Annotated in this window: 51 protein-coding genes (1 of these 51 only partly in view); 22 read left to right on the plus strand and 29 right to left on the minus strand. The window is 75.0% G+C overall.

What is annotated here, in order from left to right:
* Nucleotides 1-73: 73 nt before the first annotated feature.
* From RM555_RS03170 to RM555_RS03195, 6 genes are read right to left on the minus strand one after another with little or no spacing between them, the layout of a single operon-like run.
* Entirely contained in the window at nucleotides 74-1,372 is a 1,299-nt protein-coding gene (locus tag RM555_RS03170; RefSeq protein WP_311410355.1) for an SDR family oxidoreductase, read from the minus strand.
* Between the two features lie 59 nt (nucleotides 1,373-1,431).
* Complete coding sequence (locus tag RM555_RS03175) at nucleotides 1,432-2,985, minus strand: long-chain-fatty-acid--CoA ligase (RefSeq protein ID WP_311410356.1); 1,554 nt, start codon at nucleotides 2,983-2,985, stop codon at nucleotides 1,432-1,434.
* A complete protein-coding gene (locus RM555_RS03180; RefSeq protein WP_311410357.1) occupies nucleotides 2,982-3,233 on the minus strand; it encodes an acyl carrier protein in 252 nt (83 codons plus the stop codon). Before RM555_RS03180 ends, RM555_RS03175 begins: the two co-directional genes overlap by 4 nt.
* A 2-nt stretch (nucleotides 3,234-3,235) precedes the next feature.
* Nucleotides 3,236-3,508: an acyl carrier protein gene (locus RM555_RS03185; RefSeq protein WP_132240601.1), complete on the minus strand. Its 273-nt coding sequence runs from the start codon at nucleotides 3,506-3,508 to the stop codon at nucleotides 3,236-3,238.
* On the minus strand, nucleotides 3,505-4,524 hold the full coding sequence (locus tag RM555_RS03190; RefSeq protein ID WP_311410358.1) for a hypothetical protein: 1,020 nt from the start codon (nucleotides 4,522-4,524) through the stop codon (nucleotides 3,505-3,507). Before RM555_RS03190 ends, RM555_RS03185 begins: the two co-directional genes overlap by 4 nt.
* On the minus strand, nucleotides 4,521-5,162 hold the full coding sequence (locus RM555_RS03195) for a hypothetical protein (protein WP_311410359.1): 642 nt from the start codon (nucleotides 5,160-5,162) through the stop codon (nucleotides 4,521-4,523). The genes RM555_RS03190 and RM555_RS03195 overlap by 4 nt, the downstream gene beginning before the upstream one ends.
* A gap of 271 nt (nucleotides 5,163-5,433) precedes the next feature.
* Here RM555_RS03195 and RM555_RS03200 point away from each other — a divergent pair, with 271 nt between their 5' ends.
* Nucleotides 5,434-6,489: an FAD-dependent oxidoreductase gene (locus tag RM555_RS03200; protein WP_311410360.1), complete on the plus strand. Its 1,056-nt coding sequence runs from the start codon at nucleotides 5,434-5,436 to the stop codon at nucleotides 6,487-6,489.
* A gap of 82 nt (nucleotides 6,490-6,571) precedes the next feature.
* Here the strand turns inward: RM555_RS03200 and RM555_RS03205 are convergent, their stop codons facing one another.
* The 14 genes from RM555_RS03205 to RM555_RS03270 all read right to left on the minus strand — a co-directional run bounded on the left by RM555_RS03205 (nucleotide 6,572) and on the right by RM555_RS03270 (nucleotide 50,084).
* Nucleotides 6,572-7,447: a TauD/TfdA dioxygenase family protein gene (locus tag RM555_RS03205; protein WP_311410361.1), complete on the minus strand. Its 876-nt coding sequence runs from the start codon at nucleotides 7,445-7,447 to the stop codon at nucleotides 6,572-6,574.
* Nucleotides 7,448-7,469: 22 nt separating this feature from the next.
* Entirely contained in the window at nucleotides 7,470-8,165 is a 696-nt protein-coding gene (locus tag RM555_RS03210; RefSeq protein WP_311410362.1) for a hypothetical protein, read from the minus strand.
* Entirely contained in the window at nucleotides 8,128-9,192 is a 1,065-nt protein-coding gene (locus tag RM555_RS03215; RefSeq protein WP_311410363.1) for a GSCFA domain-containing protein, read from the minus strand. The genes RM555_RS03210 and RM555_RS03215 overlap by 38 nt, the downstream gene beginning before the upstream one ends.
* Nucleotides 9,189-18,524, minus strand: coding sequence for a non-ribosomal peptide synthetase (locus RM555_RS03220; protein WP_311410364.1), 9,336 nt, complete (start codon nucleotides 18,522-18,524; stop codon nucleotides 9,189-9,191). The genes RM555_RS03215 and RM555_RS03220 overlap by 4 nt, the downstream gene beginning before the upstream one ends.
* Nucleotides 18,524-22,582, minus strand: coding sequence for a non-ribosomal peptide synthetase (locus tag RM555_RS03225; RefSeq protein WP_311410365.1), 4,059 nt, complete (start codon nucleotides 22,580-22,582; stop codon nucleotides 18,524-18,526). The genes RM555_RS03220 and RM555_RS03225 overlap by 1 nt, the downstream gene beginning before the upstream one ends.
* On the minus strand, nucleotides 22,579-36,171 hold the full coding sequence (locus RM555_RS03230; RefSeq protein WP_311410366.1) for a non-ribosomal peptide synthetase: 13,593 nt from the start codon (nucleotides 36,169-36,171) through the stop codon (nucleotides 22,579-22,581). The genes RM555_RS03225 and RM555_RS03230 overlap by 4 nt, the downstream gene beginning before the upstream one ends.
* Before the next feature lie 129 nt (nucleotides 36,172-36,300).
* Nucleotides 36,301-36,972 carry a hypothetical protein gene (locus tag RM555_RS03235; protein ID WP_311410367.1) on the minus strand — a complete coding sequence of 224 codons (672 nt, stop codon included), beginning with the start codon at nucleotides 36,970-36,972 and terminating at the stop codon, nucleotides 36,301-36,303.
* The gene (locus RM555_RS03240) at nucleotides 36,969-40,331 is read right to left on the minus strand and encodes a non-ribosomal peptide synthetase (protein WP_311410368.1); all 3,363 of its coding nucleotides are present in this window, start codon (nucleotides 40,329-40,331) and stop codon (nucleotides 36,969-36,971) included. Before RM555_RS03240 ends, RM555_RS03235 begins: the two co-directional genes overlap by 4 nt.
* A 1-nt stretch (nucleotide 40,332) precedes the next feature.
* Nucleotides 40,333-45,810 carry a non-ribosomal peptide synthetase gene (locus RM555_RS03245; protein WP_311410369.1) on the minus strand — a complete coding sequence of 1,826 codons (5,478 nt, stop codon included), beginning with the start codon at nucleotides 45,808-45,810 and terminating at the stop codon, nucleotides 40,333-40,335.
* Nucleotides 45,811-45,831: 21 nt separating this feature from the next.
* Nucleotides 45,832-46,053 (minus strand): MbtH family protein, encoded by a 222-nt coding sequence (locus tag RM555_RS03250; protein ID WP_132240715.1) that lies wholly within the window; start codon nucleotides 46,051-46,053, stop codon nucleotides 45,832-45,834.
* Nucleotides 46,054-46,123: 70 nt separating this feature from the next.
* The gene (locus tag RM555_RS03255) at nucleotides 46,124-47,422 is read right to left on the minus strand and encodes an MFS transporter (RefSeq protein ID WP_311410370.1); all 1,299 of its coding nucleotides are present in this window, start codon (nucleotides 47,420-47,422) and stop codon (nucleotides 46,124-46,126) included.
* A gap of 123 nt (nucleotides 47,423-47,545) precedes the next feature.
* Nucleotides 47,546-48,676, minus strand: coding sequence for an o-succinylbenzoate synthase (gene menC / locus RM555_RS03260; protein WP_311410371.1), 1,131 nt, complete (start codon nucleotides 48,674-48,676; stop codon nucleotides 47,546-47,548).
* A gap of 70 nt (nucleotides 48,677-48,746) precedes the next feature.
* Nucleotides 48,747-49,382 (minus strand): MurR/RpiR family transcriptional regulator, encoded by a 636-nt coding sequence (locus tag RM555_RS03265; RefSeq protein WP_132240718.1) that lies wholly within the window; start codon nucleotides 49,380-49,382, stop codon nucleotides 48,747-48,749.
* A gap of 3 nt (nucleotides 49,383-49,385) precedes the next feature.
* On the minus strand, nucleotides 49,386-50,084 hold the full coding sequence (locus tag RM555_RS03270) for a GNAT family N-acetyltransferase (RefSeq protein WP_311410372.1): 699 nt from the start codon (nucleotides 50,082-50,084) through the stop codon (nucleotides 49,386-49,388).
* A 97-nt stretch (nucleotides 50,085-50,181) separates the two neighbouring features.
* Between RM555_RS03270 and RM555_RS03275 the strand changes: the two genes are divergently transcribed.
* Nucleotides 50,182-51,324 carry a M20/M25/M40 family metallo-hydrolase gene (locus tag RM555_RS03275; RefSeq protein WP_311410373.1) on the plus strand — a complete coding sequence of 381 codons (1,143 nt, stop codon included), beginning with the start codon at nucleotides 50,182-50,184 and terminating at the stop codon, nucleotides 51,322-51,324.
* A gap of 142 nt (nucleotides 51,325-51,466) precedes the next feature.
* On the opposite strand, the gene RM555_RS03280 is transcribed toward RM555_RS03275, so the two are convergent.
* Nucleotides 51,467-52,549 carry an SdiA-regulated/phytase-like domain-containing protein gene (locus RM555_RS03280; RefSeq protein WP_311410374.1) on the minus strand — a complete coding sequence of 361 codons (1,083 nt, stop codon included), beginning with the start codon at nucleotides 52,547-52,549 and terminating at the stop codon, nucleotides 51,467-51,469.
* 336 nt (nucleotides 52,550-52,885) lie between these two features.
* Here RM555_RS03280 and RM555_RS03285 point away from each other — a divergent pair, with 336 nt between their 5' ends.
* The 4 genes from RM555_RS03285 to RM555_RS03300 all read left to right on the plus strand — a co-directional run bounded on the left by RM555_RS03285 (nucleotide 52,886) and on the right by RM555_RS03300 (nucleotide 59,707).
* Nucleotides 52,886-53,416: a P-loop NTPase family protein gene (locus RM555_RS03285; protein ID WP_311410375.1), complete on the plus strand. Its 531-nt coding sequence runs from the start codon at nucleotides 52,886-52,888 to the stop codon at nucleotides 53,414-53,416.
* Nucleotides 53,417-53,719: 303 nt separating this feature from the next.
* Nucleotides 53,720-58,006, plus strand: a complete 4,287-nt coding sequence (locus RM555_RS03290) for a S8 family serine peptidase (protein WP_311410376.1) — start codon at nucleotides 53,720-53,722, stop codon at nucleotides 58,004-58,006.
* 272 nt (nucleotides 58,007-58,278) lie between these two features.
* Nucleotides 58,279-58,701: a DUF6234 family protein gene (locus RM555_RS03295; RefSeq protein ID WP_151453846.1), complete on the plus strand. Its 423-nt coding sequence runs from the start codon at nucleotides 58,279-58,281 to the stop codon at nucleotides 58,699-58,701.
* A gap of 133 nt (nucleotides 58,702-58,834) precedes the next feature.
* Nucleotides 58,835-59,707: a peptidoglycan DD-metalloendopeptidase family protein gene (locus tag RM555_RS03300; RefSeq protein WP_311410377.1), complete on the plus strand. Its 873-nt coding sequence runs from the start codon at nucleotides 58,835-58,837 to the stop codon at nucleotides 59,705-59,707.
* Nucleotides 59,708-59,820: 113 nt separating this feature from the next.
* Here RM555_RS03300 and RM555_RS03305 read toward each other — a convergent pair whose 3' ends face one another.
* Complete coding sequence (locus RM555_RS03305; RefSeq protein ID WP_311410378.1) at nucleotides 59,821-62,082, minus strand: catalase; 2,262 nt, start codon at nucleotides 62,080-62,082, stop codon at nucleotides 59,821-59,823.
* Nucleotides 62,083-62,196: 114 nt separating this feature from the next.
* On the opposite strand from RM555_RS03305, the gene RM555_RS03310 reads away from it, so the two are divergent.
* Nucleotides 62,197-63,096 carry a serine hydrolase domain-containing protein gene (locus RM555_RS03310; RefSeq protein WP_311410379.1) on the plus strand — a complete coding sequence of 300 codons (900 nt, stop codon included), beginning with the start codon at nucleotides 62,197-62,199 and terminating at the stop codon, nucleotides 63,094-63,096.
* A gap of 48 nt (nucleotides 63,097-63,144) precedes the next feature.
* On the opposite strand, the gene RM555_RS03315 is transcribed toward RM555_RS03310, so the two are convergent.
* The gene (locus RM555_RS03315; RefSeq protein ID WP_311410380.1) at nucleotides 63,145-64,539 is read right to left on the minus strand and encodes an N-acetylmuramoyl-L-alanine amidase; all 1,395 of its coding nucleotides are present in this window, start codon (nucleotides 64,537-64,539) and stop codon (nucleotides 63,145-63,147) included.
* A 304-nt stretch (nucleotides 64,540-64,843) separates the two neighbouring features.
* On the opposite strand from RM555_RS03315, the gene RM555_RS03320 reads away from it, so the two are divergent.
* The 3 genes from RM555_RS03320 (at nucleotide 64,844) to RM555_RS03330 (ending at nucleotide 68,784) form a co-directional block, all read left to right on the plus strand.
* Nucleotides 64,844-66,250, plus strand: a complete 1,407-nt coding sequence (locus RM555_RS03320; RefSeq protein ID WP_311410381.1) for a hypothetical protein — start codon at nucleotides 64,844-64,846, stop codon at nucleotides 66,248-66,250.
* Between the two features lie 66 nt (nucleotides 66,251-66,316).
* Nucleotides 66,317-67,546 (plus strand): AAA family ATPase, encoded by a 1,230-nt coding sequence (locus RM555_RS03325; protein ID WP_311410382.1) that lies wholly within the window; start codon nucleotides 66,317-66,319, stop codon nucleotides 67,544-67,546.
* Nucleotides 67,543-68,784 carry a vWA domain-containing protein gene (locus RM555_RS03330; RefSeq protein ID WP_311410383.1) on the plus strand — a complete coding sequence of 414 codons (1,242 nt, stop codon included), beginning with the start codon at nucleotides 67,543-67,545 and terminating at the stop codon, nucleotides 68,782-68,784. The genes RM555_RS03325 and RM555_RS03330 overlap by 4 nt, the downstream gene beginning before the upstream one ends.
* A 39-nt stretch (nucleotides 68,785-68,823) precedes the next feature.
* Here RM555_RS03330 and RM555_RS03335 read toward each other — a convergent pair whose 3' ends face one another.
* The 5 genes from RM555_RS03335 to RM555_RS03355 all read right to left on the minus strand — a co-directional run bounded on the left by RM555_RS03335 (nucleotide 68,824) and on the right by RM555_RS03355 (nucleotide 78,865).
* Nucleotides 68,824-70,263 carry a nitroreductase family protein gene (locus RM555_RS03335; protein WP_311410384.1) on the minus strand — a complete coding sequence of 480 codons (1,440 nt, stop codon included), beginning with the start codon at nucleotides 70,261-70,263 and terminating at the stop codon, nucleotides 68,824-68,826.
* Nucleotides 70,264-70,403: 140 nt separating this feature from the next.
* A complete protein-coding gene (locus RM555_RS03340; protein ID WP_311410385.1) occupies nucleotides 70,404-72,197 on the minus strand; it encodes a right-handed parallel beta-helix repeat-containing protein in 1,794 nt (597 codons plus the stop codon).
* 172 nt (nucleotides 72,198-72,369) lie between these two features.
* The gene (locus RM555_RS03345; protein WP_311410386.1) at nucleotides 72,370-75,270 is read right to left on the minus strand and encodes an ATP-binding protein; all 2,901 of its coding nucleotides are present in this window, start codon (nucleotides 75,268-75,270) and stop codon (nucleotides 72,370-72,372) included.
* 83 nt (nucleotides 75,271-75,353) lie between these two features.
* Nucleotides 75,354-75,590, minus strand: a complete 237-nt coding sequence (locus RM555_RS03350) for a hypothetical protein (protein WP_132240737.1) — start codon at nucleotides 75,588-75,590, stop codon at nucleotides 75,354-75,356.
* A gap of 86 nt (nucleotides 75,591-75,676) precedes the next feature.
* The gene (locus tag RM555_RS03355) at nucleotides 75,677-78,865 is read right to left on the minus strand and encodes a type 2 lanthipeptide synthetase LanM family protein (protein ID WP_311410387.1); all 3,189 of its coding nucleotides are present in this window, start codon (nucleotides 78,863-78,865) and stop codon (nucleotides 75,677-75,679) included.
* A 307-nt stretch (nucleotides 78,866-79,172) separates the two neighbouring features.
* Here RM555_RS03355 and RM555_RS03360 point away from each other — a divergent pair, with 307 nt between their 5' ends.
* From RM555_RS03360 to RM555_RS03375, 4 genes are all read left to right on the plus strand, one after another.
* Nucleotides 79,173-80,990: an AfsR/SARP family transcriptional regulator gene (locus RM555_RS03360; protein WP_311410388.1), complete on the plus strand. Its 1,818-nt coding sequence runs from the start codon at nucleotides 79,173-79,175 to the stop codon at nucleotides 80,988-80,990.
* Nucleotides 80,991-81,135: 145 nt separating this feature from the next.
* On the plus strand, nucleotides 81,136-81,510 hold the full coding sequence (locus tag RM555_RS03365) for a hotdog family protein (protein WP_132240739.1): 375 nt from the start codon (nucleotides 81,136-81,138) through the stop codon (nucleotides 81,508-81,510).
* Nucleotides 81,507-82,019, plus strand: a complete 513-nt coding sequence (locus RM555_RS03370) for a 3-hydroxyacyl-ACP dehydratase FabZ family protein (protein WP_311410389.1) — start codon at nucleotides 81,507-81,509, stop codon at nucleotides 82,017-82,019. The genes RM555_RS03365 and RM555_RS03370 overlap by 4 nt, the downstream gene beginning before the upstream one ends.
* Nucleotides 82,016-82,762, plus strand: a complete 747-nt coding sequence (locus RM555_RS03375; RefSeq protein ID WP_311410390.1) for an SDR family oxidoreductase — start codon at nucleotides 82,016-82,018, stop codon at nucleotides 82,760-82,762. The genes RM555_RS03370 and RM555_RS03375 overlap by 4 nt, the downstream gene beginning before the upstream one ends.
* Here RM555_RS03375 and RM555_RS03380 read toward each other — a convergent pair.
* Nucleotides 82,734-83,570, minus strand: a complete 837-nt coding sequence (locus RM555_RS03380) for an SDR family NAD(P)-dependent oxidoreductase (protein WP_311410391.1) — start codon at nucleotides 83,568-83,570, stop codon at nucleotides 82,734-82,736. The genes RM555_RS03375 and RM555_RS03380 overlap by 29 nt on opposite strands.
* A gap of 179 nt (nucleotides 83,571-83,749) precedes the next feature.
* On the opposite strand from RM555_RS03380, the gene RM555_RS03385 reads away from it, so the two are divergent.
* The 8 genes from RM555_RS03385 to RM555_RS03420 form a co-directional block, all read left to right on the plus strand.
* Nucleotides 83,750-84,706 carry a beta-ketoacyl-ACP synthase III gene (locus RM555_RS03385; protein ID WP_151456122.1) on the plus strand — a complete coding sequence of 319 codons (957 nt, stop codon included), beginning with the start codon at nucleotides 83,750-83,752 and terminating at the stop codon, nucleotides 84,704-84,706.
* Between the two features lie 24 nt (nucleotides 84,707-84,730).
* The gene (locus RM555_RS03390) at nucleotides 84,731-84,970 is read left to right on the plus strand and encodes an acyl carrier protein (RefSeq protein WP_132240744.1); all 240 of its coding nucleotides are present in this window, start codon (nucleotides 84,731-84,733) and stop codon (nucleotides 84,968-84,970) included.
* Nucleotides 84,967-86,328: a condensation domain-containing protein gene (locus RM555_RS03395; protein ID WP_311410392.1), complete on the plus strand. Its 1,362-nt coding sequence runs from the start codon at nucleotides 84,967-84,969 to the stop codon at nucleotides 86,326-86,328. Before RM555_RS03390 ends, RM555_RS03395 begins: the two co-directional genes overlap by 4 nt.
* A 97-nt stretch (nucleotides 86,329-86,425) precedes the next feature.
* Entirely contained in the window at nucleotides 86,426-87,406 is a 981-nt protein-coding gene (gene sbnA / locus RM555_RS03400) for a 2,3-diaminopropionate biosynthesis protein SbnA (RefSeq protein ID WP_132240746.1), read from the plus strand.
* On the plus strand, nucleotides 87,400-88,437 hold the full coding sequence (sbnB, locus tag RM555_RS03405) for a 2,3-diaminopropionate biosynthesis protein SbnB (RefSeq protein ID WP_311410393.1): 1,038 nt from the start codon (nucleotides 87,400-87,402) through the stop codon (nucleotides 88,435-88,437). Before sbnA ends, sbnB begins: the two co-directional genes overlap by 7 nt.
* Entirely contained in the window at nucleotides 88,434-88,640 is a 207-nt protein-coding gene (locus RM555_RS03410; protein WP_121401347.1) for an MbtH family protein, read from the plus strand. Before sbnB ends, RM555_RS03410 begins: the two co-directional genes overlap by 4 nt.
* 66 nt (nucleotides 88,641-88,706) lie before the next feature.
* Complete coding sequence (locus RM555_RS03415) at nucleotides 88,707-93,719, plus strand: non-ribosomal peptide synthetase (RefSeq protein WP_311410394.1); 5,013 nt, start codon at nucleotides 88,707-88,709, stop codon at nucleotides 93,717-93,719.
* Nucleotides 93,716-115,343 carry the 5' portion of a non-ribosomal peptide synthase/polyketide synthase gene (locus tag RM555_RS03420; protein WP_311410395.1) on the plus strand. 1,736 nt of this gene lie beyond the right edge of the window, so 21,628 of the gene's 23,364 nt are visible here — the first part of the coding sequence; the start codon lies at nucleotides 93,716-93,718; its stop codon lies beyond the right edge, outside the window. Before RM555_RS03415 ends, RM555_RS03420 begins: the two co-directional genes overlap by 4 nt.

Genomic DNA, 115,343 nt, shown 5'->3' on the forward strand with positions numbered 1-115,343 from the left:
CCGACGCGCCGACGCCGGCTGACCTGGCACCCGTGCCAGGTCAGCCGGCGTCGCTGTCGCGCGAGGAGAAGGGTCAGACGGCCCCGACGGCCACCGGCTCGGCGGCGGGGGCCGGAGCGGGAACCGTCGCGGCGACGGCGACGGGAGCCACCGCCTCCTCGGGCAGGTACTTGCCGAGCTTGCGGATCCGCCTGGCGTTGTTGACCAGGACGTCGATCGGCGGCGGGTCGGTGTCGAGCCGCACGGTCGTCGGGTTGGCGGCGGCGTGGTGGATGTTGCTCAGCAGCGTGTGGAACGACCGCGGGAACAGCGAGCGTACGAACTTGGACTGCTGCCGGCCGCGCTTGATGCTGGTGATCGGCTTCGACCAGTCGATCTGACCGGGCCGGAACCGGTGCTGCCGCATCAGTTCGCGCCGGAACTCCTGCCACGACACCAGCTTCAGGTCGAACCGCTCGGCGATCTCGCGGGTGGTCGCCGGAGTCACCGGGTAGCTGATCGGCCGCGGCGAGTCCGACAACGCGTTGTCCACGACCGACCGGGCCAGCACGTCGCCGGCGACGATCGGGCTGGTGACCTCCGAGTCCCAGATCAGGCCCAGCTGGAGCATGTGCGAGATCATGTTCCAGAACGAGTACTCCATGCCGGGGTCCTTGAACCCGGTGGGCGCGCCGCCCAACGCGAACGGCGCCTGGTAGATGTGGATGGGCACGCCGTCACGGTTCGCCCGCAGGGTGAGGTGCTTGACGACCCACTTCATCCTGCTGTAGCCGGTGTAGAAGAAGCTGTTGCGGTAGAAGTCGCGCCGCTGCTGGTAGACCTCGCTGCCGACCGAGCCGATCACGTGCAGGGTCTTGAACCGCTCCTGCAGGCAGAACTCGGCAAGGCGGAGCGTCGGCAGGACCTTCTCCTCGCGGTACCGGGTGTAGGGGTAGTCGTGGGTCGTCGCCCCCGCGGCGTCGATGACCACGTCGACCTCGGTGAGCAGCTCGTCGTGGGCGGCGCGGTCGAGCCCCATCGCCGGCTCCAGGTAGCTGCCCTCCAGGACCGACAGCTTCCCGGTGTCGGGCAGCTCCATCTTGTACTTGCGCAGCTGCCGGGCGATGCGGTCCTCGCCGGACTTGTCGCCCTTGCGGCGCACCAGGGCGTAGACCGTCGCCACCCGGGCGTCGCCGAGGAGCTCACGCAGCATGTGCATGCCGACGTATCCGTTCGCGCCCAGCAGGAGCACGTTCTTCGGCTCGTCGGCACCGCGTCGGGGGAGCCGGCTCGCTACCGCTCGCGGGTCCTCCGAGTAGCCGAGCGAGAGCCGGTTGGGGCTGCCTGTCGACAGCGCGATCCGGTCGCTGTTGTGGCGCAGGAAAATGTGCATCGATCCGCCTTTGCACGAAGGGTGGGTGTTGGAGATCCGGACGGGGACCGCGCCGGCTGTCAGGCCACGCGCCGGTCGAGGTGCTGCCAGAACCTTTCGCGCAGCTCCCGCCGGAGAAGCTTCCCGCTGGGGTTGCGGGGCAGCTGGTCGACGAACTCGAAGCTCGCCGGGATCTTGAAGTCGGCGATCCGTCCCCGCAGGAACGGGGTGAGATCGCGGGCGGTCGCGGGCTGGTCGGGGTGGGTCACCACGAAGCAGTGCACGACCTCGCCCCAGTGCTCGTGCGGTACGGCGACGGCGGCGGCCTCGACCACCCCCGGGTACGCGCAGACCGCGTTCTCGATCTCCGCCGGGTAGACGTTCTCGCCGGCCACGATGATCGTGTCCTTGATCCGATCGCGTACGAAGAGGAAGCCCTCGTCGTCCAGGTAGCCGGCGTCGCCGGTGTGCAGCCAGCCGTCCACCAGGGTCGCGGCGGTGGCCTCGGGCAGGCCCCGGTACTCGATCATCCGCGCCGGCGTCGACAGGCAGATCTCGCCGACCTCGAACGGCGGCAGCACGCGGCCCGTACCGTCGATGATCTTCACGGCGAATCCCGGGTACGGCCGGCCGGCCGCCTGCATGCGCGGCCCGCCGACGACGTGCTCCGACGGCGGCAGGCAGACGGCGGTGTTGCCGCTCTCGGACAGGCCGTAGATCTGCGCGAACTCGCAGTCGAACATCTCGATGCTGCGGCCGAGCAACGCCTCGGAGATCGGCGACCCGCCGTAGACGATCTTCCGCAGCGAGACGAAGTCCTCCCGCTTCGGCCGGGGCGGCGCGAGCATCATCTGCAACTGGGCCGGCACGACACACGCCGTGGTGACGCCGTGGCGCCGGATGAGGCGGACCGCCTCGTGCCCGGCGAACACCCGGACCGACACGTTGGTGATGCCGGCACTGAAACCCTGGATCGACCACCAGAGCCCACCGATGTGGAACCCCGGGATGCCGATCAGGCTCACGTCGTCCGGCCGCCAGTCGATCCAGTCCAGGCCCTCGGAGGCGAGCGCGTCCCGCACCGCGAAGAAGCTGCGGTGGGCCAGCACGACGCCCTTGGGGTTGCCCGTCGTGCCGCTGGTGTACACCTGGGCCAGGGGTTGCTCCTCGGACCAGGACGGGTCCAGGTCGGCGTCCTCGTCGGTTTGCCAGCCGGTGAAGCCGGCCAGCGACACGACCTCGCGCAGCTCGGGCAGGTCCGGCCGCAGGGCGTCGACGGTGTCCAGGAGGTCCTCGTCGCAGAAGAGGACCGTGCTGCCGGAGTCGCGCATGATGTGCCGGATCTCGCCGGCGCGCAGCCGCCAGTTGATGGGGACCAGCACGGTGCCGGTCTTGGCGCAGGCGAACAGGACGTCGTAGTAGTGCTCGGACTCCTTGCCCAGGTAGGCGACGCGGTGCCCGGCCGTGACCCCGGCGCGCCGCAGGGCGTGCGCCGTCCGGTTGCTCGACCGGTGCAGCTGCGCGTAGCTGACCGTACGGTCCTCGCAGTGCACCGCCGGATGGTCGGGCCGCTGCCCGGCGTGGAAGGCGACGACGTCGTGCACCGTGCGCAACTGCGGGTGGTACGCCGTCATCGGCCCGTCCCGTCCGGGACCGCCAGCGTCTCCTCGAGGTACTGCACGATCGCCGGGCCGGACGCGAGGGCCGGCAGCAGGTTCGGGTCGATCTCGATGCCGAACGCGCTCTCCAGCGCCATCATGAGCTGGATCTGGCGCAGCGAGGTCCAGCCCGGGACGGTGTCCGGGTCCAGGCGCTCGGGCAGCTCGTCCGGTGCGACACCGAACACCGAGCCGACCACCTCGCGGACGCGGGTCTCCAACATTGCTACTCCTTGGGTGTCGCGCCGGGGCCCTGCCCCGGGGTGAAGAAACGTCGCGTGATCCGCGAGATGGTGCGGAAGTCGTCCGTGCTCACCTCGTCGAGGGAGATCTCCGTGCCCAGCTCCGCCTCGATCAGGTAGAGCAGTTCGACGAAGTGCATCGAGTTCAGGACGCCCGTGTCCACGAGGTCGTCGTCGAGCCCGACCGAGTCGATGTCCGGACATCTGGCGCGCAGGAACGTGGTGAGGAACTCCGGAACCGTCTCGGTCGTACTCATGACCCCTCCTGGGGGCGTGTCGGTGCGGGGAGGATCTTCGTGGTGAGCCGGGCGGCCGACGGTTCACCGGCGCACCGGTGTTCGGCCACGGCCCGCCCCGTGGACAGGCCCGTCGGGATGAGCCGGTTGGTGCGCAGCGCGACGGCCGGGTCGCGCAGCAGCGGGTTGGTGTCGCGCACGGTGGCGGAGAACAGCGCGAAGACCGGGTCGATGACCTTGGTCGCCCCGTCGGCGTCCTCGACCTCGACCCAGGCGTGGACCAGGTCGAGCATGCCGACCACCCAGCCGATCCGGGTCACCGCCGGGATGCCGGCCCGGTGGCAGAGCTGGGCCAGGTACCGGCTCGCCGAGTCGCAGCTCGCCACGCCGTGCGTCGTGACCAGGTCCACGTCGTTCTGCAGGGCCTCGGGCAGCTTGACCCAGCGCAGGTCCATGGCGGCGAACTCGGCGGCGATCGCGCGCAGCTCCGGAGAGCGCAGCTCGGCCCGCTCGCCCGTCGTGTGGACGGTGGCGGTGACGGCGAGCTGCGACGCCGTACGGGTGACGGTGTCGCCGCGCTCGGCGTCCGGCCCGTCGACGCCGTCGGCGGGTTCCACCGTCAGGTCGTGCACCGCGCCGCCGCAGCGTTCGGGGCGCGGCAGCGCCAGCGTGCTGGTCGGCTGCGGGCCGCACGCGTCGGCGGCACACGCGAGCCGCAGCGCGAACCGGGAGGCGCGGGGCGCGAGCAGCTCCTCGGTCGACGAGCGCATCCACCGCAGCGAGTAGGCGAAGGCCTGCTCCGGCACGGTCGTGCCGGTGCCGGAGTACAGCGCCAGGTTGAACAGGTCGCGCGAGTCGAAACGCTCCTCGCCCGGGTCACCACTGGCCGGTAGCCCGCGGTCGAGCAACGTGGAGAGCGTGTGGTCGTCGCAGCCGAGGACCTGCCTCGCCGAGGTGCGGTCGACGTCGCCGAGCCGGTGCTCCGGCGGGACCGCGAAGAGCGTGTCCAGCCCCCGGACCAGTCCGGCCGCCGTCATGACCGCCCCGGGTTGTCGCGCCACATCGTCTTGATGACACTTCCGGTGCTCAGCACGTACTCGTCCACGGACGTCCATCCGAGCATCTCGTTGATCTGCACCTGCTCCGGGCCGGCCGAGGTCTCCAGGTAGCCCGGCAGGCCGAGGGCCTCGGCCCGCGCCTGGCCGGCGCGCATCAGGACGTAGCCGACGCCGACCGAGTCGACCCGCCGGCCGAGCACCGCGAACCACACGTGCGGGCTGTCGGGGCGCATCCGGTCGAGCGCGTTGGAGATGCGGACGGCGTGCACCACGGCCCGCGGCCCGGCCAGCAGGCACGCCACCGAGCGCAGTGCCCACCCCCACCACGGCGTGGTGCGCTCGTCGCCGTAGAGGACGAGGATCCCGTCGAGCCGGTCGGCCCGGTACGCGGCGAGGGTGATGCCCGAGCTCATCAGCTGGGCGATCACCAGCTCCGCCAGGTAGAGGGCGGTCAGCGCCGACCGGCGCTGCCACCGGGGCAGCGAGCCGGCGGCGGCCCAGATGGCGCCGTCCTCGTACGCCTGGGCGAGCAGCCGGGAGCCCGCCCACAGCTGCCCCCACCCGAGGTCCCGGACCTCGAGCCTGGGCTCCGGGCGCGCAATTGTTCGACTGTTCACATTCCACCCCACGTCCAGACGGGAGCCCGCTGACCTGGGTGAATTTAATGGTCTTGGGTAATCGGCCAGTAATAACAAGATCCCCCCGACGGTGTGCGCCGTGGCGGCGACCTCGGGACCGTCTCGCGACGTCGGCCCCGTCGCCCACGAGGACCCCGCCCCTCGCCTGGCTGCTCCCTTCCCCGGGTCGGGTCCGGATGCGAGACTGAGCCGTGTCGTCTGACGACGTCGGGAGCCCGCCCGAGCACCACCGCGTCGAGCCGGTGCCGGCGTGATCACCGGCCACTGGGAGGTCGTCGTGGTCGGCGGCCGGATCGCCGGGGCGTGCACCGCCTGGGCCCTCGCGCCGTACGCCGAACGTGTCCTCGTCCTCGACGCCTCGCGGCCCACCGCGTTCTGGCCGCAGCAGTCCACCTGGGACCGCTCCGGCAACCTCGCCTGGGCCGAGCTCGGTCTGCTGGAGACGGTCCTGGCCTGCGGCGCCCCGCGCACCTACGGCGACACCCAGCGCATCGGCGACGACGTGGTCGAGCGGGTCTACCCGCGCGAGGACGCCCACTCGTTCCGGATGAGCGTGCCCCGCGAGGTGCTGGACCCGGCGCTGCTGGCCGCGGCGCGCGGCCGGGGCAACGTCACCGTGCGGCGCCCGGCCCGGGTGCGGGACCTCACCATCGACGCGGGCAGGGTACGCGGCGTGACCGTCCGGCACGGTGCCGTCGACAGTGAGGTCACCTGCGACCTGCTGGTGCTGGCGGACGGCCGGCTGTCGCGCAACGCGGAACGCGTGGGGGCGAGCGCCTACCGGGTCGTCGAGTCACCGTGGTTCGCGCTGCTGGCCTACTACGAGAACCTGCCGCTGCCCACCGACCGCTCCTACTTCTCGTTGCAGGACCGCAGCGTCCTCATCTCGACACCGTGCGGCGACAAGCAGTGGTGTGTGGCGGTGGACCTGCACCAGAGCCTCATCGACGAGACCGGCCGGCACCCGGCGCGCTCGTACGAGCGGATGGTGCGCGACGACCCGTATCTCGGCCCGGCCGTCGCCGTCGGGCGCCGCACCACCTCGATCGGCGGCGCCGGGCGGATGCGCATGCTGCGCCGGCCGATGAGCGGGCCGGGCTGGTGCCTGGTCGGCGACGCCGGCTACCACCTGGACCCGGTCACGGCCCAGGGCACCCGGGCCGCCGTGGTCACGGCCCGGATCCTGCGGGACCGGATCGCGGGCGCGGGCCGCGTCGCGGGCGCGGACCTGACTGGCCTGACCGGCGAGCGCGACGCCGCCCTGGACGACGACTGGGCCTACACCGAGCAGATCGTGCGCGCCTGACCGCCGCTCCCCACCGGCCGGCGCCCCCACCGACCGGCGAGCGCAGCCGCCGGTGGGGCACCGCGGGGGTCGGCCCGACCGGCTACGCCACCGGCCGGCTGCCGTTGATGGTCACCCGCTGGCCGTAGCGGGAGTGCGGGTAGTAGTCCCAGACGGCGTGGTGCTGGGTGCAGCGGTTGTCCCAGAACACCAGCGTGTTCGGCGTCCAACGGACCCGGCAGCTCAGGATCGGCTGCTGGGCGACCCAGCCGAAGAGCATGTCCAGCAGCGCCCGGCTCTCGTGGCGGGAGAGCTGCACGATGTGCGACGTGAAGCCGGCGTTGACGAAGAGCAGCTTGCGGCCGGTCTCCGGGTGGCGTACGACGACCGGGTGCTCGCTCTTCGGCACGACGTACTCCGGCGGCGGGGTGTGACCCATCCACGGGATGAGGCCGTCGTGGATCGCGGTCAGCCCGTCGAGGAAGGCCCGCACCGGCGGGGAGAGCATCTCGTACGCCAGGTGCATGTTCGCCCAGAGGGTGTCGCCGCCGACGCCGATCTCCGGGGTCCTGGTGACGTAGAGCATCGAGCCCAGCGACGGCTCGGCCTCGGCGGTGCCGTCGGTGTGCCAGTCCTCGCCGGCCACGAACCGCGAGTCCCGGCCGGCGCTGATCTCGAGGACGGCGGGGTCGCCGCCGTCGAGGTCGGCGAGGGGCTGCCGGCGCAGCTCGCCGAAGTGACCGGCGAAGCGCTTGTGGTCCTCGGCGGAGAGCACCTGGTCGCGGAAGACCAGCACGTGGTGGGCGAGGAAGGCGCGCCTGACCTCGGCCAGTTGCCCGTCGGACAGTTCGGTGGCGAGGTCGAGGCCGGAGACCTCCGCGCCGATGACCGGAGAGATCGGCCGGACGGTGATGGTGTCGTAGCGCTCCGGCGGGCGGGTCGTCGCCCGCTCGACGGCGGCAAGGACGTGCTCTTCCATGCGTTCCCTCCTGGATTCGGTGTCACAGCCCCCGCGCCAGCAGGTCGGCCACGATCAGCCGGCCGAAGGCGAGGTTGCCGTGGATCGGGTCGTCCGGCTCGCAGAACGCGGCCCGCTGCCGGCCCGCGCCGTCGGTGACCCGGGCCCGCAGGTCCACGATCTCCACGCCGAGCGCGACGAGCGCGCGGCGGATGGTCTCCTGGGCCGCCATGAACACCAGCGGGTCGGACATCCCCGGCACCCGCTGCGGCGGCAGCACCGCGAGGACGCGCAGCCCCAGGCCGAGGGCGTGGCGGTAGAAGGCCAACGCGTCGCGGGCCATGGCGCGCACGATGTCGTCGAAGAGCCCGCTGCCGAGGAATCCCGCCGGGAAGGCGCCGTCGCCCGCCCGGTAGATCCGCCAGTTCTCGGTGGTGGCGAAGAAGTGGGCGCTGAGCCCGAACGTCGAGACCAGCGGGACGGCGAGCTGCCCGACGTCGGCCACGCCCAGCTCGGCCAGGAAGCCGCGGTGGCGTTCCTGCACGGCGGCGTCCCGGAACACCAGGCCGTCGTCGCGGACCTCGAAGAAGCCGACGTTGAAGTCGCGCCCGGAGCCGACCGGCCCGCCGACGAAGGGGACCCCGGCCGCCGTGGCCGCGCGGGCGATCGGCCCGGCGTGCGAGTCGCCCAGCAACAGGAACCTAGCCGGCGCGGTAGTGGTCGAGGACGGCGTCGTCACAGTAGAGGTCACCTCCGTCGGCGTCGGCGCGGCGGTCCGACGCCGTCGCGGTCCGATCCCTCGGCCGGGTCCCGTTCCGGTCGCGTTCGAGGGCGTCGAAGAAGTGGCGCATGACGAAGGCGACCCCCGTCGGCGTCACGGCGCGCAGGTTCGGCGCGAAGAAGACCCCCCGGAACGGGAAACCGGTGATCAGCTCGTACGAGGGGAAGTAGTCGACGTGGTCGTGTTCCTGGGCCAGCTGGCCCGCCGCCGCGCGCAGCACGGACTTGGAGTACGTGGTGGCGGTCAACGCGTGCGCCCCGGTCGCCGTCGCGGTGAGCGGCACCGGCGACACGGTCAGCAGCACGGTCAGCCGGGGGTTGGCGGCGCGCAGCAGCGCGACGACGGCGCAGAGGTCCCGGTGCACCTCGGCCACGGTGAAGTTGTGGAAGAGGTGCCGCCCGGCGTCGAAGGTGCCCCGGACGGTGCCGGGGCAGACCGGGTGGACGGTGCCGGTCGGCACGTCCCGCCAGGCCTCGGTCAGACCGAGGGTGAAGATGAGACAGCCCGCCTCGGCGATCGCCCCCCGCATCGCCGCAAGGGTGGAGCGGCGGGCGGCCAGCGCGGCCTCCGCCGAGTCGTACCCGTCGGGTTCGACCGAGGGGCGGTACGGGTCGAAGAACCGGTCGCCCTCGCACCAGACCTCGTCGGGCCCGGGGTCGTCCGTCAGCGCCCAGGTCAGCCACTGCCGCAGGGTGGCGGCGGTGTAGATGGTGCCCGTGCGGAAGGAGAACGCGCCGTAGTGGCGGGCCCGGCGCTCGGCCTCGGTCAGCCCCGGCGGGGGCAGCTCGACCTCATGCCAGTTCATCCCCTCGTCGCGCAGGGCGGGACCGAGGTGGCGGGCGAAGCAGGAACCGGCGGTGAGGACCGGATCGTCCGGGTCGAGGCCGAACTTCGGCGTCCACACCTCGCCGATGTCCCGCATCTCCGGCTCGGCCACGGCGGTGCGCCAGAACGACCGCGACGGCAACGACTGGTACGGGTTCATCGCGCCGCCCTCGGGTCGGTGGCAGAGTCCGTCTCGTTGATGGCCCCGGCCACCGCGTCCACGTGCGGCGCCCCGACGATGCCGTAGTGGGTGGTGTCGACGAGGTGCCAGGCGAGCCCGGTCAGGTGCCTCTGCCACGTGCGGGCCTGCTCCTGTGGCGCGCCGAGCGCCGGCAGCCCGGCCGTCGGGCGGCCCGCGAGCCAGAGCCGCCCGGGCGTCCCGGCCAGCCGGGGCAGGGTGTGCTGGGCCATGCTCGCCAGGTTGGCCCGGCAGCAGCGCGCCAGCGCGTCCGCGTACGCCGTCGCCGCGGTGTTCGCGCCGGTCGCCGCACCCAGTTCGTGGGCGAAGAGGGCGGCGAGCCGCTCCTCGTCGTACGCCCGGAAGGCCGGCGCGGCGTCCGGCGGCGGCGGGTCGAGCAGGTACAGCTCGTCCGCCGGCTGGCCGGTCGCCTCGGCCTCCGCCGCCATCCCGAGCGCCACCCAGGCGCCGAACGACCAGCCGGCGAGCCGCCAGCGCCACTCGTCGCGGGGAAAGCGGTCCCGCAGCGCGGCGTGGTAGCGCGCGGCCCGTTCCGCCAGCGACCAGGCCGGCTGCCCGGGGCGTGTCAGCGCGGGATCGGCGATGACGCAGACCGTGAGTTCCGGGGCGAGCGCCGACACCAGCGGCCGGTACGCCTGGACGTCACCGCCGACCGGGTGGACCAGGCAGAGCACCGTACGCCCCCGGCCCGCCTGCCAGACCTCCACCGCCACGACGGGGTCGGCGGGGTCGACGGCGCGGACCGGCTCGCCGAGGAGCCCCAGCACCTCGGCCAGGCTCACCCGGTGGCTCAGCTGGGACAGGCCGAGGCTGACGCCGAAGTGCTCCTTGACCCGGTCGATCAGGTCCAGCAGCAGCAGCGAGTCGGCCCCCAGGTCGTAGAGGGACGCGGCCGGGTCGAGCCGGTCGGTGCCCAGCCAGTCGCAGAGCCACTCGCTGACCTGCTCGGCGGCCGACCGGGGCAGTACGGCGGGTGTCGCGTCCGCCGGGCCGGCCGGCGGCGCGTAGAACTCCCGCGCCCGGTCCAGCGCGGTGGTGCAGACGAGCACCTGCGGCAGCCGCAGCCGTAGGGCCTGCGCGAAGATCCGGCGCCCCTCGTCCACGGAGAGGCCGACCGCCAGGTGCGCCCGGTGCCGGGCGTCGGTGGGCAGGGCGTCCCGGGCCAGGCCCACCTCGCTCCAGACGTCCCAGCCCACGGAGATCCGCAGCGTGGCGTCGGCCCCTCCCGCCCGGTGCCGGGCGAAGCCGTCGAGCAGCCCGTTGGTGGCGGCGTAGTCGAGCTGACCGACGCCGCCGAGTTGCGCCGACATCGACGAGCAGTAGACGACGAACGACGGCCGGTGGCGCGCGACCAGCCGCTCCACGAGCAGCGCGCCGTACGCCCTGCCGGCCGTGGCCCGCCGCATCGCGGCCGCGTCCCGCCGGCCGATCAGCCCGCCGGCCGCGATCCCCGCGGCGTGCACCACCCCGTCGACCCGTCGGGTCCGGGCGTCGAGCCGGGCCAGCAGTTCGTCGGGTCCGGTCTCGGCCAGGTCGCCCTCGACGAGGTCGACGCGATCGGCCCAGCGCGCCAGCCCGGCCGGCAGTTGCCCGCGCCGGGCCAGCAGGACCACCCGGCAGTCGTCCTGCTCCAGCAGCCAGGCGGCGATGCTCCGCCCGATGCCGCCGGTGCCGCCCAGGACCACGTACACGGCCGGTCCGGCCGGCAGCGCGCGCGTGGCGGGTACCGCCGGCAGCGGACCCGCGTCCGGCGCGGCCGGTGGGCGGACCGGCAGCAGCGCCTGCTCCCACCAGTAGTTCCCGCGCAGCGCGAGTCGTCGGGGTGGTGGTGTCTCCTCCGCCAGCAGCGCCGCGAGCGCCGGCGCCCAGTCGGCCGGATCGGGGCCCGGCAGGTCCACCCAGTGGCTCGCGACGTCGCCTTCCTGGGGTGCGACCTCGCAGACCCCGGCGAGCAGGCCCAGCTCCGGCCGGCGTACGTCGTCGTGCACGGGTTGCGCCTGCTGCGACAGCCACCAGGCCCGCAGCCGGGGCCGGCGGGGCAGCGCGGCGACGGCTGCCAGCAGCGCCGCCGGGGTGTCGACGCAGGCCCGGTACGAGTGGGCGAGCGTGTCCGCGCCGACCGGCCCGTCGACGGCCAGCGGCAGCGCGTGGAGCCAGTCGACACCGCCGTGTCCGGGCGCGGCCGGCGAGCCGGCGTCGGCGCCGGTCAGCGCGTCGAGCAGCCGGCCCAGCGACCCGGGGTCGGCCGGGTCGGCCTGGTAGCTGTCCGGTCCGAGCCGGGCGAAGCCGTCCGCGGCGGTGACGGCCACCACCCGGGCGTGGGACGCCGCGAAGGCGCGGAGCGCGGCCGGCGGTGGTGGTTCCGCGGCCATGATCACGAGCGTCTCCGGGCGGCGGGCACCGGGGTCGGCCCCCGCGTGCCGCCAGCGCACCCAGTGCGGCTGGTGCAACCACTCGGCCTCGGGCAGCCGCGCCGGCCACGGCTGATCGGCCGCCGCCGCCCCGGCGGGCGATGCCACCCCGGCTGGCAGTGTCGGTCCGGCCGGCGGGGCGGCGCGGGCGAACTCGTGGTCGACGAGAACGAACGCCGGCGGGGGGAAGTCCCAGGGCGGCTGCGCCGGACCGGCCGGCCACCGGACCGGCCGACCGGCCAGCCAGGCGGCGACGAGGTCGGCCGCCGGCGGCGTACCGGCCGGGCCGGTGACCGCGACGGGTGCCGCCTCGACGGGGGTGACCTCGACGGCGGTCGCGGTGCGCAGCCAGGCCACGGCGGCGGCCGCGTCGGCGCAGACGGCCGTCGCCCGCCACCGGCCCGGCGTGCGGCCCGCCTGAAGGTGGCGCAGCACCCGGTGGTAGGCCTCGGGCCGGGCCGTCAGGTAGTCGGCGATGCGGTCGGCGTCGGCGCGCAGGCCGGCCGCGCTGCCGCTGGCGAGCAGCACCACCGGTACGCCGGGGACCGGCGGAGTGTCCGGGCCGGCGCCGACCTGCTCGACCGCCTCGCAGACCAGGTGGGCGTTGGTGCCGCCGATGCCGAAGCTGCTCACCGCCGCCACGCGTGGCCGGTCGACGGGCCAGGGCCGGGCCTTCGTGGGGATGTGGAACGGGGCCGGATCGGGGCCCAGCCGTGGGTTGAGGCGACGGAAGTCGACGTTCGGCGGGATCAGCCCGTGGTGCACGGCCAGCACGGCGCGGACCAGGCCGACCACCCCGGCCGCCGCGCCGAGATGACCGATCTGGCTCTTCACCGAGGCCAGCGCGACGCGACCGGACCCGGCCAGGTCGAACGCCTGGCGTAGCGCCGCCACCTCCACCGGATCGCCCAGCTCCGTGCCGGTGCCGTGCGCCTCCACGTAGCCCACGTCGCCGCTGGTACGTCCGCTGCGACGCAGCGCGGTGCGGATCACCTCACGCTGGCCGGTGACCGACGGCGCGGCGTAGCCGATCTTCTCCGCGCCGTCGTTGTTGACGGCGGATCCGGTGATCACGGCGTAGACGGTGTCGCCGTCGCGCCGGGCCAGCCGCAGGGGCTTGAGCACGACCACGCCCACCCCGCTGGCGCCGACGGTGCCGCCGGCGTCGTCGCTGAACGGCCGGCAGTGCCCGTCCGGGGAGAAGATGTGCTGCGGCTGGTAGCGGTAGCCGGCCGTCAGCAGCGGGTCCACCAGCACGCCGCCGACCAGCATCACGTCGCTGTCGCCCTGGCGCAGCAGTCCGGCCGCGACGTGGACCGCCACCAGTGAGCTGGCGCAGGCCGCCTGCACGGTGAAGGCCGGACCGGTCAGCCGCAGGTGGTAGGCGACCTTCGTGGCCAGGAAGTCCTTCTCGTGGTGCAGCGCCAACTGGAAGGAGTCCGGCAGCCGCGCCGGATCGGCTTCGCGCAGCATCGTCTGGAAGTACGTGTTCTCGCCGCAGCTGGCCAGCAGGCCGACCCGCTGCCCGGCGGGATCGGCGATGCCGGCGTGCGCCAACGCCTCGACGCAGCTCATCAGCAGGTGCCGCTGCTGCGGATCCATCAGCCGCGCCTCCTGCCGGCTGATGCCGAAGTGCCCCGGGTCGAAGCCGAGCATCCCGGCCAGCTGGCTGCGGGCGCCGACCAGGCCGTCGGCGGCGTCGAAGTGCTCGATGCCCCGGTCGCCGGCCTCCACCATGGCCCAGAAGGCGGCCAGGTCGGTCGCGCCGGGCAGCCGGACGGCCATCCCGACCACGGCGACCGGCTCGTCCGCCGCGCCGGCGACGGCCCCGTCCCGACCGCTCACCGCCGCCTCCGTGGCCCGCCGCTCGGTGAGGAACCGGGCGAGGCGGCGGATGGTGACGTGCTCGAAGAGGTCGGGGATGCTCAGCGGCAGCCCCTCGGCGGCGCAGCGCAGGTGGAAGCGCATCAGGTCGAGGCTGCCCGCGCCCTGGTCGAAGAAGCGCCGGTCGGGTGCGATCGGCGTCCCGACGACCTCCTCGAAGAGCCCGGCCAGCCGGGACTCCAGGACCGACATGACCGGCGCCGGCGCGGCGGCGCCCGGCCGCAGCTCCTCGCCCGGTGCGGTCAACGCGCGGCGGCGGTCCAGCTTCCCGCTGGCGGTACGCGGCAGCTCGGGCAGTCGCCGGAACCGGTCCACCCGCACGTACCCGGGCAGGAGCCCCGCCAGATGACCGGTCAGCTCCTCCGGGGACGGTGGATCCGCCCGCAGCTCCAGACAGGCGACCAGGTGCGGATCGTCGCGGACCACCACGGCGTTGACGACCGCCGGGTGCGTCAGCAGGGCCGCCTCCACCTGGCCCAGCTCCAGCCGGTGCCCGCTCACCTTCACCTGCTGGTCGTCGCGGCCCAGGTAGTGCAGCAGACCGTCCCGGTCGAACCGGGCCTGGTCGCCGCTGCGGAAGAACCAGCCGTGGCCGGGCAGCTCGACGAAGCGGGCCCGGTCGAGCGCCGGATCGTCCAGGTAGCAGGGCGCCACCAGCTCTCCGCCGATCAGCAGCTGCCCGGGGCAGTCCGGCGGCACCACCTCGTCGGCGGAGTCCACCACCCGCAGCCACGTGTTGGCGACCGGGCGGCCGATGGCGGGTCGGGCCGGCCAGGTGGCCGGGTCGCCGTCGAGGCAGAGGCTGCTGACCACGTGGGTCTCGGTCGGGCCGTAGTGGTTGAACAGGCGCGCACCGGGCAGGCCGGCGAACCATCGGCGGATGCTGTCGGTGCAGATCAGCTGCTCGCCGGCGGTGACGACCTCCCGCAGCCGGGACGGGTACCGGCCGAGGCGGACCCCGTGCTCGGCCAGGAGTTGCAGGGCGACGTACGGCAGGAAGATCCGCTCGATGCCGGCGGCGTCGAGGTGCGCCAGCAGGGCCGGCATGTCCTGCCTGAGGCCGGGGCGGGGAAGGTGCAGGGTGCCGCCGCCGCAGAGCGTGCCGAAGATCTCCTGGAAGGAGACGTCGAAGGAGAGCATGGAGAACTGAAGGGTCGCCGCCGCGCCCGCCAGGCCGCCGGCCTCGCTCTGCCATTGCAGGAGGTTGACCAGCAGGGCGTCGCCGACCTGCACCCCCTTGGGCGTGCCGGTCGAGCCCGAGGTGAAGAGCGTGTAGAGGGGGCGGCCGGCGTACGACGGTGCGACGGGCGTGGCCGACCGGGACAGCACCACCGGGTGCCGGGGGTGGGCGCCCTCGTCGATCACGTCGAGGGCGGGCTCGTCGCCGGGCGCCAGCAGCACGCAGAGCGGGTCGACCTGGCCCAGGACCTGGCGCAGCAGCGCCGGCGGGTAGGCCCGGTCGAGCGGCACGACGGTGAGGTTGAGCCGGGCCGCCGCGAGCAGCGCCACCACGTGCTCCACCGACGGTTCGAAGAACAGGGCGACGCGGTGCCGGTCGCCGGCCGACACCGGCCGGTCCCGCAGCAGTTCGGCGGCGAGCCCCGAGGCGTACGCGTCGAGGTCGCCGTAGCTGAGGCGACGGTCGCCGGCGACCAGCGCGGTCGCGGTCGGCTCCGCCCGCACCCGCCGGGCGAAGGCCTCGGCCACGGTGGGGAAGTCCGACGGGGTACGCGAACCCCGGCCGGGCTCGGGCAGGCCGCTGCGGTAGGGCCGCACCAGCTCGGCCAGGGTGCTCGGGCCGGCGCCGGTCAACGCGTCGAGGCCGCGCCGGAACAACTCGGCCGCCGCCGTCACGTCGGCGGCGTCGAAGTGCTCGTCGGCGTACTCCCAGAGGCAGTCGAAGCCGGACTCGTGCGCGACGACCGAGAGGGTGAGCGGACACTTGGCCTCGGTCGGGGCCAGCCAGACCGGCCGGGACGCGCAGCCGGGCAGCGCCAGCGCGGAGAAGTCGGTGTTGTCGAGGACGAAGAGGAAGTCGAACAGCGGCGCGTCGGCACCGAAGTCGTGGTCGGCGACGGCGTGCGCGAGCGCCACGTCCTGCGCGTCGAGCACCGCGCGTACGGCGTCGGCCTGGCGGCGCAGCTGCGCCCGCAACTCCTCGGCGGGTGCCAGCGCCAGGGGCAGCAGCACCGTGTTGGCGAACATGCCGACACTCGCCTCGAAGTCGCGTACGGGGCGGTTCGCCACCGGGCTGGCGACGCGCGGATGGGTGCGGCCGGTCACCCCGTGCACGGCCCAGCCGAAGAGCGTCAGCAGCAGGGGGAAGCGGGTCAGGCCCAGTTCGGCGCCGAGCCGGTCGAGGGCGGCGCGGCGTTCCGGGCCGATCGTGGTGTGGAGCAGGTGGTCCCCGGTGCCGCCGCCGTGCTCCCGGACCGGCCGCAGCGGCGCGGCGACCTCCGCCACGTCGGCGTAGTGGCCGCGCAGGGCGTCGCGTTGTGCGCGGTAGGCAGGCCGGGTGAACCACTCGGCCTGCCACCGGGCGTAGTCCAGCGGGGTCGGGGCGGGCTCGTCCTCGTCCTCGGTCGTGCCGGCCAGCGCCGCCGCGTACGCGGTCGACAGTCCACGGAACAGGACGTCGAGCGACCAGCCGTCGACCGCGATGTGGTGCAGGTGCAGCAGGAGCACCCCGCCGCCGTCGCGGTCCAGCCAGTACGCCCGCAGCATGCGCGGTTGCCCGAGGTCGAAGGGGGCGGCGAAGAGGGCACGGGCGCGCTCGCGCCACCCTGCCCAGTCGCCCTCGCCGGCCCAGTCGCTGTCGCCGGTCCCGTCGCCGGCTCCGGCTCCGGCTTTGTCAGCGTCGGAAGCGGGAGTGGAAGCGGGGGCGGGAGTGGGCTCGCGCCACGGGTCGTAGGGTTCGCCGACCTCCTGGCGCAGCCCTTCCGGCGTGGCCCGGAAGGCGGTCCGCAGCGCCGGATGACGCGCCACCACCCGGCGCAGCGCGTGCCGCAGCGCGTCGACGTCGATCCGGCCGCGCAGCTCGAAGGCGAGCCCCACGTGGTAGGCGGTGGACGCCGGCGACCGTTGCTGCAACAGCCAGAGCCGCTGCTGCTCCGAGGTGGCCGGCGCGGACCGGGCCCCGGACGGGGGCGCCGGCACCGGGTACGGCGAGCCGGTCGCGGTGCGGGCCGACGCGACCGCCGCGGCCAGCTCGGCGAGGTCGCCGCCCAGCACCACCGCCTGCGGCACCTCGGCGCCCCAGCGCCGCTGGATCTCGAAGCGCAGCCGCAGCGCCTTCAGCGAATCCCCGCCGCTGGCGATCCACCGGTCGTCCGGTCGCAGGTCGGGCACGCCCAGCACCTCGCCGGCCAGCCCGAGCACCGCCCGCTGCCACGCCGTGCCGGCCGCCTCGGCGGGACCGCCGTCGCGCCCGTCGTGCGGGTGCGGGTCGTGGCGTCCCTCGTGCCCGTCGTGTGGGCGCGGGTCGTCGCGCCCACCACGCCAGGGCGGGTCCTCGCGCCGCAGCAGCGCGTCGGCGTCCACCTTGCCGTTCGCCGTCAGCGGCAGCGCCCCGACCCGGTGGACCCGGTGCGGGCGCAGGTACGGCGGCAGAGTCGCGGCCAGGTGCCGGTCGAACTCCGCGAACGAGAGATCGGGAGCCGTCACCAGGTACGCCAGCAGCTCGTTCGTGCCGTGCACGGGGTCCCGCCGGGTGCACACGTACGCCTGCCGGACCCCCGGGTGGGCGAGGACCTGCCGCTCCACCTCGCCGGGCTCGACCCGGAAGCCCCGGACCTTGACCTGCCGGTCGACCCGGCCGACGTACTCGACGCGGCCGGCGGCGTCGGCGCGCACGAGGTCCCCGGTGTGGTAGTGGCGGCCGGCGGAGTCGTCCAGCCAGGGCAGCCGGACGAAACGCGCGGCGGTCTCCTCGGGCAGGTTGCGGTAGCCGGTCGCCAGCGCCGCGCCGCCCAGGTACAGCTCGGCGACCTCGCCCGGCGCGGCGACGCGGACACCGTCGACCACCAGGTGCGCGTCGGTGCCCGGCAGCACCCGGCCGATCGGCACCACCTCGGCGTCGAAGTCGCGCGGGATCGGGTGGCACAGGGCGAACGTGGTCGCCTCGGTGGGCCCGTAGACGTTGTGCAGCCGGGTGCGGCTGGCGGGGTTGTCGCGGTACCAGCGGCGAATCAGCCGGGCGTTGAGCTGCTCGCCGCCGACCAGCACCTGGCCGACGTCGGCGAAGCAGTGCGGCCGTTCGTCGACGACCGTGTTGAACAGCGCCACGGTGATGAAGAGCGTGTCGATCCGCTCCCGGCGCAGCGCGGCGTCGAGCAGGTGCGGCGTCGCCACCGTCTCGTCGTCGAGCACGACGCAGCAGCCGCCGGTCAGCAGCGGCACCCAGACCTCGAAGCTGATCGCGTCGAACGCCGGGTTGGCGAGGCTCGCGTAGCGGGCCGCCGGGGGCAGCGCGACGTAGCCGGGGCGGGCCAGCCGCAGGATGCCCGCGTCGCGTACCTCCACGCCCTTGGGGCGGCCCGTGGTGCCCGAGGTGTAGAAGACGAACGCGACCGGCGCGGGCGGCCCGTCCGACCCGGTCGCCGGGTCTCCCGCCAGCAGCGCCTCCGCCGGCAGCGGCCGCACCCCGTCGGGCAGGTCGCCGGGCACGTCCGGGCCGTGGACCACCGCCACGGCGCCCGAGTCGCGCAGCATGTGGTCCCGCCGCCCGGGCGGGCTCTGCCGGTCCAGCGGCACCACGGTCGCGCCGAGCCGCAGGATGCCGAGCATGACGCAGACCAGCCGCCAGCCGCGCGGCAGGTGCACCGCGACGGCCTGACCCGGGCGGGTCCCGACCCGGCGCAGGGACCGGGCGACGGCGGCGCTGGCGGCGTCCAGGTCGGCGTAGCTGAGACGCCGGTCGCCGTCGGCAACCGCGACCGCGTCAGGGGTACGGCTGGCCTGGGCGAGCACGGCGTGCGCGAGACCGGGACCCTGGACCATCACGCCTCCCGTACGGCCGGCGTCGTCGGACGGGCGTCGGAGAGCCGGTCCATCTCGCCGCGCAGCAGCGCGGCGACCCGCAGCACCACGGCGCTCTCCAGGATGTCCCAGTGGTCGCAGTGCACCCGTTCCAGCAGGAAGTCGGCGTCGCCGCGCCGCTGCCAGAAGGCGCGCACCTCGCGCAGGAAGGCCTCGTCGCGCCCGGCGGTGGCCTGCAACAGCACCAGCCGGGCCGGCGACGCGGGGGTCGGATAGTCGCGCATGGTGGACCGGTTGTGGTTGTAGACGCGGTGGTACTGGTCGATCTGCTCGTCGTCGATGCCCGGGTACATCCCGTTGAACTTGATGAGCTTGTCGCGGAACTCGGCCATGTCCACCGGCTCGATCGCGCCCCGGTGGGCCGGGTCGTCGGTGCCCAGGGTGTCCAGCAGGACCACGCTCAGCCCGGGATGCCCGGCGAGGGCCAGCCGGCGTCCCATCTCGTACGCGACCAGCCCGCCGTAGGAGAGCCCGGTGAGCACCACCGGCCCGTCCAGCAGGTGCGCGACCTGCCCCAGGTACGCCTCGGCCATCGCCTCCACCGTGGGCAGGAACTCCTCGCCCGGGTTCACCCCCGGCGACTGGATCCCGTACACGCCGAGGGACTCCGGCAGCGCCTTGGCCAGCGACAGGTAGCAGAACGCGGTGCCGCCGGCCGGGTGCACGCAGATGACCCGGCCGGCGCCGTCGCCCGCCCGGAACTCGATCAGGTTGCTCGGCGGCCGGCCCGACGCGCCCCGCCGCAGCCGGCCGCCCAGCGCCTCGATCGTCGGGTGCAGCATGATCTCGTGGACCGGCAGCGGCTCGCCGAACGCCTCGCCGATCGCGTGGGCCAGCTTGATCGCCGAGATCGAGGTGCCGCCCACGTCGAAGAACCGGTCGCCGATGCCGATCTCCGGGTGCAGCAGCAGGCGCTTCCAGATCTGGTAGAGGGTCAGCTCGATCTGGTCGCGCGGGCTGGCCAGGTTGACCTGCCAGGGCGCGCCGGTACGGGCCAGCCGCAGCACCTCGTCGCGGTCGAGCTTGCCGTTGGCGGTCAGCGGCAGCCGCGGCAGCTCCACGAAGAGCGACGGGATCATGTAGCCGGGCAACCGTCGCGACAGCGCCTCGCGCCACTCGCTGACCAGCAACGGCGCCGCCCCGCCCCGGGCCACCCCGGCGACCAGCCGCGGCTCGCCGGCGGCGTCCGAGTCGACCAGCACCGCCGCCTCGCGTACGTCCGGCCGGTCCCGCAGCGCGGCCTCGATCTCGCCCAGCTCGATGCGGAAGCCCCGGATCTTGACCTGGCCGTCGCGGCGGCCGAGGTACTCGATGTTCCCGTCGGGCAGCAGCCGGGCCAGGTCGCCGGTGCGGTAGAGCCGTTCCCCGGGCACGAACGGGTCGGGAACGAACCGCTCGGCGGTCGCACCCGGCCGGCCCAGGTAGCCACGGGCGACACCGACGCCACCGATGTGGATCTCGCCGGTGACCCCGACGGGCACCGGCTCCAGCCGCTCGTCGAGCAGGTGGACGCGGGTGTTGGCGATCGGCCGGCCGATCGGGCACTGCCGGGCGGACGGCTGCGGGTCGAGGTACGCGGTGCTGTAGACGGTGGTCTCCGTCGGCCCGTACCCGTTGAGGACCCGCAGCCCGGGCAGGGCCTCCTGCATCCGGTGCAGGCCCTGCTCCGGCAGCGGTTCGACCCCGACCAGCAGTTGGCGCAGCGCCGACCCGGCCAGGCGGGCCGCCGGATCCTCGTCGATCCACCGGACGAAGGCCGGCGGCAGGTAGGCCTGCACGACGCGGTGCTCGCGCAGCCAGCCCATCAGCGCCGCCGGGTCGCCGCGCAACTTCTCCGGTACGAGGTGCAGCGCCCCGCCCGTGGTCAGCGGCAGGAAGATCTCCTGCACCGAGACGTCGAAGCCGACGCTCGACCAGAGCGCCGCCGCCTCCCCCTCGGCGGCGCCGAGCCGCGACACCCAGTGGTCGAGCAGGTTCACGACGCCGCCGTGGCCGACCGCGACGCCCTTGGGGCGGCCCGTCGAGCCCGACGTGTAGATCACGTACGCCAGGTTGGCGGGGTGCACGACGACGCCGGGCGGACCGTCGTGGCGCCCCTCGGCCTCGACGGCGGCCAGGTCGTCCTGGCCGAGCACCAGGGCCGGCGCCGCGTCGGCGACCATGCCGGCGAGCCGCTCCGGCGGCAGGGCCGGGTCCAGCGGCAGGTAGGCGGCCCCGGCCTTGAGCACGCCCAGGATGGCGACGATCAGCCCGGCCGAGCGCCGCGCGTGCAGGCCCACCACCTGGTCGCGGCGTACGCCCCGGGCGATCAGCGCGTGCGCCAGGCGGTTGGCCCGCCGCTCCAGCGTCGCGTAGTCCAGCCACTCGTCCTCGTCGGCCACGGCGAGGGACTCGGGGTGCCGCCGCGCCTGCGCCGCGATCCGCCGCACCACGTCCGCCGGGTCGGTGGGTGGTCGCGCGGTGCGGTTCCACTCGACCAGCAGGCGGTGCCGCTCGTCCGCGCCGAGCAGCCGCAGCGCGCCGACCGGGGCCGACGGATCGGCCGCCACCTGGGCGAGCAGGCGGACGAAGTGCCCGGCCAGCCGGTCGATCGTCGCGGCGTCGAAGAGGTCGGTGTTGTACTCGAAGATGACGTGCAGCTCGTCGGCGTGCTCCATCACCTCGACCGACAGGTCGAACTTGGCCGCGCCGGTGCTGCTCGACAGGGGCCGCAGCTCCAGGCCGGGCAGCTCCAGCCGGCCGCGCGGGATGTTCTGCAGCACCAGCATCACCTGGAACAGCGGCGAGTAGCTGGTGTGCCGCTCCGGGTTGAGCGCGTCCACGAGCTGCTCGAACGGCAGGTCGGGATGGGCGTACGCGTCGAGCAGGTGGCGGCGTACGTCGGCCAGCAGCGCCGCGAAGGACTGCTCCGGGTCCAGCCGGTTGCGGATCACCACCGTGTTCACGAAGTGGCCGATCAGGCCCTCCACGTCCCGGTGGTTGCGGTTGGCGAACGGGGTGCCGACGCAGACGTCGTCCTGCCCGCTGTAGCGCCACAGCAGCACCGACAGGGTGGCCATGAGCGTCATGAAGAGCGTCGCGTCGCCGGCCCGGCCCACCTCCCGCAGGCCCCGCAGCACCGCGGCGTCCACCGTCGTGCCGTGGGTCTCGCCCCGGTAGCGCTGCACCGCCGGGCGGGGCCGGTCGGTCGGCAGGGCCAGCAGCGCGGGCGCACCGGCCAGCGTCCGCGTCCAGTAGCCGAGCTGGCGCTCCAGCTCGCCGCCGCCGAGGTGCCGGCGCTGCCACAGCGTGTAGTCCGGGTACTGCACGGGCAGCTCGGCCAGCGCGGGAGCCTCGCCCCGCGCGTACGCGGCGTAGAGCGCGGTGACCTCGCCGATCAGGATGCCGACGGACCAGCCGTCGGCCACCATGTGGTGCACGGTGAGCAGCCAGCGGTGCTCGTCGGGCGCCAGCCGGAGCAGGGCGCTGCGGAGCAGGGGGCCGGCGGCCAGGTCGAACGGCGCCCGCGCCTCGGCCTCGGCGGCCTCGTCGGCCCGGCGGGAGCGCTCCGGGCGGGGGAGCGCGGTGAGGTCCGCGACCGGCAGGGCGACCGGCTCGGCGGGCCGTACCACCTGGCAGGGCTCCTCGTCGACCAGCGCGAAGACGGTACGCAGCGCCTCGTGCCGGCGTACCACCTCGGTCAGGGCGCGGGCCAGCGCGGCCACGTCCAGCGCGCCCACGACGTCGAACGCGACCGGGTTGTTGTAGAAGGGGTTGCCGGGGGAGAGCTGGTCGAGGAACCAGAGCTGCCGTTGGGCGAACGCGACCGGCACCGGCGCGTCCGGTCGCGGCCGGCGGGGGATCGTGTCCTGGTCGGCGCCGGTCAGGATCGCGACCAGCTCCTCCTTGTGCAGCTTGAGGTCGGCCAGCAGGTCGGGCGTGAGGACCTCGCGGGAGCCCGTGAGGCGCAGCCGGTCGCCGTCGACCCGCAACCCGACCGCGTGCCGGTTGAGCGTGTCGAGCAGCTCGTAGGCGTTCACAGCTCGACCGTGATCGTGTCGGTGGTGGCGGCGTCGGGCTCGGCCGGCTCCGCCCCGGGACGGCCGCCGCCGAGCAGCGCGTAGACCAGCCGGTGCGAGGGTTCCAGGTCGAACAGGGCGGGCAGCTCCGCCGTGTCCAGGGCGCCGACGCCGCACAGGCCGAGACCGTGCTCGGGGGCGGCCATCGTCAGCAGCTGGGCCATGGCGCCCGCCTCGATCGCGGTGAAGGTCGCACTCTGCTCCTGGTAGAGGGGCTCGATGGCCGCGCGCTGCGCCACCAGGAACAGCGCGAACGCGGCGGCCTCGAAGACCGGCCGGTTGACGAAGTAGTCGAAGGCGTCGGGGCTCAGCTCGCGGTCGTGGCCGAGCGCCAGCAGCCGGTGCGTCGCCGGGTCGTGGTAGTACGCCCCGCCCGGCACCCCGTCGATGCGTCCCGCCTTGACCAGGACGTACGTCTGCACGGCGTAGGTGCCGCCGGCCGAGCCGTACTGGAACTTGGCCCGACCGTCGACCTCCCGCTGGGCGAGAGTGGCCAGCAACCCGCCGAGCGCCTCCGCCGGCAGCGGGTCCGCAGCGAAGCGGCGCACCGTGCGGTAGCCGGTGTACCGCCGGTCGTACGCCGGGTCGGCCGGCGCGGTCAGCGCGACCGCCGGGGTGTCGGGCGCGAAGCCGCGACGGCCCCGCCCGTCCGAGGTGAACGCGGCGCGCGCGGCCGGGTCCTCGACCACCGTGGCGGCCCGCTGCGCGGTCGCGACGACGGCCCGCTCGGCGGTGTGTTCGCGGAACATCCGTAGCAGGTCGGTGAGGGTCGGCTGGCGCATCAGCCGGGCCAGCTTCGGCCGGAAGCCCAACGCCCCGGAGAGGGCGTTCGTGATCCGGACGATGTCGATCGAGGTGGCGCCGAGCAGCAGCAGGTTGGCGTCGGGCGCGACGACGGGCAGGTCGAGGATCTCGGCGACGATCTCCACCAGCCGCTGCTCGGCCGGATCGGTGAGCACCGGCGCCTCGGCGACGGTCTCCGGCGACGGTTTCGGGTCGGGGAGCTGGCCCCGGTCGACCTTCCCGTTGGCGGACAGCGGCAGCGCGTCGAGGACGGTGAACGACGACGGCACCATGTACGCCGGCAGCCGCTGCTCCAGGTACGCCACGAGGGCGGCCGGCTCGGGCGCGGGACCGTCCGCCACCACGTACGCGGCCAGCCGCTTCTCGCCCTGCGCCTGACCGAGCAGCCGCAGCGCGGCGGCGCGTACCCCCGGGTGGCCCTCCAACGCCGCCTCGATCTCACCCAGCTCGATCCGGTAGCCGTGCACCTTCACCTGGCCGTCCTCGCGGCCGAGGAACTCGATCGTGCCGTCCGGGCGCAGCCGGCCCAGGTCGCCGGTGCGGTAGAGCCGCTCGCCGCTGACCGGGTGGACGACGAAGCTGGCCGCCGTCGCCGCCTCGTCGCGCCAGTAGCCCCGCGCCAGCCCGGCGCCGCTGATCCAGAGATCGCCGGTGGCCCAGGTGGGCCGGGGGCGCAGGGCCTCGTCCAGCACGTGGACCCCCTGATGGGCCAGCGCCCGACCGTAGGGGATGCTGCGCCAGGCCGGATCGACCTCGTCGACCGGGTGGTGGATGGACCAGATCGACGCCTCGGTGGCGCCACCGAGGCTCTCGACCCGGATCCCGGGCAGCGCCTTGCGCAGCCGGTCGGGGAGGGTGAGCGGGATCCAGTCCCCGGAGAGCATGGCCAGCCGCAGCGACGCCGGCAGCGGATGGCCGGCGTCGGCGTCGTCGAGCAGCATGCCGGCCAGCGCCGGCACCGAGTTCCAGACGCTGACCCGGTGGGCGTGGGCCACCTCCCGCCAATGGGCCGGGTCGCGGGCCAGTTCCGGGTCGAGCGTCACGACCGCCGCGCCGGCCGCGAGGGCGCCGAAGATGTCGAAGACGGAGAGGTCGAAGCTGAGCGCGCTGACGGCCAGGACCCGGTCGGCCGGCCCCACGCCGAAGCGCGCGTTGACGTCGAGGAGTGTGTTCACCGCACCGCGATGGTCGATCGTCACCCCCTTCGGCGTGCCGGTGGACCCGGACGTGTAGATCACGTACGCGACGTCGGTCTCCGCGAGGTCGACCGGCCGCAGCGCCGGCCCGCCCGCACCGACGGCGGCCGCGTCCACCACCAGGCGCGCGACGCCCTCGGGCAGGGCCACCCGCTCCGACTCCACCAGGACCAGCCCCGCCCCGGCCCGCTGGAGCACCCGGGCCACCCGCTCGGCCGGCCAGTCGGGGTCGAGCGGCAGGTACGCGCCCCCGGCGTGCAGGACCGCGAGGGTGGCGACGACCTGCTTCCAGCCCCGGTCGAGCAGCACCGCGACGAGCTGGCCGGGGCCGACGCCGTGGTTCTGGAGCCGCCCGGCCAGCCGCCGTGCCTCGACGCGTACGGTGGCGTGGTCCAGGTGCCGGTCCGGGGCGAGCACGGCGGGCGCGGCGGGGGTCGCCAGCGCCTGCCGGTCGACCAGCTCGTGCAGGAGCCCACGACCGGTCGGCGGGGCCACCGGCACCGGCGGGGCGAGCGGCCCGTCCAGCGTGCCGTACCAGGCGTCCGGCTCCGCCAGCCGCCCGAGCAGCTCCCGGTACGCCGCGAACATCTCGGCGACCAGGCCGGCGGGGAAGAGCTCGTCGATGCTGTCCCAGTTGACGTGCAGCCGCCCGCCGGCCTCGAGGACCGTGTGGTCGATCCACACCTGCGGGGTCTGGGTGATGCCGTGCAGCACCTCGCCGCCGAGCGCCGCCGCGAGGCCGCTGTCGCCGACGTCGGGGGCCGATTCGGTGAGCGTGCTGTTGAAGACGACCGGCAGGGCCGCGTGGCGGGTGCCCCGGGCGCGGGCGAGTTCGCGGTTGACCCGTACGCCGCTGACCGCCGAGTGGTCGATGTCCTGCCAGAGCTGCTCCTGCACCGCACGGGCCCGGGTCACGAAGTCGACCCCGGCCGCCACGTCGACCTCCAGCAGCACCAGCGACGTGAAGTCGCCGATCACCGCGTTGATGCCGGGATGCAGCGGCAGCCGGTTGAACAGCGGCAGGCTCAGCGTGAACCGCGACTGGCGGCTCCACCGGGCCAGCACCTGCGCGAACGCGGTCACCAGCAGCACCGACGGGGTCACCTGGTGCCGGCCGGCGAGCGCCTTCAGCCGGCTCCAACGCTCCGCCGGCACCACCTCGTCGTAGCGGGTGAAGCGCGGTCGTTCGACGCTCTCCGGCTGCCGTTCCAGCGGGAGCTGCGGCGCGGGGGCCAGCGTGCCGACCCGCTCCCGCCAGTAGTCGAGGGCCCGCTCGTAGCGCGGCGTGCGGCGCAGGGCCCGCTCGGCCAGGACGTAGTCGCGGAAGGTCACCGCGAGCGGCGGCAGGTCGACGTCCGGGTCGGCGTAGAGCAGCGCCAGCTCGTGTTCCAGGATCTGCCCGCTGGCCGCGTCGAGGATCAGCGCGTCGAGGCTGACGTGCAGCCGCGCCTCGCCGTCGAGCAGCGTCACCGCGAATTCGAACAGCGGCCAGCGGCCGGCGTCGAACACCTGGTGGGACATCCGCTCCCGGGTCTCGCCCAGCCGGCGGTCGGCGGTCTGCGGGTCGAGCCCGCGTAGGTCCTGCCGGGCCATGGCGTAGCGCGGCACGCTCGGCAGGACCCGCTGGACGCCGTCGTGGAAGACCGCGCGGAGCATGTCGTGGCGGTCGACCAGCCGGTGCAGCGCCCGGGTGAAGCGCTCCTCGTCGAAGTCGCGCAGCCGCAGCTCGCTGTAGCCGTGCGCGCCGACGCCGCCGAGCTCGATGGTGGACCCGCGGCCCACCCAGTAGGCCTCCTGGATGTCGGTGAGCGGGAACGGCTCGTACCGGCCGGTGGGATCTGCGACGAGCGACGGCAGGGCGTCGACGGCGGGGGAGTCGGGCCCCGCCAGCTCGGCCGCCAGGTCGGCCAGGACCGGCTTCTGGAAGAGGGTACGCAGCGACAGCCGCGCCGACATCCGCTCGTTGATCGCGTGCACGAGGCGGGTCGCCAGCAGCGAGTGGCCGCCCAGCGCGAAGAAGTCGTCGTGCGCGCCGACCCGGTCGCGGCGCAGCACCTCGGCCCAGATGGCGGCCATCCGGGCCTCCCGGTCGTCGCGCGGCGCGACGTAGGCGGTGGCGAGGTCGGCCTGCTCCGGCGCGCGCAGGGCCCGCCGGTCCAGCTTGCCGTTGGCGGTCAGCGGCAGCCGCTCCAGCACCACCCAGCGGGTCGGCACCAGGTGCTCGGGCAGCCGGCGCCGCAACTGCTCGCGGGCCGCCTCGGCGGTGACGTCGCCGACCAGGTAGCCGACCAGGTGCGCATCGCCGGGGGCGTCCTCGCGCAGCAGCACGGCCGCCTCGCGGACGCCCGGAACGTGCCGCAGGGCGGCCTCCACCTCGCCCGGCTCGACCCGGAAGCCGCGCACCTTGACCTGGTCGTCGGCGCGCCCGACGAACTCGATGGTCCCGTCGGCCCGGCGGCGGACCAGGTCCCCGCTGCGGTACATCCGCTCGCCCGGCCCGGCGAACGGGTCCGGCAGGAACCGCGCCGCGGTCGCCGCCGGCCGGTTGAGGTAGCCGCGCGCCAGGCCGGACCCGCCGATGTAGAGCTCGCCGAGCACGCCCGCCGGCACCGGCTCGCACCGCTCGTCGAGCACGTAGAGCCGGGCGTTGGCGATCGGCCGGCCGATCGGCGGCAGGGCCGGCCAGTCGGCCGCCGCCTCGGTGGCCAGCGTGAACTGGCTGACCACGTGGGTCTCGGTCGGGCCGTACTGGTTGTAGAGGTACCGGCCGCCCAGCCCCGCCACCAGGGCCCGGACGTCGTCGTTGACCCGCAGCGCCTCGCCGGCGGTGACGATCTCGCAGCCGGGTTCGAGCGGGGCGACGGCCCCGGTGAGACCGGCCAGCTGGTGCAGCACGGCCGCCGGCAGGAACGCCCGCCGTACGCCCTGCTCGGCCAGGACGTGGCGCAGCCGGCCCAGGTCCCGGCCGCTCTCCTCGCCGATCAGCACCAGCGTGCCGCCCTGGCAGAGGGTGCTCCAGATCTCCTGCGCGGAGACGTCGAAGCCGATCGAGGCGAACTGGAGCACCCGTTGCGGCGCGGGACTCCCCGGCGCGGCGTAGCGGAGCTGCCAGTCGATCAGGTTGTCCAGGCACCGCCAGGTCTGCGCCACGCCCTTGGGGCGGCCGGTGGAGCCGGAGGTGTGGATGACGTAGGCGAGGTGGTCGGGCCGGGTGCCGAGGTCGGGGCTGGTGGTGGGGTGGTCGGCCCAGCGGTGGGTGTCGGCGTCGAGGTCGACGAGGGGCGCGTCGGTGAGGCCGTCGAGGGTGGCGCGGGTTGCGGCGTGGGCGAGGACGGCGACCGGGGCGCCGTCGGCCAGCAGGTGGGCCAGGCGTTCGGCGGGGTGGGCCGGGTCCAGGGGCAGGTACGCGCCGCCGGCCCGGGCGACGGCCAGGAGCGCGACGATCAGCTCCGGCGACCTGCGCAGGCAGACCGCGACGAGGGTGTCGGGGCCGACGCCGTGCGCGCGTAGGTGGTGGGCGAGCCGGTTGGCGCGCGCGTCGAGGTCGCGGTAGGTCAGCGACGTGCCCTCGAAGGTGACCGCCACCGCGTCGGGTGCCGCGGCGACCCGCTGCGCGAAGCGGTAGACGACGCCCCGTTCGACCGGGGACGGCTCGGCCTGGCGCAGCGCCTGCTCCCGTTCCCGTTCGTCGAGCAGGGTCAGCCGGTCGATGGGCTGGTCGGGGTGGGCGACGAGTTGGGTGAGGACGTGGCGTAGGTAGCGGATGTGCCGCTGGGCGGTGGCGGTGTCGAAGAGCGCGGTGGCGTATTCGAGGCTGCCGGTGATGCGGCCGTCGTGCTCGGTGAGGGCGAGGGTGAGGTCGAACTTGGCCGTGCTGTGGGGCGGTGGCAGGGCGGTGACCCGCAGGCCCGGAAGGGTCAGCTCGCCGTCGTCGGTGTTCTGCCAGGCGAACATGACCTGGAAGAGGGGGGTGTGGGCGAGGTTGCGGGTGGGGTTGACGGCTTCGACGACGTGTTCGAAGGGGAGGTCCTGGTGGTCGAGGGTGGTGAGGGTGAGGTCGCGGATGCGGTGGAGGAGTTGGGTGGTGGTGGGGTGGTCGGTGAGGTCGATGCGTAGGGCGAGCGTGTTGACGAAGAAGCCGATGAGGTTTTCGAGTTCGGCGCGGCGTCGGTTGGCGGTGGGGGTGCCGATGATGAGGTCGTGTTGGCCGGTGAGGCGGGACAGGACGATGGCCCAGGCGGTGAGGAGGGTCATGTAGAGGGTGGTGCCGTGGGCGGTGGTGAGGGTTTTGAGGGCGGTGGTGAGGTGGGGGTCGAGGGTGATGGGGAGGTGGGCGCCGTGGTGGTCCTGTTCGGTGGGTCGGGGTCGGTCGGTGGGTAGGTGCAGCAGGGTGGGTGCGTTGGTGAGGGTGTGTCGCCAGTGGTTTTCCTGGCGTTGCAGGGTGCCGTCGGTGAGCCATTGGCGTTGCCAGGCGGCGTAGTCGGCGTACTGCACGGGCAGGGGCGGCAACGGATCCGGTTCGCCGTGGTGGTGCGCGGTGTAGAGCACCCCCAGCTCACGGGTCAGGACGCCGATGGACCAGCCGTCGGACACGACGTGGTGCATGGTGACGAGCAGGACGTGCCGGTCCGGGGCGAGGGTGACCAGGCGGCCCCGGATCAGGGGACCGGTCGTCAGGTCGAACGGGGCCGTGAACTCCTCGTCCTGGAGCCGGGCCAGCCGGGCGGCGGCGTCGGGCGCCCCGGTGAGGTCGTGCGTGCGCAGGGTGAAGCCGGTGCCGGGCGGGTCGACGTGCTGGTGGACGTCGGCGCCCGCGGGCACGAGCCGGGTGCGCAGGGCCTCGTGCCGGGCGACCAGGGCGTCCAGGGCCGCCCGCAGCGCGTCGTGGTCGAGCCAGCCGGCCAACTCCAGGGCGAGGGGCATGTGGTACGCGTGGCCGAGACCGCCGAGCCGTTCCAGGAACCACAGCCGCCGCTGCGCGAAGGAGGGCTCCAGCGCGCCGGCCCGGTCGACCGGGCGGATCGGGGGCAGCACGTCGCGGCCGTCCGGCGTCAGCCGGGCGACGAAGGCGGCGAGGACCGGCGCCGCGAAGAGCACCGCCGGGGAGACCTCCCGCCCCAGCACCTGCCGGATCCTGGACACCAGCCGCATGGCGAGCAGCGAGTGGCCGCCCAGGGCGAAGAAGTCGTCGTGCCGGCCGACCCGCTCGACCCCCAGCACCTCGGCCCAGACGCCGGCGACCATGGACTCCAGCAGGCCGACCGGCTCGACGTGACCGCGCTGGCCGAAGGCCTCTCCGTCCGGTGCCGGCAGCGCCGCCCGGTCGAGCTTGCCGTTGGGCGTCAGCGGCCACACCGCCAGCCGGACGTACGCCGACGGCACCATGTGCTCCGGCAGCTGGGCGGCGAGCCGGTCCCGCAACCGCGCGGCGTCCGGCGCCTCTGCGCCCAGCACGTACGCGACGAGCCGCTGCTGGCCGCCGGCGTCGGGGCGCGCCACGACCACCGCCTCCCGGACGCCCTCGGTCGCCGCCAGCCGCGACTCGATCTCGCCCAGCTCGACGCGGAAGCCCCGGACCTTCACCTGGAAGTCGTCGCGGCCCAGGAACTCCAGTTCCCCGCCCGGCAGGCGGCGACCCAGGTCACCGGTGCGGTAGAGCCGCTCGCCCGGCACGAACGGGTTGGCGCGGAAGCGCCGCGCGGTCAGCTCGGGCCGGTTCAGGTAGCCGCGCGCCACGCCCGCGCCGCCGATGTGGATCTCGCCGACCACCCCGTCCGGGACCGGCTCGCCCACGGCGTCCAGCAGGTAGACCCGCACGTTCGGCAGCGGCCGGCCGATCGGCAGGCAGGTCGCCCCGGCGAGACCGTCGGTCGGGAGCAGGTGGCAGGTGCTGTCGACGGCCGCCTCGGTCACGCCGTACGCGTTGACGATCCGTACCCGCGGGCCGCACAGGGCCCGGAGCTGGGCGGCGTTCGCAGCGGTCCAGGCGTCCGAGCCGCAGACCACCGTCTCCAACCCGGCCAGGCTCCCGCCGGTCGACTCCAGGTGCTCCAGCAACGGGTTGAGCACCGCCGGCACGAAGTCGGCGAAGTCCACGTCGTGGCGGCGCAGCAGGGCGTACAGGCCCGGGCTGTCCAGCAGCAGCGGACGCGGGCAGAGCACCAACCGCCCGCCGAAGCCGAGCGCCCGCACCACGTCGGCGGTGAAGACGTCGAAGGAGAAGCTCGCCATCTGCAGGTGCACCAGGCCGGGACGCAGGTCGAACAGGCGCTCCCAGGCGGCGGCCACGGCCATCAGCTGCCGGTGCTCCACCAGCACCCCGTTGGCGGTGCCGGAGGTGCCGGACGTGTAGATGACGTACGCCAGATGGTGCGCGCCCAACCCGTCGACGGCCGGGTCGGTCACCGGCAGCGCCGCCCACGCCGCCGCGTCGAGGTCCAGGTCGACCACCGGGGTGTCGAGCCCGGCCAGCGCGGCGTGCAGCCGCTCGCGGGCCGGGCCGTGGGTCAGCGCCGTCACCGGCGTGCTGTCGTGCAGCATGGCGGCGAGCCGGTCGGCCGGGTAGGCCGGGTCGAGCGGGAGGTAGGCGCCACCCGCCTTGAGGACCGCCAGCAGGCCCACCACGGTGTCCAGCGACCGCTCGACGCAGATCGCCACCAGCCGGTCCGGACCGACGCCGCGGGCGCGCAGGTGGTGGGCCAACCGGTTGGCCCGCGTGTTCAACTCGCCGTAGGTGAGCCGCTCGTCGCCGAGGACGAGGGCCACCGCCTGCGGGTCGCGGGCCGCCCGGGCCTCGACGAGGTGGTGCACGCAGCGCCCCGGCGGGTACGCCACCGTGGCGTCGTTGCCGTCCTCGACGAGCCGGCGGCGCTCGGCGGGAGGCAGCACGTCGAGCCCGCCCACCGGCGCGTCCGGCGCCCGCTCCAGCGCGTCGGCCAGCGTCTCCAGGGCCCGCTCGACCATCGCGCAGACCCGGTCGGGCGCCACCCCCGCCGCGGCCGCGACGGTCAGCACCACGTCGTCGCCCAGGTCGTCGACGTCCAGCGCGAGCGGGTAGTTGCCGTGCTCCTGCGCGGCCAGGTAGGTCAGGTCGTCCGCGTCGGGTTCCGGCGCGGGGGCGTCCGACTCGGCCAGCACCTCGGCGTGCCGGTAGTTCAGCAGGGCGGTGAAGAGCGGTGCCGGCGGCGCGACCCCGCTGCACGACTGGGCCAGCGCCAGCGACGCGTGCTCGTGGCGGATCAGCCCGGTCAGCGCCTCGTGGGTGCGCAGCACGCACTCCGTGGCACCGGTGGCGTCGACGGTGACCCGTAGCGGGAGCGTGTTGAGGAAGGGCCCGAGGACGCGGTCGCTGCCCGCGCCGGCGTCCATCCGCCCGGAGAGCACGGTGCCGAAGACCACGTCCCGGCGCCCGGCGGCCCGGGCCAGCACCTGCCCCCAGGCGACGTGGAAGAGGCTGGTCACCCCGACCTGGAGGGCCTGGGCCCGCTGCCGCAGCCGCCGCGCCAGCTCCGGACCGAGCCATACCCGGGCGTCGCGCATGGTGTGCCCGTCGCCGTGGATGTCCCGCAGGCCGAAGGGCACGGTCGGGCTGTCCACGTCGGAGAGCATCCGGCGGAAGAAGCTCTCCTGCTCGGCCCGGTCGGCGCCGCGCCGGATCCGCGCCACGAAGTCACGGAAGGGCAGCGGCGGCGGCAGCCGGTCGCCCTCGCCGGCCAGGTACGCGCGGACCTCGGCCCGCAACTGCTTCAGCGAGGTGTTGTCGTCGACGATGTGGTGGATCAGCTTCACGGCCAGCCACGCTCCGTCGCGCGGGTCCCGCGCCACCAGCAGCCGTAGCAGCGGGGCCTGGTCGAGGGGGAGGCGGGCGTACCGCCGGTCGACGTGCTCGCGGAGCTGCCGGAGCGGGTCGTCGCCCGCGGGATCGAGCGTGACCTCCTCCACCGGCAGGGGCGCCCGGCGCCACACCACCTGCACCGGCTCGCTGATCCCGTGCCACACCACCCCGGTGCGCAGCACGTCGTGCCGGGCGACCACCGCCTCCAGCGCGGCGGCGTAGCGGTCCAGCCGGTCCCGGTCGGCGAAGCGCAGGACCGTGGTCACCAGGTAGGGGTCGCGGTCGCGGGCCATCAGGTGGTGGAAGAGCATCCCCTCCTGCACCGGGGCCAGCGGGTAGACGTCCTGCACGTTCGGCGCCCCGCCGGACACGGTGGCGACGACCGCGTCGATCTCCGGCTGGCTCAGCTCCACCAGCGGCAGCAGGTCCGGGGTGATCCGGTCGCAGCCGGCCGGGATCGGCTCCGGCGTCGCGTCGGCCCGGTCCGTGCGGGCACCCACGGCGGCGGCCAGGTCGGCCAGGACCGGCGAGGCGAAGAGCGCGCGTACGTCGGCGGAGAGGCCCTGGCGGCGCATCCGTTCCAGCACCCGCAGGGCCAGCAGCGAGTGCCCGCCCAGCGCGAAGAAGTTGTCGTGCCGGCCGACCCGCTCGACGCCCAGCACCTCGGCCCAGATGGCGGCGAGGGCGGTCTCCGTCGGACCGACCGGCTCGGTGTAGTGCCGGGCGGCGAAGGCGGACCCGTCGGGTGCGGGCAGCGCCCGGTGGTCGAGCTTGCCGTTGGGCGTGAGCGGCCACTCGGCGACCCGCACGTACGCGGCCGGGACCATGTGCTCCGGCAGGACGCCGGCCAGCCGGGTCCGCAGCGCCTCGGCCGTCAGCCGGCGCACGGACGCGGTGTAGTAGCCGACCAGGCGCGGCTCGCCCGTGGCGTCGGTCGTGACCGTCACCACCGCGTCGCGTACGCCCGGACAGGCGGCCAGCCGGGCCTCGATCTCGCCCAGCTCGACGCGGTAGCCACGGATCTGCACCTGGGAGTCGTTGCGGCCCAGGTACTCGAGACCGCCGTCGGGGCGGTGGCGCACGAGGTCACCGGTGGCGTAGAGCCGGTCCCCCGCGACGAACGGGCTGGGCCGGAAGCGTTCCGCGGTCAGCGCGGGACGGTTGAGGTAGCCGCGCGCGACCCCCGCGCCACCGACGTGAAGCTCGCCGACGACCCCGGGCGGCACCGGTTCCCCCCGCCCGTCGAGCACGTAGAGCCGCAGGTCGCCGATGGGCCCCCCGATCGGGCTGACGCCGGGTCGCTCGGTGTCGGCCGGAGTCAACGGCCGGTGGGTCACGTGCACGGTGGTCTCGGTGATGCCGTACATGTTCACCAGTTCGGTGCGCCCGTTGCGCGCGTCCGCGTACCACGGCCGCAGCATCGTCGGGTCCAGCGCCTCGCCCCCGAAGACCACCGTGCGCAGCCGGTGCGTGCGTGCGCTGTCGGCCTGCGCGGCGATCAGGCTGCGGAACGCGCTGGGGGTCTGGTTGAGGACGGTGACGCCCTCGTCGCAGAGGAGCCGGTGGAAGTCGGCGGGGGAGCGGCTGACCAGCCGGGGGACGATCACCAGCCGGCCGCCGTGCAGCAGCGCCCCCCAGATCTCCCAGACGGAGAAGTCGAACGCGAAGGAGTGGAAGAGGCTCCACACGTCCGTCGGACCGAAGCCGAACCACCCGGCCGTGGCGGAGAAGAGCCGCACCACGTTGGCGTGCTCGACCATGACGCCCTTGGGTCGTCCCGTGGAGCCGGAGGTGTAGATGACGTACGCGAGGTGGTCGGGCCGGGTGCCGGGGTCGGGGTCGGTGGTGGGGCGGTCGGCCCAGCGGTGGGTGTCAGCGTCGAGGTCGACGAGGGGCGCGTCGGTCAGGCCGTCGAGGGTGGCGCGGGTCGCGGCGTGGGTGAGGACGGCGACCGGGGCGCTGTCGCGGAGCAGCTCGCCGAGGCGCTCCGCCGGATGGGAGGGGTCGAGCGGCACGTACGCGCCGCCGGCCTTGAGCACGGCCAGCAGGGCGACGACCAGCTCGGGTGAGCGTTCCAGGCAGACCCCGACGAGGGCGTCGGGGCCGACGCCGTGCGCGCGTAGGTGGTGGGCGAGCCGGTTGGCGCGCGCGTCGAGGTCGCGGTAGGTCAGCGACGTGCCCTCGCACGTGACCGCCACCGCGTCGGGGGCCGCGGCGACCCGCTCCGCGAACAGCCCGGGGATCGTCCGCCCGACCGGGTACGCGGTCGCGTCGTCCCAGGCCGCGAGGAGTTCGCGGCGCTCCGCCGGGTCGAGCAGGGTCAGCTGGTCGATCGGCTGGTCGGGGTGCGCGACGAGCTGGGTGAGGACGTGCCGCAGGTAGCGGATGTGCCGTTCGGCGGTGGCGGTGTCGAACAGGGCGGTGGCGTACTCCAGGCTGCCGGTGATGCGGCCGTCGTGCTCGGCCAGGGAGAGGGTCAGGTCGAACTTGGCGCTGGTCCACGGGCTGGCCAGGGCGGTCACCTCGACACCGGGCAGGTCCAGGTCCACGTCCTCGTTGTTCTGCCAGGCGAACATGACCTGGAACAGGGGGGTGTGGGCGAGGTTGCGGGTGGGGTTGACGGCTTCGACGACGTGTTCGAAGGGGAGGTCCTGGTGGTCGAGGGTGGTGAGGGTGAGGTCGCGGACGCGGTGGAGGAGTTGGGTGGTGGTGGGGTTGTCGGTGAGGTCGATGCGCAGCGCGAGGGTGTTGACGAAGAAGCCGATGAGGTTTTCGAGTTCGGCGCGGCGGCGGTTGGCGGTGGGGGTGCCGATGATGAGGTCGTGGTGTCCGGAGAGGCGGGACAGGACGATGGCCCAGGCGGTGAGCAGGGTCATGTAGAGGGTGCCGCCGTGTTGGGTGGTGAGGGTTTTCAGGGCGGTGGTGAGGTGAGGGTCGAGGGTGACGGGTAGGTGGGCGCCGTGGTGGTCCTGTTCGGTGGGGCGGGGGCGGTCGGTGGGTAGTTCGAGCAGGGTGGGTGCGTCGGCGAGGGTGTGTCGCCAGTGGTTTTCCTGGCGTTGCAGGGTGCCGTCGGTGAGCCATTGGCGTTGCCAGGCGGCGTAGTCGGCGTACTGCACGGGCAGGGGCGGCAACGGATCCGGTTGGCCGTGGTGGTGCGCGGTGTAGAGCACCCCCAGCTCACGGGTCAGGACCCCCAGCGACCACCCGTCGGAGACGATGTGGTGCATCGTCAGCAGGAGCACGTGCCGGTCCGCGGCGAGGGCGACGAGGCGGCCCCGGAACAGCGGGCCGGCCGCCAGGTCGAACGGGGCGGTGCTCTCCTCCTGCTGGAGCCGGGCCAGGGCGGCGGCGGCGTCGGCGTGCCCGGTCAGGTCGTCGAGCCGGAGCGGGAACGCGGCCCCGGGCGGGTCGATGCGTTGGGCCGCCTCGGCGCCGTCGGGCACGATGCGGGTACGCAGGACCTCGTGCCGGGCGACCAGGGCGTCCAGGGCCGCCCGCAGCGCGTCGTGGTCGAGCCGGCCGTCGAGCTGGAGGGCGAGGGGCATGTGGTAGGCGTGACCGACCCTGCCGAGGCGTTCCAGGAACCACAACCGCCGCTGCGCGAAGGAGAGCGGCAGGAGGCCGGAGCGGTCCGGCAGGCGCTCGACCTCGGCGGGTGTCCGCGCCGGGGGGACGCGACCAGGGGCGGGAACACGGGTCGGTTTGTCGTCCGGCACGTGCGCCCCCTCGATTGCCCGACGGCCCGTCGCGTCACCTGACTGCGCCACCTGACATCGGCCGAAGTGGATCCACAGTAGACGACTCGACAGGTTGGGACCAGGGACCGACGGGCCGGTCCGGGGACCTCAATCCGACACGCGACTCAGACTTTCGGCCAGCGCGTCGGCGAGCCGTCCGTACGCCGCCCGCAGCACGTGCGGGGCACCCGCCGCGCCGGCCCGGTTCGCCGCCGCCAGGGCGTACGCGCGCACCAGGGCAGCCGGGTACGTCTGGGCGTACGCCGACGCGTCGGCCAGCGCCAGGACGCCCGCCAGCGCGTCGGCGTTCGCGATGGCGTTGGCGTCGGCGAACGCCTCGGCGTTGGCCCCGGTGCTGAGGTCGGCGTAGTGCGCGGCGAACTCGACGACCTCGTCGGGGCCGTAGCCGTTGGCGGTCGCGTAGACCTCGGCGTTGGCGTACGCGACCGCCCGGGCCTCGGCGTACGGGTAGGCGGCCCGGTACAGCTCGCGCAGGGCGGGTCGGAGTGCGGCGCGCCACTCGTCGGCCCCCACCCGCTCGCCGGCAAGCGCCCGTCGGTGCAGGTCGCCCACCAGCCGGCCGGCGTCGCCGCCGGGCGTCGAGGCGAGCACGCGCGCCTGCCAGTCGTGCACCACCGGGAACGGCACCCGGCTGGCGAGCCGGTCGAGTTCCCCGTCGACCCGCCGCCGCCAGTCCGGCGGGCAGGCCGGGTCGTGGCCCTCGGCGAGCGCGGCGAGCACCGCCGCCAGCCAGGCCGGTGGCTCCGGCGGAGCGCTCATCCGTCCCACCTCGACGGCCCGTCCATGCCGGCGAGGAGGTCGTCGACGTCGTCGTCGGTCAGCGTGTCGAGGTATCCGGCGCCGTCGGGCCCGGCCGGTGCGCCGGTCCGCGCCGGGCCGGCCCCCGGCGCGCCGGTCCCCGCCGGTGCGGCGCCGGCGGGTGTCGCGTCGACCCCCGCGCGGGTTCCCGCCCCGGCGGCGGTGACCGCGGCGGCCAGCCCGGCCACGGTGGGATCGTCGAAGAGCGTCCGGACCGGGAGGTCGACCCCGTACGTCGTCCAGACCCGGGCCATCAGCTGGGTGGCCTTCACGGAGTGCCCGCCCAGGACGAAGAAGTTGTCGGCGACCCCGACCGGGCCGGGCAGGCCCAGCAGGTCGGCCACCAACCCCGCCAGCTCCCGCTCCAGCGGGCTGCGCGGGGCGACGGGCGGCTCGCCGGAGCCGGCGCCCCGGCCCGGCGGTGGCAGGGCGCGCAGGTCCAGCTTGCCGCGGGAGGTGCGGGGCAGCTCGGGCAGCGCCACGAGGACCGCCGGCACCATGTGCGCGGGCAGGAACCGGCGCGCGTACTCGGGCAGGTCCGCCGGCGGGTCGGTCGCGGGCGGGTCGGTGACCACGTACCCGACCAGCCGTACGCCGTCGTGCGCCACGTCGGACACGGCCGTCACGACCGCGTCGCGGACCTGCGGGTGGCCGCGCAGCACCGCCTCGACCTCCGCCGTCTCGACCCGGAACCCCCGCACCTTCACCTGCCGGTCGGCCCGGCCCAGCGGCTCGATCCGCCCGCTCGGCAGCCAGCGGCCCAGGTCCCCGCTGCGGTAGAGCCGGCCGCCGGGGGTGAACGGGTCGGGCACGAACCGCTCGGCGGTCCAGCCGGGCGCGTCGGCGTAGCCCCGGCCGACCCCCGCGCCGCCGATGCAGACCTCGCCGACCACGCCCGGCGGCACCGGCCGCAGCCACCGGTCCAGCACGTAGACCCGGCTGCCGGTGACGGCCGGGCCCAGGTCAGGCGGCGCCGACCCCGGCTCGACCTCGGCCCCGGTCGAGTAGACGGTCGTCTCGGTCGGACCGTAGAGGTTCCACAGGCGTGTGCCCGGCTCCGCGAGGGCGTCGGCGAGGGCCCGGGGCAGCGCCTCCCCGCCGCTGAGGCGCAGCCGCACCCCCGCCGGCACCCCGCCGGCCGCGACCAGCATCCGCCACGTCGTCGGCGTCGCCTGGAGCATCGTGGCCCCGGTCGTGGCGAGCAGCCGCCGCAGCCGGTTGCCGTCGATCACGTCGTCCTCGCCGGCGACCACCACCGGCGCACCGCACAGCAGCGGCAGGAGCAGGTCGAGCAGGGCGATGTCGAACGCGAACGGGCTCACCGAGAGGACCCGGTCGGCCGGCCCCAGCGGGACCATCTCGCGGAACGCGTGCAGCAGGTGCGCCACCGCGCCCTGGGTGACGGTGACCGCCTTCGGCCGGCCGGTCGACCCCGAGGTGAACAGCACGTACGCCGCCGCCGACGCGGGCACCGCACACGGCGGCGGCAGCGCCGGGCGCGCCTCCGCGCCGGCCGGCACCGCCGGCTGCGCCCCGGAGCCGGCCGGCTCCGCCAGGTCCAGCAGGGTCACCGACGCGGCCAGCTCGGACAGCAGCGGCGCGGAGACGGCGCCGCTGTCCGTGACGACCACCCGCACCCCGGCGTCGGCGAGCATCCCGCGCAGCCGCCCCGGCGGGTGGGTCGGATCGAGCGGCAGGTACGCCGCCCCGACCAACCAGACGCCCAGCAGCGCCGGGAGCGGACGCGCTCCCCGGGGCAGGACGATGCCCACGGTCTCCTGGACCCGTACGCCGAGCCCACGCAGCCCGGTGGCGATCCGGCCCGCGAGCCCGCGCACTGCGGCGCCGGTCAGGGTCGCGTCGTCGCCCGCGATCACCACCCGGTCGCCGGCGTCGACGTCGGCCACGAGCGCCGCCGCGGTGCACTCCGGCGGCGGGAGGGACCCGGACCGGGCCGCCGGCCACACCCGGGTGACGAGGTCCGCCGTCGCGGGGGAGAGCAGGTCCACGTCGCAGACGCGGGTCTGCGGGGCGGTCGCCAGCGCGGTCAGGATCGCGCCCAGGGCGTCGGCCATCCGGCCCGCGCCGTCCGGGGTGAAGAGGTCGGTGAGGTAGCGCAGGCGCACCGTCAGCTCGTCCGGGCCGGCGACGGCGGCCAGCTCCAGCTCGAACTTGCCGGTGCCGGTGGGCACCAGCTCCGGCCGCCAGCGCAGCGCCCCCCGGTCCAGCGTCGGCAGGGCCTCCTCGACGGTGCACATCACCTGCACCAGCGGCGCCCGCGTCGGTTGCCGCTGCGGCCGGCACAGCTCGACCACCCGCGTGAACGGCAGGTCCTGGTGGGCCTGGGCGCGCGCGGTGGCGGCGTGCAGCCGGTCGAGCAGCTCGGCGAGCGTCGGGTCGCCGTGCAGCGTCGCCCGGATCGCGACGGTGTTGGCGAAGAGGCCCAGCATCGGCTCGGTCTCGATCCGGGTGCGCCCGGCCACGGGCACGCCGACGAGCACGTCGTCCGCGCCGCCGAGCCGGGACAGCAGGGCCGCGTACGCGGTCAGCAGGACGGTGAAGAGGGTGCTGCCCCGCGCCCCGGCCAGGCGGCGCAGCGCCCCGGCCAGCTCCCCGTCGACGGGCACCGCGACCTCGGCGGCGGCCGGCGACAGTCGGTCGGGGTACGGGTGGTCGACCGGGAGCGGCACCTCCGGCGGCGCACCGGCCAGCTCGGCCGGCCAGAAGCGTTCCGCCTCGGCGTGGCCGCCCGCGTCGTCGTGCTCCCGCTCCCAGAGGGCGAAGTCGGCGTACTGCAGGGGCGGCTCGACGGAGCCGGGCGGTCGGCCGGCGCGCCGCGCCTCGTAGTCGGCGGAGAACTCGTCGAGGAGCAGCCGCAACGACCAGCCGTCGATGATCGCGTGGTGCGCCACCAGCGCCAGGACGTGCCGCTGCGGGGCGAGACGCAGCAGCCTGACCCGGGTCAGCGGGCCACGCTCCAGCGGCAGCGGGGTGCGGGCGTGCTCCCGCAGCGCGGCCCGGGCCGCGGCCTCCCGGTCCGCCTCGGGCAGCTCGTCCAGGGCCACGATTTCGATGGCGGTCGCGGGGGCGTCGTCGTCGATCACCTGGATCGGCCGCCCGCCGTTGGCCCGGAAGCGGGTGCGCAGGATCTCGTGCCGGGCGACCGTCGCCGCCCAGGCCCCGTCGAGCGCGGCGGTGTCCAACGGGCCGTCCAGCCACACCGCCCAGCCGACGTGGTAGGTCGGCTGGCCCGGATCGAGCTGGTCGAGCAGCCACATCCGGCGTTGCGCGGCCGACGCCGGGAACTCGAACACGGCCATCTCAGCGCACCTGCCCGTCGACCGCGACGACCCGCAGTTCGGCGGTGTACCGGCCGTCGGGCCCGGTCAGCCAGAGCTGGTCCGGCGCCGGCAGCATCTCCACCACGCCCACCGTGGCGTCGTCGCCGCCGTGCCGGCGGGCCCGGCGGACCGACCGGGACACCAGATCGACCGAGGCGAGGCTGGTCAGGTCGGCGTGCACCGGTTTCCGCTCGCCCGCGCAGCGCAGGAACACGTGCCGCGGCAGGCCGTGGGCGCCGGCCCAGGCCCGCGCCTGCCGGAACCGCAGCGCCTCGTCGCGGGTGTCGGCGAAGGCGAGGTCGGCGGCGGCGAACGTCCACGACTCGCGGCTGACCACGAGGGAGTCGATGGTGATCCGGGGCTGGTGCGCCGCCGGGGGTAGGACGCGGAAGAGCTGGGACAGCCCGGCGCCGACCACGTCGCCGAGGACGTGCATCAGGTTCACGTCGAACCGCCCGTCGCGCGACCGTACCCGCAGCCCGCCGGCCACCTCGACCAGGTCGCACTCGCCGACGCGCAGGCTGCGGCGCGGGTCGTGCCCGAACGAGTCGTGCGCGAACACCAACCGGACGTCGTCGGGCCCGGCCAGCGCGTTGCTCTGCCGGGTCGGCACGCCGCCCTCCTGGCCGGTCTCGGCGGGATAGACCGCCCCGGCGCCCACGTCGCGGGCCAGCGCGGCGCGCAGCTCGTCGGCCTCCGGGTGGTAGGCCACCCAGGTGGCGTACCGCAGGGTGTTGACGCCCGGGTGCAGCTCGCCGAGGACCCACTCGTCGCCGGCCCGCATCAGGTCCGGGCTGTGCTGCCGCGCGGTCGGCCAGCCGGGCCGCCCGGGCGGGAAGGCGGCAGCCACCGCCGGGGCCAGCTCCGCCGCCGTGAGCCGGATCCGCCGCCGGTCCGGCGGCAGCGCCAGCACGTCGGCCCAGCGCCGGTGCAGCGCGGCGGTCAGCAGGTCGGTCAGCCGTCGCGGCGGATGGAACAGCGCCTCGCCGGCCAGCAGCCAGAAGTCGGCCAGCGGCACGACGTCGGTGCCCAGCTCGGCGGCCCGGCGGCGGTAGATCTCCGCGCAGAGACGGCGGTAGAGCGTCGCGCCGGCGGCGGTGAACCAGCGTGCGCTCTCCAGCACCAGGCCGAGCGCGTCGCGGATCCCGTCGAGGCTCGCCTCGCCGACGCCGACCGAGCCGGCCCGCAGGCACTCCTCGTAGACGGGGGTGCGCCCGGCGTACATCGTGCCGGCGCGCCGGGTGGCCGGGACGCCGGCCAGCCGGGTGAAGGTGGCCTCCAGGCCGGCCATCGCACCGGTCAACCGCTCCGGCTCGCCGGCCGCCGAGGTGAGCGCGTCCCGGGCGGCGACCAGCTCGTCCAGGGCGGCGAGCGCGGGTGCGCGCACGGCCTCGTCGGTGACCCGGGCCAGCCGGGCCCGCATGGTCCGCTCCGGCCGGGTGTCGTGCGGCGCCACCTCCGGCTGCCAGGCGATCCGGTGGGCCCCGGCCAACGTCTCCAGCACCTCGTGCACCTCCCGCGTCGAGCGCAGTCCCGAACCCGGCTCGGCCAGCACGGCCCCGGCGACCTCGTGCGCGTCGCGGACCCCGTCGCAGGCACGCAGCACCGCCGCCTCGGCGTCGGTCAGCGCCACCGGCGGGGCGAGCGGCACCCGCAGCGTCGTCCCGGCCAGCTCCAGGAAGGGCATGAGCCGGGGTACGAGCCACGGGCGCAGCCGTTGCGCGTACGGGGCCAGCACGGCGGCGACCGCCCACCCCTCCAGGTAGACGGTCCGCTCGGCGAGCAGCGCCGGTGGGTCGGCGGGGTCGACCCGTACGCCGCCGCCCGGCTCGATCCGCGCCCAGCCGACCGGCCCGAAGAACCCGATCGTGTCGTTCTTGGCGCAGTAGCGCTGGAGGTAGCTGGTGACCAGCGCCTCGTGCTGGCGGTGCTTGGTGTTGCGGGTCGGGCTGCCCGGGCCCCGGCGCAGCAGCGCGTCGACGCCGGTACGCAGCGCGTGCGGGTTCTGCCAGGCCACCGCCTCGCGGAAGCGGGGGTGGGCCGCCACCGTGTGCAGCGCGACCGCGAGCCGGCCGACCGCCTCCGGGTACGCCGCCGCGTACGCCGCCTCGGTGGCGGCGATGCCGGCCGGGTCCCCGTCGACCCGGGCCGCCACCACCCGGTCCGCGGCGGCGGCGAGTTCCGTGTCGCCGAGCGGGGCCAGCAGGTCGACCGGAAGGCCCGCGCCCCGCAGGCAGACGGTCCGCCACAGCGCCCAACCGTCGGTCAGCCGGGCCAGGTGCGCCGGCAGGTCCCGCCCGCTCCGCTGCGGCACCCGGTCCCGGCGGCGCAGCGCCGGCCCGGCCTGTCCCCGGTGACCGGGTGCCGATCCGGTCGCCGCGTCGATCGCCGCCGCCGTCGCGGCCAGGGTCGGCGCCCGGTAGAACGGGCCCACGCCCAGCTCCACGCCGAACGCCTCGCGGATGCGGAACATCAGCCGGGTGGCGGTCAGCGAGTTGCCGCCGAGGGCGAAGAAGCTGCTCTCCCGCCCGATGGTCGCGGGCGGGCGCCCGCCGGGCAGCAGCCGGGACCAGAGTTCGGCGAGCCGGTGCTCGATCGGTGAGGCGGGCCCGGCCACGTCCGGGTCCTCCTCGGCGGGACCGGGTGCCGGCAGCGCCGCCCGGTCGACCTTCCCGTACGCGGTCAGCGGCAGCCGGTCGAGCACGGCGAACCCGGCCGGCACCAGGTGGGCCGGCAGCCGGGCGGCGACATGGTCGCGCAGGCTCGCCGGGGTCGGCGCCGCCGGGCCGGCCGGCGTGACGTAGCCGACCAGGTGCCGCTCCGGCCCGTCGCCCCGTACGCCCACCGCCGCCGAGGCGACCTGCGGGTGCGCCCGGAGCGCCGCCTCCACCTCGCCCGGCTCGACCCGGAATCCCCGGATCTTCACCTGCTCGTCGCGGCGGCCGAGGAACTCCAGCACCCCGTCCGCGCGCCAGCGCACGACGTCACCGGTGCGGTAGAGGCGCTCGCCGGGCGCCTGCGGGTCCGGCACGAACGCCCGGGCGGTGGCCGCCGCGTCGCCGAGGTAACCGCGGGCCAGCCCGTCGCCGCCGGTGTACAGCTCGCCAGCGACCCCGACCGGCACCGGCCGGCCGCTGCCGTCGAGCACATGGACGGTGGTCTGCGGCACGGGACGGCCGACCGGCACCGGGTCGCCCACCGGCCCGGCGCCGCTCATCAGGTGGCAACTGGTCAGCGTCGTGTTCTCCGTCGGCCCGTACGCGTTGACCAGCGGAAGCCCGTCGCGCGCGGCGAGCACGGCGCGGACCGCGCCCGGGTCGGCCACGTCCCCGCCGGTGAGGAGCTGCCGGACCCCCGCGAGGGACGAGACGTCCTCCTCGGCGAGCTGCCGGAAGAGCCCGGCGGTGAGGAAGGCGACGGTGACCCCGCCGTCGCGGATCAGCGCGGTCAGCCGGGTGAGGTCCACCGGGTCCGGGGGCGCGACCACCGCCGTGGCGCCGGTGAGCAGCGCACCCCAGATCTCCCAGGTGGACGCGTCGAACGCGGTCGGGGCGAACTGGAGCACCCGCTCGCCGGGGCCGAGAGTGGCGAAGTCCGGGCCGGTCACCAGCCGCACCACGCCCCGGTGGGTGATCCCGACCCGCTTGGGCGCGCCGGTCGAGCCGGAGGTGTGCAGGACGGCGGCGAGCTGCGACGGGTGGATCCGCCCCGGCGGCGGACCGGCCGGCGCCGGCTGCCCGGCGGGCGCGTCGACGTCCAGCACCCGGACCGGGCCCAGGTCCGGCAGGTCGGCGGCGGTCGCGGCGGTGGTCAGCAGCAGGCGGGTGCCGCTGGCCGCGAGGAGACCCGCGATCCGGGCGGGTGGGGCGGACGCGTCCACGGGAAGGTAGGCGCCGCCGGCCTTGAGCACGCCCAGCAGGGCCCGGATCAGCGGTTCGCCCCGGGGGAGCAGCACGGCGACGGGGGTCTCCCCGGCGACCCCGTGCCGGCGCAGCGTCCAGGCCAGCCGGTCCGCCGCCCGGTCCAGCTCCGCGTAGGAGACGGTGCGGTCGCCGATCACCAGCGCGGTGGCGGCCGGTTCGTCGGCCACGCGGGCCGCGAAGACCTCGGGGACGGAGGCGTCGCGGGGGTAGGGCCGCCGGGTGGCGTTCCAGGCGGCGCGCAGCGGCGCCTCCCCGGCGGCGCCGAGGTCCAGGTCGGCCAGGCGGGCGTCCGGCCGCTCCGCCAACTCGAGCACGGTGCGGTGCAACTGCGCGAGGACCCGCCGCGCCGAGGCGTCCAGCAGCCTGGTGCCGTCCCACGTCACGCCCAGGCGCAGCTCCGGTTCGTCGAAGGCGTGCACCGTCAGCGGATAGCCGGGCATCCGGTGTACGCGGGCCGAGCGCCGGGCCCCCTCCGGCCCGCCCTCGGCCAGGGCGGTGGACAGCCGCTGCCGCTCGAACACCACCAGGCTGTCCAGCAGCGGCGTGTCGGGTGCCAGGCCCGCCTGGTCGAGGATGGCGTGCAGCGGCGTGAGCTGGTGCTCGCGGATCCGCCGGATCCGGCCCGCCACGTCGGCGAGGAACCGCCGCACCGTCCACCCCGGATCGAGCCGGATCCGCAGCGGCACCGTGTTGAGCAGCAGCCCGACGATCCGGTCGGCGTCCGGGACGCTGTCGTACCGGCAGGATCTCGTGACCGCGAAGGTGACGTCGTCGACCCCGCCGTAGCCACCGCGCAGCAGCGCCCAGGCCGCGTGGACCACGGCGCTGACGCCGACGTCCACTCCGGCGGCGGCGGCGCGGAGCCGGTCGGAGTCCGGCCGGGTGACGACGACCTCGTGCGAGGCGGGCACGCCCCGCGCGCCGGGATCCGCGTCGAGGCGGCCCGGGAGCGCCCGCGGCATCGGGGCGCCCGCGAGGTACCCCTTCCAGAACGCGTCGCCGGTGCGCGGGTCGCGCGCGCCCCACCAGTGCACGAAGTCCGCGAACGGCGGCCGGCGCGGCGGGTCCGGCACCCGGCCGGCCCGGCGCGCGGCGTAGTCGGCGAGGACCTCGTCGAGCAGCATCCGGGTGGAGCGGCCGTCGAGGATCGCGTGGTGGAAGGTGACGACGACGTGCTGGTCGCTCAGCGCGGTGACCCGGAGCAGGGGCGCCCGGCCGACGTCGAAGGGCTCGTACCGGTCGGTGGGGAGGAAGTCGTCGAGGGTCGTCTCCCGCCACCACAGGTCCGGTGCCACGGTGGACCGGACGACCTGCGCCACGCCGTGGTCACCGTCGACCTCGAAGGCCGTACGCAGCACCGCGTGCCGCCGGGTCGCGGCCTGCCAGGCGGCGCCGAACGCGTCCCGGTCCGGCGGGCCGTCCCACCTGATCGTGACCTGCTGGACGTCCACCCCGCCGGCGGGCTGCCGGAGCGTCTGCAGGACCATCCCGCGTTGCACGGCGAGGGCCGGATACCGCTGGCAACTGTCGCTCATGCGCCCTCGTCCGGTGCGGCGTCAGCCGGTCGCGGCGTGCTCGTCCATCCAACGCCGCAACGACGCGGGCCGCATGTCCGTCCACACCTCGTCGATGTGGGCGAGGCACTCGGCGCGTGTCCCGGTCGTGCCCTCGCGCCGCCAGCCGGCGGGCACCTCCCGGTCGTCCCACCAGATCGAGAACTGTTCCTCGTCGTTCACGACCACGGCGTACGTCCGGGTGTCGTCGTCCTCAGCGCTCATCGGACCCCCTTCGCCGGGAAGGATTTCAGTCGCGTCGATTCCGTGTCAAGGATCGGTCGATCTTCCGACGTCACGCGGAGGTGGGCCGTACGGCCGGCTCCGGTTCCGGTGTGGACGGTGGCGGCGGCGGGTCGGCGCCGGCGCCGGTCCGTGGCGTCCGGGCGACCCAGCCGACGGCCGGGCCGGCGGCCAGCGCGCAACCCACGAAGATCGCCGCGACGACCCACCAGCCCCAGCCGCCGGTCTGGATCGCGAGGAGGGTCAGGCCGACCGGCGCGAAGACGTCCGCCGCCGAGCTGATCGTCTGCGCCGTGCCGAGGTACACCCCGCGCGACGCGGCCGGCGGCACGTTGGTCTGGAAGAACCAGAGCGCCGCCGAGAACCACAACTCGGTGGTGGTCACCAGCACCACGACGCCGAGGAGCGCGACGACGGTCCACCCGCCGCCGGTCCGACCCGCGAACGCGGCCAGCGGGCAGGCGAGCGCGGTGACCAGGGCGCCCCGGCGGATCAGGCGGGCCGCGCCGGGGAGCGAGTCGGCGCCGCGCGCCGCCGGCACCTGCAACGTGATCACCAGCACCGTGTTGAGGGCCAGCATCGCGCCGAGCAGCGGCTTGGGGGCGTCGGTGTGGGTGATCGCCCAGAGCGGCAGGATCTCGACGAGGATCACCGAGTGGAACATCATGACGGCGAGGAGCACGGCGCTCGTCGCGTAGGGCAGGTCCTTCAGCACCGCCCACCGCGAGGCGGTGGCCGTCCGCTCGTGCCGCACGATCGGCGCGGCCGGGAGCCGGGTCACGAGGCCGGCGTTGAGCAGTGACAACGCGGAGTTGAGCAGCACCATGGCGACGAGCGCGGCGGCGGAGTCGAACGCCAGCGCCACCGCGCCGAGACCGGTGCCGACGGTGAACCCGGCGTTGAGGTACGAGCGGGCGTACGCCATCGTCCGCACCCGGTCCCCGGCCGGCATGGCGGCGGCGGTGTAGATGGTGCGCCCGGCGTTGGCGAACGAGTCGGTGACGGCGGCCACCACCATCAGCACCACGAAGCCCGCGATGGACGTCACGAGCGGGTAGGCGGCGAACGTCAGCGCCGAGCCGAGCGCGCCGAGGGCCCAGGACCGCTGCCCGCCGATCCGGTCGGCCAGCGCGCCCAGCGGCAGCGAGGTGGCCACCCCGGCGAGGCCCGCGATCGAGAAGCCGATCCCGATCTGCACCGGGCTGAGCCCGAGGACCTCGGTGAAGAACACGATGCTGCCGGTGAGGAAGGTGCCGCTGCCGACGGCGACCATGGCGGACTGGTACGCGATCGCCCGGGGCAGCCCGGGCGGCGGCAGGAGCCGGGACACGGCGAATCGGTGACCGTCCATGGTGCCGGTCAGGCTACCCGGGTGGTCGCCGCCGGCGGCAACGCCGACCCGGCGCGCGGACCCGGTCCGGTGCCGTGGGGGAGGGCTCGCGCCGGCCCGCCGGCGTCAGCCGGGACGGGACCGTCACGCCGCCCCGTCCGCGCGCAGCACGAGCCGGTCGGTGGTCCTCTCCCCGATGTACGCCAGGTCGGCGTCCCACCCGAGGCCGGGCGCGGCGGGCACCTCGACGAGCCCGTCGGCGCTCACGATCGGGCGGGTGGTGACGTCGCGGGCGTAGTACTTGTCGGAGCCGGAGACGTCCGAGGGGAGCGTGAAGCCGGCGAGCGCGCTCAGCGCGACGTTGGCGGCCCGGCCGATCCCGAACTCGTGCATGCCGCCGCACCACACGGGGACGCCGTGCTCGCGCGCGAGGTCGTGCGCCCGTACGGCGTGGGTCAGCCCACCCATCCGCGAGACCTTGACGTTGAGCACGCGTACGGCGCCCAGGCGCAGCGCGGTGACGAGATCGTCCAGCTCCTCGACGGACTCGTCGAGACAGACGGGCGTGCCGATGCGTTCCTGCAGGGCGGCGTGCGCGACGAGTGCGCGCGGCGCGAACGGCTGCTCGATCATCAGCAGGCCCAGGCCGTCCAGTTCGGCCAGGACGGCCCGGTGTTCCGGGGTGTCCTCGTAGGCGCCGTTGGCGTCGACGTGCAGCGGCACGCCCGGATGTGCCGCGCGTACGGCCCGCACCGGGTCGACGTCCCAGCCGGGCGCGATCTTGAGCTTGATCCTGCGGTAGCCCTCGTCGACGCGCAGCCGCACCTGGGCGAGGAGGTCGTCGACGCTGCGTTCGATCCCCAGCGACACCCCCGCCTCGACGCTGCCGCGCGTGCCGCCCAGCGCGTGCGCGAGGGAGGTGCCCTCGGCGGCCGACCACAGGGCCCAGGCGGCGATGTCGAAGCCGGCGCGGGCGAAGTGGTTGCCCCGGACCCGGCCGAGCGTCGCGGCCAGGTCGGCCGGGTGCTCCCAGCCGGTACGCAGGACCAGCGGCGCGAGGTGGTCGCGGGCGACCGCCCAGCAGCTCTCGACGGTCTCGGCGCAGTAGAACGGGCCGCTCGGCGACGCGATCTCGCCCCACCCGACGGCGCCGTCGGTGTCGGTGAGCGCCACCAGGATGTGCTCCAGCTCCCGTTTGGCGTGGGAGCTGGTCTGGAACCGGTGCACGAGCGGCAGCCGTACCCGGCGCAGCTCCACCGCCTCGATCCGCCTCACGCCGTCACCGCGCCGTGCCGGCGGTCCCCGGCCGGCTCGTGGGCGGCCCCTCCGCCTCGCCTGTGGTCGGTCACGGTTCCTCCTGGTAGAGATCGAGTTCGGCGGCGAGGGCGTCGCGCTCGCGCAGGCGGCGGCCGGCCCCCTTCGAGCTGGCGATGGTCAGGGTGGCGAGCAGGTGCAGGGCGAGCACCACGGAGGTGGGGGAGTTCGCGTAGGAGGCGCTGTCGGTGCCGATGACGATGCGGACGGCGGCGGTCTCGGCCAGCGGCGCGTCCTCGGCGTCGGTGACGAGGACCAGTTGGCCGCCGTGGCGGACGTAGGCGGAGGCGACGTCGATGGTCTCGCGCCGGTAGCGCGCCATGCAGACGGCCACGAGCAGGTCGCCCTGGCGGATGTCGCTGAGCACGTCGAGGGGCCGCAGTGCCGCGCCGTCGACGAGGTGGACGCCGGAGAGCCCGGCGCTGAGGTCGGCGGCGAGCAGGGACGCGAAGCCGAGCGACTTGCCGTGGCCGAGCAGGTACCGCCGGCGGGCCGACACGATGAGCGCCGCGGCCCGCTCGATGGCGTCCTGCTCGGCGGCCCACGCCAGCGCCTTGCCGAACTCGGTGCGTTGCTGCTCCAGGACCCGCTGCTTGAGCACCTGCGCGGACCTGCGCTGCACGTTGCGGTCGAAGCGCTCCGAGGGGGTCGATCTCTTCGTGGTCATGCCTCAATCCTGGGCGAACAGGTAGCTGACGCGGCCGGGGGTGTCCGCCCGCCGCGCGACGCCGACGAGCCGCCCGCCCGCGGCGAACCGGCCGGCCAGCTCCAGGCGCAGCCGCGCCCGGTCGTCGGGCCCCCGTGCGGCGGTACGGTCGTCGGCGGGCGAGTCCACGGCCGCGTGCCCGTGCCCCGGCGGCCAGGTGCTGCCCCCGGGACGGTCGAGGTCCCACCGGACCAGGACCCGGTCGCTGTCGCCGTCGTCGTAGAAGTCGGGCAGGAAGCGGATCCCGACGGCGCCCAGCACGTTCAGGTTGAAGTGGACGTTGCGCAGCGCGTACGGGTCGAAGGTCCACCGCATCGTGTGCACGCCCGCGCGTCGTGCGGCCTCGGCCTGGGCGTGCTTGAGCAGGCGGCCGACGCCGCGCCCCTGTGCCCGCGCGTCGACGACGGCCGCCTGCGAGTAGTGGTAGAGCTCGCCGTGCTCGACGCCGGTGAAGCCGTAGCAGAAGCCGACGAGGGTGCCGTCCTCGTCGAACGCGCCGACCGCGGTCCCCGCGTTCTCGCGCAGCGCGGCCAGGAGGCGGGGGCTGACGGCGTGCTCGGGGCCCTCGTAACCGAAGACGCTCCGGTAGAGCGCCGACGCCGCCGTCCACTCGGCGAGCCCGGCGAGGTTACGCGCCACGATCCCTTGCGTGTCAGCGGTCATCAGCCACTCCCTTGCAATGATAGCGATCGTATGTTTTCCATGCTGCCGTTGATCGCGCCCGTTGACAAGGCGTTCGAGCGAAACATATGGTCCGCATATGTCGTCCTTCGGACCCAGTGCCGCGCTCGACGCGCTGCACCGCTACACGCTGCACGAGTCGCCGACCGGTGACCGGCGGGCGCTGGCCGCGCTGGCCGACGTGCTCGACGCCGACGCCGCCCGCGCCGGCTTCGACACCGCCCGGGAGTCGCACCCGAGCGGCGACCATCTGGTCTGGACCCTCCCGGCGCGAGGGGTCCCGGGCGATCCGGTGCTGCTGCTGACCCACTACGACACCGTCTGGCCGGTCGGCACGCTGTCCGGCATGCCGTGGTCCGTCGAGGGGGACGTCGTCCGCGGCCCCGGCGTCTACGACACCAAGGCCGGGATCGTCGCCCTGCTCGCGGCGGCGGCACGCGTCGAGCGGCAGGGCGCCCCGCACCCCGAGATCAGGGTCCTCGTCGTCGCCGACGAGGAGATCGGCTCGCCCACCGCCACCGGGCTGGTCCGGGCCGAGGCGGCCCGGGCCCGCGCGGTGCTCGGCCTGGAACCGCCGCACCCCGGCGGCGACCTCAAGACCGGCCGGCGCGGCAGCACCCGGGTCCGCATCGAGGTCACCGGGGTCGAGGCGCACGCCGCGCTCGACCCGGACGCCGGCGTCAACGCCATCGACGAGCTCGTCGACCAGCTCGTGCGGCTCCGCGCACTCGTGCGGGGTCGGCCGGTCCTGCTCAACACCGGCACCATCGCCGGCGGGGGGCGGACCAACGTGGTGGCCGGCGCGGCCCACGTCGAGCTGGGACTGCGCTTCACCGACCCGGACGACGAGGACGCCGTCCTCGCCGGCCTGCGGTCGCTGCACCCGGTACGCGACCGCGCCCGGCTCGACGCCCGGCTGCTCTCGCACCGGCCCACCTGGCGGCCGGACGAGGCGGGGGCGCATCTGCTCGACCGGATCGTGGGCGTCGCCGCCGACCTCGGTCAACGCCTCGCCGGTCGACCGGCGGACGGCGCCGCCGACACCAACACGACGGGTGCGCTCGGCCGCCCCACCGTCGACGGGCTCGCCCCGCCCGGTGGTGGCGCACACGCCCGGCAGGAGTGGGTCTCGGCGGCCGGCATCGACGCGCGCAGCGACCTGCTGGCAGCGCTGTTCACCGGCCTCCACACCGAGGCCGCGTCCCGTGGGGACGGCGCCTGACCCGGGCACGAGCCCCCGGCAGCCGGGACGGCTGGCCCGGTTCGGGCCGCCGCGCGCAGGTCGGCGCGGCCCGGCGTACCGCGTGGCGGGACCTGGCACGCCGCGCGGCGGATCGGCGCGACCCGGCGTACCGCGTCGCGGGTCAGCGCGATCCGGCGCGCCGCGTGCGGATCAGCGCGACCAGGCCCACGGCGATCAGCACCAGTCCGAGCGCTCCGGCCGCCACGAGGTAGGTCCCCACGGCGCCGGCGCGGCCGGTCCCGTCGCCGGCGGCGCGGGCCGTCGACCCGGGCGTGGTGGGCGGCGCGGGGGACCCGACGGCCGCCGGCAGCGGGTAGCGCCGGACCACGGGCATCGTCCCCGGCGGCTGGTCGGCGGTCTCGGACACGGTGAGCAGGGAGCGCCCGTCGCGGCTGTAGGTGACCGACTCGCCCTGCGGTTCGTCCGGCAGCGCGACGATCCGTGGCGTCCCGCCGGTCAACGCGGTGACCACGTCGCCGTCGGTCACGTCGAACTCGTACGCGTCCGCGTAGGTGCGCAGGACGATCCGGCGCCCGTCCGGTGCGGTGGCGGCGCCGGTGACCGCCGTGCGACCGAGCGCCCCGAACGGGTTGCTCGTCGTGGAGGCCGGCAGCCGGACCTGTCCCACCTTCACCAGTGGTGTCGTCGCACCCGGACGCGGGGCGGCGCTCGGGGCGTACAGGTTGGCCGAGTACTTGGAGACGACCACCGGCCGGTCGTCGCCCGTCACGAGCAGGGCCTCCGCGTCGTGCGGGCCGTCCGGATAGGCCATGCGGTACAGGACCGGCCGGTCGGCCCCCGGCGGCAGCTTCCACACCGCGATCGTCTGCCGGGACCGGTCGTTGTCCCCGATGTCGGCCACCCAGACCGTGCCGTCGGCCCCGACGGCGAGGTCCTCGGTGTCGCGCGGCCGGGACGGATAGGACACGGTCCGCACGACGGCGCACCGGTCGTCCAGGAAGAAGATGCGGCGGCGGGCCTCGTCGTCCGCGCCGTCGTTGATCATGACGAAGCCGCCGTCCGTCGCGGCCATGCCGGAGATCTCGCTCAGCCGGCCGCCACGCACCTCGCACACCGGCGTCCCGGGGGCCGCAGCGGGTGTCGGGTCGGCCACGGCCGCACCGGGGGCCGTCGCGACGGCGAGGACGACGACCGTCCCCGCCGCGACCCGTAGCCGCCGGGTCCCGTTGCCTCGTCGCCTCACCCGCAGTCCCTTCAGTGCCGGTCCGCCCCGTCCGGCGGACCGGCGCGGTTCGCGGACCGGCGGTCCACCCCTGCCGGCCCGGGCGCCACGCCGGGTGCCGTGACCGGCTGTCGTCCGTCCGGCTCCGGTGCGTTGCCGGCCCCGGCGTGGGCGGCGTCCGGGCGCGTGACCAGGGGACGAGTGTATGACCCGAAGGCGCGGCCCCGGTCACGGCCCGCCGTGCCGGCCCGCCGCCGCCGCGACCGGAACCGATGGCGCCGCCGTCCGCCCGCACCCGCCCGGAGGGGCCGGCACCGGGCCGGGACCCGCCCGGCACCTGCCGCGTACGCTGCCGCGATGACCGCACCGGCCCGCATCCTCGTCTACGGGGTGTACGGCGCCGGCAAGTCCACGCTGGCGGCGCGGCTGGCCGAGCTGCTCGGGTCACCGTGGCACCCGGTCGACGACCTGCTGTGGCAGCCGGGCTGGGTGGAGGTGCCGGTCGCGGAGCAGCGCAGCCGGATCGAGGCGGTCTGCCGCCGCGACCGCTGGATCCTCGACGGGGCGTACCACGGGTGGCGCGACGTGGTGCTGGCGCGCGCCGACCTGGTCGTCGGCCTGGACTATCCACGCTGGCTCTCCTTCTGGCGGCTGCTGCGGCGTACCGTCCGCCGGCTGGTCAGCGGCGAGGAGATCTGTAACGGCAACCGCGAGTCGCTGCGCAGCGTGCTGTCCCGGGAGTCGATCCTGGTGTGGCACGTCACCGCGTTCGGCCGGGCCCGGCGGCGGATGCGCGCCTGGCAGGCCGATCCGGCCGGGCCACCGGTGCTGCTGTTCCGCTCCCCGGCGGCCCTGGAGCGCTGGCTGTCCGAACTCACCCGACGATGAGGATCCGCCCCGGCGAGCCCGGCACGACCGGCCCACCGGTGGGGGACTCCGGCTGACCGCGGCGTCGGCGTCGTCGTGCCCGGTGCGGCGCACGGATGGACGGACGCCATTGCCCCGGCCTCGGTGATCACCTAGGTTTCACACGATCGCACCCAGCCGCACCGAGCACTCCCCGGCTCTGGCCAGGCAGCGAGACAGCACCGATCGCGCCGCTCAGTGACTTAGGAGCTCACCGTGGCACAGCACCCCTCCCGAAGAACGTTCCCCTCCCGACGGCGAACACCGGCCCGTCTGGTCGCGGCGGTGGCGGCGAGCACCATGCTGCTCGCCGCGGCCCCCGTGTCCGCTGCCGCGGCGCCCTCCAGCGCGCCGCTGGCGGCCACCCGGCAGGCACCCGAGGCGCCGCCCCGCCCGGCGTCCGGCCTGCCGCAGCCCAAGAGCGGGCTCTGGCTGGTGCAGTTGGACAAGCCGTCGTTGATGGCCGCCACTCGGGGCACCGGGGCGCGCGCCGGCAGGATCGACGCCCGGTCCGCGGCGAGCACCCCCTACGCCAGGGAACTGGCGCAGCGGCAGGACACCGTGGTGGACGAGATGGAGGCCGTCCTGGGGCGCTCCGTGCGGGTCGCCCACACCTACCGGAACGTGGTCAACGGACTGGCGGTGGCGCTCAGCGCGGACGAGGCGGCGCAGCTGTCCGGCCTGCCGGGGGTCAGGGCGGTCGTACCCGACGAGATCCTGGAGCTGACGACCGACACCAGCAACGCGCTGATCCAGTCGCCCGCGGTGTGGGAGGGCCGGACGGCGGAGAACGTCGGGACCCGTGGCGAGGGCGCCATCGTCGGGATCCTGGATTCCGGCATCAACCCCGACCACCCGTCGTTCGCGGCCGTGGACGGTGACGGCTTCCGGCACACCAACCCGTACGGCGCGGGCAGGTACGTCGGCGTCTGCGCCCCGAGCCACCCCCAGCACAAGGCGATCTGCAACGACAAGCTGATCGGCGCCTGGTCGATGGTCGGCACCGACGCCCGGGACGACAACGGCCACGGCAGCCACACCGCCTCGACCGCCGCCGGCAACCGGCACGAGGCGACCATGACCGTCGGCACCAGCACGCACAAGCTCACCGTCTCCGGGGTCGCGCCGCGGGCCAACGTCATCTCCTACAAGGTCTGCATGGCGCTCGGCTGCCTCTCCTCGGCGACGATCGCGGCGGTGGACCAGGCGATCGCCGACGGCGTGGACGTCCTCAACTACTCGATCTCCGGTCGCGACGACCCCTGGAAGGACCTCGTCGACCAGGCGTTCCTGGAGGCGTACTCGGCCGGCATCTTCGTCGCCGCCTCCGCCGGCAACAACGGCCCGGGCCCCAGCACCGTCGCGAAGACCGCGCCGTGGAACATGTCCGTCGCCGCGGTCAGCCACGAGCGGGTCATCGCCCACCGGCTCGACGTGACCGGCCCGACGCCCGTCCCGGCCGCGCTCACCGGCATCGCCGCCGTGATCGGGGAAGGTTCGCCGAACCCGCCCATCGAGGGTGCGATCCGGTACTCCGGCGCCGTCGACGCGGACAACGTGCAGGCCTGCCTTCCGTTCCCGGCGGCGGCGTTCAGCGGCAGGGTCGCCCTGCTGCCCCGGGGCGGCTGCGACTTCTCCGTGAAGGTCAAGAACGCCACCGCCGCCGGCGCGACCGGCGTGGTCGTGCACAACCAGTACAGCGGCCCGCCGATCACGATGGGCGCGCTCGCCGGGACCACCATCCCCGCCGTGATGGTCTCCCTCGCCGACGGGCAGCGGCTGCGCGAGCACGCGGCGGCCACCGACGGCCCCGTCACCGTGCGCGTCGACCCCGGCAGCGAGGTGCTGCGCGACGGCGACTGGACCGACGTCGTGGCCGACTTCAGCTCGCGCGGACCCAGCAAGTTCGACATGCTCGCGCCCACCGTGGCCGCCCCGGGCCGCAACATCCTCGCCGCCACCATGGCGACGAAGGACAACCCGGCCCCGTACGCCTTCATGCAGGGCACGTCGATGTCGTCGCCGCACGTCGCCGGTGCCGGCGCGCTGCTGGCGGCGCTGCACCCCGACTGGTCGCCGACGCGGATCCGCTCCGCGCTGGCGGTCACCGCGGACCGCGACGGGGTCGTCAAGGAGGACGGCCGCACGCCGGCCGACGCGTTCGACGTGGGCTCCGGCCGGATCAACCTGGCCCAGGCCGCCCGGACCGGCATCGTGCTCGACGAGACCGCGGCGAACTTCGTCGCGGCCAACCCCGATGCCGGTGGTGACCCGCAGACGCTGAACCTGCCGGCCGTGGTGGAGCACCACTGCCTCAAGGTCTGCACCTTCACCCGGACGGTGTCCAGCGTGGCCAAGGTGGCCGCGACCTACCAGGTCACGCCGCAGGCCCCGGCCGGCGCGCGGATCACGGTCGCGCCGACGCAGTTCACCCTGGCGCCCGGCGCCAGCCAGGAGCTGACCATCACCCTGGACGTCACCGGGACCCCCCGCAAGAACTGGCTCTTCGGCGCGATCGACCTGACCACCGACGCCCGGCACGCGCCGGACGGGCAGCCGATCGCCCAGGCGCACTTCCCGGTCGCCGTCCTTCCCGCGGCCCCGGACCTGACCGTCGACAAGACCGCGCTCAGCTCCAGCATGGACGTCGCGCAGAACGAGACCCACACCGTCAAGGTGGGCAACGCCGGCGGCGCCGAGCTGACCTGGCGGGCGACCGGCGACGGCGACGACTGCGACTGGCCGACCTGGGTCAAGGTGGCCCCGGCGCAGGGCACCCTGGGCGCGTTCAGGAGCCAGGACATCCAGATCACCCTCGACTCGACCGGTCTGGACGACGGCGGCGTGTTCACGGCGAACCTGTGCCTGGCCAGCAACGACCAGGACCAGCCGACGACGACGATCGCGCTGGAACTGACGGTGGTGCCGGTACCGAAGATCGAGGTGGCGCCCAAGTCGATCTCCGCGCGGCAGCCGGCCGGGCTGGTCACCAGCCAGAAGTTCGCGGTACGCAACGCCGGGCACGGCGTGCTGGACTGGCGGCTGGACGACCCGGACGCCGGGCCGGACGACGAGCGGATCCGGCTCCTGCGTGACGGTGTCCTGCTGATCCCGAACTCGGCGAGCGCCACCCGTGGGGTGATGGCGTTCGATCCGCAGACCGGAAAGCAGATCGACCCGCAGTTCATCCCGCACTTCAAGTTCGACCCGACCAGCAACCTCTACACGCCGTTCCAGGTCATCGCCAAGCCGGACGGCAGCGGCTTCCTCATGTCCGACCAGGTCAACTCGGTGATCACCGAACACGCCCTGGACGGCAGCTTCCGGCGGATCTTCGCGCCGGCCGGCGGCGTGGACGACCCGAAGATCATGACCAACACCCGGGGTATCGCGCTCTCGCCGCGCGGCACCGTGCTGGTGACGGTCGCGTCCCAGAGCAACGCCAACTCGGTCGTCGAGTTCGACGCCGACGGCAAGTACCTGGGCACGTTCGTCGCGCCGGGGACCGACGGGCTGAAGGGACCGTGGGGCATCCTCTTCCGCGGCGACGACATGCTCGTCTCGGGCAGCGACAGCGACGCCATCCACAGCTTCAAGAAGGACGGCTCCGCGGCCAACGCCCGCTTCTTCGAGGGGCTGAGCTGGCCCGGTCAGCTCGCGGAGATGCCGAACGGCAACGTGCTTGCGGCGAGCTGGGGCAGCGGCTCCGCCCCCGGGGTCTGGGAGATGGACCGCGACGGCAAGCTGATCGGCGTCTACACGCCGCCCGGCGGCAGCGGTTACCAGGGCGTCCACCCGCTCGGTAACGGCAACATCCTGACCACCAGCTCCAAGGGGGTCCACGAGATCGACCGCTCCGGCCGCCTGGTCGAGGTCGAGAACGACAAGGGCGCGGCGCGGTTCATCACCCACGTCCGGCTGCCCGACCTGCAGCCGTGCGTGACGCCCGACGAGGTGCCGTGGCTGACGGCGTCGCGGACGTCGGCCGGCACCGGCGCCGGCACGTCCACCGAGGTGACGCTCTCGATGGACAGCACCGGCCTGGCCGCCGGTACGTACCGGGCCCAGCTCTGCGTCACCAGCGACGATCCGTCGAACCGGCTGTCGACGCTGCCCGTGACGCTCGAGGTCACCGACCAGACCTGCGCCCAGGTCGTCAGCGGTGAGCGTCGGGGTCCGCTGCCGGTCAACGGCGGGGTGACCTGCCTCGCGCCGGGTGCCACGGTGTTCGGGCCGGTCAACGTCGCGAAGGGCGCGGGCCTGATCGCGCTCGGCGCCCGCGTCAGCGGCCCGGTGACCGCCACCGGAGCCACGGTGGTGGAGTTGACGGGCAGCACCGTCGACGGCCCGCTGTCGGTCACCGGCGTCACCGGTTCGGTGCTGATCGTCGGAACGCGGGTGACCGGTCCGGTCAGCGTGGTCGACAGCCGCACCGGCGGCACGCCGGTCGTGGTGTCGGGCAACCGGATCGACGGGCCGCTGCGGTGCGTCGGCAACCAGCCGCCACCGGTGGACAACGGGGTGGCCAACACGGTCAGTGGCCCGACGTCCGGCCAGTGCCGCGGGTGGTGAGCGGACCGCCCCACCCGGCCCGTCGGTGACGTGGCCAGGCCCGCCGGTGCGGTCGCCGTCGCGACCGCACCGGCGGGCCGCCGTCCTCGCAGGCGGCGACCCGGCGGCGACGTCGAGGCTGAGCCGGTTGAGCCCCTCCCGCGCGGAGCGCCGCGGCCTGACGCGTGGCGATCGCCGACCCGGCCCCCGCGCGTACGCCCGGGTGCGAGAGTCCCGCGCGGTGAGTACCCGGGCTCACGTCCCGCGGCCCCGGCTCCGCGACGCTGTACGGCATGACCTCGTCGACACCCGCCGCCCGGTCCCGCTACGCCCTCGTGCTCCTGACGGTGGTCTGGGTGGTGGCGTGCCTGGCGTTGCTGTGGTGGTTGTTCACGATCGGCATGGAGGGGTGGGCCGACCACCACTCGAACGGTGGCGGGCGGTCGGCGGAATTCGGGCGCCGCTCGGCCCGGGCGCTGCTGTTGCTGGCGGCGACGGCGGCGGGCGGGCCGGCCGTCATCGCGCTGGTGGCGTTCGGCTGCCGGTACCGCCGCACCGGGCTGGTCTACCTGCTCCTCGCCGTCGTGGCCGCGGCGGCGCTGGCGCCGGCGGTCGCGGATGCCGCGCGCACCCTCCGGCCGCCGGCCGCGCCGCTCCCGGCGCCGACGACCTGCCAGGAGCACAGCGGCGGTGACAGCCGCTGCCCGGGCGGCTGAGCGACCCGGTGGTGCGATTGCGGACCGTCGCCCGTGGCCCGGCGCCGTGGCGGAGCGGACGGTCGACAGATTTATTCGTGGCTATGTATTGTCACTGGCCCGACCGGCGTACCGATCCAGCAGGGAGCACGCGATGGACCATCTCGACCAACCCGGATGCTGCGGCGACGGCCCGGCGGTCGCCGGTGTCGACCGCCGCGCGGTGCTGCTCGGCGCCGCCCTCGGCGCGGGCGCCCTGGCCGGGCTGGCCGTTCCCGGCCGCGCGTACGCCGCGCCCGCCATCTACAACCCCTTCTCCGGCTACCCCGTCACCGGCACCTGGCAGGACCACCTGAACCGGGGTTCGCTCGGCGGCGTCGACTTCGGCATGCCGGTCGGCACCCGCCTGCCCGCCTGCGGCGCGGGCACCATCCAGAACATCCCGTACAACGGCACGGGTGGGCACACGGTCACCATCCAGCACGCGGACGGGTACCGCAGCCAGTACATGCACCTGTCGCAGTTCCTGCTCGGCAACGGCGCGGCCGTGTCCAGCGGCACCGTCGTCGGCCTCTCCGGCGGCGCGGCCGGCGCGCCGGGCTCGGGCTCGTCGACCGGGCCGCACGTCCACTGGCACATGATCAATCCGGCCGGCGTACGCATCAACCCGCTGGCCTACATCGGTCAGAACCCCGCACCCGGGCGACTGCCCAAGACCTCCACCGAGCAGGACGGCATCCCCGGCACCATCTTCTACCAGCGCATGCAGAACTGGCTGCGGCTCACCGCCGGATACACCGGCCCCATCGACGGCGCGCCCGGGCCGGGCACCTACGCCGCCCTCCAGCGGGCCATGCGGGCCTACGGCTACACCGGACCGATCGACGGACAGCCCGGCCCGAACACCTGGCGCGCCGTGCAGCGCCTCGCGTCCGGCCACGGCTACACCGGCCCGATCGACGGGGTGATGGGGCCCAACTCGTGGCGCGGCTTCGCCCGCTTCCTCAACCAGGACAGGTGGGACTGACCGCCACAGCCCCGCCGCACCCGCCGCACGGGCGGCGGCGCGGCGCGGGCCGGACGCGACGAGGGCCGTCCCCCGGTGTTGCGGGGGACGGCCCTCGTCGGCGGACGAGCGCGTCAGGCGACCGAGGCGGGGAACCTCTCCCACACCCGGTGGGCGGCCAGCAGCTGCTGCACGGCGGTGAGGACCTCGGCGCCGGAGCCGCCCGTGACGACGCCGGGCGTGCCGGCGACCCCCGCCTGCCGCAGCACGTCGACGCCGGCGCCCCACGCGCCGATCGCCTTGGCGTGCCGCCAGCACTCGTCGACCAGCAGCAGCACCCGCGGATCCACGGCGGCGGAGTCCGCCGCGCCGGCCTTGGCGTCGCGCGCCGGCGACGCGTCCGGCGCGGGCGCCGGCGCCCCGGCCAGCAGGAGCACGTCGAACTCGACCGAGCGGCCGGTGGCGAAGGTCCGCTGCACGGGCAGGCCGCCCACCAGGCCGCCGTGCGGGGCGACGAGGAGCGGCACCATGCCGGCCGCGAAGACCGCCCGGCGTACCTCGTCGACATCGTCGAGCCCGGCGGTGGGGTCGACGACGATGCCCATGGTGCGGCCGTCGGCCGGCCACTGCCTGCCCACCTGCGACAGCGCGGGGCTGGGCGCGGGGTCGACGAGCGGCACGGTCGGCTCCGGCGCGGGCAGACCCAGCCCGGTGGCGACCTCCGCGCACAGCACCGGGTCGATGTTGGCGAGGCACTGGAGCTGGCGTTCCCGGATCGCCTGGTGGTAGCACATGCCCAGCTCGAAGGTGTAGGCGCGGACGATGTGCTCCTTCTCGACCGGCGACATGCTCAGCCAGAACAGGCGGACCTGGCTGTAGTGGTCGTCGAACGAGGCCGGGTTGGCGCGTACCTTGGGCGCCTCCGTCACCGTCACCGGCACGTCGACGAACGCGCCGTCGGTGTCCCCGGCCGGGAAGGGGTTGCCGCCGTCGAGCGAGTTCGGCCGGTACGGTGCGACCCCGGCGTGGACGGCCTGCTGGTGGAAGCCGTCGCGCAGCATGTCGTTGACCGGGGCGTGCGGGCGGTTGATCGGGACCTGCGAGAAGTTCGGCCCGCCCAGCCGGGTGAGCTGCGTGTCGACGTACGAGAACAGCCGGCCCTGCAACAGCGGGTCGTTCGTGACGTCGATGCCCGGCGGCAGGTGGCCGACATGGAAGGCGACCTGTTCGGTCTCGGCGAAGAAGTTCGTCGGCGTCCGGTTGAGCGTCAGCTTCCCGACCGGCTGCACCGGCGCCAGCTCCTCCGGCACGATCTTCGTCGGGTCGAGCAGGTCGATCCCGGCGAAGGTCTCCTCGGGGGTGTCGGGGAACACCTGGAGGCCCAGCTCCCACTCGGGGAAGGCGCCGGCCTCGATGGCGTCGTAGAGGTCCCGGCGGTGGAAGTCCGGGTCCACGCCGCCGAGCAACTGCGCCTCCTCCCAGGTCAGGGAGTGCACGCCCAGCTTGGGCTTCCAGTGGAACTTCGCCAGCGCCGTCTCGCCGGCGGCGTTGACGAGCCGGAACGTGTGGACGCCGAAGCCCTCCATCATCCGGTACGAGCGCGGGATGCCCCGGTCGGACATGTTCCACATGGTGTGGTGCTGCGCCTCGGTGTGCAGGGAGACGAAGTCCCAGAAGGTGTCGTGCGCGCTCTGCGCCTGCGGGATCTCCCGGTCGGGGTGCGGCTTGCCGGCGTGGATGATGTCGGGGAACTTGATGGCGTCCTGGATGAAGAAGACCGGCATGTTGTTGGCGACCAGGTCGAAGGTGCCCTCGTCGGTGTAGAACTTCGTCGCGAAGCCGCGGGTGTCGCGGACCGTGTCGGCCGAGCCGCGCGAACCGAGGACGGTGGAGAACCGCACGAAGACGTTGGTCGTCCTGCCCTTCGCCAGGAAGCCGGCCTTCGTCACGCCCTCGGCCTTGCCGTAGGCCTCGAAGACGCCGTGCGCGCCGGCCCCACGCGCGTGCACGACGCGCTCGGGAATGCGCTCGTGGTCGAAGTGGGTGATCTTCTCGCGCAGGTGGTGGTCCTGCAGCAGGACCGGACCGCGCGGCCCGGCCTTCAGCGAGTGGTCCGTGTCGCGCAGCCGCGCCCCCTGCGACGTCGTGAGGAAGGCGCCCTGCTGACCGTTCGCCGTCGTCGGCGCGCCGGTCGCCGCGCCGGTCGGCGTACGGGTCTCCGGGGCGCCCTGTTCCTTCTTGGGCGGCAGCGGATCGTGTGGCGTCGTCGGCTCCTCGACGGTTGGCGGGGCGCTGCCCGGCGCGCCGGGCACGTCCGAGGTCAGCGCGTCGGCCACCTTCCCGGCTGCGGCCTCCACCACGTCCTTGACCGCCTTGGCGGGCTTGCTGGCATCCATCTGGCGAGTTCCTCCACGAAAACGGTGTTGAGCAGGCGTCCTGGCCCGTACCCCGAGACGGGCGGCGGAAACGGGGACGCGCCGGCGGCCCGCCGGCTCGCGTATCGTCCGCCCGTGAGCGCCGAACTCCTCGACGACTTCGTGCGGGCGGACCGCGACCGTGCCCTGGGCACGTACGGCATCCACGTCCACCGCGAGGGCCACCCGCCCGTGGCGCACCGCTTCCGGTCCGACGACCGGGTGAACCTGTACTCCGTCGCCAAGACGTTCACGTCCGTGGCCGTGGGGCTGGCCGAGGCGGAGGGGCGGCTGAGCCTCGACGACCGTCTCCTGGACCACCTGCCCGAGCTGCGGCCGATCGCCGCCGACGGGCTCGGTGCCGTCACGCTCCGGCAGGTGCTGACGATGACCAGCGGCACCAGCCACCGCTGGTTCGCCGACGAGCGGATCACCGCCGCCGACCTGCTCCACGAGATCGTCGCCGCGCCGCTCGCCGCCGCGCCCGGGACCCGCTTCGCGTACACGGGTTCGGGGTCGTACGCCCTCGGCCGGGTGATCGCCCGGGTCACCGGGGCCGACCTGCGCTCGTTCCTGCTGCCGCGCCTGTTCGCGCCGCTGGACCTGCACAACCCGGCCTGGCACGCGTGTCCGCTGGGTCACCCGCTCGCGGAGAGCGACCTCTTCCTGCGTACGGAGGAACTCGCGCGGTTCGGCCAGCTGCTGTTGCAGGAGGGCCGGTGGGACGGCCGGCAGGTGCTGCCCGCGCGGTACGTGCGGCGGATGACGGGGGACCGGGTCGACACGAGCGCCGTCACGTACGGCGAGCCGTACACCCACGGATACGGGTTGGGCGTGTGGCTCGACCGGGCCGACACGTACCGGTTGGACGGCCGCTACGGCCAGTACGTGGTGGTCAGCCCCGCGCGCCGGGCCGCCGTCACGGTGACCGCGCACGCGGAGCGCGACGAGGAGCTGCTCACCGCGATCCACGAGCTCGTCGTCGCGCGGTGCTGACGCGCAGGTGCCGTCCACCCGGCGGGCGGACGGCACCTGCCGTGGTGGTCAGCAGCGTGGCACGCCGGGAATGAAGCCGTCGTGGCCGGTCAGGACGTACGCGTCGGAGACGTACCGGTTGGTGCCGATCCGGTCCCAGACGTTGCTCGTGCCGTAGGGGCCGGTCACCGTGGTGCCGACGGCCTGGCAGTAGATGCTGACGGTCGCGCCGTCGGCGACGGAACCCACGACGGCGTAGCCGGTGCCGGGCCCGGAGCGCACGTTGAGGCTCACCCCCTCGGTGTTCACCGTGCCGGAGCCGACGCCGGTCTGCTGGTTCACCAGCTGCATGTAGTAGGACCAGTTCCAGTTCGGGCCCGGGTCGGTGTGGGTGGCCCCGGGGACCTCGTGGTGACCGATGATGTGCGTCCGGGTCTTGGGGATGCCGTACTTGTTGGCGAGGCTGCGGGTGAGCGTCGCGGACGCCCGGTACATCGCGTCGGTGAACCAGGCCGCGTTGTCGACGTACCCCTCGTGTTCGATGCCGATGGACTGGGTGTTGTAGGTCCAGTTGCCGGCGTGCCAGGCGATGTCCTTCTCCCGCACCGACTGGGTGACCGCCCCGTCTGAGGAGCGGAACGTGTAGTGCGCGCTGGCCTGGGCGGCCGGGTTCTGGAACCAGCTGATCGAGCCGGCGTAGCTGCCCTGCGTCACGTGGATGACGATGTACCTGACGGAGTGGCTGGTGGGTCGGCTGGCCACCGTGTAGTTGCTGGTGCTCGCCGGCGCCCACGCGGCCGGCCCGTAGTCGGTGCTGAGGATGCCGGGCCCGTCCGATTCGCCGCCCGGCAGGTCCCGATCCGGTGCCACCTGGCGGCCGGGGACCTTCGCCACCCCGGGGTGGCCGGTCTCGAAGCCGGTGCCGAGCAGGTCGTAGACGGCGTCCGCGTAGACGCGGGCGAGCGCCGGGCTGGCCGCGCCGCCGTAGCGGGCCACCGCGGCGTACCACTCGTCGACGTCGTCGCGCCCGGCCGCGCTCAGGCCGGCCTGGTCGGCGTAGGAGCGCAGGACGGCGGCCGCTCCGGCGATGTTCGCGGCGGCGTCGGCGCGCAGCGCGGCACGGCTGAGCCCGGTCAGCGTGGCCGCCTCGTCCAGGGTGCGCAGCTTGGGGTTGCTGACCAGGTGCATCATGCCGTAGCCGCCCGCCGCGCTGGGTGCGCCGCCGTGGCCGTCCAGGCGGGTCTCGGCGTAGCCGAGGGCGACGAGCAGGTCGCGGGGGACGTCGTACCGGCCGGCGGCGGTGTCGAAGGCGGTGGCCAGCCGGGCGGCCGCCGGTGGGGCCCCCTCCGGGGCGGCCGACACGGGGGCGGCGGCCAGGGCTGATTCGGCAGTCAGGACCAGGGTCGCGGCCAGCATGGCGCTGAGCAGCCCACGCCTGCGTCGCGCGGCGAGTCGAGCAGTCATCTGCACCCCTCACAATATTCGCCAATGTCGATGAGGATCGGCGGGTGGCGGTAACCTACACCGCGATCGACGGCGATGTAAATGCCTTCCGTGGCGGTGCGGTGAGGTGGCGGAAACCTTCAAGCCGGTGCGCCGGGCGCCTCCGGTGGAACTACCGCGCCGAGTGGACGGGCGGGAGGCGGGCGGCCCCGGCCGGGACGGGGTAGGGCCTGGCGGGTCCGGTGCCCGCACCGGTATGCTCCCCGCCGATGACGACTTCCTCTCTCACCAGATCGGAGGCCCGGTTCTCGCAAGGTGAGTGCTGATGCACTCCCGACCCGCGAGTCCGGACCCTCGTCCGTCCTTCTGGCCGCACGTGCGCGAGTTCGCCGTGCCGCCGTCCATGATCGAGGTTGCCACCGCCCGTCGGGCCGTCGGGGACTGGGCCGGGGCGTGCGCCGCCGCCCGCGTCGACGCCGATGTCGACCTGCGCTCCGTCGCCCGTACCCACGGTCGGGAACTCGCCGACCGGCTCCGCGCCGACCTTCGCCACCTGGCTCCCGACCTGCTGCGCTGGCATCTGCCGAGGATCGCGCCCGACGGGCTGCTGCGCCCCGGCCTGACCATCGCGCTGGCCCGCTACGACCGGGGTGGACGCCCCGCCGACACCGTGCACCTCGTGGTCCGGACGCCACCGGCCTGGGCCGACGCCGGTCAGCGGTTCAGCCTGGCGCTGTGGGACGGGCCCCGCTCCGGTTCCGGGCCCTGTCGCCATCCGCACCCGCACCCCGACCGCCGGTTCCGCCTCGACCTGCACCGCCACCTGTGGGACGCGCGGCGGGCCGGTGAGCTTCGCGTCCGGTCGGGGGCGGACCGGCCGCCCGAGGACGAACCCTGCGCCGTCCTACCGGAACCGCTGGGGACGGCCGGGCGACGGTGGGGCTGGGCGGTGCAGAGGTGGCCCGCCGAGGCAGCCATCCTGCTGCGCGCCGAGGGACGGGCCGCTGGTCCGGTCGTCGTACGGGTCGGGGCGCGACGCCACCTCATGCTGGAGGTGGCGGCCGGAGACGGTCCCGGCCCGCCCGAGGTGCGGACCGTGTCGTCGCCCATGCGAAGCCGCGTCGGGACGCACGGGTCCACGCCGGTGTTGCCCGACGCCGCGACCTGGGTGTCGCCGGACCTGGAACTGCTCCGCAGCGGGCTGATCGGGGCCGACCGGCTGCATCCGCTGGTCGCGTCGGCCCTGGCACCCGGCGGCCCGGCGGGGACCGCGTCCCGGACGACGGACCGGGCGGGACAGCCGCGCCGGGTGCGGTGCCGGGGAGCCTGGCACCGGATCGGCCTGGCCGACGGGACGCTCGTCGCGCTCGACCACGACCCGGTCGAGGTGCGCCGGGAGGAACTCCTGGCCGCGTTGACCGGCACCCCGCTGCCCTGCCTCCAGGCGATCGACGAGGCACACCGCCACCCGGAGTGCCTCCCCGAGGTCCGGGCCCGCCTGGACCACGGCGACACCGCCGGCGCGCTCGCCGTCGTCGAGGCCCTGCTCGGACCCGACGCGCGGGTGCGCGACGGGGCGCTGCGCAACGAACTCGAGTCGGCCGCACTGCGGCGGGTCACGTACGGGCTGTTCCGGGCGGGACTGGCCGGGACCGGTCCCGGCCCCGCCGCCGCCGAGCGTCGCCGTACCCGCGACCGTCGCTCGCGTCCGCGCCACGGAATCGCCCGCTGACCGAGGGCCCCGGCCCCGCACCATCTCGCTCTTGCACCCCACCACGAGAAACCACAGGTGATCACCATGCCCCTTGCCGTCGACCGGACCTCCGACCCGCAGCTCGCCGTCGCCGCCGAGTTGCTCTCCCTGTTGCGCGACACCACCACCGAACCCCGATCCGACACGCAGCTGGAGGCACTGACCCTGGCCGTGGCCGCCGACCTGCCCGTGCTGTTGTGGGGTGAACCGGGGATCGGCAAGACCGCTGCCCTGACACAGCTCGCCGAGGCGCTGGACCTGCCGCTGACGACCGTCGTCGCCAGCGTCCACGAGCCGTCCGACTTCTCGGGGTTGCCGATCGTCGGTGACGACCCCGCCACGCAGGGTGTCCCGATGGCGCCGCCGGACTGGGCCGTACGCCTCGTCCGGGCCGGCCGCGGGCTGCTGTTCCTGGACGAGCTGTCCACCGCCCCGCCGGCCGTCCAGGCCGCCCTGCTCCGCCTCGTGCTCGAGCGACGGGTGGGCGCGCTGCGGCTGCCGCCCGGCATCCGGATCGTGGCCGCCGCGAACCCCCGGTCCTCGGCGGCCGACGGCTGGGAGCTGAGCCCGCCCCTGGCCAACCGCTTCGTCCATCTCCAGTGGGTCCACGACCACGAGGTCGTGGTGCGCGGCCTGGGCGGGACGTGGCCCCGGACCGCGCTGCCCCGGCTGTGCCCCGAGAGGTTGCCGGAGGCCGTCGCCTTCGCCCGGCGCGCGGTGTGCGGGCTGCTGTCGGCCCGCCCCGCGCTCGTGCACCGGCTGCCCGGCAACGAGACCCGCCGGGGCGGCCCGTGGCCCTCGCCCCGTAGCTGGGAGATGACCCTGCGCCTGATCGCCTTCGCGACTGCGGCGGGCACCTCCCGGGAGGTGCTCTCGATGCTGGTGCGGGGCACGGTGGGCGACGGCCCGGGGCTGGAACTGCTCGCCAGCATGGACCGGATGGACCTCCCCGACCCCGAGACGTTGCTGGCCGACCCGGCGGCTGCGGTCCTGCCCGAGCGGGGCGATCTGCGGCAGACCGTGCTGGACGGCGTGGTGGAGGCCGTCCGCGGGCGCCCGGAGAGGGGGCGCTGGGACGCCGCGTGGGCGCTGCTGGTCCGGGCGCTGGAAACCGGCCCGCCGGACCTGGTGGTCGTTCCCGCGAGCACGCTCGCCGCCCTGCGCCGCGAGGACTGGGACGTGCCGGCGGCGATCGAGCGGCTCGCCGGAGCGGTGTCGGTGTCCCGGCGAGCCGACCAGGCCCGGCTCGCCGCCGCCGCGGGGAACGGCCGGTGAGCCCGGAACCGGGGACGCTGGACCGGGAGAAGCTCTTCGCCGCCCGGCTGCACGCCGTCCGGGTCCGGCCCTACCTGGCGTCGGCGCTGTTCGCGCTGCACCTGGTGGAGTCCCGCCGGGTGCCGACGATGGCGGTGGACCGGCACTGGCGGTGCTACGTCTCCCCGGTGTTCGTGGACCGGACCCCGGTCGAGGAACTCGCCGGGGTGTGGGTGCACGAGGTCTCGCACCTGCTCCGTGACCACCACGGGCGCAGCGACCGGGTCGCGCGGGAACGGGGACTGACCGGGCCGGGGGAGCGGCTACGGATGAACATCGCCGCCGACTGCGAGATCAACGACGACGTGTTCGGCGACGGGTTGACCCGGCCCGACGGCGTCGTGGACCCGGCGACGCTGGGGCTGCCCGAGGGGGAGCTGATGGAGGACTACCTGCGACAGTTCCGGCTCGGGCCGCGCACGCAGGGGCTGGTCTGGCTGGACTGCGGCAGCGGCGCCGACGGGGCGGAGCGGGAGTGGGACCTGGGGCCGGACGGCGCACAGGGCCTCAGCGCGCAGGAACGCGACGCGGTGCGGTTCCGGGTGGCGGAGGGCATCACCGGGCGTCCCGGGGACGTCCCGCAGGGCTGGCGGAGGTGGGCGGAGGAGGCGTTCCACCCGCCCCAGCCGTGGCGGGACCTGCTGGGGGCGGCGATCCGCTCGGCGGCCTCCGGCGCGGGCGCGGGTGAGGACTACACGTACGGCCGGCCGGCGCGGCGCTCCGCCGGGGTTCCCGGCGTCGTCCTGCCGAGCCTGCGGCGCATGCCACCCCGGGTATGCGTGGTCGTCGACACCTCCGGGTCGGTCAGCGACGCCGAACTGGGCAGCGCGCTGCTCGAGGTCGCGGCGATCTCCCGCGCCGTGGGCGGCCGGCGTGACCTGGTCAGCGTGCTGTCCTGCGACGCGGCGGCCCGGACCGTGCACCCGCTGTGCCGTGCCGAGGAGATCCCGTTGGTGGGCGGGGGAGGGACGGACCTGCGTACGGGCTTCGCCCGGGCGTTGCGGACCCGGCCCCGCCCGGACGTCGTCGTCGTCCTGACCGACGGGCAGACGCCCTGGCCGGCCGCGCAGCCGCCCTGCCGCACGGTGGTCGGACTGTTTCCCCGCCGGCACACGTACTCCGGGTCGTGGAACGAGGACGATCCCGAGTACGTGCCGGACGCACCACCGGAGTGGGCGCGGGTGGTGGTCATCGGGTAGTCCGGCGGCGGCCGCGCGGCCCAGCTCCCCGGGGCGGCGTCACGCACCGCCGAGGCGGGGCGTGACCGGGCGGATCTCGACCGGGGCGCCCGGCCGCCCGCCCGCGCGCGAGCGGTACTCGGGGACGCCCACGCAGGTGAAGAGCAGCGCCGCGAGGTCGTCCGGCTCGCCGAGCAGCCCTGGGACGTCCGAGTCGAGGAAGGTCATGCCCGAGGCGCCCGCGCCCAGGGCGTACGCCGCGAGGTGCAGCCGGCCCTCGGCGAGCCCGGCGGCGAGCTGGGCGTCGCGGTAGCCGCGGTCGTCGAGGGCCGACTGCGGCGCGGCGGCGACGACGACGTAGGCGGCGTCGCCGGCGAGCGCCTGGTCCAGGCAGACCCGGAGCAGCTCGTCGCGCAGGTCACCGGCGCGCAGCGGCGTCGACAGGTCGGGCCACCGGTAGAGGCCGGGCGGCACCCCGTCGACCCCGTGCACGGCGACCCAGTGCGGCACCGGCACGCCGCGCAGGGCCGCGGCCAGGGGCCATTCCAGCAGGGCGCGCGGCAGTGTCCGGGACCTGTCCATCCGCCGCTGCGAGCCGCGCCGGCGGACGACCTCGTCGAGCGGGTCGGACGGCGGGTACGCCGGCAGCGGCTCCGCCGACGGCCAGGGCGCGCCGAGCACGTCCCGCTCGCCCGCACGCTGGGCGGCGGTGCACAGCGGCAGCTCGACCGGGGGCAGCTCACCGGGGAGCGCCGGCCCGGTGGGCCCGATCGCCGGATCGCCGTCGCCGAACGACAGCAGGGCCAGCGGGTACTCGTGGACCCCGTCCGCGCCGACGAGCGCGCGCACGGTGGCGTCCGGGAAGAGCGACCGCAGCCGCGGCGACAGGCCGGCGCTGTCGGCGGCCGCCGACAGCTGGGCCAGCAGCGTGCCGGCGTCCCAGTAGAGGTGTCGCCAGCCGCGCTCGGCGTAGCGCCACCCCGTGCGCCACGGCACGCCCGTGACCACCAGCGTCGTGACCGCCCCGGTCGCGGCGGGAGCCACCTGGACGAGCGCGTGCCGCCGCGCGTCGTACCAGTGCACGCCGTCCGGCACCCCCGCGACGCCCCGGGTGCTCGCGTAGACCTCCAGCGGGAAGCGCGCCCCGGCCGAGCCGGCGGCGCGGTAGAGGAAGGGGCGGCCGTTGCGCTCGGCGGTGCGCACGACGCCGGCGCCGAGGAAGAGCACGCGGCCCAGCTGCGCCGCGTCGAGGGGCTGCGCGGGGGACGCGACGCCGGCCAGCACGGCGGTCGCGGGGACGCCGGGGTCGGGCAGGTCACGCGGCAGGGCGAGAACGGCCGGACCGTCCGGGTAGCCCTTCATGGGCGGCGGCAGGGTCCCGGGGTCGTTCGGGACGAGGTCGTGGCGGACGCGCGGATCGTCCACGGGCACGTCCCACTCGCGGCTCGGCTCGTAGGACGTCAGCCGGTGCAGCAGCCCGGCGCCGGTGTCGAGGTCCATCCGGCCATCCTGCCAGCGCGGAGCGCCGGGCGGTGGCCCCGACGGGCGACCCGCACGGCACGCTCCCGCGCCGGTGCGGGGGGCCGCCGGGCGGTTGGAGGGCCGGCGGAGCCACCGCCGACCGCCCCGGCCGGTCCGGCTCAGATCCGGGCGCCGACGTCCGCGCCGTTGGCCGGGCGCAGGAACGAGGAGGTGGGGATGGCGCCGTCGGCCGTACGGGGGCCGGTGATCGTGGCCGGGTCCGTGCTGACGAGCGGCCACGTCCCGCCGAGGTTCCACGAGTTGCCGGAGCCGGTGGAGCCGCCGAGCGACACGTCGGTGGTGTTGCCGACCGCGAGGTTGCGGGTGAGCACCGAGGTGGAGCGCGACACGTTGAAGCCGTCCTTGCCGTTGTCCCAGGCGGTGTTGCGCTCGAAGACCAGCGGGCCCGGGTTGCCGTTGTCGATGAAGCCGCCGGCCGAGTTGCCCCAGGCCATGCTGTTGCGGGTGACGTGGGCGACCGCCGGGCGCGGATCCGTGCCGCCGCCGTTCTTGAACCCGTTGCCGTCCCCGGTGTAGTCGGGCAGGCCCCAGTAGTTGTAGCCGTTGTCGTAGGCGACGCTGTTCTCGATGAGCACGGGCGACAGGAACAGCCAGGCGTCGAAGCCGTCGTCGGCGTTGCGCCACAGCCGGGCGCCCCGGACGACGTTGCCCGTCCCGGAGCCCTCCTTGATGGCCAGGCCGTCCGCGCTCTCGCCGTTCTTGCGCGGGTCGCGGTTGCCGTAGCTGTCGAGGTCGACGACGTGGTTGCCCGACGAGGTGCCCTGCAGGTGCAGGCCGGTCTCGTAGTTGTCCCGGGTCACCAGGCGCTCGTAGCGGCCGTTGTTGGTGTCCACACCGAAGATGCCGTACGGACCGTTGACGATCTCCAGGCCGACGAACCGCCACCAGTCGCCCTCGACGTGCAGGGCGCCCCGGTCGGCGCGGGGGATCGAGGATCCCACGGCCCCGGGGGTGTACGGCATGTTCTCGCCGTCGATGACCACGCGCTCGCCCTGGTAGGCGGTGAGGGTGATCGGCTGGGACTGGCTGCCGTCCTTGAGGATCTTGATGGTGCTGGCCGGCGCGTAGGTGCCTCCGCGCACGGCGATGGTCCCGCCGGGCTGCACGAGGTCGTGGGCGCGCTGGATGGTCCGCAGCGGCTCGGCCAGGGTGCCCGGGGCGGCGTCGTCGCCGTTCGTGGCGACGACCAGGGTGCCGGCGGCCGGCGGCGGTGTGGTCGGCGGGGGCGTGGTCGGGGGAGCGGTGGTCGGCGGGGTGGTCGGGCCGGTGCCGCCGGAGCTGACCACCACGTCGTCGAAGCTCGCGCCAGCGTGGGCGGTGACCAGCGCGATCCGACCGGCGCCGGTCAGGGTGCCGTTCGCGTCGCCGACCCGCACGCCGTCGACGAATCCGCGCACGGTGCTGCCGGCGGTCTCGATCCGCAGCGTGTGCCACGCGCCGGTGGAGCCGACGCCGGCCGCCGAGCCGAGCACGGTGATCGCGCTGCCGTTGACGGCCTGGAGTTCCGCGCGACCGTCGGCCAGCAGCGACAGCCGGTACATCTTCGTGGAGCTGCTGGCCCGGGCGGCGATGGCGACGAGACCGCCGCTCCCGTACGAGGTCGGCTTGACCCGGGCCCGTACCTCGTAGTCGGCCCAGCTCGGCTGCCCGGCGAACATCCGGGCGAGCTCGCTGCCGGTGTTCGACTGGCGGAGCACCGGCGAACCGTCGGTGGTCACCGACCAGGTTCCGCCCGACTTCGACCAACCGCCGCTGTCGCCGTCGCCGAAGTCGTCGGAGAAGAGGGTGGCGGCGTGGGCCGTCGAGACCATGCTCGCGGCCAGGGCGAGCGCGGTCGCCGACACGCCGACCGCGGCGACCGCGCCGCGGGTACGTCTGAGCCTGTCACGCACGGGGGTCCTCCTGGTGCGGTGCGGGAGCGGTCCGGGCTGGCCGGCGGCAATGCGCCGTCCGGCGAGGCCCCGGATCCATGCGGGAAAGGGCTTTCCCTCCTGTGACGCTAGGGCCGCCCGGACATCGACGTCAACGTTCGTCGATTGCAGGAATGTTGCACCGCGTCGCCGCTCAGCCGCTCTCCACCTCGGCGGCGTACTCGCTCAGCGCGATCCGGTTCGGCAGGCCCGTCTTGCCGAGCAGGCTGGACACGTGCCGTTCCACGGTGCGCGGGGACAGGTGCAGCCGACTGGCGATCTCCCGGTTGCTCAGCCGCCCGACCAGCAGCCGCAGCACCTCGAACTCCCGCACCGTCACGCCCACCGACCGCAGGCCGGAGGGGATGTCGCCCGCGCCGGAGCGGCGCTGCGTCATGCGTACGCCCGCCTGGCGCAGCAGGGCCCGGCAGGCGCTGGCCACGGCCGGCACGTCGCTGTGGTGGAAGTGCTCCTCGGCGGCGCGCAGCCACTGCACCGGCGTCCCCCACCCGTCGGCGAGGGCCGCCTCACACACCAGCCGCAACGCGAGGTGCCGGCCCATCGCGTACGGCGCCCCGGCCCGCATCGCCTCCGCCGCCGCCTCCGCCGCCTCCTCCGGCCGACCGGACCGGCCGAGCAGCACCGCCTTCGCGAAGAGGGCGAACTGCAGGTCCCAGCGCAGCCGGCTCGCCGAGTCGCCCTGCACCGCCTCGTACGCCGGCCAGCCGGCCTCGCCGGACATGACCTGGAGCAGCAGATGCAGGCCGTGCCGGCCGGAGAGGTGGAAGACCGTCGGGCTCTGCGCCTCGGCCTGGAACGCGCGGGCCAGTTCGTCGAGGGCGCGGGGCCGGTCCTCCTCCAGTAGCGCGCAGAAGGCCCTCGCCAGCCCGTGTACGCGGGAGGCGTGCAGGGCCTGGTCGCCGCTCCACCGGCGGAACTCGGCCAGCGCGTGCTCCATCTCCCGGCGCCGCCCCTGATGCGCGGCGAGCACGGCGCTGACCAGCAGCACGTACTGGGTGGTCTCCAGCAGCTTCAGCCGGGTGGTCGCGGCCAGCACCTGCTGGACGAGGGCACCCGCCGTGTCGAAGTCGCCCCGCAGCACCGCGTGCAGGGCGAGGCTGGCCTCCGCCTGTTGGCGCGCCGTCACCGCGCCGGCCTGGGAGGCCCGCTCCCGGGCCTGTTCGAGCCGGTCCAGCCGCGCGTCGCGCAGCGCGTCGTCGTTGCCGAGCCGGATCAGTGCGTGGATCTCCCAGATCGGCAGCCGGTGCTGCGCGGCGATCGCCAGGGCCCGTTCCAGGCAGCGTGTCGCCTCCGCCGGATCGCGGTGCCGGATCAACGCGCCGAGCAGCTGCCAGGCCTGGCAGGCCACCACCGGCAGGGGGACGGTCTCGGCGACGGTGGCGGCCCGGCGGGCCAGCGCCTCGGCGGTGGCGAGCTGGTCCTGCCCGGCGGTGTCCAGCACCAGGTGGGCGGCGACCACGTCGACCGGCGCGGTGTCCTCGGCGGCGGCGTCCGGGCCGAGCAGGGCGCGCGCCTGCTCCACCTGGGCCAGCCCCTCGGCCGAGCGGCCGGCGACCGTCGCGGCCCAGGCCAGCCGGGTGTGCAGCTGTGCCCGCCGGCGCGGATCGACGCCACCGATCTGGTCGAGGGTGCTGACCGAGGCGAGCGCCCGCTCGACCAGTCCCGCTTCCGCCAGGGCGTGCAGCAGGGCTTCGAGGGCGGCCGCCCGGGCCACCGGGTTCTCGCCGAGCAGGCCGATCGCGCGGTCCAGCAGGGCGACCGCGGTGGTGGCGCCGCCCTGTGCGATCGCCCGCCGGCCCGCCTCGGTGAACAGCCGGCCGGCCGCCTCCGGGTTGTCGGCCTCCAGGTGCAGGGTCGCCGAGACCTGGCACCATTCGCCCGGCAGGCCGGGGAAGACCGCCGCCACCGCGTCGGCCATCCGCTGGGCGAGCCGGGCGCGGTCGGCGGGGCCGAGGAGGCTGAGCAGCGCCTCCCGGGTCAGCCGGTGCCGGAAGGCGTACCAGTCGGTGAGCTGGTCGTCCACCGTGACCAGTCGCCCGGCGACGTCGCCGCACAGGTGGTCGAGCACGTCGTGGTCGCTCAGCCCGGTGGCCGCCTGCACCACGGCCAGCGGGAACCGCTGGCCCAGCAGCGCGCCCATCGAGAGCAGCTCCCGGGCCTGGGGGCCGAGCTGCTCGACCCCCTGCGCCATGCCCCGCGCGAGGGTGCCCGGCAGGGCGGCGGGCAGCTCCTCGGACAGCCGCCAGCCCTCCGGGCCGCCGATCAGCAGCGCGCCGTCGACCATGCCGGCGACGAGTTCCTCGATCAGGAAGGGGTTGCCGGCACTGCCCGTCGAGACGAGGGCGTGCGCTGCCGCCGGCACCCGCTCCGGGTCGGCGTCGAGGCAGGCGCCGACCATCTGCCGCAGCGCGTCGTCGTCGAGCCGGCCCAGCTCGATGAGGGTGCACTGACCGCGTTGGGCGGCCGACCGGGCGATCGTCGACGCCGCGCAGGGCTCCGCCCTGATCGCCCCCAGCAGCAGGGTCGGTTGCAGGGCGAGGTTGTCGATCAGGTACTCCAGCACGGTCAACGTCTCCGTGTCGGCGTCCTGGAGGTCGTCCAGCAGCATCAGGCAACCCCGCCCCGCGCCGGCCACCCCGGTCAGCCGGAGGACGGCCTCGGCGAGGATCACCAGGGACGCGTTCTCCTGGTCGGCGGGCGGCCGGCCCCAGTCGGGGACGAGCCGGCCGAGGATCGGGCCGTACGGCCCGAGCACGGTGGGGTCGACCGGCCCGGACCGCAGCAGCGACAGCAGCGCCTCGGTGAGGGGACGCAGCGGCACCGCGGTACCGATCGTGCTGCCCCGGCCCCGCATCACCCGCATGCCTGCCGCGGTGGCCAGCTCCGCGACCCTCGACGCGAGGCGGGACTTGCCGACGCCGCTCTCGCCCACCACGAAGACCGCGCCGCCCCGCCCCGCCCGCGCCGATTCGAGGCTGTCCAGCACCGCGCGCAGTTCGGCGTCCCTGCCGATGAACTTCGAGGAGCGGTACACACTGCGCACGCTATCCGAGGAGGCAGGCCTCGCCCAACGCGGTGCTGTCGACGCCGGTCCCCCGAACGGCTACCGTGCGGTCGTCACATCGGCTTCTCGGGGCAGCAGGTCGTCAGAGGCGCGGCGTCCGCCGCCGCGCCGGCGTCACCGACGAGACCGCCGATCACCATGCCCACGGGCACGACCAGGCTGGCGAGGGCCGCCGCGCGGATCCCGAAGGTCACGACGGGCTGCAGCCACATCGCCCCGGCCGGGTCGTCGACGGGCGCCGCGGAGTCGGTCTCGTCGACACGGCACGGGGGGAGCTGGTTCTCGGACAACTGTCATTCCTCCTGTTGGTGACTTCGTGGGTCGTTTCCAGAGCTGGCGGCTCCTCTGGAGATCGTCGTCGGTCGCCCGGCGGACCTCAACCCGAGGTGCGCGGTTCAGGGGTCGGTTCCAGCAGCAGCACCGACGGCACCGGCCCGGCCCCGGAGAGCCGGAGCAGCCCGTACCCGATGCCGGCGAGGCCGGTGAGCAGACCGGGGGTGGGCACGTTGCCAGGGGTTCCGCAGGACGCCCCGTACCGGTCGACGGCGTCCAGGATCCGGCCGGCACGTCGCCGGGCCGCGCCACCGTCGAGCACACCCGTCGCCTCGGCGACGCCCAGCTCGCCGTGGCAGAGGCTGAGGTCGTCGAGCAGCGGACGGTCGGTGAGCAGGCGTACCGCCCCGTTCGGGGCGAGGGCGTGGTGGGCGAGCGTCAGGCCGGCGGCGCCGCGACACCAGCCGTACCCCACCGCCCCGTCGCCGCCGGGGGTGCCGGCCCGGCGCAGCGCGCGCCGGGCCGCCCGCGCGTACCGGGCGCCACCGGTGCGGGCGTGGCGGCCCAGCGCCCAGCCGATGCCGGCCACCCCGTCGGCGAAGCCCACCCCCGCCGGCAGCTCGTCCCGCTCGATCGCGGCCACGAGCCGGTCGGCCCAGCTGCGGGCGAGTGCCGCCGCCGGCGCGTGGTCCAGCTCGGCGTGCACCGCGTCCATGGCGGCGAGACAGCCCGCGCCGCCGTCGGCCCAGGCCACGGCCGCCGGGCCCGCGCTGGCGGCGGCGGCCAGATCGACCGCCGCGCGGGCCTGCCCGGCGAGCCCGGGGTCGGCGAGCAGGGTGGACAGCCGGGCGAGCCCGTAGGCGATGCCGCCGAGGCCGTACAGCCCGCCGGGGCCGATCGCGGCGACCAGGTCCGGGCGCGCGTCGAGCAGCTGGAACAGCCCCGGCACCCCGGCGACGGCCCGGTGGGCCAGCTCGGCGTAACGGGCGGTGCCGGTCACCGCGGCGAGCTGGCCGAGGAAGAGGGCGACCCCGAGGTGTCCGTTCGCCAGCCCGGCCCCCATCGGCAGGACGAGCCACTGCCGGTCGTCGACCAGCTCCAGGCCGAGCCAGTTCACCCGGTCCGCGCCGGTCACGCTCCGGGCCTGGATCTCGTCGGCCAGCGCGCACGCCGTGGCGAGCAGGCGCTCCGGCGACGCGGCGGCGTCCACGACCGGCCGGGACGTCGGCGCCCCGGTGTGCCGGCCGTCGACCGGGCGACGGGTCGCCAGCGTCGCCGCGACGATCCACTCCTGGTGCCGCCGGTCGGCCTCGCCCAGCGCGGCGATCTTGCCCAGCGCCGCGTCGAGCCCGCACCGGGCCAGCGGCACGGGCAGCGGCTCGCCGCCCCCGGCGACGCGGACGGTCCGGCTGCCCGGGGTGCCCTCGAACAGCGGGACGTCGCCCGCCCACAGCGCGGCGGCCTCGTGCCGCGGGAACTGGGCGAGGAAGGGGTGCCCGGCCACACTGGACCAGAGAACGCCGAACGCGCGGTCCCGCTCCAGCGCGTCACCGAGCACGTCCGGGTGGGTGGTCTCGGTGAGCAGGGTGTGGTACGCCGACGTGGGCCGGGCGACCAGCCGTACCGGGACGTCGGCGCACGACGCGACGAGTTCGGTGAACTCCCGGCGGTGCGCCCGGATCGTCTCGTACGCCTGCCGGAACCCCTCGCGCAGCGCCGGCTCGTGGGCACCGGGATCGACCAGGGCGTCGCCGACGCGGGGTCGGTTGCGGCCGCCGGCGAAGTCGACGGCCCGCCGGGTCAGCCGCATCCGGTCGGTGCCCGGGTCGGCCCAGTCGAGCGCGCTGACGGGTGCGGTCCCGCCCCGGTCGCCGCCGACGCCGGACAGGTCCATCGCCCCCTGGTCGCCCACGACGATCACCGGTATCAGGCCGGTCCGGTGCACCGAGGCGGTCAGCAGGTCCGCGGCCGGGTCGCCGGTGCCCACCGGCTCGCCCAGCGCGGGGTGGAAGAGCGTCTCGGTGTCCACCACGACCGGTGTGTCGCCGGCGGCGATCAGGTTCTCGTAGTGCATGTCCGTGGCGTGCAGGGCGTGCAGCAGCGCGACCAGGGCGCCCTGCCGGCGGTAGAACCCGTCCGCCTGCCCCGGGTGGCGCAGCGCCGTCGCGTCGACGTACTCCGACCAGCCGTAGCCCGGTCGGGTCAGGGCGGCGACCCCGCGCAGCCCCAGCCCCGGCGCCCGCTGCTCCAGCCAGTCGACGAACCCGGTGAAGCGGACCTGGGAGGCGAGGTCGCGCGGCTTGTAGACGACGCGTCGGCCGTCCGCGAAGCGCAGCACGCTCGTCGTGCGGCCACCGGTGTGGGCGTCGCCCAGGTTGCTGCCGACCGCGACCAGCGGACCGGGGTCGTCGCCGCCGAGCAGGGTGCCCACCAGGTCGTCGCGGTCGGCGACGAACCGGGTCAGGAGTTCGAGCCCGGACCGGGCGGCCGCCGTGCCGGCCTGCGCCAGCAGGCGGGCCAGCACGGGATAGCGGTCGACCAGCTCGGCGAGCCCGGCGGGGTCGCAGAGCTGGGCCACGAAGTCGGCGAAGCGGGCCCGGCCGTCGGCGCCGGCGAGCCGACCGGCCGCGCGGCGTCGGTGCAGCTCCGAGACCAGCGTGCGGGCCGCGACGGCGAGCAGGCGGCGACCCAGCGCGGCGGTGAACTGGTCGGCCAGGGCGGCCAGGTCCACCGTCTTCTCCGTCGCGATCCGACGGGCCCCGACGAGGAACCGGTCGGTGGCGACTTCCACGAACGGTCGCAGGGGTGCCGTGAGGGCGGCCCGCCAGTCCGCCTCCTCGGCCGGCCGCCGCGGCGCGGCTGGGGCGGCCAGGGCCGCCTCGACGGTCTCCGCCCACGCCGGGCGGGTCGTCCTGGCGGCGAGCGCGGCCCGGTCCTCGGCCAGCAGGTCGTGCAGCCCCGCCTCGTCGAGGCCGACCTCGGCGAGCCGCGCCCCGAGGCCCGGCCCGTGCCCGTCCCGCCACCGGGCCAGCCGCCGGCCGGCGCCGTCCGCGCTGCCTGTGCTGCCTGTGCCGCCCATGCCGTCGGGGCCGCGGCTAGCCGTGCCGGCTGCGCCGCACGTGGTGCCGGCGGTGTCCGTGGCGTCCGCGTCGCGCGGGGCATCGGCGGAGCGTCGGCCGGGCGCGCCCGGCGCGCGTTCGTGCAGCGCGAGCCCCGGGGCCCACCAGTGCGGGGCCAGCCGTACGCCGGAGCAGGCGTTATCGGTGGCGCCGGCCAGGGGAGTCGAGGTCACCGTTGCACGGTGCCAGAGCGGGGCGCGGAGTTCATGAGTGGAAACTACTCACATTCCTGCCCCGTTGCTGGCCACGCCGGTGTGCGCGAACCCGCGCGGGTCCACGGACGACGGGACCGGCCGGGCCGGCGGCGGCGCCTCGCCCCACCTGCGACCCGCCCCATCCTAGTCACGATCGGTGATCAATTGAATGGCCAGCGTGACGTCGACGGGAAAATGAGTGCCGCCCACGCATGTGGACGCTGCCCGCGCCGATGAGTCTTCGGGCGACTGTTCTACCCGGGGCGGCGCGATGATCGGAGCCAGGATGGAGTTTCGGGTACTCGGGCCGGTGGGGGCCTGGAAGGGTGACTCGGAGGTGGCGCTGGACGGGGCGAAGCAGCGCACCGTGCTCGCGGCGTTGCTGCTCGCCGTGGGGCGTACCGTGCCGGACACCCGGCTGTGCGAGCTGCTCTGGGGGGAGCGCCCGCCGGCCACCTTCGCCGCCCAGCTCTACAACTACGTCTCGCGGCTGCGCAAGTACCTCGGCGCCGAGGTGGACATCGTCCGGCAGTGGTCGGGCTACCAGATCCGGACCGGCGCGGCCCGGCTCGACCTCGACGAGTTCGAGCGCCTGGCCGAGGCCGGTCGGGAGGCACTGCGCGACGGGCGGTACGCCGAGGCCGCCGAACGGCTGCACGCCGCCATGTCGCTGTGGCGCGGCCCCGCGCTGTCCAACGTGACCGAGCACCTCGTGACGGCCGAGTCGCACCGGATGGCGGAGCTGCGGATGGCGGTCCTGGAGAGCCGCATCGAAGCCGACCTGCGGCTGGGACGCCACGTCCGGCTGGTCCCCGAGATCACCAAGCTCGTCGCCGAGCACCCGCTGCACGAGGGGCTGCGGGGCCACCTGATGACCGCCCTGCTGCACTGCGACCGGCAGGCCGACGCGCTGGCCGCCTACCACGAGGGCCGCCGGGTGCTCGCCGACGAACTGGGCGTCGACCCGGGGCCGCTGCTCACCGAGGCGTACCGGTCGATCCTCGCCGGCCCGCCGGCCCCGGCGGTCGTCGCGGAGCCGAGCTGGCACGGCGTACGGCCCGCGATGCTTCCGCCCGGCGTCGGTGACTTCGCCGGCCGGGAGGAGGAGCTCACCGGGCTGCTCCGGGTGCTGACCGCCGAGCCGAGGGCCTGCCCGCCGGTCGCCGTGGTGACCGGGATGGCCGGCGTCGGCAAGAGCACGCTCGCCCTGCACGCGGCCCACCTCACCCGGACCGCCTTCCCCGACGGCCAGCTCTACGCCGACCTCGGCCGCGCGAGCGGCAACGCCGTCGAGCCGTACGACGTGCTCGGCTGGTTCCTGCGCAGTCTCGGCCACGCCGAGTCGGCGATCCCGAAGGGGCTCGACGAGCGGGTCCGGCTCTACCGCAGCCAGCTCGCCGGCCGGCGGCTGCTGGTCATGCTCGACGGCACCGCGGGCTACGCGCAGGTGAGCCCGCTGCTGCCCGGCGACCCCGGCTGTCAGGTCATCGTCACCAGCCGGCTCCGCATGCCCGAGCTGGCCGGCGCCACGTCGATCGAGGTCGGCACCCTCGACCGGGAGCAGGCGCTCGCGCTGCTCGGCCGGATCATCGGGGCGCAGCGGGTCGCCGAGGAGGCCGACGCGGCCGGCCGGATCGTCGAGCTGTGCGGTCGGCTCTCGCTCGGCGTCCGGGTCGCCGGATCCCGGCTGCTGGCGCGCCCGCACTGGTCGCTCGGGTACCTGGCGGACCGGCTCGCCGACGAGCGGTACCGGCTGGACGAGCTCCGGCTGGGCTCGATGGACGTCCGGGAACGGCTGGACAGCAGCTACCACCAGCTGGCCGACCAGGGCCAGCTCGCCCTGCGCCGGCTGGCGCTGTTGCGCACGCCGGCCTTCCCCAGCTGGTGCACCGCCGAGGTGCTGGGCGTGTCCCGGCACGCCGGCGAGGAGGTGGGGGAGAACCTGGTCGACGCCCGGCTGCTGGAGATCGTCGAGTCCGACGGCGGCCGGCGGCAGCGGTTCCGCTTCCACGACCTCGTGCGCGTCTTCGCCCGGGAGAAGGCCGACCAGGCCGACCGGGTGCTGGTGGCGGGCGCCGGGGCGCTGAGCGCGGTGGGGAACTGATCCGACGCCGGGACCGACCTTCTCGGCCGCGCCCGGGGTCCGGGCGCGGCCGGCGCTCGCCCCTGCCCGCCGTGACCAGCGCCGCCGGGCGCGCGGCGGGCCGGGACAGTAGAGAAGATATAGCCGCCGAGCCCATGGTGGCCTGGTGAACGCCCTGACATCGGCCGACTGCGCGACGGCCGTTCCCATCGACGTGGAGCACGTCGCACCCGACACGATCGTGGCCAGGATCCGCCCCGACCTCGGCGATCCGGTCTTCGCCGGCCACTACCCGGGATTTCCGTTGCTGCCCGGGGTCCACATCTTCGAGTTCGTGCACCGGGCGGTCCGCGCCGCGGCCCCCGAGCTGACGCTGGCCGAGATCGTCAGCTGCCGGTTCCTGCTGCCCTTCCGGGGCGACGACGAACTCGTCGTGACCATCCGCCGCAGCGGCGACCTGTGGCGGGGCGAGGTCGCCGCAGCCGCAGTGCCGGTCGCCGAGGTGCTGCTGCGCTACGCGAGCGAGGAGTGCGCACCATGATGGGGATCGAGGAGATCAGGCGGATCATCCCGCACCGGCCGCCGATGCTGCTGGTCGACCGGGTCACCGAGCTGGTGCCCCGGCGGCGGCTGGTGGGCTCGCTGACCGTCACCGGTGACCGGCCGCTGCCGATGTCGCTGCTGCTGGAGTCCTGGGGGCAGGCGGCGCTCGTGCTCATCCGGCACGACCGGCCGATGCCGGACGTGCTGACCGACGGCGTGCCGGTGGCCGGGGTCTTCGAGCGCATCCGGTTCGGCCGGCCGGTGCTGCCGGGGGAGACGGTGGAGCACCACGTCACCATGACCCGGCTGGTCGCCGACACGGCCTTCGTCACCGGCGAGAGCGTCGTCGGGTCCACCGTGGTGCTGCGGGTGGGCCGCCTGGTCGGTGCGATGCGGTCGGTGGAGTCCCTGCGCGCGTCCCTCGACGCGGCGACCCGGGAGCCCCACCCGGTGGCCCCCGCGCAGCCGGCCGGGCCGGCCCCGGTGGCGTCCGGGGTGGCGCGGTGAGCGCCGGTGGGCGGCCCGTCGCACTGGTCACCGGCGGCTCCCGGGGGATCGGCCGGGCGGTGGTGCTGCGGCTGGTCCGCGACGGCTACGACGTGGCCATGTGCTACCAGTCCAGCAAGGACGCCGCCGACGAGGTCGTCGCGGAGGCGGCCCGCGACGGCGGGCGCGTGCTGGCGCTGGCGGTCGACGTCGCCGACCCCGCCGCGGTGCGGAACTTCGTGTCGACCACCGAGCGGGAGCTGGGCGACCCCGAGGCGGTGGTCACCGTCGCGGGGATCATCCGGGACCGGCCGCTGGCCCTGATGGCCGACGCCGACTGGCGCTCCGTGATGGAGGTGAACCTCGACGGCACCTACCACGTCTGCCGCGCGGTGGTCCGCCGGATGATGCGCCGGCGCAGGGGGTCGATCGTCACGGTCTCCTCGGTGTCCGGGGTGGCCGGCAACGCGATGCAGACGAACTACTCCGCCTCCAAGGCCGGGATCATCGGCTTCACCAAGGCGCTGGCCAAGGAGGTCGGCCGGTACGACATCCGGGCGAACGTGGTGGCGCCCGGCTACGTCGACACGGACATGATCGCCGCCCTCTCCGACGAGCTGGGCGCGATCGCCCGGGACCGGGTGGCCCTGGGCCGGCTCGGGCGCAGCGAGGAGATCGCCGACGTGGTGGCGTTCCTGCTCTCCTCCCGGGCGTCCTACCTGACCGGTCAGGTGGTCACCGTGGACGGCGGCCTGTCGATGTGACCGGCCGCCGGCCCCGGCCGGCGGCCGGCCTCGGGTACCACGGTCCGAGCAGCCGGGTCAGGATCTCGGTGCGGTAGGCGTCCGCCCCGACCAGGATCCGGGCCCGGTTGCGGGCCACCCCGCGCAGGATGGCGCGGGCGGCGTGCTCCGCCGTGACGTCCACCGAACGCTCGAAGTGCTCCCGGACCGCCTGGTAGTCGCGCAACCCGTCGTTGCGGGCGTTGCGCATGATGTTCGTCCTGATCCGGCCGGGATGTACGCAGCTCACCCCGACCGGCACCCCGTCGGCCCGCAGCTCCTGCGCCACCGCCTCCGTGAAGCCCCGGACGGCGAACTTGGCGGCGTTGTACCCGCTCTGCATCGGCGCACCGGCCAGCCCCAGCACGCTGGAGACGTTGACCAGGTGACCCCGCGACGCCGTCAGCAGCGGCAGGAACGCCCGGGTGCCGTGCACGACTCCCCAGAAGTCGACGTTCATGACCCATTCGAGGTCTTCCCAGGTGCCGTCGGAGACCGAGGCGAGCAGGGTCACCCCGGCGTTGTTGACGACCAGGTCGGCGCAGCCGAAGTCGCCCTCGACCCGCTCGGCGTGCGCCAGCACCGCGGCCCGGTCCGACACGTCCAACCGGTATCCGCGCACCTGGCCGTCGCGGCCCGCGCAGCGCCGTACGGTCTCCCGCAGCCCCTCGTCGTCCACGTCGGAGACGGCGAGCCGGGCGCCCCGGGCGGCCAGCTCGACGGCGAGCGCGCGGCCGATGCCCGAGCCGGCGCCGGTGACCACCGCCACCCTGTCAGTGAAGTCTCTCATCCTGGACCTTCTCGCTCGGCCTTCGGGCCTCGGCGGTCCGTGCCCGGCGCAGACTTCCGCCGCCGGCTATGGCATTCCTATGCCGCGTCGATATGTAGAGAAGCTATGAGGCGGCTGCCCGAGCCTTTCTCCCGGCAGTCCTCGACACGGCTGCCGGCCGGGTTGACGAAGGGAGAACGATGTCGAGCATCTTCGGTTCGGCGATCACCGGGCTCGGCGCCTATCGGCCCACCCGCGTGGTCACCAACCCGGACATCGCACTGCGTACGGACGTGACCACGGAGTGGATCGAGGAGCGCACGGGCATCAAGACCCGGCACGCCGCCGGTCCCGGGGAGACCGTGCCGGTGATGTCGGCCGAGGCCGGCGCGAAGGCGCTGGCGATGGCGAACGTCGACCCCTCCGAGGTCGACCTGCTCATCCTGGCCACCGCCACCAAGCGGGACCGGATCCCGGGCGGCGCGCCGGAGGTCGCCCACCGGATCGGCATCCCCGCCACCGGCGCGTTCGACCTGAACGCCGCCTGCGCGGGCTTCGCGTACTCGGTGTCGGTCGCGTCCAACGCGGTCCGGCTCGGCGAGGCGCGCAACGTGCTGGTCGTCGGCGCCGAGCACCTCACCGAGTTCATCGACCCCGAGGACCCGGCGACGTACGTCATCTTCGGCGACGGCGCGGGCGCGGCGGTGATCTCCCGCTCCGGGACCGAGGGTATCGGCCCCGTGGTGTGGGGCAGCGACGGCCGGCGGGCCCCGATCCTCGGCACGAAGTGGGCCAAGGACGGCAAGGAGTACGCCTCGATGAACGGGCCGCTGGTCTACCGGTGGTCCACCAAGAACATCCCCCCGGTCGCCCGGGAGGCCTGCGCCCGCGCCGGGATCGACCTGTCGGAGATCGACTGGTTCGTGCCGCACCAGGCGAACCTGCGGATCATCGAGCAGCTCGCCGAGATCCTGGAGATCCCCGAGGAGAAGGTCGCCCGGGACGTGATCGACACGGGGAACACCTCGGCGGCCTCGGTGCCGCTCGCGCTGAGCCGGCTGCACGAGAGCGGCCGTACCAAGCCCGGCGACAAGGCGCTGCTGCTCGGCTTCGGCGCCGGCCTCGCCTACGCCGGCCAGATCGTCCGGATGCCCTGAACACCCTCCCGAAAGGACACTGACATGACCGTTGACCAGGTGGCCGCCGACGTCGAGCAGCTGACCCGCAAGCTGATGACCGAGGAGCCGGACCGGCCGATCTCCGCCGACGACACCTTCGTGGACCTCGGCCTCGACTCGCTCAAGCTGGTCGACCTGCTCGGCGCCGCCGAGATGCACTTCGACATCGAGGTGCCGGACGAGGAGGTCGGCAACTTCGTCCGCGTCCGGGACCTCACCGACTTCGTGCTCGGCGCCAAGTGAACGCCGGCGACGGGGACGCCCGGGAGCTGTCCGTCGGTCAGGCCGCGCAGTGGGCGCTGTACCGACTCGCGCCCGAGAGCTCGACCAGCAACGTGGTGACGGCCGTGCTCGCCGAGCCGGTCCTCGACACCGACGTGCTGCGGGCCGCCCTCGTCGCCGTCCAGGCTCGGCACGACCTGCTCCGGTCCCGGTTCGCCGAGACCGGGGCAGGACCGGTGCGGCTGGTCGACCCGGTCGGCCCGGGCACGATCGAGGTCCGCGACGTCGGCGACGTGGACGACGAGGCCCTGCGTGCGCTCATCCACGCCGTCGGCGAGCAGCCGCTCCGGCTCGAACAGGACGGCCCCCTGCGGGCGGTGCTGCTGCGGCGGGGCACGGACTGCGCGTTGGTGCTGGTCATCCACCACATCGCCACCGACGGGCTCTCCCAGTATCTGATCTGGCGGGACCTCGGCGACGCGTACCGGGCGGGTCGGGGCGGGGACACGGTGGACTGGCCGACGCGGCCCAGCTACGACGAGTTCGTCGCCCGCGAGCAGGCCATGCTGGCCGGACCCCGGCGCGCCGAGCTGGCCGAGCACTGGGCCCGTACCTGCGCCGGCGCCACCGCCGCCACCCTGCCCACCGACCGGCCGCGCTCCGCCACCCGCTCGTACCGGGGCGCGTCCGTGGCCCGGATGCTGCCGGACGACGTCGCCCGGCAGGTACGCGCCACGGCCGCCACCCTGGCGGTGACCCCGTTCACGGTGCTGCTCGGCGTCTTCGAGGCGCTGCTGCACCGGTGCACCGGACAGGGCGAGTTCACCATCGGCTGCCCGGTCTCGCTGCGGCGGGGGAGGGCGTTGCGGGAGGTCGTCGGGATGCTGGTGAACCCGGTCGTGCTGCGGTCGTCGTTCACCCCGGGCACCACCTTCGCGACGGCGATCGCCGCCGCGGGACGCCAGCTCTCGGAGGGCGTGGCACGCGCCGCCTACCCGTTCCCCCTGGTCCAGGCGGCCCGCCGGGACCGGGACCCGCTGGTGCGGGTCACCATCACGCTGCTCACCCGGCAGCACGGCGACACCCTGTCCGACACCAGCAACGGCTTCGTCGGGCACCGGGTCCGCCAGCTGGTGGTGCCGTACGACGAGGGGCAGTTCGACCTCGCCGTGACGGTGCACCAGCTGCCCGACCTGTCCCTGCGTACCGAGTTCAACTACGACCGGGACCTGCTCGACCGCGCCACCGTCGAGCGGCTCTTCGACCAGTACCTGGCCCTGCTCGGCGCGGCCTGCGCCGACCCGGCCGCGACGGTGGCCGACGCCCGCCTGGCCGGCGACATCGACGAGCGGATGCTGCTCGAACTCGGCATGAGCTGAGCACCCCGGTCATCCGGCGCCCGTCGTCGACGGGTGCCGCACAGCGCCCGCACGGCGGTTGCGGGCGACCTTCCGTCAGCCCGGAGAGGGGGTTGAAATGGATCAGGGAATTCTCTCCACGGTCGGCAACACGCCCCTGGTGCGCCTGGACCGGTTGTTTCCCGAATTTCCCGCCCGGGCGTACGCGAAACTCGAACAGTTCAATCCGGGCGGGAGCATCAAGGACCGGGCCGCGCTGAACATGCTGCGCGGAAAGATCGAATCCGGCGAACTGGTGCCGGGACGGTCCGTGGTGGTGGAGTCCAGCTCCGGCAACCTCGCCATCGGCCTGGCCCAGATCTGCGCGTACTTCGGGATTCGGTTCATCTGCGTGGTGGACCCGAAGACCACCCGGCAGAACCTGGCGGTGCTGGCCGCGTACCAGGCCGAGATCGACATGATCGAGCACCCCGACCCGGTGACCGGCGAGTATCTCGCGGTCCGGCGCCGCCGGGTGCGCGAGCTGGTGGAGACCGTGCCCGGCGCGTACCGCCCGGACCAGTACACCAACCCGCTCAACGCCCGCGCCCAGCGGCAGACCATGGCCGAGATCATGACCGAGCTGGACGGCCGGGTCGACTACCTGTTCTGCTCCACCGGCACCTGCGGCACCCTGGTCGGCTGCGCCGACTACCTGCGCGAGAACGGCCACCGCACCCGGATCGTCGCGGTCGACGCCGTCGGCAGCGCGATCTTCGGCCACCCGCCCGCGCCCCGGCTGATCCCCGGGCACGGCGCCTCGGTGGTGCCGCCGCTGGCCGCCAACGCCCGGCCGGACGAGGTGCTGCACGTCTCCGACCTCGACTGCGTGGTCGGCTGCCGGTTGCTGGCGGTCCGGGAGGCCATCCTCGCCGGCGGATCCTCCGGGGCGACGGTGGCCGCGCTGCGGCGCCGGATGGCGGACCTGCCCGCCGGGAGCACCAGCGTCCTGATCTTCCCGGACAACGGCGACCGCTACCTCGACACCATCTACTCCGATCGCTGGGTGACCGAACAGTTCGGCGAGGTCAGCCACCTGTGGAAGGGCGAAAAATGCTGATCATCGGCCATGCCGTGGTTCGGGACGTGCTCGACGGCGACGAGGCCCGGGTCATCGACCTCGTCCGGCAGGCGTACCTTCTGCACGAGCAGGGCCGCACCAGCGTGCCGCACTCGGTCTTCCTGCGCTTCCCCGACAACGCCCGCAACCGGATCATCGGGCTGCCCGCGTACCTGGGCGCCGATCCGCCGGCCGCCGGCATGAAGTGGATCTCCTCGTTCCCGGCGAACATCGGGCGGGGCCTGGACCGCGCCAGCGCCGCCATCGTGCTGAACTCGCTGGAGACCGGCCAGCCCGAGGCGGTGATCGAGGGATCGGTCATCTCCGCCCGGCGCACCGCGGCCGGCGCGGCCCTCGCCGCGCAGCTGCTGACCGCCGAGCGCCGCCCGGACGGCCTGGCGCTGATCGGCTGCGGGCTGATCAACGAGCAGGTGCTGCGCTTCCTGACGGTGGCCCTGACCCCGCCGGCCTCGCTGGTGCTGCACGACACCGACCCGCGCCGGGCCGAGGCGTTCGCCGCCCGCGCGGCGGCCCTGCTGCCGGCCACGACGATCAGCGTGGCGGCGAGCGCCGAGCAGGCCCTGGCCGCCCACCGGTTGGTCTCGATCGCCACCACCGCCAGCGAACCGCACCTGGAGCTGACCGCCTGCCAGCCGGGGACCGTGGTGCTGCACCTGTCGCTGCGCGACCTGCACCCCGAGGCGATCCTGTCGGCCCGCAACGTCGTCGACGACCCCGACCACGTGTGCCGCGAGCGCACCTCGCTGCACCTTACCGAGCAGCTCACCGGCGGCCGGGCCTTCATCCACACCACCATCGGCCGGCTCGCCGGCGGTGTGGCGCTGCCCGCCGCCGACGTCCCCGGGCCGGTGGTGGTCTCGCCGTTCGGGCTGGGCGTGCTGGACATCGCCCTGGCCGACCACGTCCGCCGCACGGCGGCCGAGCGGGGCCTCGGCGTGCGGATCGACGACTTCACACCCGTACCGGCCGCCGCCGTGGCGACCGCGCGACCCACGAGGGAGAGAACATGAGCGACGACGACCGCAGCTACCTGGTGGTGCTCAACGACGAGGAGCAGTACTCGATCTGGTGGAGCGACCGGGCGCTGCCGGCCGGCTGGCGGGCCGAGGGCACCGAGGGCACCCGCGACGAGTGCCTCAGCCGGATCAACGAGCTCTGGACCGACATGCGGCCGAAGAGCCTGCGCCTGCGCATGGACGGCGCGTCCGTCTGACGGACCCCCGGCAGGCGTGACCCCCGGCCGTCCGCGATCGACCCCCCACCCCGGAGGAGCACCCCGATGAGCACCCCTCTGTCCACCCTGCCGGCCGCCGGAGCGGGCACGGTCGGTCCCGTCGTCCTGCCGGACCTGATCGCCCGCCAGGCCGCGGCGACGCCCGACGCGACCGCGGTGCTCGCCGGCGACGTACGGGTCGGCTACGCCGAACTCGACCGGCGCGCCAACCAGCTCGCCCGGCACCTGGTCGGGCTGGGCGTCGGTCCGGAGTCGACGGTCGGCGTGTACCTGCGCCGGGGGGTCGACCTGGTGGTCGCCCTGCTCGGGGTGTGGCGGGCCGGCGGCGCGTACCTGCCGCTGGACCCGGCGCACCCGGTGGACCGGCGGCGGTGGATCGTCGCCGACACCGGGGTGGACGTCGTGCTCACCCAGAGCGACCTGCGCGACGACGGCCTGGCCGGGCCGTCGCACGTGGTCTGCCTGGACGCCGACCGGGCGCGGATCGCGGCCGGACCGGACACCGCGCCGCCGGTCCGCATCGACCCCGACAACGCGGCGTACGTCATCTACACCTCCGGGTCGACCGGCCGTCCCAAGGGCGTGGTCGTCACCCACGGGGCCATCGGCAACCGGGTGGCCTGGACGGTCCGGCAGCACGGTTTGTCGCCGGCGGACCGGGTGTTGCAGAAGACCGCGGTGAGCTTCGACGCGGCCGGCTGGGAGTTCTTCGCCCCGCTGATCTGCGGGGCGACGGTGGCGCTCGCGCCGGACGGCGCCGAACGCGACCCGGCCGCGCTGGTGGCGGCGGTCATCCGGTCCGGGGCGACCGTGCTCCAGGGCGTGCCGTCGGTGCTGCAACTGGTGACGGAGGAGCCGGACTGGCCGAGGTGCACCTCGCTGCGGCTGGTCTTCTCGGCCGGCGAGCCGCTGCACGCCGAGCTGTGCCAGCGGCTGGCGGTGGCGCCCGGGACCCGGGTCTGGAACACCTACGGCCCGACCGAGTGCGCCATCGACGTGACCGCCCAGCAGGTCGACCTCGCCCAGCGCACCGGGCCGGTGCCGATCGGCCGGCCGCTGGACAACCTCCGCCTCCAGGTGCTGGACGCCAACCGGCGGCCGGTGCCGATCGGCGTGGTCGGCGACCTCTACGTCGGCGGGGCCGGGCTCGGCCGCGGGTACCTCCACCGGCCCGACCTGACCGCGGAGCGGTTCGTGCCGGACGAGTACGGGCCGCCCGGCACGCGGCTCTACCGCACCGGCGACCAGGTCCGGTGGCGCTCGGACCGGAGCCTGGAGTTCGTCGGCCGCGCCGACGACCAGCTCAAGATCAATGGGGTACGCATCGAGCCGGGCGAGGTGGAGGCCGCGCTGGCCGCCCACCCCGACGTCCGGCGGGCGGTCGTCGTCGGCTTCGCCGAGCCCGGCGGCAGCCCCCGGCTGGCCGCGTACGTCGCCGGCCGGCGCCCCCTGGGCAGCACGGAGCTGCGGGCCTTCCTGACCGACCGGCTGCCCGACGCCCTGGTGCCGGCCGTGTTCGTCCCGGTGGCGGAGTTCCCGCTGACCACCGGCGGGAAGGTCGACCGGGCCGCGCTGCCGCCCGTCGAGACCACCGACCGCACGGCCTACCTGGCCCCGCGCACCGACGCCGAGCGGCTGGTCGCCCGGCTCTGGCAGGAGCTGCTCGACGTCGACCGGGTGGGGGTGCACGACGACCTCTTCCAGCTCGGCGGGTCGTCGCTGGTGACCGTCCGCCTCGCCAGCCGCCTCGCCGCCGAGTCCGGCGTGCGCATCGAGCTGAGGGAGCTGCTCGCCGCGAGCACCGTCGAGGCGCAGGCCGCCCTGCTGACCGACGGCGACCCCGCGACGCCGGCGGTGGTCCCGGTGCCCCGCACCGGCGCGCTGCCGCTCTCCCCGGCCCAGCGGCGGCTGTGGCTGCTGGACCAGCTGCACCCGGGCAGCCCCGAGTGGGTGGTGCCGCTCTACCTGCGGCTGCCCGGCTCGCTGACCCCCGACACCGTACGGGCGGCGCTGAGCGCGCTCGAGGCCCGGCACGAGGCGCTGCGCACCCGCTACCTGACCCACGACGGCGAGCCGCACCAGCGCGTCGACCCGCCCGGCCCCGTCGACCTCACGATCCGCGACGCGACCGGGGCCCCGCTCGTCGACCTCGTCGACGCGCAGCTCGGCCAGGGCTTCGACCTGCGCACCGGGCCGCTGTGGCGGGCCACCCTGGTCACCTCGGCCGGGGCGGACCACCTGCTGCTGGTGGCGCTGCACCACATCGCCTCCGACGCGACCACCGCCGGGGTCCTGGAGCGCGACCTGCGGGAACTCTGCGCGGCCGGCGCCGCCGGCCGGGAGCCCGACCTGCCGGAGCTGACGGTGCACTACGCCGACTACGCGGCCTGGCAGCGCCGGTACCTCACCGACGACCGGGTCGAGCGGGAACTCGGCTTCTGGCGCGAACACCTGGCGGGGGTGCCCGAGCTGACCCTCCCGCTGGACCGGCCCCGGCCGGCCGAGCGCGACCCGCGCGGGGCGCACGTCGAGTTCGAGGTGCCGGCGCAGCTCGCGGAGAAGCTGACCGCGCTGGGCCGGCGCTGCTCGGCGACCCCGTTCATGACCATGCTGGCGGGCTTCGCCACGCTGCTGGCCCGCTACAGCGGGCAGTGGGACGTCGCCGTCGGCGCGCCCACCTCCGGTCGACGCCCCGCCGAGGCGGAACAGATCGCCGGGGTCTTCCTCAACCCCGTGGTGGTGCGCTGCACCCTGGACCCGGCCGCCCCGTTCGAGGCGGCCCTGCGGGCCGTGCGGTCCCGGACCCTGGCCGCGCTCGCCCACCAGGACCTGCCCTTCGAGCGGGTGGTCGACGACCTCGTCGACGTCCGCGACCTCTCCCGCACCCCGCTCTACCAGGTGATGCTCAACGCCCAGGAGGGCGGCATCACCGGCCAGTCGACCGACGACGAGGCCCTGCTGGACGCCCTGCGCCGGGCGGCCCGGATCGCCAAGACCGACCTCACGATGCACGTCTGGCCCCGCCCCGACGGCACCCTGGCCGGCAGCCTGGAGTACGCCACCGCGCTGTTCGACGAGTCGACCGTGCGGCGGATGGCCGAGCACTTCGTCCGGCTGCTCGCCGCGGCGGTGGCCGAGCCGGGGACCCCGCTCGACGACCTCGACCTGCTCTCGCCGGGCGAGCGCCACCACCTTCTGCACGAGGTGCACGGGCCCACCATGCCCCGCTCCGCCGCGACCGTCTGCGACCTCTTCGAGGCCCAGCGGCACCGCACGCCGGACGCGGTGGCGCTGCGGCACGGCGACCTCACCACCACCTACGCGGCGTTGGACGACCGGGCCAACCAGTTCGCCCACCACCTGCGGCGCTCCGGGGTCGCCCGGGGCGCGGTGGTGGCCGTGCTGCTGGACCGGGGCGTCGACCTGGTCGCGGCGATCCTCGGCGCCTGGAAGGCGGGCGCGGCCGTGCTGCCGCTCGACCCGTCGTACCCCGCCGGGCGGATCGGGCACATGCTCGCCACCGCCGGCGTGGAGCTGGGCGTGACCCAGGCGGCGTACGCGCCCAGGTTCACCGTGCCGACCCTGCACGTGGACACCCACCGGCTGATGGTCTGCGCCGGCCCCACCCACCGGCCGGACCGGGACACCGACCCGGAGGAGACGGCCTACGTGCTGTTCACCTCCGGCTCGACCGGCCGCCCCAAGGGCGTGGCGCTGCCGCACCGGGCGGTGTCCAACTTCCTCGCCTGCGCCGTCGAGACCGAGGCCCTGGGCGACCGGGGGGCGCGCGGGGGACGCGGCGACGGCGCGCCGCTGTTCACCACCATCGCCTTCGACCTGTCCATCCCCAACCTGTTCAGCCCGCTGGTCTCGGGTCAGTCGGTGACCCTGCTGCCCGCCGCCCTCGACATCGCCGAGCTGGGCGGCCTGCTCGTCAAGGCCGGCCCGTTCGACCGGTTCATCATGACCCCGCCGCACCTGGAGCTGCTCACGGAGCAGCTCGACGACGAGCAGGCGGGTCAGCTCTCCGGTCTGATCTGGACGGCCGGCGCGGCGCTGCGCAAGGAGATCGCCAACCGGTGGCTGGACCGGCTCGGGCCGGGTGGCCTCACCAACAGCTACGGGCCGACCGAGACCACCGTCATCATGACGGCCCACCCGGTGCGCACGCCGCAGACGACCGACATCGTGCCGATCGGCCGGGCGATGGCGAACACCACCGTCCGGGTGCTCGACGACGCGTTGCGGCTGCTGCCGCTCGGGGTCGTCGGCGAGCTGTACATCGGCGGGGAGTGCCTGGCCACCGGGTACGCCGGCCGGCCGGACCTGACCGCGGAGAAGTTCGTGCCCGACCCGTACGGGCCGCCGGGAAGCCGGCTGTACCGCAGCGGGGACCTGGTCCGGATGCGCCCGGACGGGGTGATGGACTTCGTCGGCCGGGTCGACGACCAGGTGAAGGTGCGCGGCTACCGCATCGAACTCGGCGAGATCCGCGCCGTCGTCGAGGAACACCCCGGGGTGACCCAATGCGCGGTCATCGTCCACGAGGAGCGGCTGGTCGCCTTCCACCGGGGCGAGGCGCCCGACCTGGCCGCGCACTGCGCCCGGCTGCTGCCCGACTACATGACGCCGAGCCTGCTCGTGCCGGTGGTCGAGATCCCGCTCAACGCCAACGGCAAGGTGGACCGCGCCGCCCTGCTCGGCCTGCTCTCCGACGCCGTGACGACCGGCGCCGCCGGCACCGAGGACGGCTTCGTCGCGCCGCGCACGGTCGTCGAGGAACGCCTCTGCGCGATCTGGAGCGACCTGCTGGGCGTGCCCGTCGGCGTGCGGCACAACTTCTTCGCCATGGGCGGGCACTCCGTGCTGGCGGGCCGGCTGGTCGCCGGCCTCCAGGAGGAGTTCGACCTCGACGTGTCGCTCCGGCTCGTCTTCGAGCACCCGACCGTCGAGGCGATGGCGGGCGCGGTGGAGGACCTCATCCGGGCCGAGGTGGACGCGCTGTCCGACGCCGACCTGACCGAAGACCTGCGGCAGACCAAGGAGCACCAGGCATGACCTCGACCGCGAACCAGCCCAACCTGCGCGAGTCGCTCGTCCAACGCCGGCTGGCGGGCCGGGCTGCCGGTCGGCGGACCGGGATCCCGACCGTCGACCGCTCGGGCGACCTGCCGCTCTCCTTCGGCCAGCAGCAGATGTGGTTCCTCAACCGGCTGGACCCCACCAGTCCGGAGTACCTGGTCTCCTCGGCGCTGCGGCTGCGCGGCCCGCTGGACCGGGCCGCGCTGGCCCGGGCGTGGGACGCCCTGATCGCCCGGCACGAGATCCTGCGCACCCGGTACGCGATGGCCGACCTGACGCCGGTGCAGGTCGTCGACGAGCCCCGCCCGCAGGAGCTGCCGCTGCTCGACCTGACCACCGTGCCGGCGGCGGAGCGCGACGACCGGGTCGCCGAGGCGACGGCCGAGCTGGCCGCCACCGGCTTCGACCTGGCCACCGAGTGGCCGGTACGGGCGACGCTGCTGCGCCTGGACGAGGCCGAGCACCTGCTGGTGCTGGTGATCCACCACATCGCCTGCGACGCGCCCTCCACGGCGGTGCTCCTCGGCGACCTGGCCGAGCTGTACGGCGCGTACGTCCGGGGCGAGTCCTCGCCGCTGACGCCGCCGGCCGTGCAGTTCGCCGACTTCGCCGCGTGGCAGCGCGACCGGCTGCGTGGCGAGCCGCTGGAGCGGCACCTGGAGCACTGGCGGGACCGCCTCGCCGGCATCGCCCCGCTGGAGCTGCCCGCCGACCGGCCCCGGCCCCGCGTGCGCGACTGGCGGGGCGCCTCGGTCCCGTTCGCGCTCTCCGCCGACCTCTCCGCCGCGCTGCGCGAGATCGCCCGCGGCGCGGAGACCACCCTCTTCGTCACCCTGCTCACCGCCTTCCAGGCGCTGCTGTCGCGCCACACCGGCCGCACCGACATCCCCGTGGGCAGCGTGACGTCCGTGCGCGACCGCGCCGAACTGCGCCACCTGGTCGGGTACGGGATCGACAACCTCGTCCTGCGGGGCAGTTGGACGGGGGACCCCACCTTCGCCGACCTGCTGCGCGACACCCGCGCCACGGTGCGCGACGCCTTCGCCCACGCCGACGTGCCGTTCGCGCTGCTGGTCGACGAGTTCGAACCGGAACGGGACCTGTCCCGCACCCCGCTCTACCAGGTCGCCTTCACCCTGGGCGACGACGCTCCGGGCGGCGCCTGGCCGGCGGGCCTCGCCGCCGAGACGCTCTGGTTGCCCACCCGGGTCGCCAAGGTCGACCTGCAACTGCACGTCGTCGAGGGCGCCGACGGCCGGCTGCGCGGGCACCTGGAGTACGCGACCGCGCTGTTCGACGACGCCACCGTGCGGCGGATGGCCGACCACCTCGGCCGGCTGCTGGAGCACGTCGGGGCCGACCCGCACGCCCGGATCTCCGAGCTGCGCATCCTCGACGACGCCGAGCTCGCGGCGGCGACCCCCGCCCCGGCCCGCCCCGCCACTCCGGTGACCGGCACCGTGCACGGCGTCTTCGCCGCCACCGCCGCCGCCCACCCCGCCGCGACCGCCGTCGTGGACGGCGCGCGACGCTGGACGTACGCCGAACTGGACGCCACCGCGAACCGGCTCGCGCACCACCTGCGGGCCCTCGGCGCCGGGCCGGAGCGGCTGGTGGCGGTCTGCCTGGACCGCCGCGCGGAGCTGGTCTCCACCCTGCTGGGCGTGCTGAAGTCCGGGTCGGCGTACCTGCCGGTGGAGCCCGGCGTCCCCGCCGACCGGCTCGACTTCATGCTCGCCGACGCGGGCGCGCGGATCGTGGTGACGACCGAGGCCCACCGGGCGCGGTTCGCCGACTTCGACGGCACCGTGGTGGTGCTGGACGACCCCGGGCACGCCGGGGAGATCGCCGGGCGGCCCGGCGCCGACCCGGGCGTCGCCGTCGACCCCGAGAACCTGATCTACGTCATCTACACCTCCGGGTCGACCGGCCGCCCCAAGGGCGTCTTCCTGACCCACGCCAACGTGCTGCGCCTGACGACCGTGGCGCAGGACGACCTGAACTTCGGCCCCGCCGACGTGTGGCCGCTGTTCCACTCGTACGCCTTCGACGTGTCGGTGTGGGAGCTGTGGGGCGCGCTGCTGCACGGCGGCCGGCTGGTGATCGTGCCCCGCGAGGTCACCCGTTCCCCCGGCGACCTGCTCGACCTGCTCGTCGAGGAGCAGGTCACCGTGCTCAACCAGACCCCGACGGCCTTCCGCGGCCTGGTGGGGCTGGCCCGCGACGGCGACCCCCGCGTCGACCGGCTCACGCTGCGCGCGGTCATCTTCGCCGGCGAGAAGCTGGAGTACGGCGACCTCGGCCCCTGGGTGGCCCGGCGCGGACTGGCCGCCCCCCGGCTGCTCAACCTCTACGGGATCACCGAGATCACGGTGCACGCCACCTACTACGAGGTGCGGCCCGACGACCTGGCCGGCACCGCCAACCCGGTCGGCGTCCCGCTGGCCGACCTGAGCATCCACCTGCTCGACCCGTACGGCAACCCGGTGCCGGTCGGCGTCACCGGCGAGATCCACGTCGGCGGGCCCGGCGTGGCCCGGGGCTACCTGAACCGCCCCGAGCTGACCGCCCAGCGGTTCGTGCCCGACCCGTTCGGCCCGCCCGGCGCCCGCCTCTACCGCAGCGGCGACCTGGCCCGCCGGCGCGCCGACGGCAGCCTGGAGTTCGTCGGCCGCATCGACGACCAGGTGAAGATCCGGGGCTACCGGGTCGAGCTGGGCGAGATCGAGGCCGCCATCGCGGCCCTGCCCGGGGTGCGCGAGGCCGTGGTCGTCGTCCGCGAGGACACCCCCGGCGACCGGCGCCTGGTGGCGTACTCGGTCGTCGACGAGCAGGCGGAGCTGCCCCGGCCGGGACAGGTGCGCGCGGCGCTGGCCCGCACCCTGCCCGAGTACATGATCCCGTCGGCGTTCGTCCCGCTGGCCCGGCTGCCGCTGACCGTCAACGGCAAGCTCGACAAGCGGGCGCTGCCCGCACCCGACCGGGCCGTCACCGCCACCGACCGGCCCTACCTGGCGCCGCGTACGGAGGTGGAGGAGCGGCTCGCCGCGATCTGGGCCGAGCTGCTCGGCCTGGAGCGGGTCGGCGTCGAGGACGGCTTCTTCGACGTCGGCGGCGACTCGATCCGCGCCGTGGCGCTCGCCGCCGCCATCCGGGCCGCCGGCTTCGACGTGCAGGTGCGCGACCTCTTCGAGCGCCGCAGCATCGCCGAGCTGGCGGAGTTCCTCACCGGCCGCCCCGCGCCGGCCGCGCCGGAGCCGGCCGTCGCGCCGTTCGCGTTGATCTCCGACGCCGACCGGACCGCGCTGCCCGACGGCGTCGTCGACGCGTACCCGTGCACGCAGGTGCAGCTCGGCATGCTCGCGGAGATGCTCGCCGACGAGCACAACCACTACCTCAACGCCACCACCTACCGCATCCCCGACGCCGGCGAGTTCTCGCTCGACGCGTTCCGGGAGGCCGCCGCGCTGCTGGTGCGGCGGCACGAGGTGCTGCGCACGTCGTTCGACCTGACCGGCTACTCGGTGCCGATGCAGCTCGTGCACGCCACCGCCGAGATGCGGGTCGGCATGGACCGGGCGCGCGCCACCGACCGGGCCGGCCTGGAGCGGGAGCTGCGCGACTTCATCGCCGCCGAGCGGGCCGACATGTTCGACCTCGGCGAGCCGGCGCTGTTCCGGCTGCACGCGCGCGTCTGCGCCGACGGGAGCTGGTGGCTCACCCTCACCGAGTGCCACCCGATCATGGACGGCTGGAGCTACCACTCGCTGATGATGGAGCTGGTCGGCGCGTACCACCGGATCCGCGACGGGCTGCCGGTCGAGCCGCGCCCGGCGCCGCCGGTGCGCTTCGCCGACGCGGTCGCCGCCGAGCTGCGTTCCACCGGCGAGGGGACGGACCGCGCCTTCTGGCACGACCGGGTCGCCGGCCGGGACCGGTTCGTGCTGCCCGAGGGCTGGGGCGACCCGACCGCCGCCGACGGCGCCCAGTACGACCACTGGGTGCCGCTGCACGACCTGGAGCCGGGCCTGCGGGCGCTGGCCCGCGAGACGGGCGTGCCGTTCAAGTCGGTGATGCTGGCCGCGCACCTGAAGGTGATGAGCCAGCTCACCGGTTCGGGGTCGTTCTTCACCGGGCTGGTGTCCAACATCCGCCCCGAGGTCGCCGGCGCCGACCGCGTCTACGGGATGCACCTGAACACGGTGCCGTTCGTGCACGACGCGGGCGCGCGGACCTGGCGGGAGCTGATCGGGCGGACGTTCGCCGGGGAGCTGGAGCTGTGGCCGCACCGCCGGTACCCGCTGCCGGTGCTCCAGCGGGAGGTCGGCGACGGCGGCCGGATGCTGGACGTCCGGTTCAGCTTCCACGACTTCCACCAGATCGACACCGACGAGATCGACTACGCCGACTCGATCGACGACAGCCCCAACGAGTTCCCGCTCGGCGTGATCAGCCGGCTCGGCTTCCTCACGCTGGAGGCCAACCTGCGCCACCTCGGCGTCGCGCAGGTCGCCCGCCTCGGTGGCATGTACCGGGCGGTGCTGGAGGCGATGGTCGCCGACGTGGACGGTGACGCGTCGGTGGTGTGCCTGCCGGCGGGTGAGGTGTCGGTGGTGCTGGCCGACGGGGCGTCGGCGGTGGAGCCCGTGTCGCGTTCGGTGCTGGACGAGTTCGAGGCGCGCGTGGCCGAGGTGCCGTCGGCGGAGGCGGTGTCGGTGCCGGGCGGCACAGGGATCGACTTCGCCGGGCTGGACGCCCGGGCCGGGCAGGTCGCCCGCTGGCTGGCCGCCCGGGGTGTGGGCGCCGGTGCGGTGGTGGGTGTGCTGCTGGACCGGGGCGTCGAGTTGGTGGCGTCGATGCTGGGGGTGTGGAAGGCGGGTGCGGCGTTCGTGCCGGTGGACCCGTCGTACCCGCCGGGCCGCATCGCCGCGATGTTGGCCGACGCGGGCGCCGCGGTCGCGGTGACCTCGCAGCGGTACGCCGACCGGTTCGCCCCGGTCGACGTGGAGGTGGTGCGCGTCGAGGAGATCGGGGAGACGGACGCGCCCCTGCCGGCCCGCGCCACGGATCTCGATGAGTTGGCGTATGTGATTTTCACGTCGGGGTCGACGGGGCGGCCGAAGGGTGTGCAGGTGTCGCACCGGGGGTTGGCGAATCATGTGCGGTGGGCGGCGGGTGAGTTGGCGTCGCGTGGTGCGGGTGGTTGCGCGGTGTTCTCGTCGGTGGCGTTCGACTTGCAGGTGCCGAATGTGTGGGCGCCGTTGGTGGCGGGACAGCGGGTGGTGATGGTGGGCCAGGATGTGGATCTGGCCGAGTTGGGTGCGGTGTTGGCGTCGTCGGGGCCGTTCAGTTTCTTGAAGTTGACGCCGGGTCATCTGGAGATTCTTGGTCGGCAGTTGTCGGATGAGGCGTTGGGTTCGTTGGCGGCGGTGGTGGTGGTCGCTGGTGAGGCGTTGCCGGCGGCCCTCGCCAACCGGTGGCTGGGGTTGTTGGGTGCGGGTGGGTTGGTCAACGAGTACGGGCCGACCGAGGCGAGTGTGGGCACGTGCATCTTCCCGATCGAGACCGAGCAGGCGGGTCCGGTGGTGCCGATCGGTCGTGCCTTGCCGGGCATGACGATGTACGTGCTCAACCGGGACCTGCATCTCGCTCCGGTGGGTGTGGTCGGCGAGTTGTACGTCGGTGGCGTGGGCGTGGCCCGCGGTTACGCGGGTCAGCCGGCGTTGACGGCGGAGCGGTTCCTGCCCGACCCGTTCGCCGCATCCGGAACCGCAGCCGCTGCCGGAACCACGGCCGGGGCGCGGATGTACCGCACCGGGGACCTGGTGCGGCGGCTGCCCGACGGGGCGGTGGAGTTCGTCGGGCGGGTCGACCACCAGGTGAAGATCCGCGGCTACCGGATCGAACTCGGCGAGATCGAAGCGGTCGTCGAGGGCACCGACGGCGTCGGCGACGCCGTCGCCCTGGTCGGCGAGTCGGACCGGCTCGTGGTGTTCTACCGGCCGGCCGCGCCGGCGACGCCGGGCCTGGCGGACCGGATCCGGCAGCGGTGCGCGGAGCACCTGCCGGAGTACATGATCCCGGCCGAGTTCGTCGCCGTGGAGGCGATCCCGCTCAACGCCAACGGCAAGGTCGACCGGGCCGCCCTCTGGGACACGGCGGTGCCCGCGCAGCGGCAGCACGTCGCCCCGGCGACCGAGCTGGAGGAGCGGCTGGCGGAGATCTGGGGCCAGGTGCTCCAGTTGGAACAGGTCAGCACCCGGGACAGCTTCTTCGACCTCGGCGGGCACTCCATCAGCGCCATCGCGCTCGTGGGCGCGCTGCGGGGCGCTGGCCACCCGGTCTCGGTACGCGACGTCTTCGTGCACCGCACCGTCGCCGCCCTGGCCGCGCACCTCGCCGGCGGGGACGACGCGGAGGTCGCGCCCGCCTTCCGGGCCGTCGCCCCGTTCAGCCTGCTCGACGACGCCGACCGGGCCAAGCTGCCCGCCGGGCTCGCCGACGCGTACCCGTGCGCGCAGGTGCAGCTCGCCATGCTGGTGGTGACGCTCTCCGACTCGGAGCGGCGCACCTACCACAACGTGTCGGCGTTCCCGATCCGCGACGAGCACGCCTTCGACGGCGACGCGCTGCGCCGGGCCGTGCGGACCGTCGTGGACCGGCACGAGATCCTGCGTACCTCGTTCGACCTGACCGGCTTCTCGGTGCCGATGCAGCTCGTGCACGCCGAGGTGCCCGTTGACGTCACGCTGCTCGACCTGCGCGACGGCACGGACGAGGAGGCCGAGAGCCGGTTGCGGGCGTACCTGGCCGCCGAGCGGTCCCGGCCGTTCACCCCCGACCAGGTCCCGCAGATGCGCATCGCCGGGGCGGCCGGCCGCGACGACACGTGGTGGTTCGTGCTGACCATGTCGCACGGCATCCTCGAGGGCTGGAGCCACCACTCGCTGCTCATGGAGATCCTCGACAACTACCGCAGCCTGCGCGACACCGGCGCACCGGCGGCGTTCGAGGCGCCCCCGGTCCGCTACGCCGACTTCGTCGCCGGCGAGATCGAGGCGCTGGCGTCGGACGAGGACCGCGACTACTGGCAGGGCGTCGTCGCCCGCCCGGTCTTCGAACTGCCCGCCGGCTGGGGCGAGGACGAGTCGGTCCCGGAGTACGAGTGCGGCACCCGCGTCCCCCTGCACGACCTGATGGACGACCTGCGCGAGCTGGCCAGCCGTACCGACACGTCGCTGAAGAGCGTGCTGCTCGCCGCGCACCTGAAGGTGATGAGCCAGCTCACCGCCGAGCCCGTGTTCACCAGCGGGCTGGTCAGCCACGGCCGGCCCGAGGTGACCGGCGCCGACCGGGTCTACGGGATGCACCTGAACACGCTGCCGTTCGTGCACGACGCGGGCGCGCGTACCTGGCGGGAGCTGATCCGCAACACCTTCGCCGGGGAGCTGGAGCTGTGGCCGCACCGCCGCTACCCGCTGCCGGCCGTGCAGCGCCTGGGCGACGGGCGCCGGCCGATCGAGATCCTCTTCAACTACCTCGACTTCGAGCAGGTCGACACCGAGCGGGTCGACTTCGAGGACGCCATCTACGAGGCCAGCGGCGAGTTCGGCCTGCACGTCTCCACCCTCGGCGGGGTGCTCAACATCCTGGCCCGGCCGCACCAGGTCAGCTACCCCAACGTCCTGCGCCTCGGTGGCATGTACCGGGCGGTGCTGGAGGCGATGGTCGCCGACGTGGACGGTGACGCGTCGGTGACGTGTCTGCCGGCGGGTGAGGTGTCGGTGGTGCTGGCCGACGGGGCGTCGGCGGTGGCGCCCGTGTCGCGTTCGGTCCTCGCCGAGTTCGAGGCGCGGGCGGCCGAGGCGCCCTCGGCGGAGGCCGTGTCCGAGCCGGGCGGTCGGTCGGTCGACTTCGCGGGTCTGGACGCCCGCGCCGCCGTGATCGGGCGGCGCCTGGCCGGCCGGGGTGTGGGCGCCGGTGCGGTGGTGGGTGTGCTGTTGGACCGGGGCGTCGAGTTGGTGGCGTCGATGCTGGGGGTGTGGAAGGCGGGTGCGGCGTTCGTGCCGGTGGATCCGTCGTACCCGCCGGGCCGCATCGCCGCGATGCTCGCCGACGCCGGTGCCCGGGTCGCGATCACCTCGCAGCGGTACGCCGACAGGTTCGCCGGCGCCGGGGTCGACGTGCTCCGGGTGGACGAGACCGTGGACGACGGCGCCGCGCAGGCCACGGCCGACGGTGACCTGCGCGCGGCCCTGCCCGGACCGATCGACCTCGACGAGTTGGCGTATGTGATTTTCACGTCGGGGTCGACGGGGCGGCCGAAGGGTGTGCAGGTGTCGCACCGGGGGTTGGCGAATCATGTGCGGTGGGCGGCGGGTGAGTTGGCGTCGCGTGGTGCGGGTGGTTGTGCGGTGTTCTCGTCGGTGGCGTTCGACTTGCAGGTGCCGAATGTGTGGGCGCCGTTGGTGGCGGGTCAGCGGGTGGTGATGGTGGGCCAGGATGTGGATCTGGCCGAGTTGGGTGCGGTGTTGGCGTCGTCGGGGCCGTTCAGTTTCTTGAAGTTGACGCCGGGTCATCTGGAGATTCTTGGTCGGCAGTTGTCGGATGAGGCGTTGGGTTCGTTGGCGGCGGTGGTGGTGGTCGCTGGTGAGGCGTTGCCGGCGGCCCTCGCCAACCGGTGGCTGGGGTTGTTGGGTGCGGGTGGGTTGGTCAACGAGTACGGGCCGACCGAGGCGAGTGTGGGCACGTGCATCTTCCCGATCGAGACCGAGCAGGCGGGTCCGGTGGTGCCGATCGGTCGTGCCTTGCCGGGCATGACGATGTACGTGCTCAACCGGGACCTGCATCTCGCTCCGGTGGGTGTGGTCGGCGAGTTGTACGTCGGTGGCGTGGGCGTGGCCCGCGGTTACGCGGGTCAGCCGGCGTTGACGGCGGAGCGGTTCCTGCCCGACCCGTTCGCCGCCGCCGCTGCCGGAACCGCGGTCGGGGCGCGGATGTACCGCACCGGGGACCTGGTGCGGCGGCTGCCCGACGGGGCGGTGGAGTTCGTCGGACGGGTCGACCACCAGGTGAAGATCCGCGGCTACCGCATCGAACTCGGCGAGATCGAGGCCGTCCTGGAGGGCACCGACGGCGTGGCCGACGCGGTCGCCCTGGTCTCCGGATCGGCCGCCGAGGGCGACGCCCGGCTGGTGGCGTTCTACCGCCCGGCCGCGCCGGCGACGCCGGGCCTGCTGGACCGGATCCGGCAGCGGTGCGCGGAGCACCTGCCGGAGTACATGATCCCGGCCGAGTTCGTCGCCGTGGAGGCGATCCCGCTCAACGCCAACGGCAAGGTCGACCGCGCCGCCCTCTGGGAGGCGGCGGTGCCGGCCGAGCGGGCACACGTCGCCCCGGAGACCGAGCTGGAGAGCCAGCTCGCCGGGATCTGGGGCCAGGTGCTCAACCTCGAACAGGTCAGCACCCGGGAGAGCTTCTTCGACCTCGGCGGCGACTCGCTGCGCGCGGTCGCCCTGGTCGGCGCGCTGCGGGCGGCCGGCTTCGGGGTGGCCGTCCGGGACGTCTTCGTGCACCGCACGGTCGCCGCCCTGGCCGGGCACCTCTCCGCCAAGGACGCCGCCCCGGCGGCCCCGGCCTTCCAGGCCGTCGCGCCCTTCTCCCTGCTGACCGCCGCCGACCGGGCCGCCCTGCCCGCCGGCCTCGTGGACGCCTACCCGGCCGTGCAGGCGCAGGTCGGCATGGCCGTGGAGATCCAGAAGGAACCCGGCAAGTCGCTGTACCACATCGTGCGCTGCTTCCGGGTGCACAGTGGACGGCCGTTCTCGGCCGACGCGCTGCGGGCCGCCGTGCGGGACGTGGTCGGCCGGCACGAGACGCTGCGTACCTCGTTCGACCTGACCGGCTATGCGGTGCCGATGCAGCTCGTGCACGCCGAGGCGCCCGTCGACGTACGGGTGACGGAGCTGACCGGCGACGACGTCGAGGCGCGGCTGCGGGCGTACGTCGACGCGGAGCGGGCGCGGCCCTTCGCGCTGGACCAGCCGGCGCCGCTGCTGCGGGTCGCCGCCCACCGCACCGACGAGCGGGGCTGGTGGCTCACCGTCGCCGTCAGCCACCTGGTCACCGGCGGCTGGGACCTGAACACCCTCCTGGTCGAGCTGATCGGCTGCTACGAGCGGCGCAGCGCCGGCATGGTGCCCGAGTCGCCCGAGCCGACCGCCGTCCGGTACGCCGACTTCGTCGCCGCCGAACTGGCCGCGCTCAAGGCCGGCGAGGACGAGGCGTACTGGCGGGGCGTCGTCGACACGTACGCCGGCTTCACCATGCCGGACGGCTGGGGCCGCACCGACGGCCCGCGCGAGAGCCTCCGGACCCGGGTCAGCTACCAGGACCTGGAGCCGAAGCTGCGCGCGCTGGCGTCAACCCTCGACGTGTCGCCCAAGTCGGTGCTGCACGCCGCGCACCTGAAGGTGATGAGCCAGCTCACCGACCAGGGGCGGTTCTACACGGGCCTGGTGTGCGACGCGCGGCCCGAGGTGCGGGGCGCCGAGCGGGTGCACGGCATGTACATCAACGTGCTGCCGTTCGCGCACGCCCGGGGCGCCGGCACGTGGCGCGAGCTGGTGCGGTCGGTCTTCGACCGCGAGGTGGAGCTGTGGCCGCACCGGCGGTACCCGCTGCCGGCGGTGCAGCGGATGGCCGGCGCCGGGTCCCGCCCGATCGACGTCGTCTTCGACTACACCGAGTTCCGCCGGGCCGGGGCGGTCGCCGACGAGTCCGTCGACTTCGAGGCCATCGCCGGGGAGGGCGGCACCGAGTTCGCCCTCCAGGTGACCGCCGCCGGCGGCTTCCTCGACCTGGTCGGTGACAGCCACGTCTTCGGTCCCGCCGCGCTGGCCCGGGTGGGGGCGATGTTCCGCGAGGTGCTGACGGCGATGGTGGCCGACCCCGAGGGCGACGCGGTCGCCGTCCGTCTTCCGGCGGCGGAACGCGACGAGGTCGAGGGCTGGTCGTCCGGCGGCACCGCCGAGGTCGGCGGGTACGCCCCGGCGGCGTTCGAGGCGCAGGCCGCGCGGCGGCCGGACGCGGTGGCGATCACCTGCGACGGCACCCGCGTCAGCTACCGGGACCTGAACGCCCGGGCGAACCGGTTGGCGCACCACCTGCGGGAGCTGGGGGTGGGGCCGGAGGTGCTGGTCGGGGTGTGCGCGCACCGGTCGGTGGAGCAGGTCGTGGGGATGCTGGCGGTGCACAAGGCGGGTGGGGTGTACCTGCCGCTGGATCCGTCGTACCCGGCGGAGCGGTTGGCGTTCATGCTGGCCGACGCGGCGGCCCCGGTGCTGCTCACCACCGCCGAGCTGCGCGGTCAGCTCCCGGCGGCCGAGGCGGCCACCGTGCTGCTGGACGCCCCGGACGCCTGGGCGGGCCAGCCGGCCACCGACCCCGAGCCGGTCACCCACGCCGACAGTGGCTGCTACGTCATCTACACCTCCGGCTCGACCGGCCAGCCCAAGGGCGTCCTCGTGCCGCACCGGGCGCTGGTCAACCGCTCCGCGTACGCCGGTCGGCGGATCAACCGCCTCGACGAAGGGGCGGTGCTGCTCCAGAAGACCGAGATCGGCTTCGACGTCTCCCCGGCCGAGGTCTACGCCGCCCTGTCGGCGGGCGCCCGGATCGTGGTGGCCCGCCCCGGCGGACACCGCGACCCCGCGTACCTGCGGGAGCTGATCGTCCGCGAGGGCGTCACCGCCGTCGAGCTGGTGCCGAGCATGCTGTCCGCGCTGCTGGCCGAGGGGATCGGCGGCTGCCGGTCGCTGCGGTCGGTGGCCGTCGGCGGCGAGGAGATCGCCGTCGACGTGGCGCGGGCGTTCCTGGCCGCGCTGCCCGGCTGCGAGCTGCACAACACGTACGGCCCGGCCGAGACCACGGTCGACGTCACGAGCTGGCTCTGCACCGCCGACGCCCTGGCCGGGCTGACCCGGGTGCCGCTCGGCACCCCGTTCACCAACCTCACCGTCCGGGTGCTCGACGAGCACCTGCAACCGGTGCCGGTCGGGGTGCGCGGCGAGCTGTGCATCGGCGGGATCGGGCTGGCCCGGGGTTACCTCGGGGCGCCGGGAACGACCGCGCAGCGGTTCGTGCCGGACCCGTACGGCGCGCCCGGGTCGCGGCTGTACCGCACCGGCGACGCGGCGGCGTCGCGGCCCGACGGCACCGTCGACTTCCTGGGGCGCATCGACTCGCAGGTCAAGCTGCACGGCGTACGCATCGAACTGGGGGAGATCGAGACGGCCCTGCGCGGCTGCCCCGGGGTGACCGCCGCGGTCGCCGCGGTCCGCGAGCAGGACGGCCGGCGCACCCTGGTCGGCTACCTCGTCACCGACGGCGGGCCCGCGCCCACCCCCGGTGAGCTGCGCGAACGGCTGCTGGCCGAGCTGCCCGAGGCGACGGTGCCGGCCGCGTACGTCACGATCGACGCCGTTCCCGTGGACCCGCACGGCAAGGTCGACAGGCGGCAACTGCCGGCGCCGGAGGCGCGGTCCTACGCCCGGGGCCGCTACGAGCGGCCCAACGGTCCGGTGGAGTCGGCGATGGCCGGCGTCTGGTCGTGGGTGCTCGACCTCGACCGGGTCAGCGTCACCGAGAGCTTCTTCGACCTGGGCGGCGACTCGATGACGGCGGTGACCCTGGTCGGGTCGCTGCGCGCCGCCGGCCACGACGTCACCGTGCGGGACATCTTCGCGCACCGCACGATCCGCCGTCTGGTCACCGCGCTCGCCGAGGCCGACACCCCCAAGGAGGGGGCCTTTCGCCCCGTCGAGCCGTACGCGCTGATCGACGCCGCCGACCGGGCCAGGCTGCCCGGCGGCGTGGTCGACGCGTACCCGGCGACGCAGGCGCAGGTCGGCATGGCCGTGGAGATCCAGAAGGACCCGGAGAGGTCGCTGTACCACATCGTGCAGTCGATCCGGGTCGACGACGGACGGCCGTTCGACGCCCGCGCGCTCCAGGCGACGGTCGACGCGCTGGTCGCCCGGCACGAGACGCTGCGCACCTCGGTCGACCTGACCGGCTACTCGGTGCCGATGCAGCTGGTGCGCGCGAGCGCCGCCGTGCCGGTCGCCGTGCACCCGGCCGCTGATCACGAGGAGCACCTGGCCGCCGAGCGGCGTACCCCCTTCGACCTGGACTCGGACGCCGCGCTGCTGCGGGTCGCCGCGCACGCCGACGGCACCGGGGCCTGGTGGCTGACCCTCGCCGTGAGTCACCTGGTGACGGGCGGCTGGGACCTCAACGCCCTGCTCGCCGAGCTGCTCGGCGAGTACGCCCGGCGCAGCCGCGGCGAGGCGCCGAGACAGGACGAGCCCCCCGCCGTCCGGTACGCCGACCACGTCGCCGGCGAGCTGGCGGCGCTGCGCTCGCCGGAGACCGCCGCGCACTGGCGGGCGGTGGTGACCGGGCGACCCAAGCTCACCCTCCCGGACGCCTTCGGCGACCGGTCCGGCGCGGCGACGGTCTGCCGGTACACGGTGGACGTCAACGACCTGGACGCGGCGCTCCGGCGGCTCGCCAGCGACACCAACACCTCGGTCAAGGCGGTGCTGCACGCCGCGCACCTGAAGGTGATGAGCCAGCTCACCAGCGGGTCCGCCTTCTACACGGGCCTGGTGTGCGACGCGCGGCCGGAGGTGCGGGGCGCCGAGCGGGTGCACGGGATGTACATCAACGTGCTGCCGTTCCCGCACGCCCGCGCGGCGGGGACGTGGCGGGATCTGGTGCGGTCGGTCTTCGACCGCGAGGTGGAGCTGTGGCCGCACCGGCGCTACCCGCTGCCGGCCGTGGCGCGGCTGGCCGACGCCGGGTCCCGACCGATCGACGTCGTCTTCGGCTACGTGGAGACCCGGCAGGACGGCGGCGCGGCGGCCGAGTCAGCCGGCACCGACCTCGTCGAGGTCGGCGGGCCGGGCGCCACCGAGTTCGGCCTGTCGGTCGGGGCGGGCGGCGGCACCGTCCGCCTGGTCAGCGACAGCCGGACCGCCGACCCGGCCGCCCTGGTGCGGATCGGGGCGATGTTCCGCGAGGTGCTGACGGCGATGGTGACCGACCCGGACGGGGACGCGGCGGCGCCGCGCCTGCCGGCCGGGGAGCGCGAGGAGATCGCCCGGTTCGCCCCGGGCCGGACCGTCGAGGTCGGCGGGTACGTGCCGGCGGCGTTCGAGGCGCAGGCCGCGCGGCGGCCGGACGCGGTGGCCATCACGGCCGAGGGCGTGTCGTTCTCGTACGGGCAGCTCAACGGCCGGGCGAACCGGTTGGCGCACCACCTGCGGGAGCTGGGGGTGGGGCCGGAGGTGCTGGTCGGGGTGTGCGCGCACCGGTCGGTGGAGCAGGTCGTGGGGATGCTGGCGGTGCACAAGGCGGGTGGGGTGTACCTGCCGTTGGATCCGTCGTACCCGGCGGAGCGGTTGGCGTTCATGCTGGCCGACGCGGCGGCCCCGGTGCTGCTCACCACCGCCGAGCTGCGGGCGCAACTGCCGCCGGTCGACGCCACGGTGGTGCTGCTCGACGAGCCGGACGCCTGGGCCGACCGGCCGCCGACCGACCCGGAGCCGCTCACCGGCCCCGACAACGGCAGCGTCGTCATCTACACCTCGGGTTCCACCGGCCGCCCCAAGGGCTCGCTGCTGTCGCACCGGGCCCTGGTCAACCGCACCGGGCACGTCGGCGCGCGGGTCTACCGGCTGGACTCCGACGCCGTCGTGCTCCAGAAGACCGAGATCGGCTTCGACGTCTCGCCGGGAGAGGTCTACGCGGCCCTGTCGGCGGGCGCCCGGATCGTGGTGGCCCGCCCGGGCGGGCACCGCGACCCCGCGTACCTGTGCGAGTTGATGGCCCGCGAGGGCGTCACCACCGTCCACTTCGTGCCGTCGATGCTGCCGGCGCTGCTCGCCGAGGGGCTGGCCGGCTGCCGGTCGCTGCGGTCGGTGGCGGTGGGCGGCGAGGAGATCGGCGTCGACGTGGCGCGGGCGTTCCTGGCCGCGCTGCCCGGCTGCGAGCTGCACAACACGTACGGGCCGGCCGAGGCCACCGTCGACGTGAGCAGTTGGGCGTGCACCGCCGACGCCCTGGCCGGGCTGTCCCGGGTGCCGCTCGGCACCCCGCACCCGAACCTGCGGCTGTACGTGCTCGACGAGCGGCTCGACCCCGTGCCGGTCGGCGTGCCCGGCGAGCTGTGCATCGGCGGGACGGGGCTGGCCCGGGGCTACCTCGGGCGGCCCGACCTGACCGCCGGGAGGTTCGTGCCGGACCCGTACGGCCCGCCCGGAGCGCGGCTGTACCGCACGGGGGACGCGGCGGCGTGGCGGCCGGACGGCACCGTGGACTTCCTGGGGCGGCTCGACTCGCAGGTGAAGCTGCACGGCGTACGCATCGAACTGGGCGAGATCGAGACGGCCCTGCGCGGCTGCCCCGGCGTGGCCGACGCCGTCGCCGCCGTCCGCGAGCACGACGGCCGCCGCACCCTCGTCGGGTACGTGCTGCCGACCCCCGGCGACGCACCGACCCCGTCCGGGCTGCGGGAGCGGCTGCTCGCCGCGCTGCCCGAGGCGATGGTGCCGGCCGCCTACGTCACCCTCGACGCCATCCCCAAGGACCCGAACGGCAAGGTCGACCGGCGCCAGCTCCCGGCCCCCGGCACCGGCGCGTACGCCACCGGGGACTACCAGGCCCCGACCGGCGACGTGGAGGAGGAGATCGCCGGGATCTGGGCACGGGTGCTCGGCGTGGCCCGCGTCGGCGTCACCGACAGCTTCTTCGACCTCGGCGGCGACTCGATGCTCGCGGTCACCCTCGTCGGCACGCTGCGCGCCGCCGGGCACCCCACCAGCGTGCGGGACGTCTTCGCCCACCGCACCGTACGCCGGCTGGCCGCCGCGCTGACCGACGCCGACGCCGACGAGTTCCGCCCGGTCGCCCCGTACGCGCTGATCGGCGCCGCCGACCGGGCCAAGCTCCCCGCCGGCCTGGTCGACGCCTACCCGGCGTCGCGCACCCAGCTCGGCATGCTGGTGGAGTCGGCCGTCAGTGGCGACCGCGCCGTCTACCACAGCGTCCTGGCCCACCAGGTGCGCGACGGGCGGCCGTTCGACGCCGGGGCGCTGCGCGGCGCGGTCCGCGCCGTGGTGGCCCGGCACGAGATCCTGCGCACGTCGTTCGACCTGGTCGGCTACTCGGTGCCGATGCAGCTCGTGCACGCCGACGCCGAACCCGACGTGCGCGTCGAGGACGGCCGGGGCGTCCCGGCCGAGCGGCACGCCGCGCTCTTCGCGGAGTTCATCGCGGCCGAGCGGGCCCGCCCGTTCGACGTCGCCACCGCGCCGCTGCTGCGGGTCACGGCGCACGTGGACAGCGACGAGAGCTGGTGGTTCACCTTCACCATCTCCCACACCGTCACCGAGGGCTGGAGCAGCGCGCGGCTGGTCACCGAGGTGCTCGACCGCTACGCCGAGCTGGCCGACGGCCGCACCCCGGCGTCGGCCGCAGTGCCGCCCGTGCGCTACGCCGACTTCATCGCCGCCGAGATCGCCGCGCTGGGGTCGACCGCCGACCGGGAGCACTGGCGGTCGGTGTGGGACGGCCGCGCCCCGTTCACCCTGCCCGCCGGCTGGGGCGAGCCGGACGCGCCGGACGCCACGGTGGACGCCACGGTCGACTTCGCCGACCTGGACGAGGCGCTGCGCGCCCTGGCCCGCGACACCGACGTGTCGGTGAAGGCCGTGCTGCACGCCGCGCACCTGAAGGTGCTCAGCCAGCTCACCGGCGAGCCGGGCTTCCACGCCGGCCTCGTCTGCGACGCCCGGCCCGAGGTGCTCGGCGCCGACGAGGTGCACGGCATGTACCTCAACACGGTGCCGTTCCCGTACGACCGGTCGGCCCGCACCTGGCGGGACCTCGTCGCCGCGGTGTTCGACCGGGAGGTCGCCCTGTGGCCGCACCGGCGGTTCCCGCTGGCCGAGATGCAGCGCGAGGCCGGTCACCGGCTGCTGCACGTCCTGTTCAACTACCAGGACTTCACCCGCGCGACGCAGGGCGGCGACGGATCCGGCCCGGTGGTCACCGGCGCCGCCGGCGAGGGCGCCACCGAGTTCGACCTCTCCTGCTTCGCCCAGCGGGGCCGCTACGCGCTCTCCGCGCGGGCGGGGCTGGTCAGCCAGGCCAACCTGGACCGGATCGCCGGCATGTACCGGGCGGTGCTGGAGGCGATGCTCGCCGACCCCGACGGCGACTGCCAGGCGGTCTGCGTGCCCGGGGGCGAGCGCGACCGGCTGCTCGGCGTCACCGACCCGGGCGCGGACGAGCCGGTCACGGGCACCATGGTCGAGCTGTTCCAGGCCCAGCTGGCCCGCGATCCGCAGGCGGTGGCCGTGGTGGCCGGCGCGGTCGAGCTGACGTACGCCCAGGTCGACGCCGCCGCCAACCGGCTCGCGCACCACCTGCGCGCGGCCGGCGCCGGCCGGGAGACCGTCGTCGGGGTCTGCCTCGACCGGGACGCGGACCTGGTGCCCGCGCTGCTCGGCGTGCTCAAGGCGGGGGCGGCGTACCTGCCCCTGGACCCGGCCCAGCCCGCCGAGCGGATCGGCTACATGCTGGCCGACGCCGGGGCGCGGACCGTGGTGACGACCTCCGCGCAGGCGGCGGTGCTCGCCGGCTTCGACGGGCGGCGGGTGCTGCTGGACGCAGGCGACCTGGCCGGGCACCCGGAGACCGATCCGGGGATCGCCCGCGACCCCGACGACCTCGTCTACGTCATCTACACCTCCGGTTCGACCGGCCGGCCCAAGGGCGTCTGCGTGAGCGACGCCAACGTGCTGCGCCTGCTCGACGCCGCGCAGGAGCACTACGCGGTGGACGAGACCGACGTGTGGGCGCTGTTCCACTCGTACGCCTTCGACGTCTCCGTCTGGGAGCTGTGGGGGGCGCTGCTGCACGGCAGCCGGCTGGTGGTGGTGCCCCGCGAGGTGGCCCGGGTGCCGCAGGACCTGCTGGACCTGCTGGTGAGCCAGCGGGTCACCATGCTGGCGCAGACCCCGACGGCGCTGCGCGGGCTGGTCCGGCTCGCCGCCGAGGACGCCCCCGGGATCCGGGAGCTGTCGCTGCGGGCGGTGGTGATCGCGGGGGAGAAGCTCGACTTCGCCGACCTCGCCCCGTGGGCGTCCCGCCTGGGGCTGGCCCGCACCGCGCTGGTCAACATGTACGGGATCACCGAGACCACCGTCTACTCCACCTACCACCGGATCACCCGGGCCGACCTCGCGCCGGGGGTGGGCAGCCGCATCGGCCGCCCGTTGTCCGGGGTGCGGATGTACGTGCTCGACCAGTACGGCCACCCGGCGCCCATCGGGGTGCCCGGCGAGGTGTACCTGGCCGGGCACGGGGTGGCCCGCGGCTACCTCAACCAGCCCGACCTGACCGCCCGGCGGTTCCTGCCCGACCCGTACGGCCCGGCGGGCAGCCGGATGTACCGCACCGGCGACCTGGCCAGCCGGCTGCCCGACGGCAGCGTGGAGTTCCTCGGCCGCCTCGACGACCAGGTGAAGCTGCGGGGCTACCGGATCGAGCCGGGCGAGATCGAGGCGGCGCTGACCGCGCTGCCCGGTGTCGCGGAGGCGGTCGTCGTGCTGCGCGCGGACGACCCGGCCGACCCCCGGCTGACCGCGTACCTGGTGGCCGGCGGCGGGGAGCCGCCGCAGGTCGCCGCGCTGCGCGAGCGGCTGGGGCGCAGCCTGCCGGAGTACATGGTGCCGTCGGCGTTCGTGCTGCTGGAGCAGTTGCCGCGCAACAACAGCGGCAAGTTGGACCGGCGGGCGCTGCCCGCCCCCACCGGCGCGACACTGGCGGGCCGGGACTTCGTCGCCCCGGCGGGTCCGCTGGAGGAGCGGGTGGCCGCCGTCTGGGCCGACGTGCTGGGCCTGCCGGCGGTCGGCGTCACCGACGGCTTCTTCGACCTCGGCGGGCACTCCATCACGGCGCTGGTGCTGGCCGGCACGATGCGCGCGGCCGGGCTGGACGTGACGGTCGCGGACATCTTCCGGCACCCGAGCGTCCGGGCGCTGGGCGAGGTGCTGGCGAGCCGGGACGCGCCGGTGCCGACCGACCGCCCCGTCGAGCCCTTCGAGCTGGTCGCCCCCGCCGACCTGCCGCTGCTGCCGGCCGGGCTGGACGACGCGTACCCGCTGTCGCGGGTGCAGCTGGGAATGCTGCTGGAGATGCTGGCCGACAACGGCCAGAACCACTACCACAACGTCGTCTCGTTCCTGATCCCCGACGACGAGCCGTTCGACCTGGCGACGCTGCGGACCGCCGTCGCCGAGGTGGTGGCCCGGCACGACGTGCTGCGTACGTCGGTGGACACGAGCGGCTACTCGGTGCCGATGCAGCTGGTGCACCGCACCGTGGACGTCCCGGTCCACACCCGCGACCTGCGCGGGCTGGCCGAGGCGGACCGGACGGCCCTGATGCGCCGGCTCGTCGGCGAGGAGTACGCCGAGCTGTTCGACGTCGAGCGGGCGCCGCTGCTGCGGTTCACCGTCTGCCTGGAGACCGACCGGAGCTGGCGGCTGGTGCTCACCATCTGCCACGTGATCATCGAGGGCTGGAGCCTGCACGCCCTGGTGATGGAGATCCTGGACCGGTACCACACCCGGCGGGCGGGCGCGGAGCCCGACGTCGCCGCCCCGCCCGGGGTGCGCTTCGCCGACTTCGTCGCCGGCGAGCTGCGCGCCCTGGACTCGGCGGCCGACCAGCGGTACTGGCAGGACGTGGTCGGGCGGCACCCGAGGTTCCTGCTCCCCGCCGCGTGGGCGCCGCCCGCGCCGGCCACCCGGGAGCCGTACACCGAGGTGGTGTCCTACGGGGACCTGGAGCCGCGGCTGCGGGCCCTGGCCTCGGCGGCCCGGGTCTCGCTCAAGGCGGTGCTGCACGCCGCGCACCTGAAGGTGCTCAGCCAGCTCACCGACGAGCCGACCTTCTACAGCGGACTGGTCTGCAACACCCGCCCCGACGTGGTGGGCAGCGAGCGGGTCTACGCCATGTCGCTGAACACCCTGCCGTTCCCGCACGACCGGACGGCGGGCAGCTGGCGGGAACTCGTCCAGCGGGTGCACGCCCGCGAGGCCGACCTGTGGCCGCACCGCCGCTACCCGGCGCCGGCCATCCGCACCCCCGGCCGGGGCGCCCGCCTCACCGACGTCTACTTCAGCTACCTCGACTTCACCGAGGTCGACGGCGGGCGCACCGCGCCCGTGGAGCGGATCGGCGCGAGCACCTCCGAGTTCGCGCTCGCCGTCGCCGCGGGTGCCGGCCGGCTCGAACTGAGCACCGACAGCCACGCCATGGGCCGGGCCGACGCCGCGCGGCTGGGCGGCATGTACCGGCTGGTGCTGGAGGCCATGGTGGCCGACCCCGACGGCGACCCTCGGGCGGCGTACCTGCCCGCCGGGGAACGCGACGACGTGCTGGTGGGCTGGAACGCCTCGGCCGCGCCCGGATGCGTCGACCTCGTCCCGGACCGGGTCGCGGCGCGGGCCGCCGCCACCCCCGACGCGGAGGCCGTCGACGGTACGACCTACGCCGAGCTGGACGCGGCGGCCAACCGGATCGGCCACCGCCTGCGCGGGGTGGGGATCGGCCCGGAGCGGGTCGTCGGGGTGCTGCTGGACCGGGGCGTCGACCTCGTCGCCGCCCTGCTCGGGGTGTGGCGGGCCGGCGGCGCGTACCTGCCGATCGACCCGGGGCACCCCGCCGAGCGGGTCGCCGCGATGCTCGCCGACGCCGGGGCGACGGTGGTGGTGACCTCGACCGGCCACGCCGACCGGCTCACCGGCGTCGAGCTGGTGCTGCTCGACCGCGACGCCGAGCGGATCGCCGCGCTGCCCGCCGACCCGCCGCCCGGCCGCCCCGACCCGGACCACCTCGCGTACGTCATCTTCACCTCCGGCTCGACCGGCCGGCCGAACGGCGTGCAGATCAGCCACGGCAGCCTCGCCAACTATCTCGGCTGGGCGGCCGAGGAGCTGATCGGGGACCGCACCGGCGGCGCCGCGCTCTTCTCGTCGGTCGCGTACGACATGGTGGTGACCAGCATCTGGGCGCCGCTGGTCACCGGTCAGCGGCTGTGGCTGCTGCCGCCCGACGCCGGCCTGGACGAGCTGGGCCCGAGGCTGGCCGCCGCCGGCCCGTTCAGCTTCGTCAAGCTGACCCCCGGCCACCTCGACCTGCTGACCCGCCAGCTCGACGCGGAGCAGGCGGCGGCCCTGACCCCGCTGCTGGTCCTGGGCGGCGAGGCGCTGACCCGGCAGGTCTGCGACCGCTGGCACGCGCTCGCGCCGGGCAGCGTGCTGCTCAACGAGTACGGGCCCACCGAGGCGACCGTGGCCGTCAGCCGGTACCCGGTCACCGGGCCGCTGCCGGCCGACGTCGCGCCGATCGGCCGGCCGATGGCCGGGATGCGCACGTACGTCCTCGACGCCGACCTGCAACCGGTGCCGGTGGGCGTGGTCGGCCACGTCCACCTCGGCGGCCCCGGCCTGGCCCGGGGCTACG

It is taken from the genome of Micromonospora reichwaldensis, assembly GCF_031845925.1.
Taxonomy (GTDB): Bacteria; Actinomycetota; Actinomycetes; order Mycobacteriales; family Micromonosporaceae; genus Micromonospora; species Micromonospora reichwaldensis.

What these genes read in the sequence shown, in the direction of transcription:
- RM555_RS03285 (WP_311410375.1), top strand. Translation starts at nt 52,886, where the DNA reads ATGACCGCACCGGCCCGCATCCTCGTCTACGGGGTGTACGGCGCCGGC.
- RM555_RS03235 (WP_311410367.1), bottom strand. Translation starts at nt 36,972, where the DNA reads ATGAGCGCTCCGCCGGAGCCACCGGCCTGGCTGGCGGCGGTGCTCGCC.
- RM555_RS03320 (WP_311410381.1), top strand. Translation starts at nt 64,844, where the DNA reads ATGCACTCCCGACCCGCGAGTCCGGACCCTCGTCCGTCCTTCTGGCCG.
- RM555_RS03295 (WP_151453846.1), top strand. Translation starts at nt 58,279, where the DNA reads ATGACCTCGTCGACACCCGCCGCCCGGTCCCGCTACGCCCTCGTGCTC.
- RM555_RS03300 (WP_311410377.1), top strand. Translation starts at nt 58,835, where the DNA reads ATGGACCATCTCGACCAACCCGGATGCTGCGGCGACGGCCCGGCGGTC.
- RM555_RS03385 (WP_151456122.1), top strand. Translation starts at nt 83,750, where the DNA reads ATGTCGAGCATCTTCGGTTCGGCGATCACCGGGCTCGGCGCCTATCGG.
- RM555_RS03205 (WP_311410361.1), bottom strand. Translation starts at nt 7,447, where the DNA reads ATGGAAGAGCACGTCCTTGCCGCCGTCGAGCGGGCGACGACCCGCCCG.
- RM555_RS03335 (WP_311410384.1), bottom strand. Translation starts at nt 70,263, where the DNA reads ATGGACCTCGACACCGGCGCCGGGCTGCTGCACCGGCTGACGTCCTAC.
- RM555_RS03370 (WP_311410389.1), top strand. Translation starts at nt 81,507, where the DNA reads ATGATGGGGATCGAGGAGATCAGGCGGATCATCCCGCACCGGCCGCCG.
- RM555_RS03270 (WP_311410372.1), bottom strand. Translation starts at nt 50,084, where the DNA reads ATGACCGCTGACACGCAAGGGATCGTGGCGCGTAACCTCGCCGGGCTC.
- sbnA (WP_132240746.1), top strand. Translation starts at nt 86,426, where the DNA reads ATGGATCAGGGAATTCTCTCCACGGTCGGCAACACGCCCCTGGTGCGC.
- RM555_RS03170 (WP_311410355.1), bottom strand. Translation starts at nt 1,372, where the DNA reads ATGCACATTTTCCTGCGCCACAACAGCGACCGGATCGCGCTGTCGACA.
- RM555_RS03250 (WP_132240715.1), bottom strand. Translation starts at nt 46,053, where the DNA reads ATGAGCGCTGAGGACGACGACACCCGGACGTACGCCGTGGTCGTGAAC.
- RM555_RS03245 (WP_311410369.1), bottom strand. Translation starts at nt 45,810, where the DNA reads ATGAGCGACAGTTGCCAGCGGTATCCGGCCCTCGCCGTGCAACGCGGG.
- RM555_RS03410 (WP_121401347.1), top strand. Translation starts at nt 88,434, where the DNA reads ATGAGCGACGACGACCGCAGCTACCTGGTGGTGCTCAACGACGAGGAG.
- RM555_RS03185 (WP_132240601.1), bottom strand. Translation starts at nt 3,508, where the DNA reads ATGAGTACGACCGAGACGGTTCCGGAGTTCCTCACCACGTTCCTGCGC.
- RM555_RS03380 (WP_311410391.1), bottom strand. Translation starts at nt 83,570, where the DNA reads ATGAGAGACTTCACTGACAGGGTGGCGGTGGTCACCGGCGCCGGCTCG.
- RM555_RS03255 (WP_311410370.1), bottom strand. Translation starts at nt 47,422, where the DNA reads ATGGACGGTCACCGATTCGCCGTGTCCCGGCTCCTGCCGCCGCCCGGG.
- RM555_RS03265 (WP_132240718.1), bottom strand. Translation starts at nt 49,382, where the DNA reads ATGACCACGAAGAGATCGACCCCCTCGGAGCGCTTCGACCGCAACGTG.
- RM555_RS03360 (WP_311410388.1), top strand. Translation starts at nt 79,173, where the DNA reads ATGGAGTTTCGGGTACTCGGGCCGGTGGGGGCCTGGAAGGGTGACTCG.
- RM555_RS03305 (WP_311410378.1), bottom strand. Translation starts at nt 62,082, where the DNA reads ATGGATGCCAGCAAGCCCGCCAAGGCGGTCAAGGACGTGGTGGAGGCC.
- sbnB (WP_311410393.1), top strand. Translation starts at nt 87,400, where the DNA reads ATGCTGATCATCGGCCATGCCGTGGTTCGGGACGTGCTCGACGGCGAC.
- RM555_RS03240 (WP_311410368.1), bottom strand. Translation starts at nt 40,331, where the DNA reads ATGGCCGTGTTCGAGTTCCCGGCGTCGGCCGCGCAACGCCGGATGTGG.
- RM555_RS03220 (WP_311410364.1), bottom strand. Translation starts at nt 18,524, where the DNA reads ATGGTCCAGGGTCCCGGTCTCGCGCACGCCGTGCTCGCCCAGGCCAGC.
- RM555_RS03215 (WP_311410363.1), bottom strand. Translation starts at nt 9,192, where the DNA reads ATGAACCCGTACCAGTCGTTGCCGTCGCGGTCGTTCTGGCGCACCGCC.
- RM555_RS03175 (WP_311410356.1), bottom strand. Translation starts at nt 2,985, where the DNA reads ATGACGGCGTACCACCCGCAGTTGCGCACGGTGCACGACGTCGTCGCC.
- RM555_RS03325 (WP_311410382.1), top strand. Translation starts at nt 66,317, where the DNA reads ATGCCCCTTGCCGTCGACCGGACCTCCGACCCGCAGCTCGCCGTCGCC.
- RM555_RS03390 (WP_132240744.1), top strand. Translation starts at nt 84,731, where the DNA reads ATGACCGTTGACCAGGTGGCCGCCGACGTCGAGCAGCTGACCCGCAAG.
- RM555_RS03275 (WP_311410373.1), top strand. Translation starts at nt 50,182, where the DNA reads ATGTCGTCCTTCGGACCCAGTGCCGCGCTCGACGCGCTGCACCGCTAC.
- RM555_RS03415 (WP_311410394.1), top strand. Translation starts at nt 88,707, where the DNA reads ATGAGCACCCCTCTGTCCACCCTGCCGGCCGCCGGAGCGGGCACGGTC.
- RM555_RS03180 (WP_311410357.1), bottom strand. Translation starts at nt 3,233, where the DNA reads ATGTTGGAGACCCGCGTCCGCGAGGTGGTCGGCTCGGTGTTCGGTGTC.
- RM555_RS03190 (WP_311410358.1), bottom strand. Translation starts at nt 4,524, where the DNA reads ATGACGGCGGCCGGACTGGTCCGGGGGCTGGACACGCTCTTCGCGGTC.
- RM555_RS03315 (WP_311410380.1), bottom strand. Translation starts at nt 64,539, where the DNA reads ATGACTGCTCGACTCGCCGCGCGACGCAGGCGTGGGCTGCTCAGCGCC.